At 68.6% G+C, this 114,249-nt stretch carries 104 protein-coding genes, 1 tRNA gene and 1 other RNA gene (1 of these 106 cut by a window edge); 47 read left to right on the forward strand and 59 right to left on the reverse strand.

All coding sequences use genetic code 11. From position 1 onward, the window contains the following. The 7 genes from ASF27_RS00480 to ASF27_RS00510 form a co-directional block, all read left to right on the forward strand. Window positions 1-714, forward strand: partial view of an SURF1 family protein gene (locus ASF27_RS00480; protein ID WP_244474307.1) — the 3' portion only. 18 nt of this gene lie to the left of the window's left edge; the window shows 714 of its 732 coding nt (coding positions 19-732); the start codon falls outside the window, past its left edge; its stop codon occupies window positions 712-714. A 76-nt stretch (window positions 715-790) separates the two neighbouring features. Beyond that, complete coding sequence (locus tag ASF27_RS00485) at window positions 791-1,207, forward strand: DUF4864 domain-containing protein (RefSeq protein WP_056265892.1); 417 nt, start codon at window positions 791-793, stop codon at window positions 1,205-1,207. Between the two features lie 64 nt (window positions 1,208-1,271). Then, a complete protein-coding gene (gene thrC, locus ASF27_RS00490) occupies window positions 1,272-2,684 on the forward strand; it encodes a threonine synthase (protein WP_056302621.1) in 1,413 nt (470 codons plus the stop codon). A gap of 5 nt (window positions 2,685-2,689) precedes the next feature. Then, window positions 2,690-3,985 (forward strand): pitrilysin family protein, encoded by a 1,296-nt coding sequence (locus ASF27_RS00495; RefSeq protein ID WP_056356927.1) that lies wholly within the window; start codon window positions 2,690-2,692, stop codon window positions 3,983-3,985. A 194-nt stretch (window positions 3,986-4,179) separates the two neighbouring features. Next, window positions 4,180-7,065 carry a sensor domain-containing phosphodiesterase gene (locus tag ASF27_RS00500; RefSeq protein WP_056171684.1) on the forward strand — a complete coding sequence of 962 codons (2,886 nt, stop codon included), beginning with the start codon at window positions 4,180-4,182 and terminating at the stop codon, window positions 7,063-7,065. A gap of 232 nt (window positions 7,066-7,297) precedes the next feature. Then, entirely contained in the window at window positions 7,298-7,645 is a 348-nt protein-coding gene (locus ASF27_RS00505; protein WP_056171686.1) for a hypothetical protein, read from the forward strand. A 52-nt stretch (window positions 7,646-7,697) separates the two neighbouring features. After that, window positions 7,698-8,642, forward strand: a complete 945-nt coding sequence (locus ASF27_RS00510) for a hypothetical protein (RefSeq protein WP_056265904.1) — start codon at window positions 7,698-7,700, stop codon at window positions 8,640-8,642. Window positions 8,643-8,813: 171 nt separating this feature from the next. On the opposite strand, the gene ilvD is transcribed toward ASF27_RS00510, so the two are convergent. From ilvD to mdcA, 9 genes are all read right to left on the reverse strand, one after another. Then, window positions 8,814-10,652, reverse strand: a complete 1,839-nt coding sequence (gene ilvD / locus ASF27_RS00515; RefSeq protein ID WP_056356929.1) for a dihydroxy-acid dehydratase — start codon at window positions 10,650-10,652, stop codon at window positions 8,814-8,816. Window positions 10,653-10,754: 102 nt separating this feature from the next. Then, window positions 10,755-12,266: a glycogen synthase GlgA gene (gene glgA, locus ASF27_RS00520; RefSeq protein ID WP_056171691.1), complete on the reverse strand. Its 1,512-nt coding sequence runs from the start codon at window positions 12,264-12,266 to the stop codon at window positions 10,755-10,757. Window positions 12,267-12,516: 250 nt separating this feature from the next. Further along, on the reverse strand, window positions 12,517-13,440 hold the full coding sequence (locus ASF27_RS00525) for an acyltransferase domain-containing protein (protein WP_056356931.1): 924 nt from the start codon (window positions 13,438-13,440) through the stop codon (window positions 12,517-12,519). Then, on the reverse strand, window positions 13,437-14,276 hold the full coding sequence (mdcB, locus tag ASF27_RS00530) for a triphosphoribosyl-dephospho-CoA synthase MdcB (protein WP_056356933.1): 840 nt from the start codon (window positions 14,274-14,276) through the stop codon (window positions 13,437-13,439). The genes ASF27_RS00525 and mdcB overlap by 4 nt, the downstream gene beginning before the upstream one ends. Beyond that, window positions 14,270-14,905, reverse strand: coding sequence for a malonate decarboxylase holo-[acyl-carrier-protein] synthase (gene mdcG / locus ASF27_RS00535; protein WP_056356937.1), 636 nt, complete (start codon window positions 14,903-14,905; stop codon window positions 14,270-14,272). The genes mdcB and mdcG overlap by 7 nt, the downstream gene beginning before the upstream one ends. After that, window positions 14,898-15,623 (reverse strand): biotin-independent malonate decarboxylase subunit gamma, encoded by a 726-nt coding sequence (locus ASF27_RS00540; RefSeq protein ID WP_056302635.1) that lies wholly within the window; start codon window positions 15,621-15,623, stop codon window positions 14,898-14,900. The genes mdcG and ASF27_RS00540 overlap by 8 nt, the downstream gene beginning before the upstream one ends. Continuing rightward, complete coding sequence (locus ASF27_RS00545; protein ID WP_056356940.1) at window positions 15,610-16,536, reverse strand: biotin-independent malonate decarboxylase subunit beta; 927 nt, start codon at window positions 16,534-16,536, stop codon at window positions 15,610-15,612. Before ASF27_RS00545 ends, ASF27_RS00540 begins: the two co-directional genes overlap by 14 nt. Then, on the reverse strand, window positions 16,533-16,850 hold the full coding sequence (gene mdcC / locus ASF27_RS00550; protein ID WP_056356942.1) for a malonate decarboxylase acyl carrier protein: 318 nt from the start codon (window positions 16,848-16,850) through the stop codon (window positions 16,533-16,535). Before mdcC ends, ASF27_RS00545 begins: the two co-directional genes overlap by 4 nt. 9 nt (window positions 16,851-16,859) lie before the next feature. Then, the gene (gene mdcA, locus ASF27_RS00555) at window positions 16,860-18,506 is read right to left on the reverse strand and encodes a malonate decarboxylase subunit alpha (RefSeq protein ID WP_056265932.1); all 1,647 of its coding nucleotides are present in this window, start codon (window positions 18,504-18,506) and stop codon (window positions 16,860-16,862) included. A 473-nt stretch (window positions 18,507-18,979) separates the two neighbouring features. Here mdcA and ASF27_RS00560 point away from each other — a divergent pair, with 473 nt between their 5' ends. Then, the gene (locus ASF27_RS00560) at window positions 18,980-21,415 is read left to right on the forward strand and encodes a glycogen/starch/alpha-glucan phosphorylase (protein ID WP_244474311.1); all 2,436 of its coding nucleotides are present in this window, start codon (window positions 18,980-18,982) and stop codon (window positions 21,413-21,415) included. 79 nt (window positions 21,416-21,494) lie between these two features. Here the strand turns inward: ASF27_RS00560 and ASF27_RS00565 are convergent, their stop codons facing one another. Then, the gene (locus tag ASF27_RS00565; RefSeq protein ID WP_056356948.1) at window positions 21,495-22,022 is read right to left on the reverse strand and encodes a DUF1465 family protein; all 528 of its coding nucleotides are present in this window, start codon (window positions 22,020-22,022) and stop codon (window positions 21,495-21,497) included. A 339-nt stretch (window positions 22,023-22,361) separates the two neighbouring features. Here ASF27_RS00565 and rpmH point away from each other — a divergent pair, with 339 nt between their 5' ends. The 7 genes from rpmH to ASF27_RS21950 all read left to right on the forward strand — a co-directional run bounded on the left by rpmH (window position 22,362) and on the right by ASF27_RS21950 (window position 26,652). Further along, window positions 22,362-22,496, forward strand: a complete 135-nt coding sequence (rpmH, locus tag ASF27_RS00570; protein WP_055947927.1) for a 50S ribosomal protein L34 — start codon at window positions 22,362-22,364, stop codon at window positions 22,494-22,496. A 93-nt stretch (window positions 22,497-22,589) separates the two neighbouring features. Then, the gene (gene rnpA, locus ASF27_RS00575; protein WP_082478783.1) at window positions 22,590-23,180 is read left to right on the forward strand and encodes a ribonuclease P protein component; all 591 of its coding nucleotides are present in this window, start codon (window positions 22,590-22,592) and stop codon (window positions 23,178-23,180) included. Next, complete coding sequence (gene yidC, locus ASF27_RS00580) at window positions 23,173-25,035, forward strand: membrane protein insertase YidC (protein WP_056302645.1); 1,863 nt, start codon at window positions 23,173-23,175, stop codon at window positions 25,033-25,035. The genes rnpA and yidC overlap by 8 nt, the downstream gene beginning before the upstream one ends. A gap of 160 nt (window positions 25,036-25,195) precedes the next feature. Continuing rightward, the gene (gene yihA / locus ASF27_RS00585) at window positions 25,196-25,858 is read left to right on the forward strand and encodes a ribosome biogenesis GTP-binding protein YihA/YsxC (protein ID WP_056171716.1); all 663 of its coding nucleotides are present in this window, start codon (window positions 25,196-25,198) and stop codon (window positions 25,856-25,858) included. Beyond that, window positions 25,855-26,232, forward strand: a complete 378-nt coding sequence (locus ASF27_RS00590) for a DUF423 domain-containing protein (protein ID WP_056356954.1) — start codon at window positions 25,855-25,857, stop codon at window positions 26,230-26,232. Before yihA ends, ASF27_RS00590 begins: the two co-directional genes overlap by 4 nt. A 31-nt stretch (window positions 26,233-26,263) precedes the next feature. Beyond that, window positions 26,264-26,500: a hypothetical protein gene (locus ASF27_RS00595; protein ID WP_056171720.1), complete on the forward strand. Its 237-nt coding sequence runs from the start codon at window positions 26,264-26,266 to the stop codon at window positions 26,498-26,500. Beyond that, the gene (locus tag ASF27_RS21950) at window positions 26,497-26,652 is read left to right on the forward strand and encodes a hypothetical protein (RefSeq protein ID WP_156467409.1); all 156 of its coding nucleotides are present in this window, start codon (window positions 26,497-26,499) and stop codon (window positions 26,650-26,652) included. Before ASF27_RS00595 ends, ASF27_RS21950 begins: the two co-directional genes overlap by 4 nt. A gap of 11 nt (window positions 26,653-26,663) precedes the next feature. Here ASF27_RS21950 and ASF27_RS00600 read toward each other — a convergent pair whose 3' ends face one another. Together ASF27_RS00600 and ASF27_RS00605 are read right to left on the reverse strand one after the other, a co-directional pair. Next, the gene (locus tag ASF27_RS00600; RefSeq protein WP_056356957.1) at window positions 26,664-27,233 is read right to left on the reverse strand and encodes a hypothetical protein; all 570 of its coding nucleotides are present in this window, start codon (window positions 27,231-27,233) and stop codon (window positions 26,664-26,666) included. 8 nt (window positions 27,234-27,241) lie between these two features. Beyond that, complete coding sequence (locus ASF27_RS00605; RefSeq protein ID WP_056356960.1) at window positions 27,242-28,693, reverse strand: TIGR00366 family protein; 1,452 nt, start codon at window positions 28,691-28,693, stop codon at window positions 27,242-27,244. 12 nt (window positions 28,694-28,705) lie between these two features. Between ASF27_RS00605 and ASF27_RS21955 the strand changes: the two genes are divergently transcribed. The 8 genes from ASF27_RS21955 (at window position 28,706) to truB (ending at window position 38,753) form a co-directional block, all read left to right on the forward strand. After that, complete coding sequence (locus ASF27_RS21955) at window positions 28,706-29,275, forward strand: hypothetical protein (RefSeq protein WP_156467410.1); 570 nt, start codon at window positions 28,706-28,708, stop codon at window positions 29,273-29,275. 190 nt (window positions 29,276-29,465) lie between these two features. After that, entirely contained in the window at window positions 29,466-30,239 is a 774-nt protein-coding gene (rimP, locus tag ASF27_RS00615) for a ribosome maturation factor RimP (RefSeq protein WP_056356965.1), read from the forward strand. Window positions 30,240-30,311: 72 nt separating this feature from the next. After that, window positions 30,312-31,922 (forward strand): transcription termination factor NusA, encoded by a 1,611-nt coding sequence (nusA, locus tag ASF27_RS00620; RefSeq protein ID WP_056171732.1) that lies wholly within the window; start codon window positions 30,312-30,314, stop codon window positions 31,920-31,922. A gap of 110 nt (window positions 31,923-32,032) precedes the next feature. Beyond that, on the forward strand, window positions 32,033-32,842 hold the full coding sequence (locus tag ASF27_RS00625) for an RNA-binding protein (RefSeq protein ID WP_056172172.1): 810 nt from the start codon (window positions 32,033-32,035) through the stop codon (window positions 32,840-32,842). Further along, complete coding sequence (gene infB, locus ASF27_RS00630) at window positions 32,843-35,779, forward strand: translation initiation factor IF-2 (RefSeq protein WP_056265954.1); 2,937 nt, start codon at window positions 32,843-32,845, stop codon at window positions 35,777-35,779. It begins immediately after the preceding gene. A 309-nt stretch (window positions 35,780-36,088) separates the two neighbouring features. Continuing rightward, window positions 36,089-36,964: a hypothetical protein gene (locus tag ASF27_RS00635; RefSeq protein ID WP_056171735.1), complete on the forward strand. Its 876-nt coding sequence runs from the start codon at window positions 36,089-36,091 to the stop codon at window positions 36,962-36,964. Window positions 36,965-37,140: 176 nt separating this feature from the next. After that, on the forward strand, window positions 37,141-37,569 hold the full coding sequence (gene rbfA, locus ASF27_RS00640; RefSeq protein ID WP_056171737.1) for a 30S ribosome-binding factor RbfA: 429 nt from the start codon (window positions 37,141-37,143) through the stop codon (window positions 37,567-37,569). A 140-nt stretch (window positions 37,570-37,709) separates the two neighbouring features. Further along, window positions 37,710-38,753 (forward strand): tRNA pseudouridine(55) synthase TruB, encoded by a 1,044-nt coding sequence (gene truB, locus ASF27_RS00645; RefSeq protein WP_056171739.1) that lies wholly within the window; start codon window positions 37,710-37,712, stop codon window positions 38,751-38,753. A 23-nt stretch (window positions 38,754-38,776) separates the two neighbouring features. Here the strand turns inward: truB and ASF27_RS00650 are convergent, their stop codons facing one another. From ASF27_RS00650 to ASF27_RS00710, 13 genes are all read right to left on the reverse strand, one after another. Further along, a complete protein-coding gene (locus ASF27_RS00650) occupies window positions 38,777-39,961 on the reverse strand; it encodes a M20 aminoacylase family protein (RefSeq protein WP_056356969.1) in 1,185 nt (394 codons plus the stop codon). Between the two features lie 142 nt (window positions 39,962-40,103). Further along, window positions 40,104-42,584, reverse strand: a complete 2,481-nt coding sequence (locus tag ASF27_RS00655; RefSeq protein ID WP_156467411.1) for a heavy metal translocating P-type ATPase — start codon at window positions 42,582-42,584, stop codon at window positions 40,104-40,106. Between the two features lie 105 nt (window positions 42,585-42,689). Beyond that, window positions 42,690-43,970, reverse strand: coding sequence for an ATP-binding protein (locus ASF27_RS00660; protein WP_056356973.1), 1,281 nt, complete (start codon window positions 43,968-43,970; stop codon window positions 42,690-42,692). A gap of 34 nt (window positions 43,971-44,004) precedes the next feature. Beyond that, complete coding sequence (locus ASF27_RS00665) at window positions 44,005-45,099, reverse strand: lysylphosphatidylglycerol synthase domain-containing protein (RefSeq protein WP_056171746.1); 1,095 nt, start codon at window positions 45,097-45,099, stop codon at window positions 44,005-44,007. Between the two features lie 169 nt (window positions 45,100-45,268). Then, window positions 45,269-45,874 (reverse strand): uracil-DNA glycosylase, encoded by a 606-nt coding sequence (locus ASF27_RS00670; RefSeq protein ID WP_056356976.1) that lies wholly within the window; start codon window positions 45,872-45,874, stop codon window positions 45,269-45,271. After that, complete coding sequence (locus ASF27_RS00675) at window positions 45,871-46,626, reverse strand: PIG-L family deacetylase (RefSeq protein WP_056356981.1); 756 nt, start codon at window positions 46,624-46,626, stop codon at window positions 45,871-45,873. Before ASF27_RS00675 ends, ASF27_RS00670 begins: the two co-directional genes overlap by 4 nt. Continuing rightward, window positions 46,626-47,849, reverse strand: coding sequence for a glycosyltransferase family 4 protein (locus ASF27_RS00680; protein WP_056356984.1), 1,224 nt, complete (start codon window positions 47,847-47,849; stop codon window positions 46,626-46,628). The genes ASF27_RS00675 and ASF27_RS00680 overlap by 1 nt, the downstream gene beginning before the upstream one ends. Next, a complete protein-coding gene (locus ASF27_RS00685) occupies window positions 47,846-48,691 on the reverse strand; it encodes a sugar phosphate isomerase/epimerase family protein (protein ID WP_056356987.1) in 846 nt (281 codons plus the stop codon). The genes ASF27_RS00680 and ASF27_RS00685 overlap by 4 nt, the downstream gene beginning before the upstream one ends. Continuing rightward, a complete protein-coding gene (locus tag ASF27_RS00690) occupies window positions 48,688-50,277 on the reverse strand; it encodes a YcaO-like family protein (protein ID WP_056356989.1) in 1,590 nt (529 codons plus the stop codon). Before ASF27_RS00690 ends, ASF27_RS00685 begins: the two co-directional genes overlap by 4 nt. Window positions 50,278-50,291: 14 nt before the next feature. Then, complete coding sequence (locus ASF27_RS00695) at window positions 50,292-51,293, reverse strand: Gfo/Idh/MocA family oxidoreductase (RefSeq protein ID WP_056356992.1); 1,002 nt, start codon at window positions 51,291-51,293, stop codon at window positions 50,292-50,294. Further along, window positions 51,293-52,477, reverse strand: coding sequence for a methyltransferase domain-containing protein (locus tag ASF27_RS00700; protein WP_056356995.1), 1,185 nt, complete (start codon window positions 52,475-52,477; stop codon window positions 51,293-51,295). Before ASF27_RS00700 ends, ASF27_RS00695 begins: the two co-directional genes overlap by 1 nt. A 31-nt stretch (window positions 52,478-52,508) precedes the next feature. Further along, window positions 52,509-53,429, reverse strand: a complete 921-nt coding sequence (locus ASF27_RS00705; protein ID WP_056356998.1) for a hypothetical protein — start codon at window positions 53,427-53,429, stop codon at window positions 52,509-52,511. Beyond that, window positions 53,429-54,619 (reverse strand): inositol-3-phosphate synthase, encoded by a 1,191-nt coding sequence (locus ASF27_RS00710; RefSeq protein ID WP_056171764.1) that lies wholly within the window; start codon window positions 54,617-54,619, stop codon window positions 53,429-53,431. Before ASF27_RS00710 ends, ASF27_RS00705 begins: the two co-directional genes overlap by 1 nt. A 402-nt stretch (window positions 54,620-55,021) precedes the next feature. Between ASF27_RS00710 and ASF27_RS00715 the strand changes: the two genes are divergently transcribed. Beyond that, window positions 55,022-56,101 carry a transglycosylase SLT domain-containing protein gene (locus ASF27_RS00715; protein WP_347379628.1) on the forward strand — a complete coding sequence of 360 codons (1,080 nt, stop codon included), beginning with the start codon at window positions 55,022-55,024 and terminating at the stop codon, window positions 56,099-56,101. A 414-nt stretch (window positions 56,102-56,515) separates the two neighbouring features. Next, window positions 56,516-58,729: a PBP1A family penicillin-binding protein gene (locus ASF27_RS00720; protein ID WP_244480890.1), complete on the forward strand. Its 2,214-nt coding sequence runs from the start codon at window positions 56,516-56,518 to the stop codon at window positions 58,727-58,729. A 96-nt stretch (window positions 58,730-58,825) separates the two neighbouring features. Here the strand turns inward: ASF27_RS00720 and ASF27_RS00725 are convergent, their stop codons facing one another. Next, window positions 58,826-60,517 (reverse strand): CHASE3 domain-containing protein, encoded by a 1,692-nt coding sequence (locus tag ASF27_RS00725; protein ID WP_056171769.1) that lies wholly within the window; start codon window positions 60,515-60,517, stop codon window positions 58,826-58,828. Between the two features lie 304 nt (window positions 60,518-60,821). Continuing rightward, window positions 60,822-62,291 carry an AMP nucleosidase gene (locus ASF27_RS00730; RefSeq protein WP_210166257.1) on the reverse strand — a complete coding sequence of 490 codons (1,470 nt, stop codon included), beginning with the start codon at window positions 62,289-62,291 and terminating at the stop codon, window positions 60,822-60,824. Between the two features lie 150 nt (window positions 62,292-62,441). Here ASF27_RS00730 and tsaA point away from each other — a divergent pair, with 150 nt between their 5' ends. Next, window positions 62,442-62,933, forward strand: coding sequence for a tRNA (N6-threonylcarbamoyladenosine(37)-N6)-methyltransferase TrmO (tsaA, locus tag ASF27_RS00735; protein ID WP_056357007.1), 492 nt, complete (start codon window positions 62,442-62,444; stop codon window positions 62,931-62,933). A 14-nt stretch (window positions 62,934-62,947) separates the two neighbouring features. Here tsaA and ASF27_RS00740 read toward each other — a convergent pair whose 3' ends face one another. The 3 genes from ASF27_RS00740 to ASF27_RS00750 are packed head-to-tail and all read right to left on the reverse strand — an operon-like array spanning window position 62,948 to window position 68,169. Next, window positions 62,948-66,040 (reverse strand): efflux RND transporter permease subunit, encoded by a 3,093-nt coding sequence (locus tag ASF27_RS00740; protein WP_056265998.1) that lies wholly within the window; start codon window positions 66,038-66,040, stop codon window positions 62,948-62,950. 24 nt (window positions 66,041-66,064) lie between these two features. Further along, the gene (locus tag ASF27_RS00745; RefSeq protein ID WP_056357010.1) at window positions 66,065-67,147 is read right to left on the reverse strand and encodes an efflux RND transporter periplasmic adaptor subunit; all 1,083 of its coding nucleotides are present in this window, start codon (window positions 67,145-67,147) and stop codon (window positions 66,065-66,067) included. Next, the gene (locus ASF27_RS00750; protein WP_156467412.1) at window positions 67,144-68,169 is read right to left on the reverse strand and encodes an efflux RND transporter periplasmic adaptor subunit; all 1,026 of its coding nucleotides are present in this window, start codon (window positions 68,167-68,169) and stop codon (window positions 67,144-67,146) included. The genes ASF27_RS00745 and ASF27_RS00750 overlap by 4 nt, the downstream gene beginning before the upstream one ends. Before the next feature lie 226 nt (window positions 68,170-68,395). Here ASF27_RS00750 and ASF27_RS00755 point away from each other — a divergent pair, with 226 nt between their 5' ends. After that, window positions 68,396-68,974, forward strand: coding sequence for a TetR/AcrR family transcriptional regulator (locus ASF27_RS00755; protein ID WP_056302681.1), 579 nt, complete (start codon window positions 68,396-68,398; stop codon window positions 68,972-68,974). Window positions 68,975-68,977: 3 nt separating this feature from the next. Here ASF27_RS00755 and ASF27_RS00760 read toward each other — a convergent pair whose 3' ends face one another. Continuing rightward, window positions 68,978-69,883: a histone deacetylase gene (locus tag ASF27_RS00760; RefSeq protein ID WP_056266004.1), complete on the reverse strand. Its 906-nt coding sequence runs from the start codon at window positions 69,881-69,883 to the stop codon at window positions 68,978-68,980. A gap of 159 nt (window positions 69,884-70,042) precedes the next feature. Between ASF27_RS00760 and ASF27_RS00765 the strand changes: the two genes are divergently transcribed. Together ASF27_RS00765 and ASF27_RS00770 are read left to right on the forward strand one after the other, a co-directional pair. Then, window positions 70,043-71,200, forward strand: coding sequence for a ceramide glucosyltransferase (locus tag ASF27_RS00765; RefSeq protein WP_056357018.1), 1,158 nt, complete (start codon window positions 70,043-70,045; stop codon window positions 71,198-71,200). 38 nt (window positions 71,201-71,238) lie between these two features. Then, on the forward strand, window positions 71,239-71,940 hold the full coding sequence (locus ASF27_RS00770) for a glutamine amidotransferase (protein ID WP_056357021.1): 702 nt from the start codon (window positions 71,239-71,241) through the stop codon (window positions 71,938-71,940). Window positions 71,941-71,943: 3 nt separating this feature from the next. On the opposite strand, the gene ASF27_RS00775 is transcribed toward ASF27_RS00770, so the two are convergent. Further along, a tRNA-Leu gene (locus tag ASF27_RS00775) sits at window positions 71,944-72,028 on the reverse strand. Window positions 72,029-72,174: 146 nt separating this feature from the next. Between ASF27_RS00775 and ASF27_RS00780 the strand changes: the two genes are divergently transcribed. Beyond that, window positions 72,175-72,756: a YqaA family protein gene (locus ASF27_RS00780; protein ID WP_056171790.1), complete on the forward strand. Its 582-nt coding sequence runs from the start codon at window positions 72,175-72,177 to the stop codon at window positions 72,754-72,756. A gap of 1 nt (window position 72,757) precedes the next feature. Then, the gene (locus tag ASF27_RS00785) at window positions 72,758-73,246 is read left to right on the forward strand and encodes a disulfide bond formation protein B (RefSeq protein WP_056171792.1); all 489 of its coding nucleotides are present in this window, start codon (window positions 72,758-72,760) and stop codon (window positions 73,244-73,246) included. 5 nt (window positions 73,247-73,251) lie between these two features. Here ASF27_RS00785 and ASF27_RS00790 read toward each other — a convergent pair whose 3' ends face one another. From ASF27_RS00790 to ASF27_RS00805, 4 genes are all read right to left on the reverse strand, one after another. Beyond that, window positions 73,252-73,728 (reverse strand): DUF1178 family protein, encoded by a 477-nt coding sequence (locus tag ASF27_RS00790; RefSeq protein ID WP_056171794.1) that lies wholly within the window; start codon window positions 73,726-73,728, stop codon window positions 73,252-73,254. A gap of 19 nt (window positions 73,729-73,747) precedes the next feature. Continuing rightward, window positions 73,748-74,596 carry a carbon-nitrogen hydrolase family protein gene (locus ASF27_RS00795; RefSeq protein ID WP_274533790.1) on the reverse strand — a complete coding sequence of 283 codons (849 nt, stop codon included), beginning with the start codon at window positions 74,594-74,596 and terminating at the stop codon, window positions 73,748-73,750. Continuing rightward, window positions 74,593-74,853: a glutaredoxin 3 gene (grxC, locus tag ASF27_RS00800; protein ID WP_056171797.1), complete on the reverse strand. Its 261-nt coding sequence runs from the start codon at window positions 74,851-74,853 to the stop codon at window positions 74,593-74,595. Before grxC ends, ASF27_RS00795 begins: the two co-directional genes overlap by 4 nt. Before the next feature lie 89 nt (window positions 74,854-74,942). Further along, window positions 74,943-75,299, reverse strand: a complete 357-nt coding sequence (locus tag ASF27_RS00805) for a response regulator (protein WP_003603128.1) — start codon at window positions 75,297-75,299, stop codon at window positions 74,943-74,945. Between the two features lie 220 nt (window positions 75,300-75,519). Between ASF27_RS00805 and ASF27_RS00810 the strand changes: the two genes are divergently transcribed. The 3 genes from ASF27_RS00810 to ASF27_RS00820 all read left to right on the forward strand — a co-directional run bounded on the left by ASF27_RS00810 (window position 75,520) and on the right by ASF27_RS00820 (window position 80,265). After that, window positions 75,520-76,428 carry an N-formylglutamate amidohydrolase gene (locus tag ASF27_RS00810; protein ID WP_056357023.1) on the forward strand — a complete coding sequence of 303 codons (909 nt, stop codon included), beginning with the start codon at window positions 75,520-75,522 and terminating at the stop codon, window positions 76,426-76,428. A gap of 180 nt (window positions 76,429-76,608) precedes the next feature. Then, window positions 76,609-78,774: a methylmalonyl-CoA mutase gene (gene scpA, locus ASF27_RS00815; RefSeq protein ID WP_056172175.1), complete on the forward strand. Its 2,166-nt coding sequence runs from the start codon at window positions 76,609-76,611 to the stop codon at window positions 78,772-78,774. A gap of 57 nt (window positions 78,775-78,831) precedes the next feature. After that, window positions 78,832-80,265, forward strand: a complete 1,434-nt coding sequence (locus tag ASF27_RS00820; protein ID WP_056266020.1) for a mannose-1-phosphate guanylyltransferase/mannose-6-phosphate isomerase — start codon at window positions 78,832-78,834, stop codon at window positions 80,263-80,265. Between the two features lies 1 nt (window position 80,266). Here the strand turns inward: ASF27_RS00820 and ASF27_RS00825 are convergent, their stop codons facing one another. Continuing rightward, window positions 80,267-81,802 (reverse strand): YifB family Mg chelatase-like AAA ATPase, encoded by a 1,536-nt coding sequence (locus tag ASF27_RS00825; RefSeq protein WP_056357026.1) that lies wholly within the window; start codon window positions 81,800-81,802, stop codon window positions 80,267-80,269. Between the two features lie 155 nt (window positions 81,803-81,957). Between ASF27_RS00825 and ASF27_RS00830 the strand changes: the two genes are divergently transcribed. Further along, window positions 81,958-82,221: a PepSY domain-containing protein gene (locus tag ASF27_RS00830; RefSeq protein ID WP_056171805.1), complete on the forward strand. Its 264-nt coding sequence runs from the start codon at window positions 81,958-81,960 to the stop codon at window positions 82,219-82,221. A 30-nt stretch (window positions 82,222-82,251) separates the two neighbouring features. On the opposite strand, the gene ASF27_RS00835 is transcribed toward ASF27_RS00830, so the two are convergent. After that, on the reverse strand, window positions 82,252-82,725 hold the full coding sequence (locus ASF27_RS00835; RefSeq protein ID WP_056357029.1) for a DUF5991 domain-containing protein: 474 nt from the start codon (window positions 82,723-82,725) through the stop codon (window positions 82,252-82,254). A 72-nt stretch (window positions 82,726-82,797) separates the two neighbouring features. Between ASF27_RS00835 and ffs the strand changes: the two genes are divergently transcribed. The 3 genes from ffs to ASF27_RS00845 all read left to right on the forward strand — a co-directional run bounded on the left by ffs (window position 82,798) and on the right by ASF27_RS00845 (window position 85,244). After that, window positions 82,798-82,894: signal recognition particle sRNA small type (ffs, locus tag ASF27_RS21325), an RNA gene on the forward strand. A gap of 67 nt (window positions 82,895-82,961) precedes the next feature. After that, on the forward strand, window positions 82,962-84,854 hold the full coding sequence (locus tag ASF27_RS00840; protein WP_056357032.1) for a DNA polymerase III subunit gamma/tau: 1,893 nt from the start codon (window positions 82,962-82,964) through the stop codon (window positions 84,852-84,854). 69 nt (window positions 84,855-84,923) lie between these two features. Further along, window positions 84,924-85,244: a YbaB/EbfC family nucleoid-associated protein gene (locus tag ASF27_RS00845; RefSeq protein ID WP_056357035.1), complete on the forward strand. Its 321-nt coding sequence runs from the start codon at window positions 84,924-84,926 to the stop codon at window positions 85,242-85,244. A 42-nt stretch (window positions 85,245-85,286) separates the two neighbouring features. Here ASF27_RS00845 and ASF27_RS00850 read toward each other — a convergent pair whose 3' ends face one another. Beyond that, entirely contained in the window at window positions 85,287-86,906 is a 1,620-nt protein-coding gene (locus ASF27_RS00850) for a phosphoenolpyruvate carboxykinase (protein WP_056357037.1), read from the reverse strand. A gap of 340 nt (window positions 86,907-87,246) precedes the next feature. Here ASF27_RS00850 and recR point away from each other — a divergent pair, with 340 nt between their 5' ends. The 5 genes from recR (at window position 87,247) to ASF27_RS00875 (ending at window position 91,652) form a co-directional block, all read left to right on the forward strand. Further along, window positions 87,247-87,852 (forward strand): recombination mediator RecR, encoded by a 606-nt coding sequence (gene recR, locus ASF27_RS00855; protein WP_056171814.1) that lies wholly within the window; start codon window positions 87,247-87,249, stop codon window positions 87,850-87,852. A gap of 96 nt (window positions 87,853-87,948) precedes the next feature. Continuing rightward, window positions 87,949-88,464 carry a peptide deformylase gene (gene def, locus ASF27_RS00860; RefSeq protein WP_056171816.1) on the forward strand — a complete coding sequence of 172 codons (516 nt, stop codon included), beginning with the start codon at window positions 87,949-87,951 and terminating at the stop codon, window positions 88,462-88,464. Window positions 88,465-88,486: 22 nt separating this feature from the next. Beyond that, a complete protein-coding gene (fmt, locus tag ASF27_RS00865) occupies window positions 88,487-89,419 on the forward strand; it encodes a methionyl-tRNA formyltransferase (protein WP_056357040.1) in 933 nt (310 codons plus the stop codon). Continuing rightward, window positions 89,419-90,198, forward strand: coding sequence for a tRNA pseudouridine(38-40) synthase TruA (gene truA / locus ASF27_RS00870; protein ID WP_056357043.1), 780 nt, complete (start codon window positions 89,419-89,421; stop codon window positions 90,196-90,198). Before fmt ends, truA begins: the two co-directional genes overlap by 1 nt. Window positions 90,199-90,278: 80 nt before the next feature. Then, window positions 90,279-91,652 (forward strand): hypothetical protein, encoded by a 1,374-nt coding sequence (locus tag ASF27_RS00875; RefSeq protein ID WP_156467413.1) that lies wholly within the window; start codon window positions 90,279-90,281, stop codon window positions 91,650-91,652. 9 nt (window positions 91,653-91,661) lie between these two features. On the opposite strand, the gene dapE is transcribed toward ASF27_RS00875, so the two are convergent. Then, on the reverse strand, window positions 91,662-92,849 hold the full coding sequence (dapE, locus tag ASF27_RS00880; RefSeq protein WP_056171825.1) for a succinyl-diaminopimelate desuccinylase: 1,188 nt from the start codon (window positions 92,847-92,849) through the stop codon (window positions 91,662-91,664). A gap of 112 nt (window positions 92,850-92,961) precedes the next feature. On the opposite strand from dapE, the gene moeB reads away from it, so the two are divergent. Continuing rightward, window positions 92,962-93,738 carry a molybdopterin-synthase adenylyltransferase MoeB gene (gene moeB, locus ASF27_RS00885; protein WP_056302709.1) on the forward strand — a complete coding sequence of 259 codons (777 nt, stop codon included), beginning with the start codon at window positions 92,962-92,964 and terminating at the stop codon, window positions 93,736-93,738. A gap of 4 nt (window positions 93,739-93,742) precedes the next feature. On the opposite strand, the gene ASF27_RS00890 is transcribed toward moeB, so the two are convergent. The 8 genes from ASF27_RS00890 to ASF27_RS00925 all read right to left on the reverse strand — a co-directional run bounded on the left by ASF27_RS00890 (window position 93,743) and on the right by ASF27_RS00925 (window position 101,219). Beyond that, window positions 93,743-94,582 carry a DUF1186 domain-containing protein gene (locus ASF27_RS00890; protein ID WP_156467414.1) on the reverse strand — a complete coding sequence of 280 codons (840 nt, stop codon included), beginning with the start codon at window positions 94,580-94,582 and terminating at the stop codon, window positions 93,743-93,745. A 24-nt stretch (window positions 94,583-94,606) separates the two neighbouring features. Continuing rightward, the gene (gene pheT, locus ASF27_RS00895) at window positions 94,607-97,030 is read right to left on the reverse strand and encodes a phenylalanine--tRNA ligase subunit beta (protein WP_056357048.1); all 2,424 of its coding nucleotides are present in this window, start codon (window positions 97,028-97,030) and stop codon (window positions 94,607-94,609) included. A gap of 107 nt (window positions 97,031-97,137) precedes the next feature. Further along, the gene (gene pheS / locus ASF27_RS00900) at window positions 97,138-98,220 is read right to left on the reverse strand and encodes a phenylalanine--tRNA ligase subunit alpha (RefSeq protein WP_056171831.1); all 1,083 of its coding nucleotides are present in this window, start codon (window positions 98,218-98,220) and stop codon (window positions 97,138-97,140) included. A 199-nt stretch (window positions 98,221-98,419) separates the two neighbouring features. Next, window positions 98,420-98,794, reverse strand: a complete 375-nt coding sequence (rplT, locus tag ASF27_RS00905) for a 50S ribosomal protein L20 (protein WP_056087037.1) — start codon at window positions 98,792-98,794, stop codon at window positions 98,420-98,422. A 48-nt stretch (window positions 98,795-98,842) separates the two neighbouring features. Beyond that, window positions 98,843-99,046, reverse strand: a complete 204-nt coding sequence (gene rpmI, locus ASF27_RS00910; protein WP_018044555.1) for a 50S ribosomal protein L35 — start codon at window positions 99,044-99,046, stop codon at window positions 98,843-98,845. A 175-nt stretch (window positions 99,047-99,221) separates the two neighbouring features. Further along, window positions 99,222-99,485, reverse strand: coding sequence for a hypothetical protein (locus ASF27_RS00915; protein WP_056171832.1), 264 nt, complete (start codon window positions 99,483-99,485; stop codon window positions 99,222-99,224). A gap of 5 nt (window positions 99,486-99,490) precedes the next feature. Further along, the gene (locus tag ASF27_RS00920) at window positions 99,491-100,498 is read right to left on the reverse strand and encodes a hypothetical protein (protein ID WP_056171834.1); all 1,008 of its coding nucleotides are present in this window, start codon (window positions 100,496-100,498) and stop codon (window positions 99,491-99,493) included. A gap of 52 nt (window positions 100,499-100,550) precedes the next feature. After that, a complete protein-coding gene (locus ASF27_RS00925; RefSeq protein ID WP_056357057.1) occupies window positions 100,551-101,219 on the reverse strand; it encodes a YoaK family protein in 669 nt (222 codons plus the stop codon). A gap of 168 nt (window positions 101,220-101,387) precedes the next feature. Here ASF27_RS00925 and ASF27_RS00930 point away from each other — a divergent pair, with 168 nt between their 5' ends. The 3 genes from ASF27_RS00930 (at window position 101,388) to ASF27_RS00940 (ending at window position 103,462) form a co-directional block, all read left to right on the forward strand. Beyond that, window positions 101,388-101,831 (forward strand): response regulator, encoded by a 444-nt coding sequence (locus ASF27_RS00930; protein ID WP_056171839.1) that lies wholly within the window; start codon window positions 101,388-101,390, stop codon window positions 101,829-101,831. A gap of 22 nt (window positions 101,832-101,853) precedes the next feature. Then, window positions 101,854-102,222: a hypothetical protein gene (locus ASF27_RS00935; RefSeq protein ID WP_056171840.1), complete on the forward strand. Its 369-nt coding sequence runs from the start codon at window positions 101,854-101,856 to the stop codon at window positions 102,220-102,222. Between the two features lie 160 nt (window positions 102,223-102,382). Then, entirely contained in the window at window positions 102,383-103,462 is a 1,080-nt protein-coding gene (locus ASF27_RS00940) for an ROK family protein (RefSeq protein ID WP_056171842.1), read from the forward strand. 100 nt (window positions 103,463-103,562) lie between these two features. On the opposite strand, the gene ASF27_RS00945 is transcribed toward ASF27_RS00940, so the two are convergent. The 11 genes from ASF27_RS00945 to obgE form a co-directional block, all read right to left on the reverse strand. After that, entirely contained in the window at window positions 103,563-104,183 is a 621-nt protein-coding gene (locus ASF27_RS00945; RefSeq protein WP_056357058.1) for a DUF2939 domain-containing protein, read from the reverse strand. A gap of 41 nt (window positions 104,184-104,224) precedes the next feature. Then, window positions 104,225-104,782, reverse strand: coding sequence for an RNA pyrophosphohydrolase (locus tag ASF27_RS00950; RefSeq protein ID WP_244480891.1), 558 nt, complete (start codon window positions 104,780-104,782; stop codon window positions 104,225-104,227). Between the two features lie 69 nt (window positions 104,783-104,851). Continuing rightward, window positions 104,852-106,063, reverse strand: a complete 1,212-nt coding sequence (locus ASF27_RS00955) for a divergent polysaccharide deacetylase family protein (RefSeq protein WP_056357061.1) — start codon at window positions 106,061-106,063, stop codon at window positions 104,852-104,854. A 131-nt stretch (window positions 106,064-106,194) separates the two neighbouring features. Next, window positions 106,195-107,514, reverse strand: coding sequence for a S41 family peptidase (locus tag ASF27_RS00960; RefSeq protein ID WP_056171849.1), 1,320 nt, complete (start codon window positions 107,512-107,514; stop codon window positions 106,195-106,197). Then, complete coding sequence (locus ASF27_RS00965) at window positions 107,514-108,866, reverse strand: peptidoglycan DD-metalloendopeptidase family protein (protein ID WP_056357065.1); 1,353 nt, start codon at window positions 108,864-108,866, stop codon at window positions 107,514-107,516. The genes ASF27_RS00960 and ASF27_RS00965 overlap by 1 nt, the downstream gene beginning before the upstream one ends. A gap of 44 nt (window positions 108,867-108,910) precedes the next feature. Beyond that, the gene (rlmH, locus tag ASF27_RS00970; RefSeq protein WP_056171854.1) at window positions 108,911-109,408 is read right to left on the reverse strand and encodes a 23S rRNA (pseudouridine(1915)-N(3))-methyltransferase RlmH; all 498 of its coding nucleotides are present in this window, start codon (window positions 109,406-109,408) and stop codon (window positions 108,911-108,913) included. A 22-nt stretch (window positions 109,409-109,430) separates the two neighbouring features. Next, window positions 109,431-109,874 (reverse strand): ribosome silencing factor, encoded by a 444-nt coding sequence (rsfS, locus tag ASF27_RS00975; protein ID WP_082478728.1) that lies wholly within the window; start codon window positions 109,872-109,874, stop codon window positions 109,431-109,433. After that, window positions 109,871-110,554, reverse strand: a complete 684-nt coding sequence (locus ASF27_RS00980) for a nicotinate-nucleotide adenylyltransferase (RefSeq protein WP_082478729.1) — start codon at window positions 110,552-110,554, stop codon at window positions 109,871-109,873. The genes rsfS and ASF27_RS00980 overlap by 4 nt, the downstream gene beginning before the upstream one ends. A gap of 36 nt (window positions 110,555-110,590) precedes the next feature. Next, window positions 110,591-111,886, reverse strand: coding sequence for a glutamate-5-semialdehyde dehydrogenase (locus tag ASF27_RS00985; protein WP_056266178.1), 1,296 nt, complete (start codon window positions 111,884-111,886; stop codon window positions 110,591-110,593). 108 nt (window positions 111,887-111,994) lie between these two features. After that, entirely contained in the window at window positions 111,995-113,134 is a 1,140-nt protein-coding gene (proB, locus tag ASF27_RS00990; protein WP_056266181.1) for a glutamate 5-kinase, read from the reverse strand. An 11-nt stretch (window positions 113,135-113,145) separates the two neighbouring features. Beyond that, a complete protein-coding gene (gene obgE, locus ASF27_RS00995; RefSeq protein WP_056171856.1) occupies window positions 113,146-114,180 on the reverse strand; it encodes a GTPase ObgE in 1,035 nt (344 codons plus the stop codon). Between the last annotated feature and the right edge of the window lie 69 nt (window positions 114,181-114,249).

Below are 114,249 nucleotides of genomic sequence, written 5' to 3' on the forward strand. Positions count from 1 at the left end.
CCCGGCCTCGTCTCGCTCGTTTGTCTCGCGATTCTCCTCGGCCTCGGCGTTTGGCAGCTCGATCGCAAGAGCCAGAAGGAAGCGCTCATCGGGCGCATCCTCGACCGGTCGCGCATCGAACCACCGGCGTCCTTGCCGGCGCCGGGCACGTGGAACCCAGAGGCCGACGAGTTTCGGCGAGTGCGGGTGACCGGCACGCTACTCAACGACCGCGAGACCCTCGTCCATGGCTTGGCCGCCGGCGCCGCACCCGGTCGCGCGCTCCAGGGCTATTATGTCCTGACGCCGCTACGGCGGTCCGAGGGCGATACGGTGCTGGTCAACCGCGGCTTCGTACCCACGGAACTGAAAGCGCCGACGAGCCGGACGGTCGGGCAGATCGCGGGCGAGACCACGATCACCGGTATCCTGCGGGGTTCCGAGCCGCGGACCATGTTCGTCCCCGCCCCCGATGCGGCGCGCAACGAGTGGTTCAACCGCGACATCGCCGGCATCAGCGCGGCAGCCGGGCTGGCGGCCCCTCTGCCCTATCTCGTCGAAGCCGACGCCACTCCCAATCCGGGCGGCTGGCCGAAGGGCGGTCAGTTGCGGGTCGACCTGCCGAACAACCATCTGCAATACGCCTTCACGTGGTTCGGCATCGCCGGCTGCCTCATCGGTGTCTTCGGTGTGTTCGCCTGGAAGCGCCTCTTCGACGCACCCGACCCTGCCTGACCGTTCTCCGTCGGCTTGCCGGCAACGGGGTGTGCGCTACTCTCTGGGAGGGCGGATCACGCCCTGGAGTGTGCCCATGCGCGCCGCGATCCTGTTGCTGACCCTCGGTTTGACGTGGAGCGCGGCGCACGCCGCCGATGAAGCTGGGCGCGAGGCTGCCCGCGCCACCGTCACCCGACAGATCGAGGCTTTCCGGAAGGACGATGCGGCGACGGCCTACGCCCAGGCTGCACCTGCGATCCAGGGGATGTTCCCCTCGCCCGACACCTTCCTCGCCATGGTGCGACAGGGCTACGCCGCCGTCTATCGCGCTCGAAGCTACAGCGTGGACCGGGTGGAGGATGTCGATGCCAACGGTGTCGCCCTCGGTGTGAAGCTGCAGGACGAGGCCGGCATCGACTGGGTGGCCCTCTACACCCTGGAGAAACAATCAGACGGTGCATGGCGCATCACGGGGTGCCAACTCAAGAAGGCGCCGGGCACCAGCACCTGAGGCGCATCAGGTTTCGACAGGCCGGACGGCTTGGTGTAGACGGGGCGCCTTCCTGGAGGCCCCTTTGCTTCACGTTTCGACCCGCGGCGCAGCGGCGCCCCTTTCCTTCTCCGACGCCTTGCTCGCCGGGCTTGCCCGCGACGGCGGTCTCTACGTGCCCGAGAGCTGGCCGCAACTGTCGCACGAAACCATCGCGGGGCTCGCGGGCCTGCGCTACGCCGATGCCGCCAAGATCGTCCTGCGCCCTCTGATCGATGGCGAGATCGCGGATGCCGATTTCGATCGGATGATCGAGGACTCGTACGCGACGTTCCGGCACCCGGCCGTGTGTCCGCTGACCCAGCTCGACGACAACCTATTCCTGCTCGAACTCTTCCATGGGCCGACGCTCGCGTTCAAGGACGTGGCGATGCAGCTCCTCGGGCGGCTCATGGACCATGTCCTGCGGGCGCGCGGGTCGCGGGCGACCATCGTCGGCGCCACCTCGGGCGACACCGGCTCGGCGGCCGTCGAAGCGTTCCGCGGCCTCGATCAGGTCGACATCTTCATCCTGTTTCCGGAGGGCCGCGTCTCGGAGGTCCAGCGTCGGCAGATGACGTCGGTCGGGGCGGACAACGTCCACGCCATCGCCATCGACGGCAATTTCGATGATTGCCAGAACATCGTCAAAGCCCTGTTCCAGCACGCCGAGTTCGCCGATGCGGTGAAGCTCTCGGGCGTGAATTCCATCAACTGGGCGCGGGTCGCCGCCCAGGCGGTGTATTATTTCACCAGCGCGGTCGCTCTCGGCGCACCGCATCGGCGGGTCTCGTTCGCCGTGCCCACGGGCAATTTCGGTGACATCCTGGCCGGCTGGGTCGCCAAGCGCATGGGCCTGCCCATCGATCGCCTGATGATCGGCACCAATGCCAACGACATCCTGGCACGGACCTTGGAGCACGGGTCCTATGAGGTCCGCGGAGTCCAGCCTACCACCTCGCCCTCCATGGACATCCAGATCTCTTCGAATTTCGAGCGTCTGCTGTTCGAGGCCCTCGGCCGGGATTCGTCCAGCCTCGGCCGGCTCATGGCCGGGCTGAAACAGTCGGGCGGGTTCAGCCTCGACGAGGCGGTCCTCGACACCGTGCGCGCCGAGTTCGACGCTACCGCCGTGCCCGAGGATGCCGTGAAGGCCGAGATCGCCCGGACCTTCGCCGAAACCGGTCACGTCATCGATCCGCACAGCGCCATCGGCGTCCATGCCGCCCGACGGCTCCTCGATAAGGATCCGCGCACGCCCGTCGTCGCCTTGGCGACCGCACACGCGGCGAAGTTCCCCGATGCCGTGTCCGAGGCCGTCGGCGGAGCGCGCCCTGCCCTGCCGCCGCATCTCGCCGACCTCCTCGACCGCGAGGAAAAATTCTCCCGCGTCGCCAACGATCAGGCGGCCGTGGAGAGCTTCATCCGCACCCACGCCCGCATCACCAAGGCCGGCTGAATTCCATGAACCAGCACTTCGCCACCCATGGCGCCTCCCCTGACCTGCGGATCACCCGCCTGGACAATGGAGTCACCGTCGTCACGGAGGCGATGCCGGGTGTCGCGACGGCGACCCTGGGCGTCTGGGTCGGCGCAGGCTCCCGGCACGAGCGGCCGGACGAGAGCGGGCTCAGCCATCTCATCGAGCACATGGCGTTCAAGGGCACGACCACGCGCTCGGCCCGGCGCATCGCCGAGGACATCGAGAACGTCGGTGGCGACATCAACGCCGCCACCTCCGCCGAGGGCACGAGCTACACCGCCCGCGTACTGGGCGAGGACGCCGGCGTGGCCCTCGACGTCATCGGCGATATTCTCACGGATTCGGTGTTCGAGGCCGGCGAGCTGGCGCGTGAGAAGGGCGTGATCCTTCAGGAACACGCCGCCATCGAGGATACCCCCGACGACGTAATCTACGAGGCCTTCACCGAGGCGGCCTTCCCCGATCAGCCCATGGGTCGGCCGATCATCGGGACGCCCGAGACGATCAACAGCTTCGACCGCGCCGGCATCGAAGCCTACATCGCGCGCGAGTACACCCCAGACCGCATCGTGCTCGCGGCTGCCGGTGCGATCGCGCACGACGCCATCGTCGAATCGGCGCGGGCCCATTTCGGGGATCTCAAGGCTGCGACGCCCCCCGAGACGGTCCCGGGTGTCTACAAGGGCGGCGAGAAGCGGATCCAGAAGAAGCTCGAGCAGGCCAACGTGGTCCTCGGCCTGCCGGGCCTCTCGTTCCGCGATCCCGGCTACTACGCCCTGCATATGTTCGCTCAAGTGCTCGGCGGCGGCCTGACCTCGCGCCTGTGGCACGAGGTCCGCGAGACGCGGGGCCTCGCCTACGAGATTCAGGCGTTCCACTGGTCCTTCTACGATTGCGGGTTGTTCGGCATCGGCGCCGGCACCTCGGGCGGCGATCTCGGCCAACTGATCGACGTGACCCTGGAGGCCACAACCCGGGCGGCCCGCGACGCCGACACCGTCGAGGTCGCCCGCGCCAAGGCACAGCTCAAGGTCGCCCTGCTGTCGGCCCTCGAAACACCGGGGGGCCGCATCGAGCGCAATGCCCGCCAGATCCTAGCCTGGGGCCGGGTGATTCCGGCGCAGGAGGTCATCGCCAAGGTCGATGCCGTGACCGTCGATGATGTGCGGGCTGCCGGCAGAAGGCTTCTCACCGGCGCCCCGACCCTCGCCGCCATCGGCCCGATCAAGAAGCTGCCGTCCCTCGAGCGGATCACGGCGGCCTTGAGCGCGGCCTAAGGATTTCGCGGTCGGCTTGTTTTGGCCGCAAAGGAACGTGATCCAGCGGGTCCGGCGTCACGGTTGAGAAACAGTGGGTGCCTCCGCTTCGGCGAGCACTCCGCCTTGCCGGTGGAGGTCGCCGCCGATACGACTGGGCACCCTAGCTGAGCCGTATTCGTCACACTCGCCCGCCCGGCCGGAACACTCGCCCGTTGCGTCAAATCCTCCTCGTCTTCGCCGCCGTCTTCACGGCCCTGTTCGGCGCCCTGGTCTTCAGCGCGCCGGCGCGCGCCGTCGAGGCCGTGCGGGTCACCCTCGATGCGCCGGCCATCGACCTCACGACGATGATCGAGCGCTACCGCTCGGACGGCGACCTCATCCAGATTTCCACGGCCCCGGGTAAGGACGGCATCGTCCGCCGCATCGTCGTCAAGGCGCGCGACACGGGTGCACGCCCCGACTGGATGGTGTTCGCGCTCACCAACGACACCGACGAGCAGATCGACCGGGTCCTCGTCGCCCCGCATTTCCGTCTCGTCGGGTCCGGGGTGATCTGGCCCGATCTCGGTGGCTCGCGCATCGCCGCGATCACGGCGAGCCAGGGTATCCGCCCGGAGCGCGACGAGAACCCGGAAGCCGACCAGTTCGTCATCACCCTCGATCCCGGCGCCACCGTCACTTATGTGGCCGAGTTGCGTGGACCGAACATCCCCCAGGTCTACCTCTGGGACCAGGAAGCCTACCGGAAGAAGTCCACCGGCCTGACCCTCTACAAAGGGATCATCATCGGCATCGCCGGCCTGCTGGCTCTGTTTCTAACGATCATCTTCGTGGTCAAGGGCGCGATCATCTTCCCGGCCGCCGCAGCGCTGGCGTGGTCTGTGCTCGCCTACGCGTGCATCGATTTCGGGTTCCTGCAGCGCATTCTCCCCGTCACCGAGGTGGCGGAGCGAATTTATCGTGCGTCGGCCGAGGCGGTGCTGGGCGCCACCCTGCTGGTCTTCCTATTCGCCTATCTCAACCTCAGCCGATGGCACGTGCGCTACAGCCACGTGGCGTTCTTCTGGCTCGCGTTCCTCGCGGGCCTCGTCGCGCTCGCGGTGTTCGATCCGCCCGTGGCCGCGGGCGTCGCCCGCATCTCCATCGCGGCGGTGGCCGGCGTCGGCCTGCTCCTCATCGTCTATCTCGCCGCCCATAACGGCTATGACCGGGCGATCCTGCTGATCCCGACATGGTTCCTTCTTCTTGTGTGGGTGGTGGCGGCGGGGTTCGCCATCACCGGCCAGATCGGTTCCGATCTCGTGCAGCCTGCCCTCATCGGTGGTCTCGTCCTTATCGTCATGCTCATCGGGTTCACGGTGATGCAGCACGCCTTCGCCGGGGGTGGCCTCACCCACGCCCTCGTGTCCGACACCGAGCGTCGAGCGCTGGCGCTGACCGGCGCAGGGGACGTGGTGTTCGACTGGGATGTACCCGGCGACCGGGTCTTCGCCGGTCAGGAGATGGAGGGGCAACTCGGCCTGAAGCGGGGAACCCTCGAAGGTCCGGCGGTGAACTGGCTCGCCCTGGTGCATCCCTTCGACGTGGAGCGCTACTCGGCCGCCCTCGATACGGTCATCGAGGAACGGCGCGGCCGCATCGTCCACGATTTCCGCCTGCGCTCCACGGCCGGGCCGTACTACTGGTATCGCCTGAAGGCGCGCCCCGTGATCGGCACCGACGGCGAGGTGGTGCGCATCGTCGGCACCATCGCGGACGTCACCGAGGTGAAGACCGCCGAGGAACGCCTGCTGCACGATGCCGTGCACGACAGCCTCACGGGACTGCCCAATCGCGAACTGTTCCACGACCGACTCGACGCGGCACTCGCTTTTGCCAGCCAGGATGCGCGTCTGAAGCCGACGACCATCGTTCTCGACATCGACCGGTTCAAGGCCATCAACGACGCGATTGGTCTCTCGGCCGGCGACTCGATCCTGCTGACCCTGTCGCGTCGCCTCGGCCGGCTCCTCCGCCCGCAGGACACCCTGGCCCGGGTGGCGGGCGACGAATTCGCCCTCATCCTGCTGTCGGAACGCGATCCCGACCGTATCCTTTCGTTCGCCGAGATGATCCGCAAGGCCATCGCCACGCCCATCACCTACGCCGATCGCGAGATCTTCCTCACGGTGTCCGTGGGCATCGTCCTGCACGAGGTCGGAGCCACCCTGAAACGCGAGGAGGTGTTCAAGAACGCCGAGATCGCCATGATCCAGGCCAAGCGCGGCGGCGGCGACCGCATCGAGGTGTTCCGCGCCGATATGCGCAACGAGCGCGGCGACCGCCTGATGCTCGAAGGGGACCTGCGCCGGTCCCTCGAACGCAACGAGATGAAAGTGCTGTTCCAGCCCATCGTCCGGCTGGAGGACCGCACCGTCGCGGGTTTCGAGACGCTCCTGCGCTGGGACCATCCGAGACTCGGCCGTATCCCGGCGTCCACCTTCATGCCGGTGGCCGAGGAATGCGGCTTCGTGGTCAACCTCGGAATTTTCGCCCTGGAGCGCACGGCCCTCGAACTCGCCGCCTGGCAACGTTCCCTCGACGTCGAACCGCCGATCTTCGCCACCGTCAACATGTCGTCGCGTCAGTTGCTGCGCCACGATCTCCTGCACGACGTGAAGACGATCCTGGCGCGTTCCGGCGTGCTGCCGGGGTCTCTCAAGCTCGAGCTCGCCGAGAGCCTGGTGATGGAGAATCCGGAATACGCGGCGCAGATGCTCGCCCGCATCCATGATCTGGGCGCCGGCCTGTCGCTGGATGATTTCGGGACGGGCTACTCCGCCCTGTCGTACCTCCAGCGCTTTCCGTTCGACACGATCAAGATCGACCAATCCTTCGTTCGCCAGATCGCGACGGGACGCACGGGGATCCTTCGTTCCATCGTCAAGATGGCGCAGGAACTCGGCCTCGCCATCGTGGCCGAGGGTGCGGAATCGGAAGCCGATGCGCAGGCGCTGGCGGAACTCGGCTGCGAGTACGCTCAGGGCTTCGCCTTCGGAGAGCCCATGTCGATGCTCCAGGCTCGACAGCTCCTTGGAGCGGCCCCGGAAGCCGCCTGAGACCGCCCGGTCGATCGACACGCCGAATGGCTTCGTCGAGACGGCGCGTCACGCAGGGTCGGTCGAACGCCACACGTCTGCTCGGGTCGGGACGAGTTCGTCCGCCGCCTCGGTAGAACGCCCCATCGCGTGAATGTCTTGGATCGGCTTAAACCTCCCTTAACCATGATCCGGCATCGTTCTCGATGACGAAAGGCCAGATTCGAGTGGCCGTGCGAGAGGGAATTGCGTGATGGCCGAGGCCGCACTCCGGACCGACGAAGGTTTCGACTCCACCATCGTGCGGCGCCTGATGGCCCGGCCGCTTCGACTCGTCGAGACCCCCATGGCCGAGGTCGTCACGCTTCACCCGGGCGCCGCGGCCCCCGAGAATCGCGCGCAGGCCTCCGAGGAGGTTGCTCACCTGAAGGCCCAGCTCCTCGTCATGAAGGCGGTTCTACGCTCGGAACGCGACGAGGCCGCCCACCTGCGGGCCTGCATCGCGACCATCGCCGACCCGGAGCCGCTGACGCCCGAGGCCCAGGCCGTGCGCGACCGCTGGGCCGCCCTCGTCGACCAGCTCCTGCACACCGCACGATAGCCGCCCCTCCGCGACGCGCGACGCGCCGCCCTGCCCCGTTCGAGGGATACTGATGAGCGCCCGCTGCTCCCTCGTGGTCAACGGCAGGTCCGTGCGTGTTTCCACGGGTGATACGCCCCTGGAAGCCGCCCTGGCCGACGGGATGATCGCCGCGCAACCCGGTCTCCTGGGCCAGGGGTCCGGCCCCCTCCCCCGGCGTGCACAGGCACGCAGCCACCGCTCGGACGCCGTCAAGCTCACCCTGCCCCGCCCCAGCCTCATCGAGCGGTCCGAGACGGTCGCTGCCCCGGTGAAGCCTGTTCCTGCGCAAAAGCGCGCCGGAACGGTCACGCAGATCACCCCACTCGGGCCACACACCCTCGAAGTCGTGGTGACGATCACCAAGCGGCTCGCCTTCGAACCGGGCCATGGCGTGGTGGCCACCTTCGAGGGCTTCGATCCCGTCACCCTCAGTCCGACCCTGCGCGTCGACGGCGCGGCGGAACTCAACGAACTCGTCTTTCACCTTCGCCTCACCGGAGACCGCGCGGCCCTGCCCGACGCGTTCGGCGACGGCATCCGGCTCGACCATCCGGTGAAGATCAAAGGGCCCGTCGGCCGGGGCTACTACCGGCCCGGTGGCGGCCGCCTCGTCCTCGTCGCCGCCGAGACCGGATTCGCTCCGATCTGGTCCATTGCGCGGGCCGCGCGGTACATCGAGCCGGCGCGCGAGGTGGCGATCCATGTCGGTGCCCGCGACCCCCTCGACCTCTACATGCGGCCCTCCCTGGATTGGCTGCGTGCCACGGGCGTCGGCCGCGTCGTGCTCGTCGCCGACCGCAGCCGCCAGCGCCCGCCCGACGTGCGACCCGGCCCCCTGACGGCGCATCTGCCGTCGCTGCGCACCACCGATGTGGTCCATGTCGCGGGAGATGCCTCGACCGTCGGCGCCGTGGAAGTCCTGGCGGCGGCGGCCGGCGCGCGTTGCTATCCGATCCTGCTCGACCCCATCCCCTGACACGGAAAAACTGGCTTCTCGTGACGAGAGCCCGGTTGAGATCGTTCAGGCGCTGTGAGAGCTGTACCCGACCACGTTGGGTCGGGACGCAGCGCGAGGCTCTTGCTTGGCCATGCTCTTCGACGAACCGGCATCCACTTCGGCGGAGAGCGCTCCGGTGGGGCCGAACCCCTATTCGGGTCCGACCTGACGCACGGCCCCGCGCGCGGCGCTGGTGGCGAACATCGCATAGGCCCGCAGAGCCGTGGTGATCCGGCGCTTGCGTGGCTCGGCCGGCTTCCACCCGGCGGCGTCCTGTGCGGCTCGGCGAGCGACGAGTTCAGCCTCGTCAACGGCGAGATGAATGCTGCGTCCCGGAATGTCGATCTCGATGCGGTCGCCGTCGCGCACGAGGCCGATGAGGCCGCCCTCCGCCGCTTCCGGCGAGACGTGTCCGATGGACAGGCCGGACGAGCCACCGGAGAACCGCCCATCGGTGACCAAGGCGCAGGCTTTGCCGAGGCCCTTCGATTTCAGGTAGCTCGTCGGGTACAGCATCTCCTGCATGCCGGGACCGCCACGGGGACCTTCATAGCGGATCAAGACGACTTCGCCGGCCTTCACCCGCCCGTTGAGGATGGCGTCGACCGACGCGTCCTGGCTCTCGAACACCCGGGCGATGCCGGTGAAGGTGAGGATCGAGGCGTCGACACCCGCCGTCTTCACGATGCAGCCGTCGACGGCGAGGTTTCCGTAAAGCACGGCGAGACCGCCATCCTGCGAATAGGCATGCGCCGCCGCGCGGATGACGCCGCCCTCGCGGTCGAGGTCGAGGTCCTCCCAGCGCGCCGCCTGGCTGAAGGCGACCTGGGTCGGCACACCGCCCGGCGCGGCGCGGTAGAACTCGGACACCGTGGTACTGGCCGTGCGACGCACGTCCCAGCGGTCGAGGGCTTGAGCCAGTGTGCCGGCGTGCACGCTCCCGGCCTGCGCATCGATGAGGCCGGCGCGGTCGAGTTCACCGAGGATCGCCATGATGCCACCCGCCCGGTGCACGTCCTCCATGTGGACCTCGGCCACCGCCGGGGCGACCTTGCACAGCACGGGTACGCGCCGTGAGAGCCGGTCGATGTCCGCCATGGTGAACGGCACCTCCGCCTCGTGGGCGGCGGCCAGCAGATGCAGCACCGTGTTGGTGGAGCCGCCCATGGCGATGTCGAGGGTCATGGCGTTCTCGAAAGCCGAGAAGCCCGCGACCGCGCGGGGCAGCACGCTGGCGTCGTCGCCCTCGTAGTAGCGCTTGGCGAGATCGACGATGAGGTGGCCGGCCTCGACGAACAGACGGCGGCGGTCTGCATGGGTCGCCAGCACCGAGCCGTTGCCGGGCAGGGACAGACCGAGGGCCTCGGTCAGGCAGTTCATCGAATTGGCCGTGAACATGCCCGAGCACGAGCCGCAGGTCGGACAGGCCGCGCGCTCGATGGCGGCCACATCCTCGTCGGACACTCGGTCGTCGGCCGCCGCCACCATGGCGTCGACGAGGTCGAGCTTCTTGATCACGCCCTTGAGCTGGACCTTCCCGGCCTCCATGGGACCGCCGGACACGAACACCGCCGGGATGTTGAGGCGCAAAGCCGCCATCAGCATCCCGGGTGTGATCTTGTCGCAATTGGAGATGCACACCATCGCGTCGGCGCAGTGGGCGTTGACCATGTACTCGACGGAATCGGCGATGAGTTCGCGCGAGGGGAGCGAGTACAGCATCCCGTCATGGCCCATGGCGATGCCGTCATCGACCGCGATGGTGTTGAATTCCTTGGCGACGCCGCCGGCCGCCTCGATCTCCCGGGCCACGAGCTGGCCGAGATCCTTCAGGTGGACATGGCCGGGCACGAACTGAGTGAAGGAGTTCACCACGGCGATGATCGGTTTGCCGAAATCGCCGTCCTTCATACCGGTCGCACGCCACAGGCCGCGGGCGCCGGCCATGTTGCGGCCATGGGTGGTGGTGCGGGAACGGTAGGCGGGCATCGCATCTCTCACGGTTCGCCGCGCTTTTGCGGGCGGGAGGCGATGCGTGGCAAGGGCCTTTTCGCAGGTCTTGGGGTTCGGCCCCCGTGGAGTGTTATCGCATCAGGCCGCGCGGGCCCGCAGGCCGGCGCCATTGCCGAACGCGCGGGCGTAGAGCGAGGCGTAGGTGGTCGCGGCCTCGTCCCAGCCGAAGGTGCGCGACATGGCGGTGCGGCGCATGGCGTTGAGGCGCTTCTTCTGACCGAAGGTGTCGAGGGCCCGCCGAATGGCGCCGGAGAAACCGCGCGCCGACGCATCGCCGAAGGTGAAGCCGGTCACGCCGTCCTCGACGGTGTCGGCGAGACCGCCGGTACGATGGACGATGGGAAGCGAGCCGAAACGCTGGGCGTACATCTGAGCCAGACCGCAGGGCTCGAAGCGCGACGGCATCAGCAGGAAGTCGCTGCCGGCGAACATTCGGCGGGCATCCTGCTCGTTGAACCCGACATGGACACCGACGGCGTCGGGATGGCGGCGGGAGAGATCGCGCAGGGCCCCCTCGAACCGGCTCTCGCCCTGCCCGATGACCACGAGCTGGCCGCCCTCCGCCACGATGGTGTCGGCGGCCGCCAGGCTGAGGTCGATGCCCTTCTGGTGAACGAGGCGCGAAACGATGGCGAAGAGCGGTCCGCGTGAGACGGCCAGGCCGAACTGGCGGCGGACGGTCTCCGCATTGGCGCGCTTGCCCTTCCAGTCGTCGGCCTCGAAGCGGGTGGCGAGGTACGGATCCGTGCGCGGGTCCCAACTCTCGTCGATGCCGTTGAGGATACCGGCCAGCCGCCCCTGGGACGCGCGGGTGCGCAGCAACCCGTCGAGGCCGCAGCCGGCGTCCGGCGTCGTGATCTCGCGGGCGTAGGTGTCGCTCACTGTCGTGACGTGGGAGGCGTAGTAGATGCCGGCCTTGAGGAAGGAGAGCTGCCCGTAGAACTCGACGCCGTCCATCTGGAAGGCGTGGTCCGGGACGCCGAGACGGCCGAGGGATTCGTGCGGGAACAGGCCCTGGTAGGCGAGGTTGTGCACCGTGAGGATGCTCGGCACCCGCACTCCGGACCAGGCGAGGTAGGCCGGGGCGAGGGCCGCCTGCCAGTCGTTGAGGTGGAGAAGGTCGGCGGCCCAGGCCGGATCGACGCCACGAGCGATCTCGGCGGCGGCGAGACTCAGGCGGGCGAAGCGGATGTCGTTGTCGGCGAAATCGCCCTGCCCGTCGCCGTAGGGCGTGCCGTCGCGCTGGTAGAGTTCGGGGCTGAGGACGACGTAGATCTGGAGGCCGTCGGCGCTCTCGACCAGGCCGAGTTCGCAGGGCGGCACACCGGCATGGCCGGGCAACTGCGCGACGACGGGGATGTGGTCGAAGCGATCCACCACCTGACGGTAGCCGGGGATGAGGACGCGGATGTCGTAGTGCCGCCGCAGGGCCCGCGGCAGGGACGCCGCGACTTCGCCGAGACCGCCGGTCTTCACGAAATCCGCCATCTCGGGCGTGGCGAACAGGATGCGGGGCTGATGCAGCGGAGGGATCGTCTGGCCGAGAAGGCCACGGGCGGAGGCGGAGTGAGCAGTCGCCGCAGACGTCATTTTATCCTTGCCGCTCCGGGCACCTTGGACGTGCAGGGCGAAACAACCCGTGGCTGACGTCGGCATCGTGAACGCCCCGATTGGTAAATGGTTCCGTTGCGATGCACAATCCAAGCCACGATTTCGGTTACGAATTCCTTGCTTTTGGTGCGGCGCAAACGGTCGCAGCCCGTCGAATTCAGGGTCGGTTCAGGACGATGGCCGCGACCGAATGCCGAAGGCCCGGCGCGAAGGCGAGGCAAACGACGGATCAGGTTTCGGCAATCCAGGCGCGCAGACCGCTCAGCGTATGGAAGGCATCGGCCGAGCGAACGGCGAGCTGCGGCGCTTGTGTCCGCATCATGTCCGCCAGGGCGTGGCCCGGACCGAGTTCGAGGCTCCGTTCGGCGCCGCGCTCGACCACGGCATCGAGGCAGGCAGTCCAATCGACGAAGGTCGCGACCTGTCGGGCGAGCGCACCGCGGAATCGTCCGGCGTCGAAGATCGGCGTGCCATCCGTGCCGTTCAGGAGGATCCGGCCTGTGATGGGCCGGCGCACGGGTACGGGGGCGAGCTGCGCATGGAACGGGTCCACGGCCCGTTCGAGCAGGGCCGTGTGCGAGGCGACCCCGACGTGCAACCGGCTCGCCCGCGCCGCGCCCATCCGCGCGGCTTCGGCGCACAGGGCATCGAGAGCGTCACCCATGCCGCCGACCACGAACAGGTCCGCGGGGTTGCGGATGGCGATTGCGCAGGCATGACGCGCCACGAGAGGATCGAGGGTCGCACGCGGCAGGCCACGGATGGCGGCGAGCCCCTGGCCGGGGCGGCTCGCCGCGTCCATGGCCTCGGCCCGCGCAGCGGTGAGGCCGAGGACTTGCTCCGGCGTCCAGATTCCGGCAACGCCCCAAGCCGCCATCTCGCCGACGCTGTAGCCGGCGACGACACAGCGCCGTGGGAGAATGTCGGCGACGCACTCTGCCAGGGCCAGGGCGGCAGTGACGCACAGGATCTGCCCGATGCGGTTGGCGTAGAGTTCCGCTGGATCGGCCTGCGCCACGAGGCTGCGCGGATCGCACCCGAGATACGCGGCGGCATGGGCGAAGATCGGCGCGGCGGCGGGGGCATCCGCCGTCAAGGCGAACAGATCGGGCGATTGCAGCCCCTGACCGGAGCAGAGCAGGGCCAACGTCATGGCCCCACCCCGTCGAGGAACAAGGTCATGGCGAGGAGATCGGCGCAGCCGCCCGGACTGAGGTTGCGGCGCGTGAAGGCGATGTGCAGCGCCTGTGCCCGCGCCCGCCAGTCGGCAGATGCGATGCCGCCGGCCGCGAGAAACGCGCGGGCGGCCCCCTGCACGTAGGCGAGGCCCGCGGCACCACCGCGATGCAGAAGGTTCGTGTCCTCCACGCCGGCCATGAGGGCGAGGCAGAGCTGCACCCGCACGGCTTCCGGGTCATCGGATCGTATGGCCTCGGCTTCGCGCAGAGCCGGGAGTCCGAGGGCGTAGAGGGTCGGAAACCCGAGCGCTGCCTCGCGTCGCGCACCGCCGGCCCGGTATTGTCGCAAGGCGACGGAACCGTGGCTGTAGAGGGGGACGGGACCGTTCGCGATGGCGGCGCCCCAACGGTCGGCGACGAGACGCCCGAGGCGTCGGCGATCGCCAGAGGCGTCGCGGAATCCGGCCGCGGCCACGAGGAGGCCCAGACCGAAGATCGCGCCGCGATGGGTGTTCACCCCGCCTGTGGCCGCGAGCATCGCCGCCTCGGCCGCGAGACCGATGGCCCTCAGGGTGTCCATGCCGGCGCCCCGCCCGCCGGCCTCTGCGAGATCGGCGAAGTACGGCTCCAGGGTGTCGGCGCTGCGGTTCAGCAGGGCCGCATCCATGTCCGCATGGGCGCCCGGATCGACGTGGCTGACGAGGCCCGGCTTCGGGTAGGTGGCGACCTCGAGGCGCAGGCAGGACACGGCCGTTGCGGCGAGCGCGTCAGCCGGTGTGGAGAGCGCCGACACCCGCGCGGCGCTCAGCATCCGGCACCCGCGAGGAAATCGGAGCGGGCGACGAGGCTCACGCCGCGGGCATCCTTCGCCAGAATCTCGGGCATCCCCTCGGCGAGTTCGCGCCAGTGCACGGCCATCCCGTTGGCTCCGAGGCACTCGCCGTCGATCCGCATGGGGGCCTCGCTGGCGATGGTCGAGAGACCGGCGAGGAGCGCCTCGGGCGCCCCGTCGAGGCGCCACAGCAGATCGATGTCGGACGTCGGCGACAGGTAGGAAAGGCCCGTGAGGTGCTGCCAGGCGAGGCCGCCGAAAGTCCGTGCCTCGGGGTCGAGATCGAGAAGGCGTCGCAGGGTCGGTTGCCACTCGGGCGGCGCCGCGGGCGCGGCCTCGGCAAGACGGGGCGGAGGTGCGATGGCACGGAGCGCGGACGCCTCCAGCACGAAGGACAGACGTCGTTTGCCCTGAGCGGGTGGCAGGGGCAGCCCCAGGGGAATACCCGCCTCGCCGCCGGCGGGACGCCGGACGACCAGGGGCCAGTTCCGTTCAGCCCAGTCGGCGACGTAGGGCAGGCCATCGTACTCGGGCCGCCGCATGAGGAGCGTGCGCCAGGCGGCGGGGGCGACCCGGACCATCTGATGGCGCCCGAGCGCCTCAGGCATGGTCCGCGACGCGCGCCGCAACCCGCTCGGCGATGGCGGCAGCCCGAGTCCGACCGCCGCGCTCCCACCCGAGACGGTCGCGACAATCGCCAGAGGCCTGTGGCGCTGCAAGGCAAGCCTCCAACTGCTCGGCCAGGGATCTCCGCGGGTCCCAGGTCTCGTGGATCGCCCCCGTCTGGACGAGATTGTCGAGGCCCGGGGCGAACACCGCGGTCGCACGGGCCTTCTCGGTGAGAACGTCGAGGGAGAGTTTCGTGACCCGGGCCATGGAGGGCAGGTCCATCACCTCCGGGTGGGCGCCCGGCAGGGCGACGAGGTGGCCGGTGGCCAGCGCCGTGGCGATGAAGGCCCCGGCGGCGCTGCGGCCGTAGAGCAGGCCGAGGGTCCGGTGCCCCTCCGCCTCGGCGAGCATCAGTGCCTTGGCGAGGTGGGCGAGGTACTCGTTGAGACCGAGGAGCTCGTCCCGCCGGCTCATGCGCTGACTGGACGAATCGACGGGCATCAGGATCGGCGCACCGTCGCCGGAGCGGGCGATGGCGAGGACCCGCCCCGCCAGGGTCAAGGCTCCCTCGATGCCGAGGGGTGTGCCCTCGGCCAGGCCGAGCACATGGACGGGCTTGCCGCCGGCGCGCCGCCCGGTGCCGAGGATGAGCCCATCGGCGACAGCCACATCATGGCCGTCCGGAAACAGTCCGGCGAGGATCTCAGCGAGCGTCATCGGCACTCTCCCGGCAGGTGGCGATGGCGTGGAACGCCTGCGTGGACAGGCCCGGAACGCCGGGTGCGTCCTTGACCCCGAGAATCGACCAGACCGCGACCGCATCACTGGCGGTACCGAAGCGGACGAGCCGCCGCTCAAGCCGCGCCTGCTCGGCGTCGAGGGTCGCGAGATCGAGGCGGTCGGGCTTTGCCAGGATCGCCTGCACCGCCGCGCGAAACGCGCCCGGCCCGTCGTCGACGAAAGCGTCCGCGCCACCGAGGAGGTAGCGGTGCTTACCCCCCATGGTGCGCCAGACCAGTGCGCGATCGCGGGAATCGAACTCCTCGACGCCCCGATTGGTCTCGATCACCTCCGGGCCCGTGACGCTGATGCGTCCTTGTTCGGTGACGATGAGGGCCGAGCAACAGCCGGCGATGAGCCCGCCGCCGCCGTAGCAACCCGAACGCCCACCGACGAGGCCGACCACGCGCGATCCGGAACCACGCGCTTCGATCAGGGCCCGCATGATCTCCGCGATGGCCGTCTCGCCTGCATTGGCTTCCTGCAGGCGCACGCCGCCGGTGTCGAACAGGATGAGCACATCGCGGCGGAGAGCCTTGGCGGCGCGGAGCAGGCCTACGAGCTTGGCCCCGTGAACCTCCCCCACGGCCCCGCCCATGAAACGTCCCTCCTGGGCGGCGACCAGAACCTCGGTGCCGTCGAGGGTCGCGCTTCCCACGATCATGCCGTCGTCGAACTGCTCGGGCAGGTCGAACAGGGCGAGATGCGGGCTCGTCGCCCGTTCCTCGGGACCGACGACCTCGTGAAAACTGCCGGGATCGACGAGGGCGGCGACGCGCTGGCGGGCGCTGCCCTCGTACCAGCTCAAGGCCTCCGGCTCGAAGGGGCGAGGCGCGGCGGCGGGGTTCACGGCATGTCTCCGGCAATGAGCCGTGCGCCCTGGGCGAGGCGCAGGGCGACGGTGTCGGGCCGGGCGCCCCCGTCGTTGATGGCGATGCGCAGGCCTCCCGCACCGCGACGGGCGACGAAATCCGCCACCACGGCGGTCCAGACTTCGCCGAAGCCATGGGCGGCCGTGGCGATCTCGATGGTGCACCGGTCGGGCGCGAGCACCCGCTCCAGCAGCACTTCCAGATTACCGGAGGCGACGATCCCGACGAGGGCCTGGGGCTTGGTGCCCCCGGCGGGGATCGGCGCGTCGAGGGTGTAGCTGAGGCGTTCCATGCTTCACCGTCACCAGTTGCGGAATTGGCTCGGCGGCCGGTACAGGCCGCCTGACGAGAGGGCGAGATCCTTGATGGAGCGGGCGGCGAGCAGGCTACGGTCCGCGTCGAGGGGGTCGATGCCGAGATCTTCCGGCCTGCGAATCACGCCGCGCTCGCGCAGGCGCGCCACCATGCCGGCATCGCGCCGGCGCCCGATCTCCGTGTAGCCGGCCACCCCCCGAATCGCCTGCTCGCGCTCGTCGACGTTGCGGCACAGCAGGAGATTGGCGATGCCCTCCTCGGTGACGATGTGGGTGACATCGTCGCCGTAGACCATCACGGGCGCGAGCGGCAGATCGAGCGTCTCGGCGAGCGCGAGGGCATCGAGCCGCTCGACGAACAGGGGTACGTTGGCATCCCCGAATGTCTCGCCGATCTGCACCACGAGCTTGCGGCCCCGGCGCAAGGGGGCGGGCGTATCGGGATCGGCCTCCGCACCGGCCTTGAGCCAGGGCACGCTCGGATGGCGCCGGCCGCGTGGGTCGGACCCCATGTTGGGCGCCCCACCGAAGCCCGCGATGCGGTTGGTGGTGACCGTCGAGCTGTGACCCGAGAGATCGATCTGCAGGGTCGAGCCGATGAAGAGGTCGCAGGCATAGAGGCCCGCGGTCTGGCAGAAGGCCCGGTTGGAGCGTAGCGACCCATCCGAGCCCGTGAAGTAGATGTCTGGCCGGGCGGCGATGTAATCGTCCATCCCGACTTCCGAACCGAAGCAGTGGATCTGCTCGACCCAACCGGCCTCTATGGCGGGGATCAGGGTCGGGTGCGGGTTCAGCGCCCAGTGGGTGCAGATCTGTCCGCGCAGACCGAGCGCTTCGCCGTAGGTCGGCAGCAGCAGCTCGATGGCGGCGGTGTTGAAGCCGATGCCGTGGTTGAGTCGGCGAATGCCGTAGGGCGCGTAGAGGCCCTTGATCGCCAGCATCGCCGTGAGGATCTGGGTCTCGGTGATGGCAGCGGGATCGCGGGTGAACAGGGGCTCGACGTAGAACGGCTTGCCCGCGTCGACCACGAAATGGACCCGGTCGCCGGGGATGTCGACGCGGGGCACCCGGTCGACGATCTGGCCGACCTGCGCCACCACGAGGCCGTCCTTGAAGCTCGTGGCCTCGACGACGGTGGGCGTGTCCTCGGTGTTGGGGCCGGTGTAGAGATTTCCGTCGCGGTCGGCGCTGACTGCCGCGATCAGGGCGACCTGCGGCGTCAGGTCGATGAAGTAGCGCGCGAAGAGCTCGAGGTAGGTGTGAACCGCACCGAGGGCGATCTGTCCGCCGTAGAGCATCCGGGCGATGCGCGCCGCCTGCGGGCCGGAATACGAATAGTCGAGCCGACGCGCGATCCCCTTCTCGAACACGTCGAGATGGGACGGGAGAACGATGCCCGACTGCACCATGTGGAGGTCGTGGATCACCCCCGGGTCGACCTCGGCCAGGGCGTCGGCCAGGACGTCGGCCTGCTTCTGGTTGTCGCCTTCGAGGCACACCCTGTCCCCCGGTCGGAGGACCGCTTCGAGGAAGGGCGCGAGATCGGACAGGGCGACGACCTTGCCGCGCGCGAAGGGGGCGCCGGCCGCGATGCGCGCCGCGCGGGCACTCCCTTGCGTCGCCCAGTCCCTCATGGTCGGCCTCCGTGAAGCGGATAGCTAATATGCAATCATGCAGCTCTTTGTATGCAATTGGCAAGGCAGTGCATACGGGACTGGGCGGCTCTCGCACAATGTGGCCGCTGACTGCGCGTTTCCGCCGCATTCATCGAACCTTCAACCTATCCCTGTCTCATTCCCGTGCGGATTCGATGCGACGCACGGTGTTGTCGGACCTCAGGGTCCGAACGCATCACGGAGACGGGAGCGGCTCTCGCAGACCAGCCGAGAGAAGCGACCCGTAGCGCGATTCAACAGGTGGCAACCGCGAAACCCCGAGGCGCACGCCCGCATGGAGGCGATACCTCGGGGGCTCGCGCTCAAGCGACCGGCCGCGCGCCTGCAAGCATGAGGGGGATCGACACGTGTTGAATGAGAAGCTCATCGCACCCGAGACCGGTGAGGACGCATCCGGTCAGGCGAGCGTCCACCGGGCGGTCGCGCGCACATTGCCCGTCGTCTCCACATCGGGCGACGCCGTGGCCGACCTGCGCGAAGCGATCCTCGCCAAGCTCGCCTACGCCATCGGCAAGACCCCGCAGAACGCCCGCGAACGCGACTGGTTCGCCGCGACCGCCCTGGCACTGCGCGACCGGATCGTCGATGCCTGTATGGCGAACGGTGAATCCGTGCCGAACAAGCGGGTCTACTACCTCTCCCTCGAATTCCTCATCGGCCGTCTGCTGTCGGACGCGATGAACAATCTCGGCCTCGTCGAGACAACGCGCGCGGCCTTGCGCGACCTCGGCGTCGACCTCGACACCGTCGAGGGCGCCGAACCCGACGCGGCCCTGGGCAATGGCGGCCTCGGGCGCCTCGCCGCCTGCTTCATGGAAAGCATGGCGAGCCTCTCGATCCCGGCCATCGGCTACGGCATCCGGTACGACCACGGCCTGTTCCGGCAATCCCTGGAGGATGGCTGGCAGAAGGAAGCCCCGGAGACCTGGCTCGCCGAGGGCAACCCTTGGGAATTCGTCCGCCCGGAGGCGACCTACACCATCGGGTTCGGTGGCCATGTCACCATGTCGGCCGTGTCCGAGGGCGTGATTCGCCGTCACTGGCACCCGGCCGAGACGGTCCAGGCGGTGGCCCACGACGTGCCGGTGGTGGGCTGGCGCGGGCGCCACGTGAACACCCTGCGCCTTTGGAAGGCCGAAGCGGAAGCGCCCGTCGAGCTCGCACGCTTCAATGGCGGCGACCATATCGGCGCCGTGGCCGCGCGGTCCCGGGCCGAGGCGATCTCACGGGTGCTGTATCCGAGCGATTCGTCGGATTCCGGCCAGGAACTGCGCCTGCGCCAGGAGTACTTCTTCACCTCCGCGTCCCTGCAGGATCTCGTGCGCCGGCACGCGGCCGAGCGCGGCGATCTCCGCACCCTGCCCGACCACGCCGCGATCCAGCTCAACGACACCCATCCGGCCATCGCCGTGCCGGAGCTGATGCGCCTGCTCCTGGAGGATCATGGCTTCAACTGGGAAGACGCCTGGCACGTCACCACCAACACGCTCGGCTACACCAACCACACCCTGCTGCCCGAGGCCTTGGAAACGTGGTCCGTCGAGCTGATGGAGCGCGTGCTGCCGCGTCACATGCAGATCATCTACCTCATCAACTGGATGCACCTCGAGGAGCAGGGCCGGCACGGCCGAGCGGATGCGGCGCAGCTCGCCTCCGTGTCCCTCATCGAGGAGGCCAACGGCAAGCGTGTGCGCATGGGTCACCTCGCCTTCCTCGGCGCGCGGCGGGTCAACGGGGTCTCGGCCCTGCACACGGACCTCATGCGCTCGACGGTCTTCAAGGATCTGCACGCCCTCGATACGGACAAGATCGTCAACAAGACCAACGGCATCACTTTCCGCCGCTGGCTGCACAACTGCAATCCGGAACTGACGCGCCTCGCCGTCGAAGCCGTGGGCGCCGGCGTCCTCGACAATCCCGAGCTGCTGACCGGGCTCGCCGACCACGCTTCGGACACCAGCTTCCAGGACCGCTACCGGTCCATGCGCCGCGCCCGCAAGGAGGCGCTGGCCCGGGTGGTGGTCGAGCGCACGGGCGTCACCATCGATCCGTCGAGCCTGTTCGACGTACAGATCAAGCGCATCCACGAGTACAAGCGCCAACTTCTCAACGTCATCGAGACGGTGGCACTCTATCAGGCGATCAAGGCCGAGCCGCACCGGGACTGGACGCCCCGGGTCAAGATCTTCGGCGGCAAGGCCGCGCCGAGCTACGTCCAGGCCAAGCTGATCATCAAGCTCGCCTGCGACGTCGCCCGGGTGGTCAACGACGATCCCGATGTCGCCGGGCGCCTCAAGGTGGTGTTCCTGCCGAACTATTCGGTGTCTCTGGCCGAGGCGATCATCCCGGCAGCCGACCTGTCGGAGCAGATCTCCACCGCCGGCATGGAAGCGTCCGGCACCGGCAACATGAAGCTCGCGTTGAACGGTGCCCTCACCATCGGCACCCTCGACGGCGCGAACATCGAGATCCGCGACCATGTCGGTGCGGACAACATCTTCATCTTCGGCCTCGACGCGGCTGGGGTGCAAGCCCGCATGAACGAGCCGGACTACGCCGGGGCCGCCATCGCCGCCTCGCCGCGCCTCGCGGCCGCCCTCGACCTCATCGGGACGGGTGGATTCTCGCCCGACGATCCCGCTCGGTTCCGGCCCATCGTGGACAGCCTCGTCCACGACGACCGCTACCTGCTGACCGTCGATTTCGAGGATTACTGGCGCGCCCAGCGGGCCGTCGACACGGCCTGGAACGATCCGGCCGCGTGGTGGCGCTCGGCCATCCTCAACACGGCCCGGATGGCCTGGTTCTCGTCCGACCGCTCCATGCGCGAATACGCCGCCGAGATCTGGCGCGTTCGGGTCGCCTGACGCTCAGGCATCCGATCTTCCTTAGAACAGGACACCCCGGCCGATCCCCATCGGCCGGGGTATCGTCACTTCGCAGATCTCAGTGTGCGGTCCCGAACGCCGCATGCAGCAGGGTATGCTGCGCGGCGACGGGGCTCGCGATCGCGACAGGCGCCGGACGCTCGTCGGTGATCAGCCCATCGAGGTGGAGGATGCGGGCATGCATCCGGCGCGAGCGCACGATGAGGTCCTGCAGACGGGCCGGCAGGATCCCGAAGACGTCCGCCTTGAACGGATCGGGGGTGGCGAGGCGCACCCGGGTCTTCTCTTCCAAGGCCTCGTTGGGCGTCAGCTCGCCCTCGGCGACGGCGCGCTGCACCAGGAGCCAGGACGCGATCTGCATGAGGCGGGTGGTCAGCCGCATGGTCTCGCTGGCGTAGCTGAGGGTGCCGTCCCGCGACATCAGGCGCGACTCGTCGCGGCCCTCGCCATCGAGATAGGCCGCCGCCTCCTCCACCATGGTCATGCCTTCGCGAAACAGCGTCTTGAAGGCATCGGAGCCCACATAGGTATCACCGAAACTGACCCAGTCCCGCTCGTCCCGAATCGTGACGTCGAATCCGTTCATCGTGCCTCCCGTGCGGCGCTTCGTCGGTCCATCGTCCCGATCGGGGACAATCCCGCCGCTTTCATTCGATGGTCCGCAATGCTAACGCCGCGAACGAGCGAGCGCCTCTTTCACCTAAAGTTAACCTTAACTTGAGCGCGCGCAGGCAGCCTGTTCCACGGCCTTCGATCCGCCGATGCGCGTTGACTCGGCGCCGGCCATCCGCCATAAGCCGCGCCATCGCGACGCGGCGCCCTTCTGGGCGCTCTTCGCGCTTGCAGACACATTCTGGACGAGTGACGGGGCCTGCACTGGCGGTGAAGCCTGCGGCACCCATCCTTGGCCATCGGAGATCGTGCCGTGAAGAGAACCTATCAGCCCAGCAAGCTCGTGCGTAAGCGTCGCCATGGGTTCCGTGCCCGCATGGCGACCGCCGGTGGCCGCAAGGTCATCGCCGCCCGCCGCGCCCACGGCCGCAAGAAGCTGTCGGCCTGAGAGCGACTGGGGTGCCGTGCCGCCTTCGGGCGGCCGGTCCTGTCTGAACCCGGTCTTATGACCTTGGCCTCCGGCCACGAGATCGGATTGGCCGTGGCGACGATCGGACGGCTCAGGCAACGCTCGGACTTCCTGACCGCGGCGAGCGGACGACGCTTCCACACGGAGCGCTTCTCCGCCCAGGGCCGACTGCGCAGCGAGTCTGTGCAGAAGTCCGGCGAGGAACCCGCCGCAGTGGCCGAAGGCCTGCGCATCGGCTTCACCATCACGAAGCGGGTCGGGCACGCCACGGAGCGCAACCGCATCCGGCGGCGTCTTCGCGCGGCCCTGCGCGCGGCGGAAGACGTCTTGCCGAGTCCGGCGGCCGACGTGGTGCTCATCGCTCGGCGCCCGGCTCTGTCCGCCGCGTTCGAGACTCTGATCGAAGACCTGCGCCGCGCCGTACCCATCGTGACCAAGCCGCAGACGCGCAAGGATTCGGCTGGCGAGGCGGCAGTCCGCTCCAGCCCCCGGCGTGGTCGGGGCAAGCCTGCATCCGACAAGCCGACATCCGACCGGCCGGCGTCTGGCGCTGACTCCACGATGCCGCTATTGGCCTCTGGTCCCGGGGCTGACGCCTCGCAGGGCCGCGCCACGGCGCCCTCCCCCATTCCCAACGCATGCGACGGACCGACCGATGGGTAATGACAAGACGAACATGATCGTCGCGATCGCCCTGTCGCTGGCGGTCCTGCTCGGCTGGAACTACTTCATCGCCGCCCCGCGCGTCGAGCAGCAGCGTCAGGCGACCCTCCAAGCCCAAGCGCTCCAGGGCAAGGCGGCGACCTCGGCCGACGGCGTACCGAGCCCGAGCCCGAAGGAAGGCGGCCCGGCCGCCCCCGTGCCCGGGACCCTTCCGGGTGCCACCGGCAACGGCCAAGGCGCTGTCGAGCCCCGCGAGGCGGTGATCGCCCGCTCGCCCCGCGTGACCATCGACACGCCGGCACTCGCCGGCTCCATCGCCCTCAAGGGTGGCCGCATCGACGACGTCCTCCTCAAGAACTACCACGAGACCGTGGACGACAAGAGCCCGCGCATCGTGCTGCTCTCCCCCACCGGCACGGCCAATCCCTATTACGGCGAATTCGGCTGGGTCGGCCAGAATGCCGGCCCGCTACCCGGCGGCGACACGGTCTGGACCGCCGACGCCACCACCCTGTCGGTCGGCAAGCCCGTCACCCTGAGCTTCGACAACGGCGCCGGCCTGGTCTTCCGCCGCATCATCGCCGTGGACGACAAGTTCATGTTCACGGTCCGCGACGAGGTCGAGAACAAGGGTGCGGCCGCCGTCAGCCTGTACCCGTACGGCCTCGTCTCGCGCTGGGGCAAGCCGACGACGCAGGGCTACTACGTGCTCCACGAGGGCATGATCGGCGTGCTCGGCGCCGAGGGCCTGCAGGAATACACCTACGACCACCTCGCCAAGGAGCCGGTGCTCGGCAACGTCGCCACCAAGGGCAAGGCCTGGACCGGCGTCACCGGTGGCTTCGTCGGCATCACCGACAAGTACTGGGCCGCGGCAGCGATCCCCGATCAGGCGGCGCCATACACCGGCAGCTTCACCGAGCGCACGGACGGCGCCACCAAGGTCTATCAGGCGAGCGTGCTCGGCGGCGTGCGCGTCGTCGATCCCGGCGCCACGGCGACGGCGACCCAGCAGCTCTTCGCCGGGGCCAAGGAAGTCAACACCATCAACGGCTACCAAAAGGACCTCGGCATCGAGAAGTTCGATCTGATGATCGACTGGGGCTGGTTCCACTTCATCACCAAGCCGATGTTCCGGGCGCTGGACTTCTTCTTCCACCTGTTCGGGAATTTCGGCGTCGCGATCCTGGTCGTGACCCTGTGCCTGAAGCTCCTGTTCCTGCCCATCGCCAACAAGTCCTACCAGTCCATGGCCAAGATGAAGGCCGTACAGCCCGAGATGGCCTCCATCCGCGAACGCTACGGCGACGACAAGCTGAAGCAGCAGCAGGCGATGATGGAGCTGTACAAGAAGGAGAAGATCAATCCGGTCGCCGGCTGCTGGCCGGTGCTGATCCAGATTCCGGTGTTCTTCGCCCTCTACAAGGTGCTGTTCATCACCATCGAGATGCGGCACGCGCCGTTCTTCGGCTGGATCCAGGATCTGGCCGCGCCCGATCCGACGAGCTTCCTCAACCTGTTCGGTCTGCTCCCCTACGCGGCGCCGGACATCGTCCACCTCGGCATTTGGCCCATCATCATGGGCATCACGATGTTCATCCAGATGAAGATGAACCCCGCGCCGCCGGACCCGGTCCAGGCGCAGATCTTCACCTTCATGCCGATCGTGTTCACGTTCATGCTCGGCTCTTTCCCGGCCGGCTTGGTGATCTACTGGGCCTGGAACAACACCCTCTCGGTGATTCAGCAATACGTCATCATGCGCCGCAACGGCGTGAAGGTGGAGTTGTGGGACAACCTCTCGGGGATGTTCAAGAAGAAGCCCGCCGACAAGAACGCGCCGGCCAAAAGCTGATCTTTTCGAAAGACGCCGGTCCGACACGAACCGGACCGGCGCCTTCACGGCTCGCCCTCTCCCCGTCGGTCCTCCCTGTCCTGCGACGGGGAGGACCGTCCTGTTTCTCGCGTGTCGGCTCTCGAATGGCGGATACGCCCGCCCCGATCGGTCCCGACCCATGTCTCAATCAGAATCCCAGACCGAAGCCGACGCCGCGCTCCTCGAATCCGGCCGCCTCCTGTTCGCCGGCGCCGCCGACTTCCTCTCCTCCGCCCCCACCGTGGTGGCCCTGCCGCCCATGAAGGGCGTCGAGATCGCCTTCGCGGGGCGCTCCAACGTCGGTAAGTCGAGCCTCGTCAACGCACTCACCGGCCGCAACACCCTGGCGCGGACCTCGCACACGCCCGGCCGCACCCAGCAGCTCAACTTCTTCGACATCGGCGGCCGCCTGACCCTCGTCGACATGCCGGGCTACGGCTACGCGGCGGTGGAGAAGACCAAGGTCGAGGCCTGGACCGACCTCATCCACGATTACCTGAAAGGTCGGGCCAACCTCGCCCGGGTGTTCATGCTCATCGACTCGCGCCACGGCCTGAAAAGCATCGACACCGACGTCCTCGACGGCCTCGATCAGGCCGCCGTGAGCTATCAGGTGGTGCTGACCAAGGGCGACGCCCTGAAGAAGTCCGAGATCGAGGCGCGCATCGAGAAGACCCGTGAAGCCCTGTCGAAGCGCCCGGCCGCCTATCCGGAGATCCTGATCACCTCGAGCCGCGACGATCGCGGCGTGCCGGAACTGCGCGCCAGCGTCGCCCGCCTGCTCAAGGAGCGCGGCGCATGACCCTGCCCGACCGCATCCTCATGGCGCTGGGCGCCCTCGCCGGCCTCCTCGGGGTCGCGGCAAGCGCGAGGGCGGCCCACGGGGCCGGGGCCGACAGCCTGAAGACGGCCGCGCAGTTCCTGTTGTTCCACGCCCCCGCCCTCCTCGGACTGGTGGCTTTGGCCGCCACGGGCGCGACGCACCGTCTCCTCACCCGGCTCGCCGCCGCCGCCCTCGTCGTGGGCCTGGCCCTGTTCTCCGGCGACCTCGCCCTGCGGGCGCTCCACGGCACGCCGCTGTTTGCCATGGCCGCGCCCACGGGCGGGGTCCTGCTCATGGGCGGATGGCTGCTGGCCGCCGTGGCGGCGTTCGTGCCGGTTCGGGGCCGGTCGTGAACCGGCAACGCCTCGCGCGACGGTCGACCCAATGAGCATCGTCTTCAACGAACAGACCAAACTCCTGGCGACTGCGCTCAACACGGCGGCGACATCCTGCTTCACCGTCGGGATCGCAACGCCCGTGGCCGGCTACATCTACAATGTCAGCAATCTGCAGGTGACGTTGAAACCGCTTGCTCTGATGCTGGGGATTGCCGGTTGGCTTACCGCTGCGACCATCCTACATCTGTTGGCGAGGCGTACGCTGAAGGAGCTTACCCCATGACGGACCTTGCCATCCTCGCATTCGTCGTCACGCCCGCCATCGTCGTCGTGATGGGATATGTCGCCGTCCGCCTGCACGAGGCCGCAGGTCGTCGTCAGGCGCGTGATCCGGTTCCGACATCGAACCGCGCCGCCGGCCAGCAGGCACGATAGAAACTCGAGAACTACCCGACCAACGGCGGCAATTGCGGCGTCGCTCCGTCCGGCAGGGCCGTCCGGGCCATGTTCATGCTCATGGCGAGCAACGTGTAGTAGCCGTTGATCCCCGCCATCTCGATGGCGCCCTGCTCGCCGAAGGCCTCGACGACGCGGGCGTAGGTGGTGTCGCTCACCGCCTTGTCGTGGTGAAGCTCCATCGAGAAAGCGTAGACCAACGCCTCTTCCCGACCCATCGCATCGGGACGCCGCCCCTCTTGGATCGCCGCGACGAGGGCCGGATCGAGCCCGGCCTTTACGGCGATGGGCGCATGGATGTGCCACTCCAGCTGCTGGGTCCATTCCCGCGCCGTGATCAGGATGATCAGTTCCGACAGATGCAGGGGCAGCACGCTGCGGTAGCGCAGGTGCAGCCCCATGGTGTTGGCGTTGGTCATCAGTTCGGGACTGCGCAGGAGCGGCACGAACGGCCCGAAGACCGGTCCCTTGCGTGCCACGCGAAACGCCTCCGACGCTGCCTTCTGGGCGTCGGTGAGTTGCTCGACCGGAAGTTCCGGCATGCGGTCGGGGTTGGACATCACGCAGCCTACGGCATCACGGGCGGGTGGTAGGTCAGGGTGAAGGCCAATGCCCAGAGCAGGAACAGCACCACCGGGAGGTGGATGATGAGTTGCAGGAAGCTGAAGCCGACGATGTCGCGGGCCTTCAGGCCGAGGATGCCGAGCAGCGGCAGCATCCAGAACGGATTGATGAGGTTCGGCAGGGCTTCCGCCGCGTTGTAGACCATCACCGCCCAGCCGAGATGGACCTGAAGTTCGTTGGCCGCCTGCATCACGTAGGGCGCTTCCAGGAGCCACTTTCCCCCGCCGGACGGCACGAAGAAGCCGAGCACCGCGGAGTAGACGCCCATGGAGATGGGGAAGCTGCCCGTGGTGTTCAGGCTCACGAACGCGTGGGTGATGACGTCGGACACGGACGTGCCGGCCCCGTTCTTCGGCCCCGTGAGCATGGCGCTGATGGCGGCATAGAACGGAAACTGGATCAGGACGGCGGCGGTGGCCGGCACGGCCTTGCCGACGGACCTCAGGAAGTTCTTCGGCCGCCAGTGCAGGAGCAGTCCGAGGGTGAGGAACAGGAAGTTGTAGGTGTTGAGGCTCGAGATCGCGGTGATCCAGGATTGCCGGGCGAATTCCTGCACGAGCCAGCCGACCGCCAGCACCGCGAGGAGCAGGGTCAGGATCGGCGAATGCTCCAGCCACTCGCTCGGCTGGCTCGGACGCGTGGTGTCGGGCTTTTCGCGCGAGACATCGACGCCCATGGATTCCGCGGTGACGGCATTGGCCGGCCCGGGTGCCGAGACGTAGGCGATGATGATGGAGATCACGAATAGGATCACGGCGATCAGCATCGACTGCCACAGGAAGATCGTCTCGCTGAACGGGATCACGCCCGTGATGGCGAGGAGGTTCTTCGGCAGGCTCGCCGGGTTCGCCTGAAGCTGGGCCGCGGACGAACTGAGGCCCATGGCCCAGGTGGCACCGAGCCCCAGATAGGCGGCGGCACCCGCCGCGCGGTAATCCATCTTCAGCTCCGTGCGCCGCGCCAGCGCCCGAGCGAGGAGGCCGCCAAAGATCAGGCTCAGGCCCCAGCTGAGGAACGACGACAGCATGGTGGCCGCCGCCACCAGACCGACGGCGCCGCGACCGGATTTCGGAATCGCCGCAAGGCGGTCGATCAGAGCCTGCACCGGAGGGGCGGTGGCCACGACGTAGCCGCCGATGGTGACGAAGGCCATCTGCATGGTGAAGGGGATCAGGCTCCAGAACCCGTCGCCGAAGCTTTTCGCGATGGCCGCCGGCGGGGCGCCGTTGGCCAGCGCGCCGAGCGCCACGATCACCACCGCGATGGCGACGAAGACGAACGCATCCGGAAACCACTTTTCCGCCCAAGCGGTGAAGCGGATCCCCAAGCGGGACAGCGCCCCCTCGGTGGCCGGGTCCCCCGTCGGGCCGGCGGGCGGGCGGGATGTGTTCGACATGGGCGGAATTCCGTGGCGTTCGGAGCGGTGGCCGCATCTTGCGCAAACCACCGCTACGCTCAAGCGGGCGTCACCGGTGATGAACACGTTCGGCCCGAGATGTCAGACGATCGCTCCGATCTTTGCGGTTCCTTCAAGATTGGAGGCCGAACATCGCTCGTGTGCAGCTTGGACCCGGGGCAATCGCCTCGGACGACGGGGGCGCCGGACCAGGGGGATGTGTTGGCCAAAGCTTCTCAGGGCATCGATCTCGACCGCCTGATGGCGACCCGGCGTGGACCGCCTCCGTCCGTTCGTGACCTGACGACGGGAAACGATGCGGCACGGCCCGTTCCATCCGGCGGCCGCGCATTCGGCAGCGGAAGGGCGTGGCTCGCCGCGGCGTTGATCAACGTCGGCATCGTGCTCGTCGTGGCGCTGGGAGTGGTTCTCGGGCCGCCCCTCCTCGAATGTCGTCGCCAGGCCGAAATCGGCTTCTTCGCCGGCGACAGCTTCCGGGGATGCCTCCACAAGGCGGCGACCCAGCGTCTCGCTCGCCTGGAAAGCCAACTCCGAATGGCCGTACGCGATTCGGGTCACTGACGCGGTTCGATTTCCAGCGCGCGAAACCGCTTGAAACGAACCCGCGACGGGACTAACTAAAGCGCATCAGTTCTGGTTGCAGTCTTGAGGCTGCGGTTCGGGAGTGGGCCCCACCGGGTCCGCTCTTTTTTATTGCCGCAAGCCCAGCGCCACCGGATCCCTTCGACCAAGGCCGGACTTTAAGCGCAGCATGGCGGACTCTCCCGAAAAACGTCTGATCACCGAGACCGGCGTCGCCGCGCGCGTCGTCCAGGTCATCGAGGCTTCCATCGAAGGCTTGGGCTTTCGGGTGGTGCGGGTGCGGGTCTCGAGCGCCAACGGCTGCACGGTGCAGATCATGGCCGAGCGGCCGGACGGCACCATGTCGGTGGACGATTGCGAGGCGGTGAGCCGGGCGATCTCGCCGCTCCTCGACCTCGATGACCCCATCGGCAAGCCGTACTACCTCGAGATCTCCTCGCCGGGCATCGACCGTCCCCTGGTGCGGGCCGTCGATTTCGAGCGCTGGGCCGGCTACGAGGCAAAGATCGAGCTCGCCGTGCCCCTCGAGGGTCGCAAGCGGTTCCGTGGGATCATCCGCACGCCCAATCCAGACGGACTCACGGTGCCCATCGACCTGCCCGACGTGAAGGAAGGCCTGCCGAGCCGGATCGATCTGCCCTTGCGCGATCTCGGCGATGCCTATCTCGTCCTGACGGACGATCTGGTGCGTGAGTCCCTGCGCCGGGGCGGTGGCCCGCCGCCGATGCTGGACGACGAGGACGAGGACGAGGACGGCCCCGAGGCCGAGCCGGCGCCCCCCCTTAAGAAGAAGATTTCACGGCCGCTTAAGCCGAAGGCTTCGGCCCGGCCCAAGCCCGAGAAGATCGAAACCGAAGCGAGCCTCGCCATCAAGGCCCAGAACAAGGCCAAGCCCATCCGTACCAAGGCGGTCCGGGTGAAGGATGACGGCAAGCTTCACTAGAAACGCCCGGATCGCGCTCGAACGCGCGACGCGATCACGAAAAAACCACGACGAAGAGAAGGACGAAAACCGATGGCCGTCGTCAGCGCCAACAGGCTCGAACTCCTGCAGATCGCCGAAGCAGTCGCGCGCGAAAAGGTGATCGACCGCTCCATCGTCATAGACGCCATGGAGGAGGCCATCGCCAAGGCGGCCCGCTCGCGCTACGGCGCCGAGACGGACGTGCATGCCGAGATCGATCCGAAGACCGGCGCGCTCCGCCTGTCACGTCACCTCGTGGTGGTGGATCAGGTCGAGAACGACGCCCGCGAGGTCACCCTCGATCAGGCCCGCCGCTACAACCCCGGCGCCCTCGTGGGCGACGTGATCTCCGACACCCTGCCGCCCTTCGATTTCGGCCGCGTCGCCGCCCAGTCGGCCAAGCAGGTCATCGTCCAGAAGGTACGCGACGCCGAGCGCGACCGTCAGTTCGACGAGTACAAGGACCGCATCGGCGAGGTCGTGAACGGCCTCGTGAAGCGCGTCGAGTACGGCAACGTCATCGTCGATCTCGGACGCGGCGAGGGCATCGTCCGCCGCGACGAGATGATTCCGCGCGAGACCTTCCGCCCCGGCGACCGAATCCGCTCCTACCTGTTCGACGTGCGCCGCGAGGTGCGTGGGCCGCAGATCTTCCTGTCGCGCTCGCATCCGCAGTTCATGGCCAAGCTCTTCGGCCAGGAGGTTCCGGAGATCTACGACGGTATCGTCGAGGTGAAGGCGGTGGCCCGCGATCCGGGCTCGCGCGCCAAGATCGCGGTGATCTCGCGCGATGGCTCCATCGATCCGGTCGGCGCCTGCGTCGGCATGCGCGGTTCGCGCGTCCAGGCCGTCGTCGGCGAGCTTCAAGGTGAGAAGATCGACATCATTCCGTGGTCCGAGGATCAGGCCACCTTCATCGTCAATGCGCTCCAGCCGGCCGAGGTCGTGAAGGTGGTGCTCGACGAGGAGGCCGACCGCATCGAGGTGGTGGTGCCGGACGACCAGCTTTCCCTGGCCATCGGACGCCGCGGCCAGAACGTGCGCCTCGCCTCGCAGCTCACCGGCTGGGATATCGACATCCTCACCGAGGCCGAGGAGTCGGAGCGCCGCCAGAAAGAGTTCGCCGAGCGCACCGCCATCTTCATGGAAGCCCTCGACGTCGACGAGACCGTCGGTCAGCTGCTGGCGGCCGAAGGGTTCCGCAACGTCGAGGAGATCGCCTACGTCGAACCCGGCGAACTCGCCAACATCCAGGGCCTCGACGAGGAAAGCGGCACCGAGATCCAGGCGCGTGCGCAGGACCACCTCGCCCGGATCGAATCGGAATTCGACGCCAAGCGCCAGGAGCTCGGCGTGCAGGACGAATTGCGCGAGATCGACGGCATCACCACCCCCATGCTGGTGGCGCTCGGTGAGAACGACGTGAAGACCATCGAGGATCTCGCCGGCTGCGCCACGGACGATCTCGTCGGCTACACCGAGGGGCGCGGCCCCGAGGCGACGCGCCACGCCGGCTATCTCGATGGGTTCGAGGTGTCCCGCACGGAAGCCGAGGCCATGGTGATGGCGGCCCGCGTGCATGCCGGCTGGATCGAGGCGCCGACGGAAGCCGCCGAAGCGGACGGTGCGGCCGAGGATGCCGAGGCGCCTGCCACCGCCTGATCGCCGACACCTGAACATCGAGCGGAGGGAACCGGCGAGCCCGGCCCCTCCGTTTTCGCATAAATCCCCCCGTCCCTCAGGATGCCATGGCGCCCATCCCCGACGATCCCATGGCTGTCGATCCCGCGGCCGAGGCAACGGAGACGGAATTGAGCGCGTTGCTCGATGCCGGGCTCGGCCGTGGCCGCCAGGGCGCGGAGCGGAGCTGTATCGTCACCCGCACGAAGCGGCCGCCCGACGGGCTCATCCGATTCGTACTCTCGCCCGACGGTGAGGTGGTGGCCGATCTGCGGGCCAGGCTTCCCGGGCGGGGCGCGTGGCTCACGCCGACGCGCGCGGTGGTGATCGAAGCCTTGAAGAAACGCGCGTTCCAACGGGCGTTCAAGACCAAGGACGCTGCGGCACCGGCCGACCTTGCGGACCGAATCGCGGAAGGCCTCCGGGCAGATTTGCGTCAATCCCTGTCGCTCGCCAACAAGGCCGGCTGCGTGGTGGCGGGCTTCGCCAAGGTCGAGGCGGCCATCGGCGACAAGGCCGGCGTCGCGGCGGTGATCCAGGCGCACGACGGCAGCGCCGACGGCCGCCGGAAGATCGCGGCGGCATTGCACCGCCGCCATGGCGATGCCATATCCCGCATTCCCGTCATCGATAGCCTGTCCAATGAAGAATTGGGCGTGGCCTTGGGCCGGGATCATGTGATACATGCGGCTCTCGTCGCAGGAGTCGGGAGTTCCGGCTGCCTTGCGCGTTGGCGTCGGCTCCGTTCCTTCGAAGGTTTGGCGACGACGGCCGAGGAGGCCGGTTCCGCCCGTTATGGGCGAACCACTTCCGATCTGCACGACGACGAAGTGACGGATTCGCCCGGCGCACAGCAGTTTGCCGGTTCTCGGGACGATGGAAACCCTCAGGGTTTGGACTGAATGAGCGATACGAACAATCCGGGCGACAAGACGCAGGCGAGACCCCCTTCGAAGCCGCTGTCCTTGAAGCGCCCGATCGAGCAGGGAACGGTGCGTCAGAGCTTCTCCCATGGCCGTACCAAGCAGGTCGTGGTCGAGACGGTGAAGCGTCGTGTGATCGGCGCGGCACCGGCCGCACCCGTACGGGAAACGACACCTGTCGCTCCGGCGACGCGCGTTGCGCCCCCTCCGCCCCCCGCAGCGCCCCGCCAGGCTCAGCGCTCGGCGTCGGGCGTCGTGCTGCGCACGCTGAGCGAGCAGGAGAGCAACGCCCGCGCGGCCGCCCTCGCCGATGCGAAGCGTCGCGAGGCCGAGGCCAAGCAACGTGCGGAGGCGGATGCCGCCGCCGAACGCGAACGCTTGGCCGTCGAGCAGCGCGAGCGTGAGGCCGCCGAAGCGCGCAAGCGCGACGAGGAAGCCCGTCGCCGTCAGGAAGAAGAGGCTCGCCTCGCCGCCGCCGAGGAAGCGCGCCGCGCGGCCGACGAGGCCGCCAGGGAGGCTTCGAAGGAGGCCGCGAAGGCTGTCGCTGCCGACGACGCGGCGCCTGCACCGGCGCCCACCGTCTCCAAGACGGCGCCGATGCCGGCGGCCCCGACCATCGTTCGCACGCCGCCCGCGGCTCCGCGCGCGCCGGCGGCCCCTGCAGCCACCGCTGCGGCTCCGGTGCGTCCCGCCGCTGCACCTGCAGCGCCTGCGGCACGTCCGCCCCTGACTGCGCGCCCGGCTTCCTCCGAGCCGCGCAAGACGATCACGGCGGACGTGCGCAAGCCGCGCGACCTCAACTTCATGGCCCGCCCCGCCCCGGCCCCCGAGCCGGAGCCGACCACGCCGACGACGGCCACCGCCGCGCGTCCGGCCGGTGCTGCCACCACGGCCCGCACGCCGGGTCGTCCGCAGGCCGCCGAGGAGGAGAACGAGCAGAAGCGCGTGATCCGCCGTCCCGGCATGCCGCTCAAGATCATCACGCCGCCCAAGACCCCGAAGCAGCCGGGCGGCGACCGGAATCGCGGACGTCTCACCATAGCGACCGCGACTTCGGGCGAGGACGAGCGCACGCGCTCCGTCGCCTCGTTCCGCCGTCGCCAGCAGCGTATGAGCGGCAACCGTCACGTCGAGCAGAAAGAGAAGCTCTCGCGTGAGGTGACGATCCCGGAGACGATCACGATTCAGGAACTCGCCAACCGCATGTCGGAGCGGGCCGTGGACGTGATCCGACTGCTGATGAAGCAGGGCGAGATCCACAAGATCACCGACGTGATCGACTCGGACTCAGCGCAGCTCATCGCCGAGGAGCTCGGCCACACCGTGCGCCGCGTCGCGGAGTCGGACGTCGAGGAAGGCCTGTTCAGCGACGAGCCGGAACTGGAGGAGGATCTCGATCCCCGTCCCCCCGTCGTCACGATCATGGGTCACGTCGACCACGGCAAGACCTCGCTGCTCGATGCCATCCGCAAGACCACCGTGGTCTCGGGCGAGGCCGGCGGCATCACGCAGCACATCGGCGCCTACCAGGTCGCGGCCCCCAGCGGCGACATGGTGACGTTCATCGATACCCCCGGCCACGCGGCCTTCACCTCCATGCGCGCCCGTGGCGCCAAGGTGACGGACATCGTCGTGCTGGTGGTGGCGGCCGATGACGGCGTCATGCCCCAGACGGTGGAGGCCATCGCCCACGCCAAGGCGGCGGGCGTGCCCCTCATCCTGGCGATCAACAAGATCGACAAGCCCGAGGCGAACCCGCAGCGGGTCCGTACCGAGCTGTTGCAGCACGACATCCAGGTCGAGTCCATGGGCGGCGAGACCCTCGAATTCGAGGTCTCGGCCAAGACCGGCGACGGTCTCGAGGAACTGCTCGATGGTCTGCAGTTGCAGGCCGAGATCATGAACCTGCGCGCCAACGAGACGCGCGACGGCGAGGGCACGGTCATCGAGGCCAAGCTCGATCGCGGTCGCGGCCCCGTGGCCACGGTCCTCGTGCAGCGCGGCACCCTGTTCACCGGCGACATCGTCGTGGCCGGCGCCGAGTGGGGTCGTGTTCGCGCCCTCATCGACGACAAGGGCGAGAACGTTCCCTACGCCGGTCCCTCGGTACCGGTGGAAGTGCTCGGCTTCAACGGAACGCCGGATGCGGGTGACCGTGTCGTGGTGGTGCCGAACGAGGCCCGTGCTCGCGAGGTCACCGAGTACCGTGCCCGTCAGAAGCGCGAGCGCATCGCAGCCCGCACGGGCGGCGCTAACCGTTCGCTCGTCGACATGATGCGCGACCTCAAGGAAGGCGCCGGCCGCAAGGAACTGGCGCTGGTCGTCAAGGGCGACGTGCAGGGTTCGGTGGAAGCCATCACGGGCGCCCTGGAGAAGCTCGGCAACGACGAGGTGTCGGCGCGCATCCTGCTCTCGGGTGTGGGCGGCATCACCGAGTCGGACATCACCCTGGCGGAGGCTTCCAAGGCCGTCGTCATCGGCTTCAACGTGCGGGCCCACAAGGAAGCGCGCGAGTCGGCCGAGAACAAGGGCGTCGAGATCCGCTACTACAACATCATCTACGACCTCGTGGACGACATCAAAGCGACCCTGTCGGGCATGCTGCCCCCGACGCTCCGCGAAGAGCGCTTGGGCGAAGCCCAGATCCTGCAGATCTTCGACGTGTCGAAGGTCGGCAAGATCGCTGGTTGCCGCGTCACGGACGGCGTGGTCCAGCGTGGCGCCCACGTTCGCCTCATCCGCGACAGCGTGGTCATCCACGAGGGCAAGCTCTCGCAGCTCAAGCGCCTCAAGGACGACGCCAAGGAAGTCATCTCCGGCTACGAGTGCGGTATGTCCTTCGAGAACTTCCAGGACATGCGGGCCGGCGACACCATCGAGTGCTACCGGGTCGAGGAAATCCGCCGCACGCTCTGAGCGTACGGGCAGGATCCAGACGAACAGGGCCGCGACATCCGTCGCGGCCCTGTTCTCGTTTCCGGCCACATCGCACGGCACGCGGGGTTCATCGGTCGGCAGCGGGTGTCCGTCGTTGCACCAGACGGGGAAGATCGACCAGGGCGGGGATCGCGTCCCGCGCAGGCATGCCCTAGTCGCTATGTCGGGCCTTAACCGCATCGTCGAGTTTGGCTGGGGGAAGGCACACGGCCCTCTCGTCGCTGCAGGTGCGAGGCGGCTATATGGGCCGCGGAACGACCGGCATACGGCCCGGTCGAGGCGGGCACGATGCTGAACTCATACGCCCTGCGACGGGCCCTGTCGGACAACAAGTACCGGAAGATCTTCGTCGAGCGGCTCACCGAGCCCCTGCATCTGAACATCATTTCGGCGGGCGTGGCCCTGTTCGGCAGCTACCCGGCCAAGGTCGCCTTCGACCTCGTGGTGCGCCAGCAATACGCTTACCCGATCCTGTTCGCCGCGGAATCGGCGAAGAAGCTCGGCCTCAAGCGGATCGCGATCCTGGAGTTCGGCGTGGCCACGGGAGCGGGCCTCCTCAACATGTGCGCGCTCGCGGCACGCACGGAAGCCGCGACGGGGGTGAGCATCGACGTCGTCGGCTTCGACACCGGCACCGGCATGCCCCCCGCCGTGGATCACCGCGACCTGCCGGAATATTTCCAGGAGGGCGATTATCCGATGGATTTCGAGGCCCTGCGCCGCGCCCTGCCTGAGCGTTGCCGCCTGCTCATCGGCGACGTGGCCGAGACGATCCCGGGCTACCTCGCCGGCGTCGGCCCCGACGCCCCCATCGGCTTCGTTTCGGTGGACGTGGACTATTACTCCTCGACGGTACGAACCCTGCCGGTGCTCGACGGTGCCCCCGACCGGTACCTGCCCATCGTGCCGGTCTACCTCGACGATGTCGCCATGGACGGCTGCAATCCGTGGAACGGCGAGCTGCTGGCGGTGGCCGAATTCAACGCGGCCCACCCCATGCGGAAGATCGCGCCGTTCAACCTCCTGCGGTCGAAGCGCATCTTCAAAAACGCGCAATGGATCGACCGGATGTTCGCCGCGCACATTCACGACCACCCGGCCCGTACCCCGGCGACGGCGAAACGCGCACAACAGGCCTATATCCGGAACGAGTATTTGGGCTAAGAGAGGCCCCTTCGACATCCGCTTCGGTCTGGCCGGCTTCCGTTTTCCAAGCGGCGGCGGATCGATGCTCCGTATCAGTGACGGACCGATGGCGGTCTTCCCCTCGAGCTCCGTCCGCCGGGCGGTGGGGGGCGGGTCGCCAACCCTCCGTTCCGACAAGACGATCAGAACCGTTCATGGCTCAGAGACAGACCCCGACCGGACCGAGGCAGCGCCAGCAGCGCGTGGCCGAGCTCGTCCGCCACGCCATCGCGGAGGTGCTCCAGCGCGGCGACATCCAGGATCCGGTGCTGAGCGCGCACGTCATCACCGTGCCGGAGGTCCGCATGTCGACGGACCTGAAGCTCGCCACGGCCTACATCATGCCGCTCGGCGGCCAGAACGAAGCACCGGTGATCGCCGCCCTGGAGCGCAACAAGAAGGCCCTGCGCCAGGAGGTGGCCCGCCGGGTGAACCTCAAGTTCGCGCCCGACCTGCGCTTCTTACGCGATGCGACCTTCGACGAGGCCGACCGGATCGACGCCCTCCTGCGCACGGACAAGGTCCGGCGCGACCTCGACGCGCAGAAGTCCAACGAGGACGGACCGGACCCGGAGGCGGCCTGATAGTTCCGTCGGTGTCCCGAAGCGGACCCCGAACGTACGACCAGGGGACGCCGTAGCATTCCCGCGCCGATCTTTTTTCCAGACACCAAGACCGGACGGCCCTGGCCCCGCGTGCGCCCCGTCCCTCGACCGAGGACAGCATGACCAACGACACGACCATCGAATCCCCCGATGAGGGTGTTCCGCCGCCCCTCGGCGCGGACGACACGGCCGCCGATGCTCGCCCCGCCGAAGGACGCCGGCCGCCGCGCGGCGGGCCACGGCCCGACCGCCCCAAGCGCCGCGACGTCAACGGCTGGGTGATCCTCGACAAGGGCGTCGGCATGACCTCGACCCATGCGGTCGCGGTGGTGAAGCGCGCCTTCAATGCCAAAAAGGCCGGCCATGCCGGCACCCTCGACCCCCTGGCATCCGGCATCCTTCCCATCGCGCTGGGTGAGGCGACCAAGACCGTTCCGTTCGTCATGGACGGCCGCAAGGCCTACGTGTTCACGGTCACCTGGGGCATCGAGACGGACACGGACGACGCCGAGGGGCGCCCCGTCGCCACCAGCGAGAGCCGGCCCGAGCGCGGGGCCGTGGAAGCCGCTTTGCCGAGCTTCGTCGGCGCCATCGAGCAGGTGCCGCCGCGCTACTCGGCCATCAAGATCGCCGGGGAACGCGCCTACGACCTCGCCCGCGACGGCGAGGAGGTGGTGCTTGTGGCTCGCCCCGTCCAGATCGACCACCTCGCCGTGGTGGAGCATGACGGACAGCGCACGGTGATCGAGGCGGAGTGCGGCAAGGGCACCTATGTGCGGGCGCTCGCCCGCGACCTCGGGCGGATGCTCGGCTGCTACGGCCATGTCTCGGCCCTGCGCCGTACCCGCGTCGGTCCCTTCGCCGAGGCCGAATCCTGCGTCGTCGCCACCCTCGAGGAAGCCGGCCCCGACGGGAACGGTCCGCACCTTCATCCCGTCGAAACGGCCCTCGACGCCGTTCCGTCGGTGCCCGTCTCCCGCGACATGGCACTACGCCTCATGCGCGGTCAGGCGGTGATCCTGCGTGGGCGCGACGCCCCGGTGGAGGGCAAAGCCTTCGCCACCTGCGGCGGCATCCTGGTGGCGGTCGGCGATGTCGAGCGCGGCGAACTGGTGCCACACCGGGTGTTCCATCTCGGCGGTACCGCGCCCCAGCGGGGCTGAACCGGACCTCAGGCCGGGTCGCCCTATTCGGGCGTGCCCGACCGGAGGGGCAGCCCGGTCTCGATGACGCGCGCCCAGAGCGAGGCGCCGTACGGGGCGGCCGCATCGTTGAAATCGTATTCCGGGTGGTGCAGTCCGGCGCTGTCTCCGTTGCCGAGGAAGATGTAGGCACCGGGCCGGTGGGCGAGCATGTAGGAGAAATCCTCCGCCGCCATCATGGGCGCCACAGCGCGCTCGACCTGTGATTCGCCCACGAGACCGGCCGCCACGTCGGCGATGAAATCCGTCTCCGCCGGGTGGTTCTCGGTCACCGGGTAGCCGCTGCCGAACACGATGCTTCCGTGTGCGCCGAAGGCCGCCGCGACGTTGGTGACCACCGCTTCGATGCGGCCCTGGACCAGAGTCCGCACGGGTTTCGACAGGGCCCGCATGGTCCCCCGTAGGGTCACGCATTGCGGCAGGACGTTGAAGGCCTCTCCGGCTTCCAGGGCGCAGACCGAGACCACGGCGCTGTCGAGGGGGTCGACGGAACGCGCCACGATGGATTGGAGGGCAACCACGACGTGGCTCGCCACCAAGACACTGTCGATGGCCGCGTGCGGCTGTGCGGCGTGGCCGCCCTTGCCCTCGACGGTGATGGTGAAGCGGTCGGTGGAGGCCATGATCGGGCCGGGCCGAATGGCGAAGTGACCGACCGCCAGACCCGGAATGTTGTGCATGCCGTAGACGGTCTCGATGCCGAAGCGCTCCATGAGCCCATCGCGGACCATGGCCTCGCCGCCGCCGCCGCCCTCTTCCGCCGGCTGGAAGATCATCACCGCCGTTCCGTCGAAGTCGCGGGTTTCGGTGAGATACCGCGCCGCGCCGAGCAGCATGGCCGTATGACCGTCATGCCCGCAGGCATGCATCTTCCCGGGGTTCGTCGAGCGATAGGGCAAATCGCGCACTTCCCGGATCGGCAGTGCGTCCATATCCGCGCGCAGGCCGATGACCCGGTTCGAGCCGTGCGCCCGCCCCCGGATCACCCCGACGACGCCGGTACGACCGATGCCGGTTACCACCTCGTCGCAGCCGAAGGCCCTGAGCTTGTCGGCGACGAAGCCAGCGGTCCGGTGGACGTCGTATTGCAGTTCCGGATGGGCGTGCAGATCGTGGCGCCAGGCGGTGATCTCCGGCGCCAGGGCTGCGATCCGGTCGAGGACGGGCATGGGACTGACTTTCGAAGGGGCGGCCCCTCTCAGGATGGACTTCGGGTGACAAACGCAAGACGGCTCAGCAAACAAGGGGCCAGACGCGTGATCGGGCCCACGACCGCATCGAACCTACCCGATTTCGGGATGTGGCGGCGAATCACCCGGTGACGGCCTCGCGCACCCCGTCGGCCCGGCGCAGGCGAAGGGCGTTGGCCAGCACGAAGACGCTCGACACGGCCATGGCGGCCGCAGCCAGCACCGGCGACAGCAGGGGACCGCCGAAGGCGTGGAGCAGGCCCGCCGCCACGGGGATCAGGGCGACGTTGTAGGCGAACGCCCAGAACAGATTCTGCCGGATGTTGCGCATCACCGCCCGCGACAGACCGATCGCGGTGACGAGGCCGTCCAGGGCACCGGACATCAGCACCACGTCGGCACTCTCGACGGCGATGTCCGTACCCGTGCCGATGGCGATACCGATCTCCGCCTCCGCCAGGGCCGGTGCATCGTTGATCCCGTCGCCGACGAAGGCCACAGTGCCGAAGCGTGCCCGCAACGCGCGCACGGCCTCGACCTTGCCGTCGGGAAGAAGCGCGGCGAAAACCGTGTCGATCCCGAGGGTTCTGGCCACGCCTTCGGCGGCACCGCGTGCGTCGCCGGTCACCATGGCAACGGCGAGGCCGCGCCTCTTCAGGGCTGCGACGGCCTCTGCTGCACCCGGCTTGATCGGATCGGCGACGGCGACGAGGGCGGCTAAGCGCCCATCCACGGCGACGTAGAGAGGACTGCGGCCTCGCATCTCCAGGGCGGCGGCCTGCGCGGCGAGTGCGGCGGTGGCGATACCGAGCCGGGCCATGTGGCGGTCCGCCCCGACCGCCACCGATCGGCCGGCGACGCGCCCGGTGATGCCGTACCCCGGCGAAGCCTCGAACTCGGTCACCGGCGCGAGGGTAAGCCCCCGCGCTTCGGCCGCTTCCACGATGGCACGGGCGACGGGATGTTCCGAACGCGCTTCGAGGGCCGCGGCCAGCGCCAGAACCTCGTCGTCCGAGACGTCCGGTGCCGGCACGAGATCGGTGAGGCTCGGACGACCCTCCGTGAGGGTCCCAGTCTTGTCGAGGGCAACCACCCGCGCATCGCGCAAAGCCTGGAGAGCGGTGCCACTGCGAAACAGAACGCCGCGTTCGGCCGCTCGCCCCGTACCGACCATGATCGAGGTCGGCGTCGCCAGGCCCATGGCGCACGGACAGGCGATGATGAGCACCGCGATGGCGTTGACGAGGGCGAAGCCCAGGGCCGGGCTCGGGCCGAGGACGAACCAGGCGACGAAGGTCAGGGCCGAGACGATCATGACGGCGGGTACGAACCAGGCGGTGACCAGATCGACCACGGCCTGGATCGGGAGCTTACCGCCCTGCGCGGCCTCGACCATGGCGACGATCCGGGCCAAGGCCGTTTCGGTCCCGATGGCTCCGACGGCGAGGTCGAATCCGCCCGTGGTGTTGAGCGTCCCGCCGATGACGGCATCGCCGACGCCCTTGGAGACGGGCACGGGCTCGCCCGTCACCATGCTTTCGTCGACGAAGCTCGTTCCCGCGACCACGGTGCCATCGGCCGAGACGCGCTCGCCGGGGCGGACCCGCACCACGTCCCCGAGGCGCAGATCCGCCTGCGCCACGGACCGCTCCCCGCCGTCACGGATCACACGGGCAGTGGTGGGCGACAGACCCACGAGGCGGGCGATGGCGGCACCCGTACGGCCCTTGGCCCGTGCCTCAAGGGTGCGCCCGAGGAGGATGAGGGTGACGATCAGTACCGCCGCCTCGAAATAGAGATGCGCGGTGCCGGGCGGCAGCCAATGCGGGGCGAAGGCCGAGACCAGGGAGTACAGGTAGGCCGCGCCGGCCCCGAGGGCGACGAGGGCGTTCATGTCGGGGTGACCGCGCAGGAGACCCGGAACGCCCTGAACGAAGAAGCGGCGGCCCGGACCGGCCAGGACCAGGGTCGCCAGGATGGTTTGAATCCAGGCCGTGACCATCGTCCCGGTGGCATGGTGAAGGCCGGGGACGATGTGGCCGCCCATATCGAGGACGACGACGGGTGTTGCCAGAAGAGCGGCGACAAGAAGATCGCGCTGGAGGGTGGCTCGCTCCGCCTGCCGACGGCTTTCGGGTGTCTCCCGCGCGGCGACGGCGCCCGAAACGGCCTCGTAGCCCGCCCCCCTTACGGCTGCGGCGAGTCTATCGAACGCGACCACCGCTTCCGTGTGACGCACGGTGGCGCGCCCCGTGGCCAGATTGACGGACGCTGCGATCACCCCCGGGACGCCCGCGATGGCACGCTCGGCTCGAGCCACGCAGGAGGCGCAGGACAGGCCGGTGATATCGAACGCCGTCGTCGCTTCCGGGACGCCGTAGCCCGCCCGGGCGATGGCTTCCACGGCCGCCCCCGCACCGGTGCCGTCGAGGCGCAGGCTGGCACGCCCCGTTGCGAGGTTGACCACAACCTCCGATGCTCCCGGCAGCGCCGTCAGGGCACGCTCTACCCGCCCCACGCAGGAGGCACAGGACAAGCCGGTGACCGGAAAGTCGAAGCGGTTGGGCAACGAAGGAGGAGAGGCGTGCGCAGGGCGTGTCATGCTCCTCATGTGGGGCTTGGGCCCGGAGAGGAAAATCGAACGTGGGCGCACGCCCGGTATGTCGCAAATGCGTCGCGCTCCGGGGATTCGTCCGAGCGCATGGGCTCACCGTCCGGCCGTCTCGGCCGCGTTGCCGGGCTCCATGACGAATTCGGGAAAGGACACCCGCACGGTGGTCCCGGCACCCGGAGCGCTCTCGATGACGAGGCGGCCACGGTGGCGGTTGACGATATGCTTGACGATGGCGAGGCCGAGGCCCGTGCCGCCTTGATCCCGACTCGAGGCGACGTCGACGCGGTAGAATCGCTCCGTCAGGCGCGGGATGTGCTCGGGCGCGATGCCGGGGCCTTCGTCACGCACGGCGAGCACGATGCGGGCGCGGCGTGGCGGCAACTCCACGAGGCGGGCGACCGAGACGGCGACGCGGCCGCCGCGGCCGCCATATTTCACGGCGTTCTCGACGAGGTTCTCGACCACCCGCAGGAGTTCGTCGCGTTCGCCCGGCATTGGGTGGACGCCGTCCGCCTCGAACGTCACTTCGACGCCGCGCTCCCGTGCAAGGGGACTTTGCGTCTCGACCATCTCGCGGGCGATCCGGGCGAGATCGACGGGCTTCGTCGGTGGCACGTGCTCGCGCAGTTCGATGCGGGACAGGGACAGCAGGTCGTCGATGAGGCGCGTCATCCGATGCGCCTGGGTCTTCATGATGGCAAGGAAGCGCTCGCGGGCCGGGGCGTCGTTCCGGGCCGGCCCCTGAAGAGTCTCGATAAAGCCGAGGAGCGAGGCGAGCGGGGTGCGCAGTTCGTGGCTCGCGTTGGCGACGAAATCCACGCGCATCGCCTCCAGGCGTCGGGCCGAGGTGAGGTCACGCAGGAACAGGACGACATTGGGCTGGCCGCCCGCTGGCCCGTCGGGCATCGGCAGGGCGCCGATCTGCACCTCGAAGGCACGCTCCGTGGGCACCCGGGTGGCGTAGAGCGTCTTCAGGGGGGCGCCGGTGCGCAGCACCTCCTCGATGCCATCGAGAACATCGGGCGCGCGCAGGGCGAACGAGAGCGGATGGCGAAGTTTCAGGGCCGGAAGGAGCGCGCGGGCGGCGGGATTGACCTCGATGACCACGGCGCGCCGGTCCACCAGGATCACCGGATCGGGAATGTTGGCAAGGAGCGCCTCGGCGACGGAATGCCGTGCATGGGCAGAGGCCTCGGGCGCTGCCCGGATACGGGTGCGGAACAGGCCACCGACGAAGCCTCCGAGGGCTAGGGCCGCGACGGAGGCGGCGATCCACGGCACATCCAGAGTCCCGCGCGCCCAAGCGCACAGGCCGAGAACGACGCTCGCGCACGCGGCGGCGGTCCAGGCGGATCGACGCGCGCCCCGTGCCATGCTGCCCTCCCTGCCGCTTTTCAGACGGCGGCGATCACGTCCCTTCAGCGCGCCGGAGACGCCCGGCACGGACGCGCTTCAGCACTTCGTAGCCCCCCAACATCGACAGGGCGATGACGAACGGCACGAGGTAGTAGCAGACCCGGAACAGCAGCAGGGAGCCGAGCACCTGATCGCGCGGCAGGCTCGATAGGGCGAGCAGGATCGTCGCTTCGAACACACCGAGGCCGCCGGGCGCATTCGAGGCGATGCCCAGCATGGCGGCGAGCACGTAGATGGCGACGAAGGTCGTGAAGCCGATGGAGGTTTCAGCCGGCAACAGCACGTACAAGGTGGCGGCGGCCGCGCAGACGTCGCCGATGCCCACCACCATCTGGCTCAACGAAACCGAAGCTCCGGGTAGCTCGAGGCGCCAGCCCTTCACCCGGACGCTGCGGCGCTTGAGCGACACCCAGGCGAGGTAGGCGACGACGGACAGGAGTGCGGCGAGGCCGACCCCCTGGTTGAGGCGGATGCTGGTGAAGGTGAGCCCGGCGAGTTGCCCGGCCTCCGCGATGAGGCTCAATCCCAGCACCACGCCCATGCCGAGCCAGAAGGTGAAGCCTGCGATCACCGTGAGGGCGGCGATCTTGGCGGCGCTCAAGCCGCGGCCGGAATAGATCCAGTAGCGGATGGTGCCGGCCGTCAGCAGCGGGAAACCGAGGGTGAAGCTCACCGCATAGCTGGTGAACGAGGCGAGCGCCGTCGTACGGTAGGGGACAACGATCTGGAGTTGTCGCAGGGCCAGGGCGTCGTAGCAGGTCAGGAACAGATAGCTCACGGCGACGAACAGGAAGGCGAGTCCGAGCTGTCCCGGTGTCGCCGCCGTGAAGGCCGCGTGGAGTTCGGCCCACGTGACCGTCTCGACGAGCCGCCACAGGACGTAGACCGACACGGCGAAGATCACGATGCTGGCGATGGTGCCGATCCAGGCGTAGCGCCCCTTAAAGGAACGCTTGGCGGCGGGAGCCGCGGGGATATCGCTGGGGCGGGAATCGCTGGAATGAGCATCGTCGGGCTCGACGCCGGACGCGTCCTCGCCGATCGTCTCGGCCCGGCCGAGCTCCTTGTGCTGTCCCGCAAAGTTCATCGTATCGGCGTCCGCCTCCGCCGGGCACCCCGCTCGGCCTTGGCGGCGGCATGGATGGCCCGGGCTTGTGCCGGACCGCGGCCCGTGGCCCGCATTTAGGGGCATCGGCCGGCAATTGCCAGCGATGGACCGATCTTGCCCGTGGGTTGCACTGGATCGGAGCATCCCGTCAGGCCAGGATGGCGGCGGCTTCGCCGAAGCCCCGTCGGATGCGTTCGGCGACGCTGGGCGCCGTACAGACATAGGTCGGGCTCGGATGCGGCACCGCGATCACCGGCAGGTCGGGCCGCAGACTCGCGAGTGCGGGACGGTTCAGTCCTGCCACGCGCCCGGCCAGAACCACGACGCGCAGGCGTGGCAGACAAGTGAGCAACGGCTCCAGGTAGGGCGCGGCTGCGGCGATTTCGGATCGGCGCGGCGCGCGGTTGCGCGCGCCCGGCGCGTGGATCACCCACGGGACCGCATTCCAGATCACGGTGTCGGCCCGCGCAATGCCGGCCTCACGGAAGAACCGGAACAGGTTGGCGGCCGTGCCCGTGGGGTTGTCGCGCGAAACGAAGCCGGTACCGCGCGGGCCCGGCGTTTCCAGCAGCATCAGAAGCCGCGCATCGACACCGCCATCGAAGGGGTCCGGCTCTGGCACAGGGGCGTCCCGCTCGGCCGCGATGCGGCGGGCGAGCGTGCGCAAGGGTGCGAGATGCGGAGCCGCCAGAAGGTCGCGGCGCGCGGCGAGGTCGGCGGGGTCTCGCAGGCTTTTTGGGCGATTCGGGATCACCCGACGAGGCGTACAACAGGGTCCGGCAGGGCGCCGCTCAGCCGGAAGCGTTCGACGCCGCCCTCCCGTGCCAGTTGCTCGGCGAGGTTGTCAGGTCCGCCGAACTGAAACCCGAGCTGGCTCGCATAGGCCGCGCAGGCCGCGTACTTGGCCGCTTGTGCCGCCGCATCGAACGCGATGACCTGCACCGGTAGTTCGGCGAAACGATCGCGCAAGGGCTCGCGCGGTTCGGCGTCCCGCACGGTGTAGGGAAAGTCGCGCCACCACAGGATCGGGACGCCGGTGGCGATGGTCGTGAGGGCGTCCACGACCTGAACGTGATCGACGTGACCGCCGACGGCTTGCGGCGCCAGGATCAGGTCGGGTTGCGTCTCGGCCATGAGTTCTCCGAAGGCGCGCACGAGATCCGGTACGATGCCGTCATCGCCCCGAAGCTCCGCGAACAGCTCGGGCGCGCTGGCATAGCCCCGGTGGGGCGCCTCGCGGAACGGCAGATGCCGTGGCGCAGCGATGCCGAGGGCTCGGGCGGCGTCCGCGTCCTCGTCCCGGCGCAGCGCCATGTAGTCGATCTCCGGCCCGAGACCCTTGTCGGTCTGGCAGGCCAGGGCGAACCCCTTCGGATCGGCCACCGAGCCGGTGAACACCGTCGCCATGGTGACGTGCCAGCCGGCCCGCGCCAGCACCGCGAGGGTGCCGCCGCACGAGAAGGCCGCATCGTCGAGGTGCGGCGACAGGGCGAGAACCGCCGGCATCAGAGCAGGTGGGGTTCGGCGCGAAAGCGACAGGTAGGGTCGTGCGGCAGATCGCCGGCGAAGTCCGTGGCCGGCTTCATGCCCGCGACGGCATCGTACACGTCCATGATCCGGCGTCCGACCGCACCCCAGGAATAGACCCGGCGGCATTCCTCCAGGCCGTCCCGGGCGAGGCGCGCGCGCAGGGCGTCGTCCTCGATCACCCGCGTCAGGGCCTCCGCCAAGGCCAGCACGTCACCGGGCTGGACCATGAGCCCGTTCTCGCCATCGCGCAGACAATCGGACACGCCGACCGAATGGGTCGAGACCACGGCGAGACCCGCCGCCATGGCCTCCAGGATGGTGTTGGAGAAGCCCTCCGCATAGGTCGGCGACACGAACACGTCGGCGGCCCGATAGAGGTCCGGCACCGTGTCATAATCGGCGTAGCCGGTGAAGCGGACTTCAGACTCCGAAAAGTTCAGTTCCGCGGCGCGGGCCTTGGAAGACTCCACATCCGGCCCAATGCCCGAGATGATCGCTTCGAACGGCACCCCACGCGCGCGCACGAGACCGAGGGCGTCGATGAAGTCGAGGACGCCTTTCCGGCGGTCGACGCGGCCATGATAGAACAGGCGCACGGGACCGGCATGGTCCCCGGGTCCCGGCGTGAAGCGCGCGGTGTCGACGGCACCCGGCACGATGGTGAAACGGGCCGGGTCCGAGCCGAGGCGGTCGCAGACTTCGTCCACGAAGGACGGGCCGCCGATGAGCAGGGCGTTGGCGTGGGCCAGCACGTCGCACATGGCGACGCGGTGGGTCTCGCAGCACGAGCCGACCCAGTGACCGTCCCCGCCCTGGATCGAAACCACCGTCGGCACGCCGATCGCCTTGGCGGCCAGCAGGGTCGCCCAGCCGGTGGGATACCCATACTGGGCGTGCAGAATATCGAAGGGCTGCCTCTCGTGCTCGCTCCGGATGGTCGCCACCATCGTGTCGATGTCGCGCTCGAAATCGCCGTCGGTCTGCTCGCCGACCTGTTCGAGGCCGATGACGTTCACGCCCGGAACCGGCGGAGGCGGACCGCCGCCGTAGACGCGGGTGCCGAAATCGTCACCGCGATACTGGCTGATCATCGTCACGTCGTGGCCAGCTTGCACGAGTTCGCGCAGAAGGTTCTGGGCGTAGACGCTCATGCCGGAAATGGCCGGGAAGTAGCGCCGGCTGACGAAGCAGATTCTCACTGGACCGGCTCCGCCCTGAGCTTGCGGCAATCGCGAAGGAATTGGAGTGATGCCGGGACCATGACGTCGGCCCGGTGGCTCTCGCGGGAGAGTTCGACGCAGATGAGTTGTCGGAAGTCGATGGCATCCAGGGCATCGAGGACGGCGGGTACGTCCATGTCGCCCTCGCCGAAGGGCAGGTGGATGTGCTCGCCGCGCTTCATGTCCTCGATGGCCACGGTGCCGATCCGGTCCTGGAATTCGGTGACCGCCGCGGCGGGATCACGCTCGCCGGTGACGAGGCAGTGGCCGGTGTCGAGGGCGAGGTGCAGGCCCGGAATATCCAGGGCGGCGAAATCGTCGAGGGTCTCGATGAGCATGCCGGGCTCGGGCTCGAGGCATGCCACCACGCCGTGGGCGCGGGCGTAGTCCGTCACCTCCGCCAAGCCTTCGATCAGCCAGTGCCGCGCCTCGGCCCGGTCGATTCCGGGTTTCGGTACACCAGCCCAGAACGAGACCGCCTCGGCCTGAAGGATGGCGCCGATGTCGATGGCGCGCTTGAGGAAACCGATGCGCCGGGCACGACCCACGGCGTCGCCGGTGACCAGGGTCGGCTCGTGCTTGGCTTTCGGATCGAGGAGGAAGCGGGCGCCGGTCTCGATCACCGCACCGAGGCCGAGGCGCTGGAGGCGGCTCGACAGGCTTTGCGCGTCCTGCACCCAATGTTCGGCGAAGGGGTCGAGGTGGTGGATGTCGAGGGTCAGCGCCACGCCCTGGTAGCCGGCATCCGCGATGAGATCGACGGCATCGGTCAGGCGATGATTGGCGGTGCCATTGGTGTTGTAGGCAAAACGCAGGCTCATTCACCCCTCTCCTGCTGGGCGAGGCGGAACGGTGCGTGGTGCGATTCCGGCTCGCGATAGAGGGGATAATGCGACCCGACGATCCGGTCGGCCAGTGCCGTATCGAACAGGGGCTGACCGCCGAAGCGCTCCAGGGCCTCGGGTGTCAACCGCACGGGGCGAAGGGTCTCGCTGGCCTCTCCGAACCGGATCAGCGGGTGGTCGCGCGCGATGAGCTTTTGCGTGTTGCGCTCGCCGATGCGGTGGTAGCTCATGGTTTCGACCTCGAGCCCCGGCACGATCGCCTTGACCACGCCGACGGAACCGCCGGGCGGCGCGCAATCGACGTAGAGCACGTCGAAGCCGGCCTCTTCCAGGCGCTCGCGGGCGATACGGCCGCGCGCGTGTCCATCGGGAGCGGCGGTCGTCGGCAAGTCCGTGAATTTCTTCGTGCCGCGCTCGGAATACACCGTGTCGCGCAAGGTCGCGGCCAGATCCTCGGGCGGCAGGACGATCCATTCCAGCATGGCCTTGAGGGCCCGGCTCTCTTCGAGATCGAGGCTCGGCAGGGCTTTGTCGATGAAGGCCTGAACGTAGCCCGGCGGGGTGACACGCTCGGCGAAGGACAGAGGCCCGTGGCCGAAGGCCTTGCGCACGCGGGCGGCCTGAAATTCGAGCAATGCCTTGCGCAGGGCCCGCTCGCGGTCCGGATCGCAGGCCTCGCCGCAGGCCGACAAGGCGATGGGCACAGGCGTGTCGGCCAAGTTCCGATCGTGGCCCACGACGTAGATGTTGGTCAGGCCGAACTGGTCGGTGGCGAATTTCGGCAGGGCCTTGATGCCGAGCGCATCGAGGCGGTCGAGCATGCCGCGCGTCTCAGGACCGAGCCCCTCCGACAGGTCGAGCATCACCCCCTGGTCGAGGGCGCGGAACAGCAGGCCGTTGCCGTCGCGCTGCAGGAGTTCGAGCAGACCATGACCGAGGGCGAAATCCGTGTCCGGCCCTGCGCCGAGGCCGTTGGTGATGAGGTTGGTGAAAGGCTTGTAGCCCTCGGACAGTTCGAAATAATCCGTCGCGGCGATGTCGAGGGGCATCAACACGGTCTCGCCCGTGCAGGCACGGATGGCGGGCGTCCATTCGAGCACCGAGCCTCGGCCGACGGGGCTGCCGGCCGGCAGGCACAGGGTCAGCGGGTCGGCGACGGAGCCGGCGCCGAACACCTTCACGAGGTCCTCGTAGCTGCCGCGCTCCTTCTTGCGCGGCATCACCGCCAACGAGGGCATCAGGTTCTCGGCGATCTCGGCCACGGCCCCGATGAGGGCCTCGTCGTCCGTGGCGCCGTACCCGATGCCGCTCGGCATGGCACCGACGAAGAACGGGTCGTCGAGGAAGAGCGAGACGAACCAGACGGGGATGCCGGTACGGTCCAGGGGCGCCAGGGGAAAGCCGACGATGCGCCCCTGCGGCAGGATATCGAGGTAGGCGCGGACGGGCTCGGGCAAGTCGGAGGGCAGGCCTTCGATCTGGCGCGCGGCGCCGTAGGGGTAGGCGCGCGGAGCCTTGACGCGCGGATTGCGGGCTCTGGCGTCCTGATCGTGTTCGCTCACGTGATGATCCGTTCTCAGGCCAGGGCGTCGTAGGCGCGAGCCAGCAGGCGCATGGTGTGGAGGTCGCGGGCCGCGCTGTAGGCGGCTCGCTCGCCGGGACGCCGCAGGGCGGAGCCGAAGGCGCGGACCTGCTCGAGGAAGGGCGAGGCCGCGCCGTCGAAGGCGACATCTTCCGACACGCCGGTTGACCCGTCGATGAACGTGAGACTGCCGCCCGCCACCTGCCCCATGGTGTCGATGGCCGTGAGCTGCCCCGCCGTCCCGGTCACTTCGAGGCGCCGGCGTGGCAGGGCGTCGGGGCAATTGTAGGCGACATGGAGATTGGCGAGCACGCCCGAGCCCGTGCGGCCGATGAGGAGGGCACCGTCATCGACGGCGTAATCCTGGGCGCGGGCCTGGGTGAGGGCCGCGAGATCGACGATGGATTCGCCGACGAGGAAATCGACGAGGTCGAGGCCGTGGGGGGCGAGATCCATCAGGGCGCCGCCGCCGGCCTTTTTCGGATCGATGCGCCAGTTGTCCTGCCCCGGGACGGAGGTCCAGCTCCGCGGAAGCCAGCAGGCATAGACGATTCTGACCGCCGTGATGGTGCCGAGTCGGCCGTCCGCGATCCAGTCTCGCATCGCCCGGTGGGCGGGGTGATGGCGCTGGTCGAAGGCCGTGCCGTAGAAGGTACTCCCCGCGCCGACCGCCGCCGCCATGGCTTCGGCGTCTGCGAGGCTGGCCGCCATGGGCTTCTCGCACAGGATCGCCTTGCGGGAGCCGACCAACGCCTCGATGGCTTCGCGGTGGAGGTGATTCGGCGTCGCGACATAGACCGCCTCGACCTCGCGGTCGGCGGCGAGATCCGTGAGGTTCGCGTAGGCACGGGCACCCAACGCTTCCGCGGCCGCCCGCGATTCCGAGCCTGGATCGACCACGGCCACGAGCCGATGCCCGGCCGCCCGGATGCCCGGCGCCATATAGTCCCGCGCGACCCAACCGAAGCCGACGATTCCCCAGGCGATCGAATCCATCACCACCGCTCCGGCAGATCGACGAACTCGCGCGCACGGATGCGGTCGAGATCGGGGCTCTCAAGGCCGCCGCTCCAGTCGAGGCTTTCCGGACCGCCCGAATGAAGAGGATAGGTCGCGAGACCGGCATACTCCGCCTCGTAGCGGTCCGACGGCCAGACGATGCGGTAGCCCCCGGTCGGGTCCGGAGCGTAGAGCGGATTGAGGCGCAGCCGCGTTCCGGCGCGTGGCAGGGTGATGCCGTCGACGATGGCACGCGGAGCCGGACGCATACCGGGACCGGCGACGACCGAGAACGCTTCGACTCCGGTGAGGTCGCTCGGCGCACGCGGAGAGGGTGCGCGGGCCTCGACGAGGGCGCGGGTCAGCTCCGCGTCATCGTAGACGAGACCATCGGGAAACAACTCCTCGATCTCCGCCGCCGAGACGGCGCGCCCAGCCGAGAAGCCCGGGCAGCCGCTGTTGTGGATGTGGCTCAACACCAGCCAGCCGTCGTCGCCGGCGTTCTGGCGCAGATTGTCGAGGACCTCGGCCTTGCCGTCGAGAAAATAGAACGCATCGTTGCAGACCACGAGATCGACGGGCGCACCGGGGATCGGCCAATTCGGTGAGCCGGCATCGAAGCAGACGAGTTGCACGCCCTCGCCGACCACCCAGTGCCGGGCGACCCAGAGCTTGGCGAACACCACGTCGGCCCCGGCGACCCTGAGACCGCGCAGGGCGAAATCCCGCAGATAATGGCCGATGCCGCATGCGAACTCGAACACGCAGACGGGATCGTTCCAATGCGCTTCCAGCAGGGCGAGGCCGCCAAGATAGGTCGGGTCGGTCCAGCGGTTGACGAAGTAATCGCCGACCCGGCCCCACCCGAGAAGGCGCACGGCATCCCGCAGGCTGAGCTTCGCCCGGTCGCGCACGAGTTCGTGCAGATCGAGGGCATCGGCCGGTGGCCCGGTCCACCAGTCGTCCTGATCCGCGAGCAGGCCTTCGAGGGCGAGCCCCGTCTCGCCGGCGTCCAGAAGCTTGAGAGTCCTGGCGACGAGCTCGGACCGGTTCGTGCGCAGATAGGGAATGCCGTCGATGACAGGCCAGCGCGCGCCCGTTCCGCTCGCGCGCAGGGAATGCGGGGTGTCCGCCTTGAGGGATTCCCCAGTCTCGGGCGACAGGAGCGCGAACGGAATCATGACGCGGTGTCCACGTGATCGAACCAACGGATCACGGGATATGCATGTCCGTCAGGACGCGATCATGAAACTCCTTCACCGGACCCGCGTGAACGAGTTCCATCTCATCGAGGACCGTACCCATGGTCAGACCGGCGGCACGCAGGTGCTGGGCGATCTGTAGGACACGGTCGATGCAGTCGGCGGCGTGGAAGGCGCGCCCCTCGGCCGTCGCGTCGTCGGGCAGCACCGCACGGGCACGCGCCACGGTCTCGCGCAAAGGGGGATCGAGTTCGTCCAACGCCCACTGGGTGGTGCGGGCCATGATCGGCAGGAGATGCTCACCGAGCAGCATCTCGCCGGTAAAGCCGGCATCGGGCATCGCTGCGTTGTGGAAGTGGTGGCTCATGGCAGCCAGGAACACCAAGGTCGGATCGGCCCGGTAGAACGGGCTCAGGACGACCCCGTAGACCGCGACCATCAGGCAATGTTCCGCGTGATTCTCGGGTGGTTCCAACAAGATGCGGGGCTTGCCCGGACAGGTCACGCCGGCTCTCGGCTGGTGGACCAGGGCGGAAACGAACCCTGGAAGCGGGCCGGGTACGACGCCGCCCGGTTCACGCAGGCGCGCCCGAAGGCGATCGCGCAAAGCCGTGTTGACGCTGTCGGTGACGGCATCGAACCCGGCGACCAGAACTCCGGATGCGGCGGCAGGATCGAGGCCCACGGCAGCCAGGAAAGCCGCGTCGAGGTCGCAGAGGCGTGCGGCCGCCAACGCCTTGGCGGTGATGTCGAGGGCGACATCCTCCGCAGAAGCGCCGCCCGTGAGGGCACCCCATCCCTGCGCGAACAGACGCTCGGCAATGGAGCCGGTGCGGCCGGCGGCATGAACCCGCTTGAGGTCGTTGAGTTCGACCAGTAGCGGGCGCAGGGCGAGGGGGGCGGCCGGGCCGCCCTCCAGGAATATTGTCATCAGTTCACGCCGAGCCAGTCGAGGAGCATGGTCTGCTGCTTGCCGAAATCGTGCTCGGGACCGCGGCCGTTCTTGACCATGGGTGCCTTGAAGAACGACGACAGCTGCTCCTGGACGCCACCGTCGCCGCGCGACTTGGCGAGATCGAGGACGCGGGCGATCTCGATGACGAGGGGGGCCGCCAGGATCGAGTCCTTGCAGAGGAAGTTGACCTTGATCTGCATGCGCTGACCGAGGAAGCCGGTGACGTCGATGTTGTCCCAGGCTTCCTTGTCATCGCCGCGCGGCCGGTAATAGTGGATGTGGACCAGATGGTCCTCGACGGGATAGCCGAGGATCGAATCCAGCACCGTGCCCTTGGTGTTAAGCTTCGACTGGAGCGAATCCTTGTCGTTGAGGGCGAGGCCGTCACGGTTGCCGAGGATGTTCGTCGAGAACCAACCATCGACATGGAGGGCGCGGGCCTTGAGAGCCGGGGCCAGGACCGTCTTCATCATGGTCTGGCCGGTCTTGCCGTCCTTGCCGGCGACCGGAACGTTCAGGGTCTTGGCCATCTCGAGCAGGGCCGGAACGTCCGCGGCGATGCTCGGGGTGAAGTTCGCATAGGGAACGCCGCTCTTGATCGCCGCGTAAGCGTAGAGCATCGCCGGGCTGATGGATTCGTCGCTGGAATCGAGGCCCTTCTCGAAGGCTTCCGGCGAGTTCAGGGTCGCGGCGGTGAGATCGGGCCAGCGCTCCGTGGAGGCGAGATTGATCACCACCACATCGTCGAGATTGCTCTCGGCCTTGAAGCGGCGAAGGTCGTTGGCGATGACGGACACCGCCTCGCGATGGTCGGCCGCCACGATGCGGTTGGCGCCCTCGATGTTCTTGCAGAACTTCGCGCTGCCCACGGCCGGCCAAGGCTTGATGCCTTTGAGCACCTGGGCGCCGTTCTCGATGTCCTGCTGGCTCAGCACGCCGTGACCCGTGGCCGCGGAGGCGAGATCGTCGTCGTTGAGGTCCCAGCCGGCGAAGACCAGATCCTTGTAGTCGGCCAATCCGGCGACGGAGAGACCGGCCAGAGGCAATCCGTCGAGGCGGTTCGATCCGGATTTGATCATCTCGATGCCCGCGATGGCAGTGGTGGCAACTGCGCCACCCATGCCAACGAACGCAACGCCGACACGGCGACCGGTCTGCATGCTCATTGGAAAAAGGCTTCCTTCATTGGGTCCACGGGGATTGCCGCTCCGCAGAGCGGAGCCTCCCGTTAGGCCCTAGCTAACTGGACCGCGTGTGCGTCATTCCAAGTCCAGCGGGAAACGCTTTTTTGCCGCGGTCTGCCTGAACGGCGACCGAACGCTTCGTTAAAACTTCGTGAAAACAGAGCCTTAACCGTCCGTTAAGCGTGCCACGGTTGAATCACGCCGCTGTCCCATTCTGGTCACAGCCGGCGGCGAGACATCGCCGCGCTGAACAAATCGAAGCCGCGCCCATGAAGGCAGCGGCACGAACAAGGACGAAAGATGGGGGTTTTCCCGGAGCCGGCGCCCTGCGCCGACGACGTGAGCCGTCTCGTGCCCAACGAGACCTTTTCCGCAGATCCTTCCGTGGCTTGGTTGCCCCGGACTGAGCGCCGCGCGCGCCGAACCCTCGCCAAAGCTGGACGCCGGACCCTCGCCACCCTCGTGGCCGGGCTGGTGATCGGTGCGGCCCTGCCGCAAAACGCCCTGGCACCCGCAGCGGCCGCTCACGCTCGTATCGACGAGCGAGACTTTGCGATCCGCACATCAGTGCGGCCACAGGTCGAACATCAGCCAAACGCACAGGACTGGGCCGGAGTTCCCGTCATCGAGCAGGAACCGGCGACGCTGGCCCTCATCGCCGACGACCTCGCCACGCTCGTCCCGATCCGCGACGGCGCCGGAACGGAACGCCTCCGCTTCGGTGACATGGCCGTGCCCCGCGAGATCGTCGAAACGATCCTGCGCGCGGCCAGCGAGACCGGCGTCGACCCCGTCTACATGATGGCGCTCGCCGACAAGGAATCGAGCTTCTCCACCACGGTGAAGGCGGCCACCTCTTCGGCCGAAGGACTGTTCCAGTTCCTCAGCAGCACCTGGCTCGAACTCATCCGCACCTACGGCGCCCGGCACGGTCTCGAGACCGAGGCCGCTGCGGTGTCGGGGCGCGGCAGCGCCATCACGATTTCCGACGAGGCCACCCGCACCCGCGTCCTGCGCCTGCGCCAGGACCCCTATGTCGCGGCCCTGATGGCTGGGGAACTCATCAAGCGCGACCGCGGCCGGATCGAGCAGCGCATCGGCCGGGACCTCACCACGGCGGAGCTCTACTTCGCGCATTTCCTCGGGACGGCCAGCGCCGGACGCTTCCTCGCCCTGAACGCGGACAAGCCGGGCCAGGTGGCCAAGCAGGTGTTCAAGGCCGCGGCGAAGGCCAATCGCAGCCTGTTCACGGAGAAGGCCGGCAAGGGCCGACGCAGCCTCACGGTCGCGGAAGTGCGCGAGAAGATCGGCGGAATGATCGACCGGCGCCTCGATCAGTACGAGGGCGTCGCGGCCCTCGTGGCGCCCGAGGTCAAGGTCGAACTGCCGGTCCTCGAAGCCGATGCCGGGGAGGCGGCCCCCATCCACCGCGTCCGGGTGACCGAGGCGACGCCGGCTGAGTAGGGCGACGGAACATAGCCCGCCGCGAAGGAAACGGTTTAGAACCCGCACACGCGACGGCCCCGCCCCTGTGGGTGCCGACGACCGTCGAGTGCCCCCATGAATTCCGTCGACCCCGAACACCCACGTCCCGATGCGCCTTCGCCGCAGGATGCCCAAGGCAAGGATGACCGAGGCAAGGGAGCCTCGTCCGAGAGCGAAGCGGCCCGTGCCGCAGCCCGCGAGGCGGCGGCCGCAGCCCGCACCCTCGGGCGCCAACTCGGAGTCCTCCTGGGGAGTGCGGCCCGCACGGGCGGACGTGGCGCGACCGGCGCCGCGCGCGCATCGGGGCAAGCCTTCACCCGATTGGCCGGTCGCCTCGGATCCGGCCGGCGGCAAGGGCCGGAGACGGCGGCAGGGCCCGCCGCTGCGTCCCCCGTGTCCCCCACGCCCGCGCCCATTGCCGCCCCAAATCCGCGTTGGGGCGGGCGCCTGCGCGGGCGACCGGTCCTCCTGGCGATCCTCGCCCTCGTCGCCCTGCCGATGGTGCTTCTGGCCGGCCTCGTCCTCTATAGCTTCGTCACCCTGCCGCCGCTCGGCGGCGTTGTGCCGGAGGCCGGCCAACGGGCGCTCACGGTCGAGGCCGACGACGGCCGGGTCTTCGCCACACGCGGTGCGTTCCAGGGTCAGAAGCTCGTTGCCGCCGATCTGCCGCCGCACATGGCCCAGGCGATCATCGCCATCGAGGACCGGCGCTTCCGCTCGCATTGGGGCGTCGATCCGCGCGGGCTCCTGCGGGCGATGTGGCGCAACACGTCGGGCGGCGGCGTCCGCGAGGGCGGTTCGACCATCACGCAGCAATATGTCCGCCTCACCTCCCTGACCCAGGAGAAGACCCTGCGGCGCAAGATCCAGGAAGCGTTCCTGGCCCTGCGCGTCGAGGCGACGATGTCGAAGGACGACATCCTCCTGGCCTACCTCAACACCGCCTATTTCGGAGCCGGCGCCTACGGCCTCGATGCCGCCAGCCGGCGCTACTTCGGCAAGGGCGCCAAAGCGCTGACCCTGCCGGAATCGGCGATGCTCGCCGGCCTCGTGCGCGCCCCTTCGCAGCTGGCGCCCACCCGCAATTTCGGCGGCGCCAAGGAGCGGGCCGACGTCGTGCTCCAGACCATGGTGGAGACCGGCGCGATCACGGCCGTCGAGGCGGACAAGGCCCGCGCCGAGACCATCACGCTCCGGACGCCACCCGAGACCCCGCCGGGCACCAACTATTTCCTCGATCTGGTGTCGGGCGAAGCCAAGCGACTCGCCGACACCACCGGGGACGTGACCGTCCGGACCACACTGAACCTCGATCTGCAGAGTCTGGCCGAGGGTGTGGTGGCCCGGCGGATGGATGCCGAAGGGGCGAAGAAGAAGGCGGGCCAGGCCGCCATGGTGGTGATGAACAAGGAGGGCGCGATCCTCGCCATGGTGGGTGGGCGCGACTACGAGGACAGCCAGTTCAACCGCGCCACACAGGCCAAGCGTCAGGCCGGCTCCCTATTCAAGCTGTTCGTGTACCTCACCGCCTACGAGACCGGGTTCACGCCGGAGACCGTTCTCGTCGATCAGCCGACGCAGATCGGCGACTGGGAGCCGCAGAATTCCACCGGCCGGTTCAAGGGCGCGATGCCCCTGCGCTCGGCCTTCGCGCAGTCGATCAACACCGTGGCGGCGCAGCTCGCCGACGAGATCGGCATCCCGGCCGTCATCGCGACGGCCCGCCGCCTCGGCGTCGTCTCCGAGTTGCCCAACGTGCCGAGCCTCGCCCTCGGCTCGGCCGAGGTGACACTGCTGGAGATGACCCGCGCCTACGCCGGCGTGCTGGCCGGCGCCGTGCCGGTGGATGCCCACAGCGTCCATGCCATCCGGGGCGGCGCGCCGCAGCCGCTCTACCTGCGCCCCGAAGCACGGCCCGGCACAGCCCTGCCGACCCAGGCGCGGGCGATGATGCTCGATTCGCTTCAGGCCGTCGTCGACGGCGGCACCGGTAAGGCCGCGCGGGTGCAGGGCATGCCGGTGGGTGGCAAGACCGGAACGACCCAGGATTATCGCGACGCCTGGTTCGTCGGAATGACCCCGGATCTCGTCGTGGGGGTCTGGGTCGGCAACGACGACAATACGTCGATGAACCGCGTCGGCGGCGGCGACATTCCGGCCGCCCTGTTCCGGGATTTCGTCCAGCGTGCCGCCGCCCAGATGGCGCGCGGGCGCAAACGCCCCTCCGCCGCCCGGGCCGAACCGGCGCCCGCCCGGGATGTGGCACCCGCCGTGTCGGGAGCGGCGATCCGCGGCGTCCCGGAGGTGGTGGATACCGGAACCCTGGCCTTCCGCGGCCGCACGGTTAGGCTTCTGGGCGTCGACGGCGAGGGTGGAGCACTCGCCCGCCAGCTCGCACGCTATCTGCGTCGACGCGAAGTGATCTGTACGGCCGCCGCGGGGGCCGATGCCGGACCCCTGCGCTGTCAGATCGACGGCGACGACTTGGCATCCCTCATTCTCGCGGCCGGCGGCGCCCGGGCTTCGGCGGATGCCCCGTCCGATCTCCTCGCGGCCGAGGAACAAGCCCGCTCCGAGCGTGCGGGACTGTGGCGGCGGGAGCGCTGACGCCGGGGGGCACTTAGCCTCCCGCCCATGAAAAAAGTCCCGGCGAGCGAAGCTGACCGGGACTTCTCTAACGTCAGGCCCGGGGGAGACGCCGGCTCAGGCCGCCCGCACGGTGGCGAGGAAACGTCCGACTTCCGAGCCGAGATGCTCGCTCTGGCGCGAGAGGTCCGAGGCGGCGGTGAGCACGTGGCCGGCGGCCTCGCCCGTGCCGGCAGCGGCCGTCGCGACGCCACCGATATTGGCGGTGACCTCGTTGGTGCCGACGGCGGCCTGGGCCACGTTGCGCACGATCTCCTGGGTCGCGGCGCCCTGCTCCTCGACGGCGGCGGCGATGGTAGTCGCCACGGAACTCATCTCGCGGACGCGACCGGCGATGCCGTCGATGGCCGAGACGGCCTGATGGGTGGCGGCCTGGATCTCGCCGATCTGGCGCGTGATCTCCTCCGTGGCCCGCGCCGTCTGACCGGCGAGTTCCTTCACTTCTGTGGCGACGACGGCGAAGCCCCGTCCGGCCTCGCCTGCGCGCGCCGCCTCGATGGTGGCGTTGAGCGCCAACAGGTTGGTCTGGCCCGCGATGGTGGTGATCAGACCGACGACATCGCCGATCTTGGCGGCGCCCCGGCTCAGGGCCGCGACCAGACCCGCAGTCTCGGCCGCCTGCTCCACCGCACCGCTCGCGAGGCTTGCGGCCGAATCGGCCTGGCGACCGATCTCCTGCACGGACGCTCCGAGTTCCTCGGCGGCGGCAGCCACCATCGTGACGTTGGTGGCGGCGAGATCGGCGGCGACGGCCACCTGATTCGATTGGCTGCTCGTCTGCGAGGCCGTCACGGTCATGGACTGTGCGGTGGCCTGCAGTTCCGTGGAGGCCGACGACACGGCGGTGATGATGCCGCCGACGGCACCCTCGAAGGACTCGGCGAGTTCGCGCATGGCGGCCTTGCGCTGGGCTTCGACGCCGGCGCGGGCCAGCTCGGCGTCCGCTTCGAGCTGACGCGTCCGGATCATGGTGTCCTTGAAGACGGACACGGCCTGCGCCATCGCGCCGATCTCGTCGCGCTGCCCGAGCCCCGGAACAGCGACGGTGAGATCGTTGCCGGCAAGGCGGCTCATGGTGCGCGTCATGCCGTCGATGGGGCGGCCGATGCCGATCTGAAGCAGCACCAGGGCCAAACCGGCGATGAGCACCATGCCGGCCAAACCGAGCACGCTGGTGAGCCAGGCGGCATCGCTCGCCCGAACGGCCTCCTCGGCGCGAATCTTGAGTAGCGTCGACTCCACCCCGGCGATTTCCGTGGCCTTGGCGCGGAACGCATCCATGCCTGCCTTGCCGATCCCGGAGGCTTCGAGCCCGCGCGCCTCCTCCCGCGTCGCAGGATCGCGCATCAATCGGATCTCGCGCTGGGCGACCTCGTCGTGCCACCGACGCGCCAGGTCGCCGAGCGTACCCAGGCGCTCCTGTTGCGCCGCGTTGTCGGCGGTGAGCGTGCGGGCCGAGGCCAGGGAAGCCTCGAACGTCCGGGTCCCGGCGGTGAAGGGGGCCAGGAACGCGTCATCGCCCGAAATGAGGAAGCCGCGGACACCGGTTTCCCGATCGACCATCGCACCGGTGAGGCGGCTGATCTCGCCCAGGACCGCGTGGGTGTGCTCCGCCCAACGGCCCGTTTCCGAGACGACAGCCATGTTGCGCAGCGTCATGACGGATGAGGCGACGGCGACGAGGACGATCAGCGCGAGGGCCGCGCCGATCTTCGTTGCGATTCTGAGGTTACGAATTCGCGCCAACATGACACTTGCCTTGGTGAGGTCCTCCCCGGCACCGAGTCTCGGGCACCGTGGGAGAATGGGAGTTCCTCGGCAATCGCACCCCTGCCTCACCAAACGGTGAACCGTCCTAAAGTTTGTTAGAGAAGCGCAGGCGCGTCGCTGCGCGAACCACCCGCAGGCAAGCGCTACGGGCCGGCGCCGGTCCGGCACGAGCGTGGGTGCACGAGGGCGCTCTCCGCCGAAGTGGATGCCGGTTCGGCGGAAAAAAGCGCGCCAAAACACAGGCCTCGCGATGTGTCCCGGCCCAACGTGGTCGAGCGCAGCTCTAGCGGAACGGCGGTTCGTCGAAGCTCCGCAGCTTGCGCGAATGCAGGCCGTGACGGTCGGCGCGCAGGATATCGAGGGCCGAGAGACCGATGAGGAGGTGCTCGGCGACGGCACGCTCGTAGAAGGCGTTGGCGGCGCCCGGCAGCTTGATCTCGCCGTGGAGCGGCTTGTCCGACACGCACAGCAGTGTGCCGTAGGGGACCCGCAGGCGGTAGCCCTGGGCCGCGACGGTGCCGCTCTCCATGTCGACGCCGATGGCGCGCGACAGGTTGATCCGCCGCCGCTCCTGGGAGAAGCGCAGTTCCCAGTTCCGGTCGTCGTAGGTCACCACGGTGCCGGTGCGAAGGCGGCGCTTGAGGGCATCACTGGCCTCCCCGGTGACGCTGGCGGCCGCGGCCTGGAGGGCGAGTTGCACTTCGGCGAGCGCCGGCACCGGCACATCGGGCGGGACCAGCTCGTCGAGGATCCGGTCACGGCGCAGATAGCCATGAGCGAGCACGTAGTCGCCGATGGTCTGCGACTGGCGCAGACCTCCGCAATGGCCGACCATGAGCCAGCAATGCGGGCGCAGCACCGCGAGGTGATCGGTGATGGTCTTCGCGTTGGACGGACCGACGCCGATATTGACCAGGGTCGTGCCCTGCTGGCTGCCGTCGGGCCCGCGCGCCACGAGGTGATAGGCGGGCATCTGGTACTTGTGCCAGGGCGATGCGGCGATGAGCGCCGTCGGATCGACGGACGCCGCCTCCCCCTGCGAAACAGAGATGCCGCCGGGCAGGATCATCCGCTCGAAGCCGTCGTCGCCGCGCGCGAGGCGTTCGAGGCCGTGGCGGATGAAACCGTCGACGTAGCGATGGTAGTTCGTCAACAGGATCCAGGGCTGCACGTCGCCCCAGTCGCTGCCGGTGTAGTGAACGAGGCGGCGCAGGGAATAGTCGGTCCGGATCGCATCGAACAGGGCCAGGGGGCGCGGCGCGTCGGGCGCGTCCTGCCACAGGCCGTCGGCGATCTCGTCGCCCACCACGGACAGAAGGGGGACGGGAAAGTAGGTGGCGAGATCGCGGGGCGTGACTCCGCTTCGCCCGAGATCGAGGCCGGGCTCGAGGACGTAGGGATACGGGATTTCCTGCGCGCTCAAGCCGACTTCGAGGCTCGCGCCGTAGTCGCGGACCAGCGGCGTCAGCTGTTCGAGGAGATACCCGCGAAAATGTCCCGGCTGGGTCACGGTCGTGGCGTAGGTGCCCGGTGCCTGGAACTTCGCCGTCGCGCGGGTGACCTGCGGCATCGGCCCCGACGGCTGATAGGTGACGCGCAACTCGGGGTAGCGGAATTGCAGCCGCTCCGTCGCGTCGGGGGCCGGACCGCCGTCGAGGTAACGAGCCAACGCCGATTGCAGCGCATCCGTGGCCCCGGCGTGTAGGGCGGCGAGCCGGTCCACGGCGGTCTCGGGATCGGATACGGACTCCATCGGTCGCAATTCGTCGCGGATCACGGTGTCTCCTCGCTGAATCCCCACACGGGGCTGTACACCGCCGCCGCGCGTGGCGCGACCGGCCGCAGGGTTGCGGTGGGGTGCCAAAGCATCCGACATGCCGGTTCAGCCGGAGCCCTTTTCCCTATGACGCAGACCGCCGAACGCCGTCCCGGAGAGGACACCATCCCGCTGCCCGAGGCCTTCGACGCGGGCGTGTACTTCATCGGCCGCATCCGCACGCCGTGGCCCGGACGTTGGGACTGCCCGAAGAACGGCCTCCAGACCGATGCGGTCTGCACCCTGGTGCTCGATCCGGCCTATACCCCCGGCTTGCAGAACCTCTCCGGCGCGAGCCATCTCATCGTGCTTTACTGGATGGACGAGGCCGCCCGCGACATCATCCGCCAGCGCCCGCGCCATGCCGACGGGAGCCGGGGCACGTTCTCGCTTCGCTCGCCGGCCCGGCCCAACCCCATCGCCCTGTCGGTGGTGGAGAACCTCGGGATCGACGGCGTCCATGTCAGGGTCCGCGGCCTCGATTGTCGCGACGGCACGCCGTTCCTCGACATCAAGCCGTATTACGCCTCGACGGATTCGCGCCCCGACGCGACGGTGGCGCGCGCCGAGGCGGACTGATCTGGCCGAAGAATTCAGGCGGCGTGGACCTGCCCGTCGGCGCCATGCGTCTTCCGAGGCGTGCCCTTCGGCGGCGCCTTGATCCGGTACCAGCCGACATAGAGGGCCGGCAGGAAGAACAGGGTCAGGAAGGTGGCGGCGAGGATGCCGCCGATCATGGCGTAGGCCATCGGCCCCCAGAACACCTCGCGGGCGATGGGGACGAGACCGAAGCTCGCCGCCGCCGCGGTCAGCAGGATCGGACGCATGCGGTGGCAGGTGGCGTCGACCACGGCGTCCCAGGGAGCCAGCCCGTCGCGCTCGTACTCGTCGATCTGGGTCACCAGGATCACCGAGTTGCGCACGATGATGCCGATGAGGGCGAGGATTCCGAGGATCGCCACGAACCCCATGGGCTTGTCGAACAGGAGAAGGGCGGCCGCGACGCCGATGATCCCGAGGGGCGCCACGCTCGCGACGAGAAACAGCTTCTGGAAGCTCTGCAGCTGGATCATCAGGAACACCGCCATGGTCAGCAGCATCACGGGGGCCACCGCCGCGATGGGGCCCTGGCCCTTGGCGCTCTCCTCCACGGCGCCGCCCACCGCGAGGGTGTAGCCGTCGGGGAGCGACTTTCCGAAGGCGGTGATGCTCTTGTCGAGCTCGGTCACCACGGTCTGGGGCTGGGTGCCGTCCGCGATGGAGGCGCGGACCGTGATGGTCGGCAAGCGGTCCCGGCGCCAGACGATGGGCTGCTCCAGCTCGTAGCCGATGGTGGCGAAGGCGAGCAGCGGCACCACGCTGCCGTTGGCCAGCGGAATCTGCAGGGTCTGGAGGGTGTCGAGGGAGTTGCGCTCCACTGCCTGGGCACGGCCGACCACGTCGACGAGGTAGATCGAATCGCGCACCTGGGTGATGGCCCGGCCACCGACGATGCCGTTGAGCAGCCCGGCGATATCCTCGGACGTGACACCGAGCTGGCGCGCCTTGTCCTGGATGATGTCGACCTTCAGCACCTTGCCGGGCTCGTTCCAGTCGAAGGTCGGAACGTTGAGGTGGGCATTGCCGCCGACGATGTTGGCGAGCGCCAGAGCGTGCCCACGCAGGGCCTGGAGATCGGGACCGCTGAGGCGGTACTGCACCGGACGTCCCACGGGCGGGCCGAGGTCGAGGGAGTGGATGAGGAAGTCGGTGCCCACGAACTGGTCTCGGGCCAGCGCCTCGAGCTTCGTCTTCATGCGCTCGCGCGCTTCGATGGATTTCGTCTCGATGACGATCTGGCCGAAGAAGGCATTGCCGAGCTGCTGGTCGAGGGGCAGGTAGAAGCGTACGGCGCCCTGACCGACATAGGAACTCCAGCGCGCGATCTCGGGATCGCCCTTCAGGGTCGCCTCGAAGCGGTCCATCTGGGCCTTGGTCTCGGCGATGCTGGCATTCTGCGGAAGCGTCATGTCGACAAGGAGTTCGGGCCGGTCGGAAGCCGGGAAGAACTGCTGCTGGACGTGGCCCATGCCGACGATGGCGGCGGCCAGGAGGCCGATGCAGGCCGCCACCGTGGTCCAGCGCCAGCGCATGGCGGCGAGCAGCGCCGCCGTGAACATCCGCATCAGGCGACCGGGCCTGTCGTGGTCCTTGTGCTTCATGGTCGCCGGCAGGAGCTTCACGCCGATGAGGGGCGCGAACAGCACCGCCACCACCCAGGAGACGAGGAGCGACGCGGCGATGACGACGAACAGGCTGTAGGTGTACTCGCCCGCAGAGGACCCGTTAAAACCGATGGGCAGGAAGCCCGCCACGGTCACGAGGGTGCCGGTCAGCATCGGGAAGGCCGTGGAGGTGTAGGCGAAGGTCGCGGCTTTCTTGAGGTTGTCGCCGACTTCCAGGCGCGCCACCATCATCTCGACGGTGATCATCGCGTCGTCCACGAGCAATCCGAGGGCGATGATGAGGGCGCCGAGGGAGATGCGCTGGAGGGTCACCCCCATCACCTGCATCACCACGAACACGATGGCGAGCACCAAGGGGATCGACAGGGAGACCACGAGGCCGGCGCGCCAGCCGAGGCTGACGAAGCTGACGGCGAGCACGATGACCACCGCCTCCACCAGGGCCTTGGTGAAGCCGCCCACAGCCTCCTCCACGATCTTGGGCTGATCCGACACGAGATGGATGCCGACGCCTACGGGCAACTCGCCTTCGAGCTTGCGCATGCGAGCCTTGAGGTCGTGGCCGAAGGTGAGGAGATTACCCGATGGCTGCATGGCGATGGCGAGACCGATGGCCGGCTCGCCGTTGAAGCGGAACAGGGCGGTCGGTGGATCGGTGAAGCCGCGTGAGATCTCCGCGACGTCCGACAGGCGGAAGAAACGGTCGTTGACCCGCAGATTGATGGCCCTGAGACTGTCCTCGGAGATAAATTGCCCGCCGACCCTTACGGAGACCCGCTCGGGCCCGGCCTGGATCACACCGGACGGCGTGATGGCGTTCTGGGATTGCAGGGTTCTGATCACGGAATTCATGTCGAGGCCGAGGCCCGCGAGCTTTCGCACGGAGAAGTCGAGGTAGATCACCTCGTCCTGGGCACCGAGGAGGATCATCTTCCCGGCGTTGGGCACCGACTTCACCGCAGCGCGCACCCGTTCCACGTAGTCGCGGAGCTGGCGCATGCTGACGCCGTCCGCCGTGAAGGCGTAGACGTTGCCGAACACGTCACCGAACTCGTCGTTGAAGAACGGGCCCTGCATTCCCTGCGGGAACGTGCCTTGGATATCGCCGATGCGCTTCCTGACCTGATAGAAGATCGCCGGAATCGTCTTCGGCGGCGTAGTCTCGCGCAATTGCACGAACACCGTGGCCTGGCCGGGCGTGGTGTAGGAGCGGCTGAAATCGACGGCGTCGATCTGCTGCAGTTCCTTCTCGATTCGCTCGGTCACCTGATCGAGGGTGTCGCCGATGGTGGCGCCGGGCCAACGCGCCTGCACGATCATGGTCTTGATGGCGAAGGGCGGGTCCTCCTCGCGGCCGAGCTTCTCGTAGGCCAGCACGCCGGCGATCACCGAGATCAGCATCAGGAACCAGACGAAGGAGCGGTGCTCCAGGGCCCATTCCGACAGGTTGAAGTTCTTCACGGGGTCAGTCTCGCTTCCGACCGGTTACGGCGTGGCGTCGGGCAGGCGCACGGCCTGGCCTTCGCTCAGCGAATGGATGCCGGCGACGACCACGCGGTCGCCGGCGGCCAGGCCTTGTGTGACGGTGGCGCGGCTGCCGTTCCGTCCCGTCACGGTGACGGGACGGCGGGTCACGGCCTTGCCGCTCGCGTCCACGAGCCAGACCGAATCCTGGCCATCCGTATTCAACAGTGCCGTCGCCGGCAGGACGAAGCGGGGCGTGACGTTCCGCGAGAGGGAGACCGTGAGGGTCGAGCCGAGGCGGAAGGCCGGCGAAGGAGCGAGCAGGGTCATGCGGATGCGCCGGGTCCGGGTGACACGGTCGGCGAACGGCGCGGTCTCGCGGACCTTGGCCGTGGCCGTCACGTCGGGTGCGCTCTGGAGGGCGACGGTGAAGACCGCGTCCTTCGGCATGGCGCCGACGAGGTCCTCCGGGATGTCGACCACCGCCTCGCGCTCCTCGGGGCGAGCGAGGGTCAGCACCGCCTGGCCGGCGCTGAGCACCTGACCGACTTCGGCCGACCGCACGGTGACGACGCCGTCGAAATCGGCGTGGAGTTCGGTGTAGCCGATCTGGTCGCGGGCCTTCTGGAGGCTGGACTGGGCCTGGGCGAGACGGGCCTGGGCGGTGTCGCGGCTGGCGACCGCGCTGTCGAGCTGGGCCTGGGTGACGTTTCCGCCGGCGAGCAGCTTGCGGCGGCGGTTCTCCGTCGCGCCGGCATTCTCGGCCTGGGCCTCGGCATCGGCGAGGTCCGCCTCCGCACGTGTCAGGGCGAAGCGCGGCACGACGGGATCGAGGGCGGCGAGGCGCTGCCCTTTCTTCACGACATCGCCCACGGTCACGTCGCGGGCCACCATGCGTCCGGCGATCTGGAAGCCGATCTCCGACTGGTAGCGCGGTGCCACGACCCCCGCGAAGGGGCCGAAGACTTCCGTTGCGACCGATTTGGCCGTGGTGGTCAGCACTGGGCGAACAGGGGCCGGACCGGCCTCCTGCTCCGGCTTGCAGCCCCCCAAGACGAGGACCGCGAGGAAAGCCACGACGGCAGGAGCGGGGTGATGGTTCATGGGGCAACCCCCAGGGTCTGGGCGACGGCGACGACCTGGCCCGGTCGGAGCAGTTGGATACCGGCGATGACCACTTCCTCGCCGGGCTCGATCCCGCCCGCCAACGCGATGGTATCGGGGGCGTAGCGCTCCAGGGTGACCTTGCGCGGCGCCACGGTGCCGTCCTTCGGATCACGTACCCACACCGCAGGACCATCCTGCCAGCGGTAGAGGGCCGACCACGGCAGGACGATGGCCTGGCGCGCGTGGAACTTGCCGGTGCCGATCACCACGGCGCCGAGGCTCATGCCCGGCGGGGTCGCTTGGAGCCCGACCTTGACCCTCACGGTGCCGGAAGCGGAATCCACGCTCGGCGAAATTTCGCGCACGCGGCCCACCGCCGTTACCTTGGGGTCGGCCTGGAGGGCGACGGCGACGGTCTCGCTTTCGGGTGGTGCCGCCAGCACCGCCTCGAAGATGTTGAACACCGCGTCGCGCGGGCCGTCCTGCGCCATGACCATCACGGTCTGGCCGGCCTGGACCACTTGGCCGACCTCGAAGGTTCGGCTGAGCACGATTCCGTCGACCCCGGCCTTGAGATCCGTGTAGGAAAATTGCTCCTGGGCCGTGCCGAGGGCCGCCTTGGCGGATTCCACCGCCGCCTGCGTGGTGCGCAACTGCTGCTCGGCGTCGTCGTAGCTCGGCCGCGTGGTGTAGCCGCCGGCCATCAGGCTTTCCTGGCGCTTGAAGCTGACCTTGGCCTGCGTCAGCAGGGCTTCGGCCGACGTCAGGGCCGCCTTCGCGTTGTCGAGGTTGGCCCGCTGCTCCTGCGGATCGAGGCGCGCCAGAACCTGATCGGCCCGGATGTGATCGCCGACCTCGACGAGGCGGCTGGCGATCTTGCCGGCGGTGCGGAACGAGACGTTGACCTGAGACTGCGCCTCGATGTCCCCGGTGAAGATGAGGTCCGAACTGATGGTGGTGCGCTGGGCCACCACCGTGCGAACCAGGGCGAGCTCTTGGCTCCTGTCGGTGCCGGCCATCCTGTCCGCGCCAGAACGAACGCTCTCGTCGGCCGCCGCGGGGACGGGAACTGCGGCAAGGACGGCCACGGTCACGAAAAGCGCCGCGCCGAGGAGAGCCGGCCAGGATCGGATCGGTGAAAAATCCGTCATCGCTTCCCGCTCGTCCCTCGCGCGACCCTATCGGTGGCGATCCTTATCGGCTATCTTACCGACCGTCCAGACGGTTTTTAGAAATAGGAACGTGATGACCAAACCGCGCACGCGGCGCGAAGACCGCCCGGCGATCATCCTCGATGCGGCCGAGCGCCTGATCCGCCGCGTGGGGACACGCACCCTGACCATCGATGCGGTGGCGGCGGAGGCCGGCCTGAGCAAGGGCGGCGTGCTGCATCATTACAGCTCGAAAGACGCGCTGATCCAGGCGCTGGCCGAGCGCAAGCTCGGGATGATCCGCGACAGCATCGCGGCCCACGAGGCGGCTCAGGGACCCGGTCCGGCCGCTCTCCCTCTGGCGCTCATCGCCCATGTCCGGCAGGTCTACGCCGACGAAGAGGGATTTCCCCGCGCCCTCCTGCTGGCATCGGCGGAGAATCCCGAGGCCTTCGCAGGCTTCAACACATTCCTGAAGGACCGCCTCGCCCAGATGGAAGACGTCGCCCGCTGCCCCGGCGCGGGTGCGGTGCTGACCTTCGCGACGCTCGGCCTGCTCCTGACGCGGACGCTCGGCTTCCACACCATCGAGGGTGCGGATCTGGCTCGATTGTTCGACGCCATGGAGCGATTCGCGCGGGATCTTCCCAAAGGCGACCCGGACCGGGCGTGACGCTCAGGCGGCCTGCGCCGCCATGGCCTCGAACACACCGGCATGGCGGGCCGCGAGGGCATCGATATCGGTTGCGTAGCCGCCGCCGATCACCGCCACGAGGGGAATGTTGCGGGATCGCGCCGCCGCGACGACCAAGCGGTCCCGAGCGGACAGCCCCGCATCCGTGAGGGCGAGGCGACCGAGACGATCGTCGCGGTGGGGATCGACGCCGGCGTTGTAGAAGACGAGATCCGGAGCGAGCGCATCGAGGAGGGGGCCGACATGGGCTCCTAGAGCGGCGAGGTATGCCGCGTCCTCGAGCCCGTCGGGCAGGCCGACATCGCGGTCGCCTGCGATCTTGCGGGCCGGGTAGTTCCTCTCGGCGTGGAGCGAGAACGTGAACAGGTCCGGCGTGCCCGACAGGCAATCGGCGGTGCCATCGCCCTGGTGCACGTCGCAATCGATCACCACGGCGCGGGCGATGGTGCCCTCCCGGTGAAGGGTACGGGCCGCGATGGCGACATCGTTGAAGATGCAGAACCCGGCCCCGCCGCTGCGGCGGGCATGGTGACTCCCCCCGGCGGCGCTTCCCGCGAGGCCATGCGCCAGGGCGAGTCGCGCCGCCAGCAGGGTCCCGGCGACGGAGGCCCGCGAACGCGCGACCACGCTCGCTTCCACGGGCAGCCCGATCTCCCGCGCGACGGCGCGCGGGACGTCGTGGGCGAAGACGGATTCGACGTAGGCCCGGTCGTGCACCCCGGCGATGAGATCCACATCCGCCGGCTCGGGACGCACGAATCCCCCCGGCGCGAGGCCCCGCGCCTGGAGGATCTCGGACAGGCGGCGGTACTTGCCCATGGGGAAGCGGTGCCCGTCCGGCAGGCTCGCCTGATAGTCCGGGTGATAGACGATGGGCGGGACCGTCACGCCCCCGCGGCCTCCGCTCCGTGGACCATCCCCCGCATTCCCGCCCTTACGCCGCCCATCCCGCAGACCTTGTCATACGACTGAAGCCGAGGGGCTGTTAGGGCCGTTCGGACGACCGGGGCGCGGCACGATGTCGGCCTCGGCGCGGGAGACCCGGACATGATGGACGCCTGGACCGGAACGGACCTTGCCCTGATCTTGTGTCTCGCCCTGACGCTGATCAACTTCGCCAGCCTCGGGCTGGCGGGTCTGCGTCTCGGGGGACGGCGCGGCGCCTCGATCTTCCCCACGAAAGCGCCGATCTCCCTGGTGCGCCCGGTCTGCGGCCTCGAGGCCTTCAGCGAGGAGATGCTCACCCGGGGCTTTCGCCTCGAGCATCCTGACTACGAACTCATCTTCTGCGTGGCCGACCGGGCCGACCCCATCGTGCCCCTGCTCCACCGCCTGATGGCCGCTCATCCAGAGATTCCGTCCCGCCTCATCGTCGGCGACGAGCGGATCAGCGACAATCCGAAGCTCAACAATTGCGTCCGCGGCTGGGAGGCGGCGCGTCACGACTGGGTGGTGTTGGCCGATTCCAACGTCCTGATGCCACCGGATTATCTCCAGCGGCTCCAGTCGGCATGGCGTCACGACACCGGCCTCGTCTGCTCGACGCCCATCGGCGCGCGACCGGATGGCTTCATCGCCGAGATCGAATGCGCGTTCCTCAACACCCTCCAGGCCCGTTGGCAATATGCCGGCGAGGCCGTGGGCTTCGGCTTCGCCCAAGGCAAGAGCATGCTGTGGCACAAGCCGTTCCTGGAAGCCCGCGGCGGCATCCGTGCCCTCGCGGCCGAGATCGCCGAGGACGCGGCGGCGACGAAGCTCGTGCGGGCGGCCGGCGCCCGGGTCCATCTCGTGGCGAGCCCGTTCGAGCAGCCCCTGGGGCGGCGAAAGCCCGCCGAAGTCTGGGCGCGCCAGTTGCGCTGGGCGCGCCTGCGCCGCGTCACCTTTCCGGCGTTCTTCGCACCCGAGATCGGCACCGGTCCGGTCCTGCCATTCGGCATCGCCCTCCTGTCGGTTCCATCGACGACCCTCGCGGGTTGGCTGTGCGCTCTGGCCGCCCTCTGGTACAGCGCGGAGTACGGCCTCGCGGTTCGAGCTGGATGGTATCGTGGGCCGCGCCTTCTCCTCGCCTTCCTCGTCCGCGACGCCGTCTTCCCGGTGATCTGGATCGGCGCCTGGATGCGGGGCGCGGTTCTCTGGCGCGGCAACCCCATGGATATCCGACCGAAGGCACCGGCCCGCCTGAGCACCCGGGTGACGGCGGCCTGAGCTTCCGGTGCGGCCGGCGCCCTGGTAAGCCGCCCGTCATGAAGATCGGCATCCTCGAGACCGGCGATCCGCCCGAGCGCTTGAGTGACCGCTACCCGTCCTACGGGCGGATGGTGGCCGATCTCGTCGGGCCCGGCCATGCCTATACGCACTATGCCGTCGCGCGTGGGACCCTTCCGGCGGGCCCCTCGGAGCAGGACGCCTACCTCATCACCGGGTCCCCAGCGGGCGTCTACGAACCGCTGCCCTGGATCGCCGCCCTCATCGGGTTCCTGCGCACGGTGCCGCCCGAAACGCCGCTGGTGGGCATCTGCTTCGGTCATCAGGTCATGGCCGCCGCCTTCGGCGGGCGGGTGGCGAAATCGCCCAAGGGCTGGGGCATCGGCCTGCATACCTACCGGGTCCAGGCACGCGCACTCTGGATGGACGACGTCACCGAAATCGCCGTCCCGGCGATCCATCAGGATCAGGTTCTGGAGCCGCCGCCCGGCACCCTGACCCTCGCGGGCAGCAGCTTCACGCCGTACGGCATCCTCAATTACCGCGACCGGCGCGCAATCTCGTTCCAGGTCCACCCGGAATTCGCGTCCGACTACGCCCTGGCCCTCGTCGCCGGCCACAGCCCTGCGGTACCGCACGAGCCGGCGGTGCACGCAGCGGCCCTCGCCTCGCTGGCGCGAGCCAACGACGGACCACGCCTCGGCGGCTGGATCAGGCGATTTCTGGAGACCGGAGCGTGACGATGGTGCGGGCGGTCGGAATCGAACCGACACTCCTTGCGGAACCGGATTTTGAGTCCGGCGCGTCTACCAATTCCACCACGCCCGCGATGAACGCCTCATGGCACACCTTCGTGATTCGAGCCAGTGGCGATTTTCCACGGCCGCGTGCTCGCCACGCCCTTTGGCCTATGCTCAAAGGGCAGTGCTTTTCCACCCCATCCATTCGGATTCCGCCAAGCCCATGATCCGTCCATGATCCGCCGCCTGTACGAATGGATCCTCGCGCTCGCGGGCAAGCCGTCGGCGCCGTGGGCGCTGGGCGCGGTGTCGTTCGCCGAGAGTTCGTTCTTCCCGGTACCGCCCGACGTGATGATGGTGCCCATGGCGGTGAGCAGGCCCGACCGGGTGTGGTTCTACGCCCTCATCACCACCCTGACCTCGGTGGCCGGCGGCGTGCTCGGCTACGCCATCGGCGCCCTGCTGTTCGATTCCGTCGGCCAATGGGTGTTCCGGGTCTATGGCCTGTCCGAGAAGGCCGCGACGTTCCAGGCGTCCTACGCCGAGTACGGCCATTGGGTGATCCTGCTGAAGGGGCTGACCCCGATCCCATTCAAGCTCGTGACCATCACCTCGGGTTTCGCCCATTACGACCTGTTCTGGTTCGTGGTTCTGTCCCTCGTCACCCGGGGCGCGCGCTTCTTCCTCCTGGCGGGACTTCTCGGGCGCTACGGCGTTCAGATCCGCGGGGTGCTCGACCGGCACCTCAACGTCGTCGCAGCCATCGCGGTCGCGGTGATCATCCTCGGCTTCGTCCTGTTCAAGGTGCTTCTGTAAGATGAACTACGCGACCCTGCTGCGCCTGCGCCGGAGCGCCCTGATCCTCGTCGTCGGCGCGGTGGTGACCCTGGCGGCGGCGCTCTATTTCCAGTTCGTGCTTGGCTACGTGCCGTGCAAGCTCTGCCTCGAGGAGCGCATTCCGTACTATGCGGCGATCCCCCTCGGGATCCTCGCCCTCGTGCTTCCGGAACGCCTGAGCCGCGTTGCCCTGGGCCTGGCTGCCCTCGGGCTGCTCTACGGCGCCGGGTTGAGCGTCTATCACGCCGGCGCCGAGTGGGCGCTCTGGGCCGGTCCGACGGATTGCGGCGGGGGTACCGGGGCGGCACCCGCCACGGTCACGGATTTCCGCGCGACCCTCGAGACCACGCGGGTGGCCGATTGCTCCACCGCCGCCTGGCGGTTCCTGGGCGTCTCGCTCGCCGGCTGGAACGCCGTGGTGGCGTTCGTCCTCGCGTCCATTTCGGGCACGGCCGCCGCGAAGCGCTGATGGGGTCAGTGCCGGTCGTCGGGGGCGGGCGGTAGGGGCGCCACCTCGATACCCTCTTCGACGAGGGCTCGGGCTTCCTTGAGGCTGGCTTCGCCGTAGATCGGGCGGGTCGGGCTCTCGCCGTAATGCATCCGGCGCGCCTCCTCGGGAAACGCCGTGCCGACATCGTCGGCAGTGCTGGTGACGTGCTCGCGCACGGCTCGCATGAGCGCGCGAACGCGCTGTTCGGGCTCCGAGAACACGGGTGTCGGCGCAGGAGCGGGGACTGGCGCCACCTCGGGCACATCGGCAGCGGGACTGCGAGCCACCGCACGATCGGTGCGGGCGATGGCCGGGGCCATCATTCCCTTGGCCACCCGCGCGGATCCGCAGACCGGACACGCCACCAGCCCACGCGCGGCCTGGTCGTCGTAGGATTCGCTCGACGGAAACCAACTCTCGAAGGCGTGGCTGCCATCGCAGACGAGGGTGTACCGGATCATGGGCGGACTCGGGTCGGGATCAGGCGGAATGCCCGATCCGCTCCACGGTGAACGGCCGGGCGTGCAGGAGGGCCGGTATCCGCGCACGGGCGTCGGTGACGCGGGACAGGTCGATCTCCGCCAGGATCACCCCGGGCTCGTTTCCGCCGGCATCGGCCAGCACCTTGCCCCAGGGATCGACGATGAGCGAGTGGCCGTAGGTGTCCCGCCCGTCCTCGTGATGGCCGCCCTGCGCCGCCGAGATCATGAACGATCCCGTCTCGATGGCGCGGGCCCGGTGCAGCACGTGCCAATGGGCCTCGCCGGTCTGCTGGGTGAAACACGCCGGCGCCGTGAGGATCGTGGCGCCGGCCTCGGCCAGCGCCCGGAACAGGGCCGGGAAGCGGATGTCGTAGCAGATGGTGACGCCGATGGGTGCCCACGGCGTGTCGGCCACCACCGCACAGGCTCCTCCCGTATACGTGGCGGATTCGCGCCAGCGCTCGCCGTTGGGCAAATCGACGTCGTAGAGATGGACCTTGTCGTAGGACGCGGTGATCGCCCCCTGCCCATCGATGAGGAAGGCACGGTTGGCGATCTTGTCACCGTTGCGCACGGCGAGCGACCCGATCTGGACGACGAGGCCGCGCTCCCGCGCCACCTCGCGCAGGGCCGCCAGCGTCGGGTCTTCGTCCTGGCCGGTGACCTTCTCGAACAGGCTTGCCTTACTGCGCTCGACCAGGGAGGTCATCTCCGGGGTCTGCACGTAATCGGCACCCGCATCCGCCGCCTCGCGCACCAGGGCGACCGCCGCGTCGCGGTTGGCGAGGGGGTCGCGTCCCGAGCGCATCTGCACGCAGGCGGCGACGAAGCGGGATGCGTCCGTCACGAGGCGGACACCATCGGCTCGAGCTTGCCGGCGCCGTTGAGGGCGTAAAGATCGTCACAGCCGCCCACATGGCTCTCACCGACGAAGATCTGCGGCACGCTGGTGCGTCCCCCGGCCCGCTGAACCATGGCGGCGCGCGAGCCGGCCGTCTTCTCGACGTCGATCTCAGTGAAGACGATGCCCTTCTCTCGAAGCAGGCTCTTGGCCGCCGAGCAGTAAGGGCACCAGGCGGTGGTGTAGATCGTAACCGGCTTCATGTCTCAGGGCCCCAAGGCGTTCCACATCGCTTATAGGCGAGCCCGGAGACTCTTCCTACTGCGGCGTTCCGCGGGGCCTGAGGCGATTTTCAGGCCGCGAGCAGCTTCTCGACTTCGTTGACGAGGTCGCGCAGATGGAACGGCTTCGACAGCACCTTGGCGTCCTTCGGAGCCTTCGAATCCGGGTTGAGGGCCACAGCTGCGAAACCCGTGATGAACATCACCTTGATGTCGGGATCGAGCTCGGTGGCGCGGCGCGCCAGCTCGATGCCGTCCATCTCGGGCATCACGATATCCGTGAGGAGCAGCTCGAACGGCTCCTCGCGCAGCCGGTTGTAGGCCGAGAGGCCGTTGTCGAACGAGAGCACGTCGTAGCCGGCATTCTGCAACGCCTTGGCCAGGAACCGGCGCATGTCGTTGTCGTCTTCCGCGAGGAGGATCTTCATCGAACGTTGCCTTGTGCCCTTGAGTCGCTGTGTTCTTTCCACAAAGCACCAGCTTGGTAAACAGAACGTTGCCAACGGACGCCGGCCGCCCCCCCGGGCTTGGTGTGCGACGGCACCGTGGCCTGCGGGCGACGGGCGCCGTGACGGTAGACACGGCCCGCACGGCCCCGCACAGTGGCGCCATGCGTTTTCCCGCCCGGACCGAGGCGCCCGCGCCGCGATGACAGTACCGCTCTCCCCTCCGGATTCTCCGGAACATCCCTGGTTCAACCCGCCCTTCCGCGTGGACGAGCCTGAGGCCCACACCCTCCCCTTCGTGTTCAATGCGCCCCATTCCGGGGCCGTGTATCCGCGCGCCTTCGTCGAGGCCTCACGCCTCGACGCCCTGACCCTGCGTCGGTCGGAGGACGCGCATGTCGACCGGCTGTTTGCGCCGGTGGTGGATCTCGGCGCGCCGCTCATGAGCGCGCACTTCCCCCGGGCCTACCTCGACGTGAACCGCGAGCCCTACGAACTCGACCCACGCATGTTCGACGGGCGATTGCCGGCGTTCGCCAACACACGCTCCATGCGGGTGGCCGGCGGCCTCGGCACCGTGCCGCGAGTGGTCGCCGACGGACAGGAAATCTATCGCGGACGCCTACCGGTGGAGGACGCGGTCACCCGGATCGAGACTCTCTACAAACCGTATCATCGCACCCTTCGCGGACTGATCCAGCGCACCGCCCGCGATTTCGGCCACGCCATCCTCATCGATTGCCATTCGATGCCGTCCTCGAGCCTCGGCCGGGACGAGTCCGCACGGGCCGACTTCATCCTCGGCGACCGGTTCGGCACCGCCTGCGCGCCCGAGCTCATCGGGGCGTTCGAGGACTACCTTCGTGCCCGTGGATTCCGCACCCTGCGCAACAAGCCCTATGCGGGCGGCTTCATCACCGAACATTACGGCGAACCGAATCTCGGACGCCATGCCCTTCAGGTGGAGATCAACCGTGCCCTCTACATGAACGAAACGAGCCTCGCCCTCGGGCCGGGCTTCTCGGAACTGGTGTGGCACCTGCGGACCGTCGTCGCGGCGGTGGCAGCCGAAGTCGAGGACTGGGCGCCGCGCCGAATGGCGGCGGAGTGAAGCGAGCCATCGCCCTGCCGCCGGCAAATCCGCCCGATCCCGAGGTAAAATTATTTTAAGGCCCGACACGGCGCGCGAAATTTTCGTGACCTCGAGCCAGCCGTTCGGTGGATAGGAGTAGCCCGGCTCGCGCGCTTACCTATAATGCCGGGCAACACGCCGCCGCACGAGCACGCATCCATGCCCTCCCGCATTCCCGATTTCACCGCCGTCGCCTACGCGGCCGATGCCATTGCCGCCCCGGTGCCGCCGATGGGCGAGCCCTGGATGACCCCCGAGGGCATTCCGGTGAAGGGCGTCTACGGACCCGAGGACCGCGAGGGCATCGAGTTCCTGAACACGTATCCGGGCGTGGCGCCGTTCCTGCGCGGGCCGTACCCGACCATGTACGTCACCCAACCCTGGACGATCCGGCAATACGCCGGATTCTCGACGGCGGAGGATTCGAACGCGTTCTACCGGCGCAACCTCGCCGCTGGGCAGAAGGGCCTGTCGGTGGCCTTCGATCTCGCGACCCACCGGGGCTACGATTCCGATCACCCGCGGGTGTCGGGCGATGTCGGCATGGCGGGCGTCGCCATCGACTCGATCTACGACATGCGGACACTGTTCTCCGGCATTCCCCTCGACGAGATGACCGTCTCGATGACCATGAACGGCGCCGTGCTGCCGATCCTGGCCCTCTACATCGTGGCGGCCGAGGAGCAGGGCGTGCCGCCGGAGAAGCTCGCGGGCACGATCCAGAACGACATCCTCAAGGAGTTCATGGTCCGCAACACCTACATCTACCCGCCGGCGGGTTCGATGCGGATCATCGGCGACATCTTCGCCTACACGTCGAAGAACATGCCGAAGTTCAATTCGATCTCGATTTCCGGCTACCACATGCAGGAAGCCGGGGCGACGAACGACCTCGAACTGGCCTACACGCTCGCCGACGGCGTCGAGTACATCAAGGCGGGCCTCGCCGCCGGCCTGACCATCGATCAATTCGCCCCGCGTCTGTCGTTCTTCTGGGCGATCTCGACGAACTTCTTCATGGAGATCGCCAAGATGCGGGCTGCGCGCCTGATCTGGGCCAAGCTCGTCAAGGAATTCGAGCCGAAGACCGACAAGTCCCTGCCGCTGCGCACCCATTCGCAGACGAGCGGCTGGTCGCTGACTGCGCAGGACGTGTTCAACAACGTCACCCGCACATGCATCGAGGCGATGGCGGCGACGCAGGGCGGCACCCAGTCCCTTCACACCAACGCGTTGGACGAGGCGCTGGCGCTGCCGACAGACTTCTCCGCCCGCATCGCCCGCAACACCCAGCTGTTCCTGCAGCAGGAGAGTGGCACGACGCGCGTGGTCGATCCGTGGGGCGGCTCCTACTACGTCGAGAAGCTGACTCAGGACATCGTCGCCCGCGCCTGGGAGCATCTTCGCGAGGTCGAGGAATTGGGTGGCATGGCGAAAGCCATCGAGGCCGGCATCCCGAAGCTGCGCATCGAGGAGGCGGCCGCCCGCGCCCAGGCCCGGATCGATTCCGGCCGGCAGACCATCGTGGGCGTCAACAAGTTCAAGCCGGACGACGACCGCGCCATCGAGCTCATGCGCGTCGACAACGGCAACGTCCGCATGCTGCAGATCGACAAGCTCAAGCGCCTGCGCGCCGAGCGCAGCCAAGCCGATGTCGATGCGGCCCTCGCAGCACTGACCGAGGCGGCGCAGGGCGAAGGCAACCTGTTGGCACTCGGCATCGAAGCGGCGCGGGCCAAGGCCACCGTGGGCGAGATTTCCGATGCCCTGGAGAAGGCCTGGGGTCGGCACCGGGCCGAGATCCGCTCGATTTCGGGCGTCTACAAGCGGGAGGTGGGTGGCATGTCGCCGGCAGTCGAGACGGTCCGTCATCTCGTGGAAGCGTTCGAGGAAAACGACGGGCGCCGTCCGCGCATCCTCGTCGCCAAGATGGGACAGGACGGCCACGACCGCGGCCAGAAGGTCATCGCCTCGGCCTTCGCCGATCTCGGCTTCGACGTCGATATCGGGCCGCTCTTCGCCACCCCGGACGAGGCCGCCCGGCAGGCGGTTGAGAACGACGTCCACATCGTCGGCGTCTCGTCGCTGGCCGCCGGCCACCTCACCCTGGTGCCGGAACTCAAGGCCGCGCTCACCGCGCAGGGGCGCGAGGACGTGATGATCGTCATCGGCGGCGTCATTCCCCCGGGCGATTACCCCGCCCTCCATGCAGCGGGCGCCTCGGCGATCTTCCCGCCCGGCACCGTCATCGCAGAGGCGGCGGTCAAGCTCATCCAGGAGTTGAACGGCCGCCTGGGCTACGCCGCGCGCCAAGCGGCGGAATGATCCACGCGGCCCGGTCCATGCTGGACCCTGGCCCTCCCCTCGCGTGAGTGATCGACCATGGCACAGGCACGTTCCGAACTGATCCACCCCGTGATCCTGTGCGGTGGGTCGGGTACGCGCCTGTGGCCGGCCTCGCGCGAGAGCATGCCGAAGCAGTTCACCCCCCTGGTGAACGCCGACAGCTCGACCTTCCAGGACACGGCGCGCCGGGTGCTCGATCCCGCCGTGTTCGGTCGCCCGACGATCATCAGCAACGCCGAGGCACGGTTCATCGTCGCCGAGCAGCTGCTCCAGGCCGGCGTGCAGGCCGACATCGTGCTGGAGCCCGAGCGCAGAGATTCGGCCGCAGCCGTGGCGGTCGCGGCCCTGCATGCGGCCCGCCGCGATCCGGAAGCCGTCGTTCTGATCCTGGCGGCCGATCACGTCATTGGCGATACGCCGGCCTTCGTCGCCGCCGCGCAGGCGGCCGCCATCGGTGCGCGGGCCGGCCGGATCATGACCCTCGGCATAGAACCGACGGGGCCGGCCACCGCCTATGGCTACATCCGGCGCGGAGCGGGCCTCGATGGGGTGCCGGGCGCCTACGCCGTCGAGCGCTTCGTCGAGAAGCCGGATCGCGACGGGGCCGAGCGCCTCATCGGCGAGGGCGCCTTGTGGAACTCCGGCTACTTCCTGTTCCGCGCCGACGTGATGCTGGCCGAGCTCGAAGCGCGGGCGCCCGAGATCCTGTCGGCGACCCGGGCGGCCCTCGACGCCGCGCAGGTCGACCTCGACTTCCTGCGCCTCGACGGCTCCGCCTTCTCGCGGGCTCCGAAGACCTCCATCGACTACGCCGTGATGGAGCGGACCGAGCGGGCCGGCGTGCTCCCGGTCTCGTTCCCATGGTCGGACGTCGGCACCTGGGACGCCGTGTGGGAAGTCCTGCCCCGCGACGCGTCGGGAAATGCCGTGCGCGGCCGGGTCGAGACCATCGACACCCATGGTAGCCTGATCCACAGCGAGGGCGAACTCCTCACCACCGTGGTCGGCCTCGACGATGTGGTGGTGGTGGCGACTCCGGACGCCGTGCTGGTGACCTCGAAGGCCCGCTCCGGCCAGGTCAAGGACCTCGTCGCCCAGCTTCGCGAGAAGGCCCATCCGGAAGCCGACGCTCATCGGCGGATGTACCGCCCCTGGGGCTGGTACCAGCGCATCGACATCGGCGAACGCTTCCAGGTGAAGCGCATCATGGTGACGCCGGGCGGCCGACTCTCCTTGCAGAAGCACTATCACCGGGCCGAGCACTGGGTGGTGGTGCGGGGCACCGCCGAAGTCACCGTCGACGACCGGGTGGTCCTCGTCCACGAGAACGAAGCGGTCTATCTGCCCATCGGCTCGATGCACCGCCTCACCAACCCGGGCAGGATCGCCCTCGAACTCATCGAGGTCCAGGTCGGCTCGTACACGGGCGAGGACGACATCATCCGGGTCGAGGACATCTACGGGCGCTGAGTCACGCCGCCACCGGCCGATCGGCGCGGCCGCGGTAGGACAGGGCTTCGGCGAGGCGGATGCGACGGACCTGGGCCTCGCCGTCGAGGTCGGCCAGCGTGCGTGCCACCCGCAGGGTGCGGTGGAAGCCGCGGGCCGAGAGGCGCATGGATTCGGCCGCGCTCCGGATCAGGGCGGCCCCTTCCGCATCGGGCGCCGCCACCGCTTCGATCACCGTGGCCGGGCAGGAGGCGTTGGTGACGCTGGGTCCGAGATCCCGGGCAGCGTAACGTGCCGTCTGCAGGGCGCGGGCGGCGGCGACCCGGGCCGCCATCTCGGCCGAGCCTTCCGCCGGCGGCGGCAGGATGAGGTCGGCGGCGGTGACGGCGGCGACTTCGATGCGCAGATCGATGCGATCGAGGAGAGGCCCGGAGATGCGGGCACCGTACTGCGCGACGCAGCGCTCGTTCGGACCCTTGCGGCAGGCGTAGCCCGGCTCGAGGGCTTGACCGCAGCGGCACGGGTTCATGGCCGCCACGAGCTGGAAGCGGGCCGGATAGGTCACCCTGTGGTTGGCGCGGGCGATCATGATCTCCCCCGTCTCCATGGGCTGGCGTAGGGAATCGAGCACCTGTGGGGTGAACTCTGGCAATTCGTCGAGGAACAGGACGCCGCCATGGGCGAGCGACGCCTCGCCCGGCCGGGCGTTGATCCCGCCGCCGACCAGAGCCGCCATCGAGGCGGAGTGATGCGGCTGCCGGAAGGGCCGACGGTTCGACAGCGCCCCATCCTTGAGGGCACCGGCGACCGACTGGATCATGGAGACTTCGAGGAGTTCGCGCGGGGAGAGCGGCGGCAGGATCGAGGGCAGGCGGGCGGCCAGCATCGACTTGCCGGCCCCGGGCGGGCCATTGAACACGAGATTGTGCGATCCGGCCGCCGCGATTTCCAGGGCACGCTTGGCACCCTCCTGGCCCTTGATGTCGCGCAGGTCCGGCAGTGGACCGCCCGACGCGGCGATGGCGGGTTCGGGGCGAGCCAACACCTGCGTGCCCTTGAAGTGGTTGGCGAGCTGGATGAGCGAGCGCGGTGCCAGCACGTCCATGTCGCCCGCCGCCCAAGCCGCCTCCGGCCCGGTGGCAGCCGGACAGATGAGGCCGAGGCCGCGGGCGTTGGCCGCCATTGCGGCGGGCAGCACGCCGGAGACCGCCGTGATGGTGCCGTCGAGGGCCAGTTCGCCGAGCACGCAGTAGCCAGCCAAGGCATCGGCCGGCAGGGCGCCGATGGCGGCCATCACGGCGAGCGCGATGGGCAGATCGTAATGGGAGCCTTCCTTGGGCAGATCGGCCGGCGCGAGGTTGACGGTGATGCGCTTGGCCGGCAGCGCCAGCCCCGAGGCGATGAGGGCGGAGCGCACCCGCTCGCGGGATTCTCCCACGGCCTTGTCGGCAAGTCCCACCACCGTGAAGGCCACGAGGCCGGGCGCGATCTGGACCTGCACATCGACGGCCCGCGCCTCGATTCCCTCGAAGGCGACGGTGGCGACGCGGGTGACCATGGCTCTCAACCCTTTGGGACGGCTCGACGGATACAAGCGTAGGCGGCAGTTCGATCGGAAACAACCTTAGCGCACGCAGGACTTCGCAGGGACCGGGAACCGGATCATGCGGTGCATCGTTCGCACCCCACCTCGACCGTCTTTAAGGAGTTCACATGTCGTTCAAGACCACCGGCCTCGCCGCACTCGCCCTCGGCCTCGCCCTTACCGGTGCGGCCCGCGCGGACCGCGAGCCCACCGCCGCCGAGCTGACCCGGATCGACGCCGTGCTGAAGGAGGCGGGCTTCACCAAGTGGAAGAAAATCGAAGTCGAGAGCGACGAGATCGAGGTGGACGACGCCATCGACGCCAACGGCAAGCAGTTCGACCTCAAGCTCGACCCGAAGACCTTTGCGATCGTGAAGCGCAAGCCCGAGTAAGGCGAACGGCAGCGGTCGCTCCCGAGAGGATCACCGCTGCCGTTCGAACGCGGTGCCCGCCGTGCCCCGGCGGACGCCGTCCGGACCTAGAGCTTCCCACTCCGTGAGAACCACCGGTCCGGTCCGGCGTAGGGCGAACAACGTCTTTCCGATCTCGTAGAGCTTCGTGCCGTAGGCGTTGACGAGCCGCCCATCGCCGTAGGTGTGGAATTTCACCGCGACCGAGGTCGCGTCGCCATCGAGTTTGCAGACGATGGTCTCGTCGGTCTGAAACCCTTCGATCCTGAGAAGACAGTCGCGGTTTCCCCGGCCCGACGCGATGTCGAGGCGATACGTGACGACGATGGGAGAACCACCGGCCGTGCGGCCGCCATCGTGTACGAAGGCGTAGTGTCCGGCCCAGGGTTGAGCGGGGGCCTGCCCCGACACCGTGGTCCCCAGCGCAATGAAACCGGCCGATAGGATCAAGGCGGTGTGGAGCGCCCGCGCCCGAAATGAAGCCATGCCTCGCTCTCCCGTGTCACTGCTGCGGTCCGGCCGCTTGCATCCGCCGCCGGCCCCGGCCATATAGCGCACGGGAGGTTGGCGAGGGACGTTTCACTCGCCAACCGGGTCAGGTCCGGAAGGAAGCAGCCCTAACGAGACCGAGCGGGTCTTCGTCCAGCCTCCCACCTTTCGATCTATAGCCCGCGTGGCGGCATCCCTCCGACCAGGGCGGCGCCAACCCACGCGAAGGCGGCATGGACGCGACCTCCGGCACTCCGAGCGACGCCCCCGGCCTTCCGGGTTTTCCCGAGCCGCAAGCGTCCGCGACGCCCTATCGGGTGCTCGCCCGCAAGTATCGCCCCCAGAACTTTGACGACCTCATCGGACAGGGCGCCATGGTGCGGACCCTGGCCAACGCCTTCGCGGCCAACCGCATCCCCCAGGCGTGGATGCTGACGGGCGTGCGCGGCGTCGGCAAGACCACCACGGCCCGCATCCTGGCGCGGGGCCTGAACTACGTCCGCGACGGCCATCCCGACACCGGTCCCACCATCGCGATGCCCGAACTCGGGTGCCACTGCCAGGCGATCATGGAATCCCGGCACATGGACGTGCTGGAGATGGACGCCGCCTCGCACACGGGCATCGACGACGTGCGCGGGATCATCGACGGCATCCGCTATTCACCCGTCTCGGCCCGCTACAAGGTCTACATCGTCGACGAGGTCCACATGCTCTCCGAGAAGGCGTTCAACGCCTTCCTGAAGACCTTGGAGGAGCCACCACCTCACGCAAAGTTCGTGTTCGCCACCACCGAGATCCGCAAGGTCCCGGTGACGATCCTGTCGCGCTGCCAGCGCTTCGATCTCCGCCGTGTCGAGGCCGACACCCTGGTGTCGCATCTGGCCGGGATCTGCGCCGCCGAGCGTGTCGAGGCCGATGCCGAGGCACTGTCCGCGATCACGCGGGCGGCGGAGGGCTCGGTGCGGGACGCCCTCTCGCTCCTCGATCAGGCCATCGCGCACGGCGCCGGACACGTGAGTGCCCAGGGCGTACGGGACATGCTGGGTCTGGCCGACCGGGGCCGTATCGTCGACCTGTTCGAGGCGGTGATGCGCGGCGACATTCCGGCGAGCTTTTCCGAGGTGCGCGGCCAGTACGAGGCGGGCGCCGACCCCGCCGTGATCCTGTCGGATCTCGCGAGCTTCACCCACCTCGTCACCCGCCTGAAGCTGGTACCGGAGGAGGCCGCGGCCGATCCGACCCTGAGCGAGGCGGAGCGGTCGCGCGGCGGCGAATTCGCGGGCAAGCTCTCCGTCCGGGTGCTATCGCGGGCGTGGCAGATCCTCCTCAAGGCGATTCCGGAAGTACAGACTGCGACGCGCCCGCTGGCCGCCGCCGAGATGGCCCTGGTGCGCCTCGCCTACGCGGCCGATCTGCCGACCCCCGACGAAGCCCTGCGTCAGTTCAAGGGCGAGGCCCTGGCGGCTCCGGCCCGGACACCGGCTGACACCCACGCCAGTTCCGCACCCGTCACGGCGCAGGGGCGCCCGGCCCTGCCGCCGATCCCGACCTTCTCGTCCGAGCCGCCGCCGCGCCCGGCCTTGTCCATGGCGGCCGGCGGCGGTGGCCGTCCGGCCCTTTCGATGGTCGCGCCCTCGCCCATGCCGAGCCAGGCGCCCGCACCGAGCCAAGCCCCCTCCCCCGAACCAGAAGGCCCACGGCTGACGCGCTTTGCAGACGTCGTCGCGCTGGCCGACACCAAGCGCGACATCGGCCTGAAGATGGCCCTGGAGCGCGAGGTCCATCTCGTGCGCTTCGAGGAGGGACGCATCGAGTTCCGTCTCGCGGAGGGCGGGCGCCAGACCATCGCCAACGACCTCGCCAAGGCCCTCGACCTGTGGACGGGCCGGCGCTGGATCGTCGCCCTGTCGAAGGAGGCCGGCGAGCCGACCCTCGACGCCACGGCACGGGCCGCGACGGAAACCCGCCATCAGAGCGCCGCCGCCCATCCCCTCGTGCGTGCGGTGATGGCGGGCTTCCCCGGTGCCCAGATCGTCGACGTGCGCGACAAGACCCCTGAGATTGCGGTCGAGGCTCCGCCGACGGGCGAGGCCGAGACCGAAGACACGGACGGCGAGGCATAGCGCCGGCGCCGCTCCGTCCCCAGATCAGCCTGAACGCCTCACCCGATACAGCCGAAGGACATTACGAGCATGCGCGACCTCATGGGCATGATGAAGCAGGCGCAGGCCATGCAGGAGAAGATGGCCGCCCTACAGGGTGAACTCGACACCGTCGAGGTATCGGGCGCCTCCGGCGGCGGCGCCGTACGGGTGACCATGACGGCCAAGGGACAGGTGAAGGGCGTGCAGCTCGATCCGACCCTGTTGAACCCGGATGAGCGCGAGATCCTGGAGGATCTCATCGTCGCCGCCATGAACGACGCCCGGGGCAAGGCCGAGCAGGTCGCCGCCGAGCGCATGGGCGAGCTGACGAAGGGCCTGCCCCTGCCGCCCGGCCTGAAACTCTTTTAGGGGCTCGAAGGGGGCGACCCGCAGGTCGCCCCCTTCGAGAGATCAGGCTGCGATCGCCTGAGCGGACGGCTCGGCCGCCCGCACGTCGGCGTCGACGTGTTCGGCGAAGCGCTTGAAGTTCTCCTGGAACATGGCGACGAGGCGCGTCGCCGTTTCAGCGAAGGCCGCCTTGTTGGTCCAGGTTTCCACGGGTGACAGCACCTGCGCCTCGACGCCCGGCACCGAGACCGGCACCTGGAACCCGAAATACGGATCGCGTCGGAATTCCACCTGAGACAGGGATCCGTCCAAGGCTGCCGTGAGCAGGCGGCGCGTCACGCGGATCGGCATGCGTCGGCCCGTGCCGACACCACCCCCGGTCCACCCGGTGTTCACGAGCCAGCAGTCGACCGCGTGCTTCGCGATGAGGTCGCGCAGCAGATTGCCGTAGACGCTCGGGTGACGCGGCATGAACGGCGCCCCGAAGCAAGTCGAGAACGTCGCCTCCGGGGCCGTCAGGCCGCGTTCGGTGCCCGCGACCTTGGCGGTGTAGCCCGAGAGGAAGTGGTACATCGCCTCTGCCCCCGTGAGCCGTGCGATGGGCGGCATCACCCCGAACGCATCGCAGGTGAGCATGACGATGTTCTTCGGGTGCGCGGCGCGTCCCGTGGTGCTCGCATTGGCGATGAAGTCGAGGGGATAGGCGCAGCGGGTGTTCTCCGTGCGGGAGGCGTCGTCGAAATCGGGCACCCGGGTTTCGGGATCGATGACCACGTTCTCCATCACCGTGCCGAAGCGCTCGGTGGTGGCGTAGATCTCGGGTTCGGCGTTCCGGGAGAGGCGGATGGTCTTGGCGTAGCAGCCGCCCTCGAAGTTGAAGATCCCATCCGGGCTCCAGCCGTGCTCGTCGTCGCCGAGCAGCATGCGCGAGGAGTCGTTGGAGAGGGTCGTCTTGCCCGTGCCCGACAGGCCGAAGAACAGGGCCGACTGGCCGGCCTCGTCGAGGGCCACGTTGGCCGAGCAGTGCATCGGCATCACCCCGACCTTGGGCAGCCGGTAATTGAGGTAGGTGAAGACCGACTTCTTCATCTCGCCGGCGTAGGCCGACCCGCCGATGAGCACGAGGCGTCGCGAGAAATCGATGGCGATGACCGTCTTCGAGCGGCAGCCGTGGCGATGCGGCTGAGCCTCGAAGCTCGGCAGATCGATGATCGTCAGTTCCGGCACGAAATCCGACAGGGTCTCGCGCTCGGGCCGGATCAGCAGGTTGCGGATGAACAGGGAGTGCCAGGCGAGCTCGGTGAACACCCGGGCCTTGACCCTGTGGCACGGGTCGGCGCCGCCATGGAGATCCTGGGCGAACAGTTCGCGACCCTCGGCATGGCCGAGGAAATCCTGATAGAGCGTCTCGAACTGCTCGGGCGTGATCGCGCCGTTGTTCTCCCACCAGACCTCGTTCTCGGTGGCCTCGTCCCGCACCACGAACTTGTCCTTCGGCGAGCGCCCCGTGTGGCTTCCCGTGGTCGCCACCAGGGCGCCGCCCTGCGCGAGTTCCGCCTCGTTGCGGCGCAGCGCCTCTTCGTAGAGCCGCGGAGCTTCGAGATTCCAATGCACGGCTTTCAGCTGGCGCAGGCCGATGGCCTCCGCGCCGTGGCCCGAATTGAAAAGTCCGATGTTGGTCATGTGCGTTCCTCCTCGGGCCCCTGATCGCTCCGCCGGGCCGGACTCGTGTGTGGGGCGTCCGCGCGGTCGTTCAGGTCCGCCGCGCGCAGGTTCGCCGCCCCACGAGTCACCGTTTGTGCTCGGTTCCTCAAATCTTGCCGACAAATCACGTTTGCGACAATGGAAAAAGAAATTTGAATTCTCCGTATCCCGCGCGGGCGTAGGCCTGCGGGGGCGAAACCGGAGCGGCGCGACCCTATGTGTGGAGAATTCCTGCTTTCGCCGGGTACGCCTCACCCGCTATCCCGCTTGAACCATGTGGTGGCCTCGGGCCATCCGCACGAGCCCAGACGGACCGTTCATGCCCCAAGCCGTCGCCGGTCCCGAGATCGAGCGCCTGATCCAGCTCCTCGCCCGCATGCCGGGCCTCGGCCCGCGCTCGGCCCGGCGCGCGGCCCTGCAGCTCATCAAGAAGCGGGAAACCCTGCTCGCTCCCTTGGCCGACGCCATGCGGGTCGCCTCGGAGCGCATCGTCGTGTGCAGCGCCTGCGGCAACGTCGATACCGCCGAGCCCTGCACCATCTGCCGCGACGAGAGCCGCGACCCCTCGACCCTCGTAGTGGTGGAGGACGTCTCAGACCTCTGGGCTCTGGAGCGCTCGGGCGCGGTGACGGCCCGTTACCACGTGCTCGGCGGCGTACTGTCGGCGCTCGACGGCGTGCGGCCGGAGCACCTCAACCTCGACAGCCTCGTGGCGCGCGCCGGCGACCCGGCCATGCGCGAGATCATCCTAGCGCTGAACGCCACGGTCGACGGTCAGACCACGGCGCATTACGTCACCGAATCGCTGAAGGTCCATGGACTGAAGATCACCCGCCTCGCCCACGGTGTGCCGGTGGGCGGCGAACTCGACTACCTCGACGAGGGCACGCTGACGGCCGCCATCCGCAGCCGCACACCCTTCTGACGGGCGGACGCACGGGTCATTTGACCGCTCATCGGCACGACCTTATCTGCTGGGGATCGCGGCGCCGCGATCCCCACAGCCGAACCCCATCACGCCATGACCATCCGTCCGCTCGTCATCCTGCCCGACCCGATCCTGCGCAAGGTCTCCGAGCCCGTCGGCCCCGTGACGGACGAGATCCGCACCCTGGTCGCCGATATGCTGGAGACGATGTACGACGCTCCGGGCGTCGGCCTCGCGGCGATCCAGATCGGGGTGGCGAAGCGCGTCGTCACCATCGACACGTCGAAGGACGAGGACGACCGCCGGCCGCAGGTCTTTCTCGATCCCGAGATCGTCTGGGGCTCGGAGGAGAAGCGGGTCTACGATGAGGGCTGCCTCTCGATCCCGGATTATTATGGCGAGGTCGAACGGCCGGACCGGGTCCGCGTGCGGTTCCGCGGCCTCGATGGCGCGACGCAGGAGATCGAGACCGACGGCTTGCTCGCCACCTGCATCCAGCACGAGATCGACCACCTCGACGGCGTGCTGTTCATCGACCACCTGTCGAAGCTGAAGCGCGACCGGGTGGTGAAGAAGTTCGCCAAGGCGGCCAAGCGCGACGCCGCGTGATCCCACGTTAGGAAAAAGCCCGATGCGCGTCGTGTTCATGGGCACGCCGGATTTCGCCGTGCCGACGCTGGCACGCCTTCATGCTGACGGCCACACCCTCGTCGCCGTCTACACGCGCGCGCCGGCCAAAGCCGGGCGCGGCATGGCCCTGAAGGCATCCCCGGTCCACGTGATGGCCGAAGCCCTCGGCGTGCCCGTGCTGACGCCCACGACCCTGAAGAATGCGGAAGCCGTCGAGACCTTTCGGGCGCACGCGGCCGATGTCGCCGTGGTGGTGGCCTACGGGATGCTGCTGCCCCAGGCGATCCTCGACCTGCCGCGCCACGGCTGCCTCAATCTCCACGGCTCCCTGCTGCCGCGCTGGCGCGGCGCCGCTCCGATCCAGCGCGCCGTGATGGCGGGCGACGCGATGAGCGGCGTCGGCGTGATGCGGATGGAAGCCGGCCTCGACACCGGCCCGGTCGGCCTGGAGGCGCGCCTGCCGATCACGCACGGCATGAACGCCGGTGCCCTGCACGACGCGCTCATGCCGCTCGGCGCCGACCTGATGGCCCGCGCCCTCGCCGAACTGGAGCACGGCGCCCTCACGTTCACACCGCAGGCGACTGAGGGCGTCGTCTACGCCCACAAGATCACCAACGACGAGGCGCGCATCGACTGGACCCGCCCGGCCCCTGAGGTCGCCAACCACGTCAACGGACTGGCCCCCTTCCCAGGCGCCTTCTTCGAGGCCGATCTCGGCAAGGGTCCGGAGCGGGTGAAGGTGCTGGGCGCCCTCGCGACGGAGGCCAAGGGCGACCCCGGCACGATCCTCGACGAAGCCTGCACCCTTGCCTGCGGTACGGGCGCCGTCCGCCTCACGGCCCTGCGCCGCGCCGGCAAGGGCGGCGTCGCGACCGGGCCGGAGTTCATGCGGGGCGCCCGCTTGGTGCCCGGCTCGTCCCTCGGCGCCTGATGCCGCGCTACAAGCTCGTCATCGAGTACGACGGCACGCCGTTCTGCGGCTGGCAGCGCCAGACGGCGCAGCCCTCCGTGCAAGGCGCCATCGAGGCGGCGGTGAAACGCTTTTCCGGCGAGACCGCCGGCCTCACCTGCGCCGGCCGCACCGATACGGGGGTTCACGCCACGCATCAGGTAGCGCATCTCGACCTCACCAAGGCTTGGCGCACGGATGTGGTGCGCGACGCCCTGAACGCGCATCTGCGCCCGCATCCGGTCTCGATCCTGAGTGCCGAGCGCGTTGCCCCGGACTTCAACGCCCGCCATTCCGCGTTCCGCCGGCACTATCGCTACCGCATCCTCAACCGCCGCAGCCCGGCGGCCCTGACGCGCGGACAGGTCTGGCAGGTGCCGTGGCCCCTCGATGTCCCGCTGATGCAGGCCGCCGCGCGCCCGCTCCTGGGTTGCCACGACTTCACGGCCTTCCGGGCCGCCGAATGCCAGGCCAAGAGCCCGATCCGCACCCTGGAACAGCTCGACGTCGCGATGGTGAGCATGGGTCACTTCGACGAGATCGTGGTGGCGGCGTCGGCGCGCTCGTTCCTGCACCACCAGGTCCGGGGGCTCGTCGGCACCCTGGTGCTCGCAGGCTCCGGCAAGATCACGGCCGACGATGTCGCAGAGATCCTGGCGAGCCGGGACCGCAGTCGTTGCGGCCCTCTAGCCCCGTCGTGTGGCCTGACGCTGGTGGGGGTGGATTACCTAAATGAACCGCTGATTCACATTAAAGTTTAATCTGAGGTTGAATTTATACCCGGCTCTGCGTCCAAATGCGCAACCTCTCCGATCATCGTGAGGAGCTCGGGATTATCACCATGGAAACACCCCTGCGGGTCATCATCGTCGTTGCCTCCGCCTTCGCGGTCCTTTCACCCCTGATCTTCATTGCGATCCGAGAGGCCATCAAACGCCAGCGGCAGGAGACCATCAAGGATCTCGCCCTGGTTTTCGAGATCGCCGACCGGTCGAGCCCCTCCCTGATCCCATCCTTCGAATTTGTGAAGTACAAGTATTTCGTCGGCGCCAAGCGCCGCTCAGTGCCCGTCGTCACTCCGATGCAGCTTGGCACGGCAGTCCAAGACTTCCCGCGTCGGAAGGAAGACTACGCAACGCTCTCCTGGCTTATCGGCAGCATCCCGTTCAGCGTCCTGTCGGGGCTGGCGATGTTCTACGCTCTGTCGCTCCTCGTTTCGCTTTTGGCGCCTGCGGGAAGCGATGCGGCGGCGTTCCGCTGGCCGGGGGTGACTTACCCTACGCTCGACGGCATCGGGATGGTGTGGCTGCTTGGCCTGTGCGCAGCGTTCGCCGGCAGCTACATCACCGCCCTTCGCAATCTCTACCGAGCGATCAAGAACTTCGATCTCAGCCCCGGAACCCTCGTCGGTGAGACGATCCGGATGCTTTTGAGCGCGGTGCTCGCCCCGGTACTCGTCGTCGGCCTCTTCTGGATCGGCACTGAGGCGGTTCAAGCCCTGGTGACGAACGAGGCGACCCTGACCGCGCCATCCGTCATCGCGCTGGTGGTCGCCGCCAGCTTCATCGCGGGCGTGATGCCGGAGGTCGTCCTGCGGAGCATCATCCAGCGCGACAAACTACGGAACTTCAAGCGGGAGGAGGAGGTGTTCGAGGCGTTCAAGATCACGCCCGTGGAGATCATCGACGGCATCGACAGCGATATCCGCATCCGGCTCGAGGATTATCATATCCACTCCACGCAGAACCTCGCCGCGGCCAACCCGTTGATGCTGTTCGTGGAGACACCCTATGGGGTCTATCAGATCATGGACTGGGTCGCCCAGGCGCAACTCTGTTGCTCGGTCGGGCGTGATCGCGTGATCCGGTTATGGCCCCTGGGCGTTCGGACCCTGTTCGACCTCGAGCGCCTCGCCGCTTCGGGCGAGGGTGCGAGCGAAGCCCTTCTCCTCGAAGTCGGACGGGTCATCCTGGGCGAGGGACTGGTCCCGAGGGAGATTGCCGATTGGCTGGCTGCGGTGGCCATGGTCCGGGCCAGCATCGAATTGCGCCTCGACGATCCCCACGTCCAGCGCCTGCGGCAGATCTACATCGCCGTGGGCGATCGCCTGGGCGCGAGCAGCCGGCGGTTTCGGTCGAGCCGCGTCAACTATCGGTGCCGCTACCGGTCCGGACACGGCTGGCTCTGCCGAAGTCTCAAGCGCCGAGCCGCCTGACGCGAACGGTCAAGCCGACGGCGCCGCGGCGGCGAAATACGCCGCGAGCACCCGCGTGTAGATTGCGGTGAGCCGGTTCAGGTCGGCCACCGCCACGCACTCGTCGGTCTGATGCATGGTCTCGCCGACGAGGCCGAACTCGATGACTGGGCAGGCATCCTTGATGAAACGGGCATCCGAGGTGCCGCCCGTGGTCGAGAGCTTCGGCACTCGACCGGTCTCAGTCTCGATGGCGGCGGAGACGAGGCTGGTGAAGGCGTCGGGCTCCGTGAGGAAGGCGGGGGAATTCGAGGGCTGCAGGTCGAGACTGTAGCGTACGCTGTTCCCGGCCGCCCGCTCCAGGCGTGCACGGATTTCGGCGCCGAGGGTCTCGGCGGTCCAGCCCTCGTTGAAGCGGATGTTGAAGGTCGCCCGCGCCTCCGCCGGGATCACGTTCGTTGCCGGATTGCCGACATCGAGGGTGGTGAATTCGAGGTTCGACGCATCGAAATGCCGGGTGCCGCCGTCGAGGGGCTCGGCCAGGAGCGCATCCGCGAGGCGCAGCATGCCGGGGATGGGATTCTCGGCCCGGTGCGGATAGGCGACGTGGCCTTGGCGGCCATGGACCGTGAGCTTGCCGGTGAGGGAGCCACGCCGTCCGATCTTGATCATGTCGCCGAGACGTTCGGGGTTCGTCGGCTCGCCGAGCAGGCAGTGATCGAAGCGCTCGCCGCGCGCGCGCGCCCATTCGAGCAGCTTCACCGTGCCGTTGACGGCCGGGCCCTCCTCGTCGCCGGTGATGAGGAAACCGAGGGAGCCCGAGAAGCCCGGCCCGACCGCGTCGAGATAATCGAGGGCGGCGGCGAGCATGCAGGCGATGCCGCCCTTCATGTCGACGGCGCCGCGCCCGTAGAGGAGGCCGTCGGCCACCGTTCCGGCGAACGGCCCGTGGCGCCAGGCGGCGACATCGCCCGTCGGCACCACGTCGGTGTGGCCGGCAAACAGCAGATAGGGTGCGCCGGTGCCGATGCGGGCGTAGAGATTGTCGATATCGGGCGTGCCGGGTTCGGAGAAGCGCGGCCGGTGGACCGTGAAGCCGGCCGATTCCAGAACTTCGCCGAGCCAAGCGAGGGCGCCGCCCTCCTCCGGCGTCACCGAGGGGCAGCGGATCAGGGCCTGGGCCAATGTGAGCGGCGAACGGTCGAGGGAATCGGACACGGCCAGAATCTCGCGGGGTCTCGGCGACTATCGCCACGGCCATAGGCGCCCGCCGGTGCCCGCGCAAATCGCGGGGCTTCCGATGTGCCCTCGCGGGCGTTATCTCCCGGTCATGGCCCTGTCATCCGATGAAGTCGAACGCTACGCCCGTCACCTCGTCCTGCGCGAGGTCGGCGGCCCGGGACAGGCCCGCCTCAAGGCGGCGCGCATCCTCGTGGTGGGGGCCGGCGGCCTCGGCGCGCCCCTGATCCAGTACCTCGCGGCCGCCGGCATCGGCACCATCGGGATCGTCGACGACGACATCGTCTCCCTGTCGAACCTGCAGCGGCAGGTGATCCACGGCACGCCCGATATCGGCCGGCCGAAGGTCGAGAGCGCCACGGACGCCGTGGGTCGCCTCAACCCGCACGTCGCCATTGAGGCCCACCCCTTCCGGCTGACGGCAGAGAACGCGGTGGAACTTGTCGCGGACTACGATCTCGTCGCCGACGGCTCGGACAATTTCGCGACGCGCTACGCCGTCTCGGATGCGTGTTTCCACGGCAAGCGCCCCCTGGTGACGGCGGCGCTCGGGCAGTTCGACGGGTCGCTGACGACCATCCGGGCCCACGAGACCGGGGCGGACGGGCGGCCGAACCCGACCTATCGCTGCCTTTTCCCGAGCCCCCCGCCACCCGGCTCCGTGCCGGCCTGCGCCGAGGCAGGGGTGCTCGGGGCGCTCGCCGGCATCATGGGCTCGCTCATGGCCTTGGAGGTCATCCGCGCTGTGACGGATTTCGGCGAGCCCCTGGTCGGGCGCCTGCTCATGGTCGATGCCCGCTCGATGCGGTTCGAAACCCTGGGTTATGCCTGGGACGACGCGAACCCGCTCAGCGGCGCGGCGCGGTAAGCCGTCAGGCGGCCTTGTCGAGGCAGCACTTCTTGAACTTCTTGCCGCTGCCGCACGGGCACGGATCGTTGCGCCCGACATCCTTGTACGGATTGCGCACGGGCTGGCCGGCATCCTCGGCCGTCCAGGCGAGGTCCGCGACGGGATCGTCGATGGTGCCGTAGCGGCGCGGATCGAAGCGGGCGAGGTCGTCCGGCTTGGCCTCGGCTTGGCGCAAGGTGGTGCGGAACCACGGCGCGTCGCTGAATTCATCGGTGAGACGGCCATCCTTGCGCGCGGCTGCCGAGCGGGGCGCCAGGTCGCGAAACCCCAGCAACGCAATGGTCTCCTCCCAACCGACCCAGCCGATATCACCCTCCACGGCGACGCGCTTGTCGTCGAAGCGCACGAGGAGGTCGTGGGTCGCCTGACGGTCGACGTGGCCGGTCTGGGTCAGGAAGGTCAGGGCCGCGAGGGCCTCGTTACGGACGAAATCGTCGAGGGTGCTGTCGAGGATGAGGCGGTGCAGCGGCGCCACCTCCCCGTCGAAGACGCTGACGAGGATACGGGCCAGCGTCGTCGTCACCGCGTCGCCCAGCAGGGCGTCGAGGGTATCCCCGTCCTGATGCAGCAGACGCACCAGGGGGGCGAACACACGGGTGTCGCGGGCGGCCGCGAGGACGTGGAGACCGTAGAACAGCAGGTTGGCGTCGGCCTCCGACACCTCGGCACCGTCCGCAGGCCCGGCCAGCACGCGCAGCACCTCGTCGGCGATGGCCTCCGGTGTTTCGACCGCGCGCCGAAGTTCGGCGGCCGGCAGGTACTCGGCCGCCGAGAGGGCATCGACGAGGGCACGGTCGATCATGGCGAGGCTCCGTTCTTCCGGGGTTCAGGCGCGCAGGGTCGCGCCGGTCTTGCGGCCGACCTCGGCGATGATCTTGGCCGTCACCGCCTCGATCTCCGCGTCGGTCAGGGTGCGTTCGACGGGCTGGAGCCGAACGGCAATGGCCACCGACTTCGCCCCCTCGGGAACGCCGACGCCCTCGTAGATGTCGAACACGTCGATGCCGGCGATGAGCTTGCGCTCGGCCCCTTGCGCCGCCTTCACCACGTCGCCCGCCGCCACGTCGCGGGGCACCACGAAGGCGAAGTCGCGCGAGACCGGCTGGAAGTCGGAGAGGGCCAGGGCCGGCTTCACCTTGGTCGGGCGATACTTCGGCAACGGCACGCCATCGAGGGTGATTTCGAAGGCGACGATCTGGCCCTTGAGGTCCAGCGCCTTCATCACGCGCGGGTGGATCTCACCGAAATACCCCACGGGGTTCTTCGGCCCGAACTGGAGGGTACCCGAGCGGCCGGGATGCAGCCAGTTCGGCCCGCCGGCGACCACCTGCAGGCCACCCGTGGGAATGCCGAAGGCGGCGAGCAGCGCCAGGGCATCGGCCTTGGCGTCGAACGCATCCACGGGGGCAGCGGCGCCGTCCCAGTGGCGGCCACCGCCGAGATGGCCGGCGGTGGCACGGCGGATCGCCGTGGCGCGTGCGGTCTGACCTTCCGGCTGATCGTTCTCGAAGCACTGACCGACCTCGAACAGGGCGACGTCGGAGAGCCCCCGGTCGGCATTGCGCTGGGCGGCGCGCAGCAGGCCGGGCACGAGGCTCGGGCGCATATCGGAGAGGTCAGCCGCAATGGGATTGGCCAGCACCAGATCCGCCCGGCCGCCGCCGAACAGCACGGCGTCGTCATGCGGAATGAACGACCACGTCACGGCCTCGACGAGGCCGCGCGCGGCGAGTGCGCGCTTGGCGAGCCGCGTGCGCTTCTGGATCACCGTGAGCACGGACTTACCGACCTGGGCCTCGATGCGCGCAAGAGGTTTCGGCTCGATGCGATCGAGACCGGCGATGCGGATGATCTCCTCGACGAGATCGGCCTTGCCCTCGACGTCGGCGCGCCAGGACGGGGTGAGCACCTTCACCCGGTCGCCGCTGCCGGCGACGTGGAAGCCCAAGGCTTCCAGGGTCACCTTCATCTCGGCGCGCGACAGTTCGAGGCCGGCCAGGCGCCGGGTCTCGGTCCAGGGGAAATCGATGACCCGCTCGGTCTCGGGCGGCTCGCCGACGATCACGGGCTGGCTCGGGGTGCCGCCGCAGATCTCGAGGACGAGGCGGGTGGCGAGATCGAGGCCCGGCAGGGTGAAGGCCGGGTCGACGCCGCGCTCGAAGCGGTAGCGCGCATCGGTGATGATTCCGAGGCGCCGGCCGCTCTGGGCGATGTTCACCGGGTCCCACAGGGCGGATTCGATGAGGACATCGGTGGTGCCGGCGTCGCAACCGGACGCCTCCCCGCCGATGATGCCGCCGATGGATTCGACACCGTTGTCGTCGGCGATGACCACCGTGTCGTCCGTCAGCGCGTAGGTCTTGCCGTCGAGCGCCTTCAGGGCCTCGCCATCGCGGGCGCGGCGCACGGTGAGGCCGCCCGCCACCTTGGCGGCGTCGAAGACGTGCAGCGGCCGGCCCCGGTCGAACGTGAGATAGTTGGTGATGTCGACGAGGGCGTTGATCGGGCGCAGGCCGATGGCGCGCAGGCGGGCCTGCATCCAATCCGGCGAGGGGCCATTCGTGATGCCGCTCACGCGGCGCAGGGTGAAGTAGGGGCACAGGCCGCGGTCGGCCGGCTCGAAGTCGAGGGTGACGGGAACCGGGCAGGCCCCCTCCCCCCGTACGGGCGGCTGGGGCGTGTGCTTGAGGCCACCGAGGCCGGTGGCGGCGAGATCGCGGGCGATGCCGTGGATCGAGGTGCAGTCGGCGCGGTTCGGCGTCAGGTTGATCTCGATGATCGGATCGTCGAGGCCGGCATAGACCGCGTAGGTCTGCCCCGTGGGCGCGTCCTCCGGCAGATCGAGGATGCCGTCGTGGTCGTCTCCGAGGCCGAGTTCGGCGCCCGAGCACAGCATGCCCCGGCTCTCGACGCCGCGGATGGTGCCCACCGACAGGGTGATGGCCTTGCCGGGCACGTAGGTGCCGGGGGGGGCGAACACGGTCTTCATGCCGGCGCGCGCATTCGGCGCACCGCAGACCACCTGTACCGGCTCCCCGTCGCCCGCATCCACGGAGCAGACGCGCAGACGGTCGGCGTTGGGGTGCTGCTCGGCGATGAGCACGTGGGCGATCACGTAGGGTTTCAGGCTCGCGGCCTTGTCCTCGATGCCTTCGACCTCGAGCCCGATGCGCGTGAGCGTCTCGGAGATCGTGTCGAGGGAGGCCTCGGCATCGAGGTGATCCTTGAGCCAGGAGAGGGTGAATTTCATGACTTGCGTCCGTCGGCGCTCTCCGATCGGCCAGCGACTGGCGATCCGGCACCCATCAGGGTTGAGAAGAACGATCCGGGCAGCGCCCGGACCTTCGCGACATCACATCAGCCGGTCAGCCCGGCGACCAGGCTCGGGATATCCAGCGGCCGGAAACCGTAATGATCGAGCCAACGGACGTCCGCCTCGAAGAATGGGCGCAGGTCCGGCATGCCGTACTTGAGCATGGCGATACGATCGATGCCCATGCCGAAGGCGAAGCCCTGGACGCTGTCGGGGTCGAGGCCGCAATTGCGCAGGACGTTGGGATGGACCATCCCGCAGCCGAGGATCTCGAGCCAATCCGTGCCCTCGCCGAAGCGGATCTCGCCGCCTTTGCGCGAGCACTGGATGTCGACCTCGGCCGAGGGCTCGGTGAAGGGAAAGAACGACGGACGGAAGCGCATCTTCACGGCGTCGACCTCGAAGAAAGTCCGGCAGAACTCCTCCAGAACCCATTTGAGGTTGGCGATGTTGGCCGCCTTGTCGATGACGAGACCCTCGACCTGATGGAACATCGGCGTGTGGGTCTGGTCGGAATCGTGACGGTAGGTCCGTCCCGGGCAGATCACCCGGATCGGCGGCGCTTTCGACCGCATGGTGCGGATCTGCACCGGCGAGGTGTGGGTGCGCAGCACCTTGCGCTGGCCGTTGCGGTCGGGCGCAAGGAAGAAGGTGTCGTGCATCTCGCGCGCCGGGTGGCCGGGCGGGAAGTTGAGAGCCGTGAAGTTGTAGTCGTCGGTCTCGATGTCGGGCCCTTCGGCGACGGAGAACCCCATATCGGCGAAGATCGCCGCGATCTCGTCCATGACTTGGCTGATGGGATGAATGCGGCCGCGCGCCTCCGGCGCCTCGCGCACGGGCAGGGTCACGTCGATGCGCTCGGCGGCGAGGCGTGCGGTGAGCGCCGCTTCGCCGAGGGCTTCGCGACGAGCGCCCAACGCGCCCTGCACGCGATCGCGCAACCCGTTGATGAGGGGCCCGCGCGCCTTGCGCTCGTCGGGCGTCATGGCGCCCAGAGTCTTGAGCAGTTCGGAGACCGAGCCCTTCTTCCCCAGCGCCGCCACGCGTACGGCGTCGAGGGCGGCCTCATCGGACGCGGCGGCGACTTCTGCGAGGAGGTCACCTTCGAGGGTGTCGAGATCGGTCATCGGTTCAACTCACCGGCTGCGGCTCGACCACAGGATGGTCGGGCGATCATGGCGCGAGGGTTTTGCGGGTCGAGGCCGCCTTGGCAAGCCATCGCGCCCTGGAAAACCCGGCGCGCCCAGTAAAAACGAAAAGGCGCGGCGCCCGTGCGGGGCCGCGCCTTTTCCACAGAGTCCGACGCGAAGGCCGAACGAAGAAGGTTCAAGCCGCCTTGGCGACGTCCTGCAGGGAGGCCTTGGCCTTCTCGACCACGGCGGCGAAAGTGGCCGGCTCATGGATGGCGAGCTCGGACAGGGCCTTGCGGTCCACCTCGATGCCGGACTTGGACAGCGCGTTGATGAAGCGCGAATAGGTCAGGCCATGCTCACGGACGGCGGCGTTGAGACGCTGGATCCAGAGGGCGCGGAACGTGCGCTTCTTGTTCTTACGATCGCGGTAGGCATACTGCATGCCCTTCTCGACCGCCTGCTTGGCGATCCGGATCGTATTCTTGCGGCGACCGTAATAACCACGGGCGGCCTTGAGGACTTTCTTGTGCTTCGCGTGACTGGTCACGCCGCGCTTGACGCGGGCCATATGGAGTCTCCTGGATCAGAAAAAGCAGTTCGGCGGGTGAAAGAAGGCTTACCGGCTGTTCGGCAAAAAATACTTCTTCACGTTGGCGGCATCGCCCTCGAACAGGGTGGTGGTGCCGCGCAGGTTGCGGATCTGCTTCGTCGTCCGCTTGATCATCCCGTGGCGCTTACCGGCCTGGGCGTACATGACCTTGCCGGTGCCGGTGATCTTGAAGCGCTTCTTCGCGCCCGACTTGGTTTTCAGCTTGGGCATTTGGCTCTCCTGAACGCGCATGCACCCCGATCCGGGTTGGGATCGAAGGGATGCGCTCGGTTGATGCTTCTGATGGAGCAGCACGAACCGCCACGGCAGCCCGATCGGCCGGGCGGTTCAACGCGAGGCGGCGTATGACAGAAAAGCGACGCGGTTTCAATCCTGCGCGAGATCGTCAATCCTGCGCGAGGGCCAGGACCACATCGGTTTCCGTTACCGCCGCCATGGGCTTGGTGATCTTCACCGCACGGGTCGGCTGCCCCGGCGGCATGAGCAGGAGGATCGTCTCCGTGCCGGGGCAGGCCGGATCGGCGCAAACGATCTCGTTCACCTTGACGATTCCCGCCGCGTCGAAGCCCGCGGCCTGTCGTGCCCAGGCGAGGATCGCCGCGCGCACCGCCGCATCGGCCTGTGGCTGTTTCCGCCCGAACAGCGCCATGGGCGTCAGCCCGGAAGGGTGAGGAGGCCGGCGGCCCCGTCGCTGCAGCCGAAGCCCAGGCGGGCGCCGCGCGCGTCCCAGGCGAGGGCCGTGACGCCACTGCCCTTCACGGCCGGGCGCACCAACAGTTCGGACCCGTCGGCGAAACGCACGAGCAGGATGCAGCCGTCCTCGTACCCGATGGCGAGCACCAGGGCTTTGGGATGGAACGCCACCCGCGAGACCCGCGCCGGGCGCACGCCGCACTCGCGCGGGGCCTTGCCGGTGGGGCCTTCCTTCGAGTCGAACGGCCAGATGATGGCGGCTTCCGCGCCCCCGGTGGCGAGCCAGTCGCCATCGCCCGACCAGGCCATGGAGCGGACCTTGCCGGGATAGCCCGACATCCGCATGTGGCCGCGGTCGGGCTGGAGACGCCAGCCGTGCAGGGCGTTCTCCTGCATGGTGGTGACGACGAAGCGGCCGTCCGGCGACCAGGTCACGTCGATGTGCGAGCCCTTCCACTCGACGAAGTCGGGCGCGGTCTCGAGGTTCGGGTACCACAGGGTGGCGCCGTTGTAGTGCGAGACGGCCAGGCGGTAGCCCTTCGGCGCGAAGGCGAGGCCGCGCGCGGTGGATGGGGCGGCGAACACCTTCTCGCGGCCCTTGGCGTCGCGGGCCACGACGTTTCGTCCGGCGGCGTACGCGATGGCGCCGTCGGGATGGAGCGCCAGGGCGTCGATCCAGGCCCCGCCCTTGGCGACGGCCACCTCGACGACATCGCCCTCGGGCGATGTCGCCACCACGCGGCCGTCATCGCCCCCGGTCACGATCCGGCGTCCGTCACCGGCGGCGACCAGGATGGCGCCGTCCGGGTGCGATTCGATCCGGCGGACCTCGCCGCGGCCGGCCAGCAGCACGGCGCCGTCGCCCAGCGCCAGGGCCAGGGTGTCCTTCAACCACACGGCCGCGGTGACGTGGGCCCCGGCCGCGATGGGCGTGACGTGGTCGAGGAGGGAAGGTGCAGTCTCGGCCATCCGGCGGGGATCTCTCGTCACTCGGTTGCGATAGGCGCGCGGAGCCCGAGCCTCACAGGGCGGGTGCGCCGGAGACCGCACGCCGCGCCGTCAGGATCGTGGCGACGACGGCCAGGATGCCGGCGATGCCGGCAGGGATGGCGAGGGCATACAACGCCAAACGGCCGTAGGCGACCGTTCCGGCGAGGGATCCGACGAGAAGCGCGAGCCAGACCACCCCATCGCCGACCCAGGCGTAACGGGCGCCGCGCCGGGCGAGCGCCAAAGCGAGCTTCTGGCCGAAGCTGAACAGCGCGCCGGTGACGAAAGTGGTCCCGGCGCGAAAGCCCTGGACGTGGGACAGGACCGCGTTCTGCGCCCCCATGGCAAGCGCCAGCATCAGGGAGGCGAGGCCCGAATCCGGGGCGGCGACGGCAGCCTCGAAGGCAGCTGCGACGATTGCGGCCTCGAAGCCGAGGATCACCGGCGTGCTCCAGCGTGCGGGCGTCAGGGCCGAGAGGGCGCCGCCGCAGACTCCGCCGAGGAGAAAAGCGAGGATGAGCAGGGCCGGCAGCCAGGCGAGGTGGGGCTGGCCGTGTCCGAGGGCGACGGCGAACTGGGTCGTGTTGCCGCTCATGAACGAGGTGTAGAGGCCACCGAGCCGAATGAAGCCGAGGGCGTCGACGTAGCCGGCCAGCGCCGTGAGGATCAGGCCGAAGCCGAGATGCCAGGGGCGGGTCACAGGCGCTGCCCCTTCGCGTTCACCACCGGGCCGGCAGGGTTAAAGCTTTGCTCACCAAGTCCGCGCAATTGGAGTGAACGCACTCGAACATCGCGCCGCTGCGGTCCGTTGGTTGGGTGATCCGGTACGGGACCATGCGTCCCCCGCCGGGTGAGTAGGAGTTGCGTCATGATCCCATTCGCCTGCGCCGCCCTCGCCCTGCCCAGCTTCACCCCGTCCGTCTTCGGCTCCTGCGGGATCGCCGAGACCGTGCTCATCGTCGAGGACGAGATCATGGTCTGCGAGCTTGCCGCCGAGGCGCTTCTGGAGGAAGGCTATCGCGTTCTCACCGCGTCCGATGCGGATGAAGCGGAGGGCATCCTGGCCCGTGAGCGGGTCGATCTGCTCTTCACCGATATCGATCTGGCCCGCAACACGAACGGTCTCGCCCTGGCTCAGCGTGCCCGCCGGGTTCGCCCCGACCTGCCCGTCGTCTACACCTCGGGCGGACGCGGCCATCTTGCCCACGGCGACGCCGTGACGGACTCGGTGTTCGTACCGAAGCCCTATCGCCTCAGCGCCCTCGTGGCCCTGGCCAACGACATCCTGCGCTCACCCGCCCACCACGCCTGAGCGCCAGCCCCCGGACCCCCCGATGCGCACCATCCTCACCACCCTCGCCTTCGTGATCGCCTCCACGGGCGTCGCTTCCGCCTGCGACGTGAAGGCAGCCAAGCTCGAAGAGGCCATCGCGGCGAAGAGCCAGCTGCGCGAGGCGGCCAACAAGCAGACCGTGCGCGATCTTCGTACCCTGCGCGACGCCGCCATCGTGCTCGAGACCTACCAGTACGGTCCCGAGTGCGAACGCCTCGTCGCGATCGTCAAGGCGCTCGCGGCCAATCCCGCAAAGGCAATCGAGCGCGGCGGCGACACCGACGAGGAGAAGGCCGAGGAGGTTCTGGAAACCCGCGAGCCGAAGGCCCCCCCGGCCGAGGCCGCGCCGGCCGCGCCGAAGGCGAACTGACGACCCGATATCCAGGCCGGCCCACCCCTGGGGGTGCGGTCGGCTTCCCATGCCCCGGGCGCCGCGTTAGGACCGCGGCGCCCGCTCGCGCGTACCGCCATCCACTGAAGCGGATGCCGCGTTGAGGGGGCGACCGCGTATCCAGGGGCAGCGTATCGGCATGGCGACGGACATCCTCACCCGCGAGGCGGGCATCGCACATGCCGCCCATCGACTGCCTTCGGTGATCGTCGACGACTACAACAGCGAATTGAAGGCCGACGACGGGTTCGTCGGCGACAAGGTCTCGAAGAAGGCGTTTCGCGAGATCCTGGAAACGTGGCGGGAAACCCTGCGCAAGGCCGGCCCCGATCCTTTCGGCGACAAGCCCAGTGCCGACCTCAGCAAGAAGGCGCTCGATCGGGCGCTGGACGGCAGCGATCCCTTGAGCTCCGGCCTGATCTTCAGCGCCATCGAGGAGTTCGCCCAGGAACTCGCGCGTGTGGTGCGCCGCTTCCTGCGTCAGAAGGGCTGGCGTGACACGGAGAGCATCGTGGTCGGGGGCGGCTTCAGCGACAGCCGCGTCGGGCACCTCGCCATCGCCCGGGCCGGTGTGCTCCTGCGGGCCGCCGGCCTCGATCTAACCCTGGAGCCGATCCGCCACCACCCCGACGAAGCCGGCCTCATCGGGTCGGTCCACCTCGCACCGGCCTGGATCTTCGCCGGATACGACAGCCTGCTCGCCGTCGATATCGGCGGCACCAACATCCGCGCCGGGGTCGTCGCGACGAACCTCCGCAAGGCGCCCGACCTGTCCCGGAGCGCGGTCTGGCGCTCCGAGATCTGGCGTCACCGCGACGAGGATCCGGCACCGACCCGCGACGCCGCCGTGGATCGGCTCATCGGGATGCTCAACGACCTGATCCGGCGAGCGGGCCGGGCCAATCTCACGTTGGCGCCCTTCATCGGCATCGGCTGCCCCGGCGTTATCGAAGCGGATGGCACCATCGACCGCGGTGGACAGAACCTGCCCGGCAACTGGGAGAGCGACCGCTTCAACCTCGCCGAGCGCCTCGTCGCGGCGATCCCGCGGATCGGCGACCACGCCACCATGGTGGTGATGCACAACGATGCCGTCGTGCAGGGCCTGAGCGAGGTGCCGTACCGACAGGAGGTGACCCGCTGGGGCATCCTCACCATCGGCACCGGCCTGGGCAACGCTCGCTTCACCAACCGGAACGCCGACGATGCGGCTGCCTGAGAGATAGGCCTGAGAAGCTGGCTCTGGCAAAGCGAACACTGGGATCCGGCCCAACCAAACCGGGGCCAGTAACCGGTCCTATATCCCTGGCACCCTCGCCTTAACGGCTCCGCCCCGTACGGGCGAGCTTCTGCGCGATCCGCTCGCGCAATTCCTCGGGTAGCTCGATGTCCACGAGGCGCCAGGTCCAGCCGCGCAGGCGCAGGCGCAGGCGAAATCGGCGATCCCGCGTCGCGTCGGGCGGGACCGGAATCACCACCGTGCGAAAGCCGCGCATCTCCGAGGACAGGTAGAACGGGACGAGCCGGCGGAAGCCCTCGGCATGCAGCCCGGGCTTGCGCAGGTCGGCGGGTGTGTCTCCTTGGCGGGGCTCCGGAGGGCCGAGGTCGATGGATTGGGGCCAGCCGTCGTCGAGGAGGTCGACCACGGTTTGAGGCGTCACAAGGGATTCGGCGATGGGGATTGCGAGGGCCACCAGGGCATCGGTCACGCGCTGGCGCTCGCGCGGTTCCGCACCGCCCGTTTCGCCACGGGCCTGCGCGGCGGCGGCGGCCTGTCGGATCACCGACAGCCGCAGGGTGCGGAAGTTCACGTGGCGCTCGATATAGGCCACGTCATGCGCCTGCACGGCACGGGCGAGGTCGTAGAGCGCCCAGAACGGCGTCAGGGTGAACACGAACCAGCACAGTGCCAGTACAACGGGGATCGACCACCAGCGCATCGGTGGGCAGCCTTACCGGCGAGCCGGGAGAGTGCTGGAGCTCACGCCGGAACGCACCAGTCGGTCAAACCACCGAACGCCGCGACCACACCCTCGTAGATGGGCCGTTTGAACGGTACGATGACGTCCGGCAATCCAGCCATGGGTTGCCACCGCCAAGCATCGAACTCGGACGCGTGGGCACCCCCACCGGGTGACGCGACATCGATCTCGCTGTCGTCGCCGAGGAAACCGAAGGCGAACCACCTCTGCGTCTGCCCGCGATAACGCCCCTTCCAGGCCTGCTTCATCACCGCTGGCGGAAGATCGTAGGTCAGCCAGTCGGGCGCTTCGGCCAGCAGCCGGACGGAGCCGGGTGCGACGTTGGTTTCCTCGTAGAGTTCACGCAAGGCCGCATCCTTTGGGGCCTCGCCGGGGTCGATCCCGCCCTGCGGCATCTGCCAGGCACGGCCATCGGCAACGTGTTCCGGACCGGCATCGGCGCGGCGACGACCGATGAATACGAGACCGGTGCGTGCGATCAACGTGATCCCGACGCAGGGGCGGTACGGCAATCCGGCGCCGTCGTCGTTCGGGAGGGCTGTCATCGGCGCGACCATAGGGCACCCCATCCCCGCGCCGCAACGCACGATGGCGGCACGATGCGAAGAATCGTATCGGCCCGACACTCAGGGCGCGGCGCTGCTGAGGCGGGCGCTCCCCGAAGCCGCACGCAGGGCGACGCTCACGGGCACGAGCCGCACGCCGCGTGCTTCGAGGTCCTTCGACCAACGCGCGATCCGATCGATGGTCATCGGCATCGCGGTGGCGGACACCAGGACGAAGCCCTTGGCACGGGCCTGCGCTTCGGCCCGCGCGAGTTCCCGATCGATGGCCTCGGGCCGGGGCAGGGCGTCGAGGACGAACTCGGCCCGTGCCACAGGAACCTTCGCCTTGGCACCGAGGGTGGTGGCGATGGAACGCGGCGAGGTGCCGTCGTCGACGTAGCCGAGACCGCGCGCGGCGATCTCGCGCAGCACCGGCTCGAAGGCGGCGGCATCGCTCGTCAGCTTGGCGCCCATGTAGTTGACGATGCCGACGAAGCCTTGGAAGCGGCTCATGGCCCAGGCGAGCCGGTCGAGGTTCTCCGGCGGACGCGCGGTCGTGAGCAGGGTCTGTGGCCCCGGATCGCTGTCGGGATAATCGAACGGCTCCATGGGTGCCTGAAGAAGCACCTCGTGGCCGGCTTCCCGGGCGCGCGCCACGGTCCGTTCGAGGTCGCCGCCGTAGGGGGCGAAGGCGAAGCTGACCTCCGGCGGCAGCCGGGAGATGGCACTGGCGGTGGCGGCCTGCCCGATGCCGAGCCCCGACACCAGGATGGCGATGCGTGGGCCGGTGGTCCCGGGATCGGGCCGGGCATAAACGTCGAGGGGGCGGGTTCGCCCTTCGCCGAGGCGCGGCACGCTGCCGTGGCGTCCGCGCTCGACGAGGCGCGGGTCGGGGGCGGACGCGAGCTTGACCGGTGCCGCATCGGGAACACGGATCACCACGGCGTCGCTCGGCGCATTGCCGCCGCCCGCGCGCACCACGGTGACACCGGAGGCGGTCTCGACGGCATCGGCCGAGCGCTGGGCTGCGACCGGTTTCTCGGGCACCGGGACCGCAGCGGTCGACACGGGCGGCGGGTCGCGCAGGGCGATGGTGGCGACGGCCACCGGCTCGCCTCCCTGCGGATCGCCGACGGCGCCGAGGATGCTCAGGCCACCGACGAGGCCGAGGACGAGGCCCCCTGTCACCATCCGTGGGGTCAGGTACGTGGCGTTGAGGCTGCGAAGGCGCTCCCGTGGGGTTCGCTTGGCGCCGAGAGGCCGGGTCAGGATGTCGTCGGAGGCCACGCTCAGCCGCTTCCCTCAGGGTCGGGACGAGAACGGCAACCGCCTCCCGGAACGAAAGCGGCCCCCGATATCGGTTCTGAACCGACATTGGGGGCCGCCATGGTTAACGCTTCCCTAAAGAGCGACCGTGTGCCGGCTCAGTTCGGAACCGTCGTCTTGGTGTTGGACGCACCCTTCTGGATGCCGCGCAGGTAGTCGAAGGCGGCCGTGAGCTGCTTGTCCTTGGCCGGGTCGGGCGGAACGTAGGCGGAGGATCCACCGCGCTCCTCGACGTCCTTCTGCTTGAGGTGGCCCTTCAGGCCGGCCTCGCCCTTGGTCTCGTCCTTGCCCTTGAGCTCGTCCGGCACCTCCTGCAGCACCTCCTGATCCGGCTCGATGCCCTTGGCCTGGATCGAGCGACCCGACGGGGTGTAGTAGCGTGCCGTGGTCAGGCGCAGGGCGCCGCTGCCGCCGAGCGGAATGATCGACTGCACCGAGCCCTTGCCGAACGAGCGGGTGCCGAGCACCGTCGCGCGCTTATGATCCTGCAGGGCGCCGGCCACGATCTCGGAGGCCGAGGCCGAGCCGCCGTTGACCAGTACGACGATGGGCTTGCCCTTGGTCAGATCACCGGATTTCGCCGAGAAGCGCTGCGTCTCGTCGGGATTGCGGCCGCGGGTCGAGACGATCTCGCCGCGATCGAGGAACGCGTCGGAGACCATCACGGCCTGATCGAGGAGGCCACCCGGGTTGTTGCGCAGATCGAGGACGTAGCCCTTGAGCTTGTCGGCGCCGATCTCGCCGTTGAGCTTGTCGATGGCCGACCGCAGCCCGTCGAAGGTCTGTTCGTTGAACTGGGTCAGGCGGATGTAGCCGACGTCGCCGCCCTCGGCGCGCGAGCGCACGGGCTTGATCTTGATCACGTCGCGGTTGAGCACGACCTCGATGGGGTCCTTCGACTCCTTGCGGCTGATCTTGAGCTTGACCGGCGAGTTCACCGGGCCACGCATCTTGTCCACGGCCTGATTCAGGGTGAGTCCCTGGACCTGATCCTCGTCGATCTGGGTGATCACGTCATTGGAAAGGATGCCGGCCTTCGACGCGGGCGTATCGTCGATGGGGGTGACGACCTTGATCAGACCGTCTTCCATGGTGACCTCGATACCGAGACCACCGAACTCGCCGCGGGTCTGCACCTGCATGTCGCGGAAGCTCTTCGAGTCCATGTAGCTCGAATGCGGATCGAGCGACGTGAGCATGCCGTTCACCGCCGCCTCGATGATCTTGGCCTCGTCGGGCTTCTCGACGTAGTCGGTGCGGACCTTCTCGAATACGTCGCCGAACAGACTCAGTTGGCGATAGGTCTCGGCCGAGGCCGCCACGGCGCTGGTCCCCGACAGCAGGCGGGTCTGGGTCGCGACCATGGAGGACCCGACGCCGATGAACGCGCCGAGGAGAACGAGGGAAACCTTGCGCATTATCCGCGAACCTTCTCGCTGGGGCTTTTGGCCCACCAAGGCTCCGGATCGATGGAGCCGCCGTCTTTTCTGAACTCGACGTATAACACCGGATCGCCGCTGGCCGGGGTCGTACCCGCGCCGCCCTCGCCCATGGCCGCCACGGGCTCGCCCGCCAGGACGAACTGGCCGACCTCGACGTCGATCTGATCCATCCCCGCCAGCAGTAGATAGTAGCCATCGCCGGCATTGATGATCAAGAGTCGGCCATACGACCGAAACTGGCCGGCGAAGGAGACCCAGCCATCGGCCGGTGACGAAACCACGGCTTTGGGTCGGGTGGTGAGCGAAATGCCGCGGGTAGTGGTACCATTGCCGTCGGGCTGGTTGAAGCCGCGCGTCAGTACTCCGCTCACCGGTCGAGGCAGATCGCCGCGCGTGTCCGCGAACCGAACCTTGGGCGCGAGGCGCGCCGGGTCGCGGATACCGGCGGCGGCGAAGCGCTCCTGCGTGGCGCGCGCCTCCCGGGTCTCGGCCGCACGCGCCTCGTCCGCCGCACGGCGTGCCGAGGCCACCTCGCCTTCCATCCGCTCCAGAAGTTCCTTGAGGGTGCGGGCCTGGAGGCCGAGTTCGGCGGTGCGTGAGCGTTCGGTCGCCAAGCCGCTCTCCACCTCGGCCAGCCGCGCCTTTCGGGCAGCCATGAGGCCGTTGAGGCGCTGCTGCTCCCGCGCCCATCCGGCGAGATCGTTCTTCAAACCCTCGCGATCGGCGGCGATGAGACCTTTCAGGCGCACGAGTTCGGTGAGGTCGGCCGCCAAGGTCTCGGCTTCGCCGCGCAGTTCGGGCACCACGGCACCGAGCAGCATCGAAGTTCGGATAACGGCGAGCACGTCCTCGGGACGCACCAGCACCGCGGGAGGCGGCCGACGACCCATGCGCTGGAGGGCTGCGAGGATCTCGGCGATGACGCCGCGCCGCCCGTCCAGCGACCGGCGGATGGCCGCCTCGGAGGCCCCAAGGGTCTTGAGACGCTCTTCCAACCGGGTCATCCGGTCTTCCGTCGCCTGAGCCTGACGGGTCGCATCCAGGAGGGCCGTATTGAATTTGGCCCGGTCGCCGCCGATGGATGTGATTTCGGCCTCGAGTTGCGCACGCGTCCCCGTCGAGGCCGCGAGTGCCTCCTCGATGCGCTTCAAGTTCTCGGCACGTCGGTTCTTTTCCTCGACGGCTTTCTGAACCGCATCCGGTTCGGCTGCCGGTGACTTGGCGCTTGGGTCTTTCGGAGTCATTTCCCTGGCAGACTCTTGCCTGGCAGATTCCTGCGCTGCGGCCGGCGTGGTCACGACGAGGCCGGTCAGGGCGAGCGCGCACATGCTGCGCCCTCCCCTCCGTGCCGCCATCCATGGCCTGGCCGCCGTCATCGTTCGTCGAGGTTTCCGCGATGATAGGGATGGCCGGCGAGGATCGTCAGCGCTCGATACACCTGCTCCAAGGCCAGCACGCGCACAAGGCCATGCGGCAACGTCGCCGCGCCGAAGGACAGGGTGAGATCGGCTCGCGCTCGTACCGCCGGATCGAGTCCGTCGGCTCCGCCGATGGCGATGGCGAGGCTCGGACGCGCGGCGTCGCGCCAGGCCGCCACGCGATCGGCGAAGGTTTCACTGGTGAGATCGGCGCGTCCGCGTTCGTCGTAGACGACGAGGGCGGCTCCCTGCGCGTGCGCGAGGATGGCCGTGCCCTCCTCCGCACAACGATCCTGAGGCCGACGTGCACGGCTCTCGGGAATCTCGACCGTATCGCAGGCTGGAAAGCCGAGACTGCGGCCGAGTTGGGCCGCCCGTTCGCGGTAGCGTGCCGCGAGGTCGCGCTCCGGACCGGCCTTCAGGCGCCCGACCGCCGCGATGAGGAGCCGCATGGAGTCGACGACCCGCGGTCGCTTACTCGGCCAGGGCGTTGCTGGGCAGGTCGACGGCGGGACGGTCGGCGCCCCACATCTTCTCGAGATTGTAGAAGCCGCGCACTTCCGGGCGGAAGATGTGGACGATGATGTCGCCTGCATCGATCAGCACCCAGTCGCAGGCCGGCATGCCCTCGACCCGGGCGGAGCCGAGACCCTTGGCCTTCATGTCCTGGAGGATGCGGTCAGCGATGGCACCGACATGGCGCTGCGAGCGACCCGAAGTGATGATCATGGTGTCGGCGAGCGACGTCCGACCCATCAGATCGATCTCGATGGTCTCCTCCGCCTTCATGTCCTCCAGACAATCGAGGGCGAGCGCTCTGAGGTCGCCGATCTTGCGGTCGGCAACGTCGTCGGAACCTGGGGCTCCCTGGTGGACCGCGTCGTTCAGCGTCTCAGTTCCTGCAATGGCCATCGTCATGCGGGGATCGTACCCTGAATGGGCGCGACATGGAACGTTCCCGTTGCGTCTTCGCGCAATCCATCTTTCCGCCCCCCGGTTCGCAGGGCCGTGGAGGACAGATGAGAGCGTGGACCGTGCAGGAAGACCCAGGCCGGTGGGTCGAGATCGGCGAGCACACGGGCATCCGCCTCGTCGATCCGCCAACGGCCGAGGGCTTGCGCACCCCGCGCAACCGGCCCCTTGAGAGTGAACCCGGGCCGGTCGATGATGGCGATGGGCATGGTTTCGGCGATCGCACGGAATCCCTGCCAGCGATGAAATGTCGCGAGGCTGTCGGCTCCCATGATCCAGACGAATCGCACGGCCGGATGGCGGTCCGTGAGGTAGCGAAGGCTTTGCCGAGTGTAGCGAGCACCGATGAGGCTCTCGAAAGCCGTCACCACGATGCGGGGATGGGCAGCGATAGCCTGAGCGGCCGAGACGCGCGCGTCGATGGAACCGAGATCGGCCCGGTCCTTCAGGGGATTGCCCGGCGTGACCATCCACCAGACGCGGTCGAGGCCCAGGCGCCGCAGGGCGACGCGGCTGACATGCCGATGCCCGAGATGAGCCGGGTTGAACGAACCGCCGTAGAGGCCGATCCGGAGGCCGGGGCAGGCCGGCGGAAGCCGAACGGGTCCCGACACGTCAAGTCGCATCGGAAGCCGCGTGTGATGGCGGAACGAAGCGAACCGTCAAGGACGCGTCTGCCCACTCCCGTGGACGCGGTACTTGAAGGTGGTGAGTTGCTCCACGCCGACGGGGCCGCGCGCATGCATCCGGCCCGTTGCGATACCGATCTCGGCCCCGAAGCCGAACTCCCCGCCATCGGCGAACTGGGTCGAGGCGTTGTGGACGACGATGGCGGAATCGACCTCGGCGAGGAAGCGCGTCGCCTCGGCGCGGTCGGCGGTCACGATGGAATCGGTGTGGTGCGATCCGTAGGTTTCGATATGGGTGATCGCCGCGTCGAGACCATCGACCACTCGGACGGCGATGATGGCATCGAGGTACTCCGTACGCCAGTCCGCCTCCGCGGCCGGCGTCACACGGGCATCGACCGCCTGCACGTCCGTATCGCCACGCACGGCGCACCCTGCCTCGATGAGAGCCGTGACGAGGGGAGCCAGATGCGTGCTGGCGCAGGCGCGATCCACCAGGAGGGTCTCGGCGGCGCCGCAGATACCCGTACGGCGCATCTTGCTGTTGAGGGCGATGGTACGGGCCATGTCGAGATCGGCGCCGGCGGCGACGTAGACGTGACAGATACCATCGAGGTGCGCGAAGACCGGCACCCGCGCCTCGGCATGGACACGTTCCACCAGACCGCGCCCGCCCCGGGGCACGATCACGTCGATGCAGCCGTCGAGGCCGGACAGCATGGCGCCAACGGCAGCGCGATCACGGGTCGGTACGATCTGGATCGCGTCCGCCGGCAGTCCGGACGCTTCCAGACCGGCCCGCATGGCCCGCGCGATGGCCATGGCCGTGCGATGACTGTCGGACCCGGCGCGCAGGATGGCGGCATTGCCGGCCTTGAGGCACAGCGCGCCGGCATCGGCGGTGACGTTGGGGCGGCTCTCGAAGATCACGCCGATGACGCCCAGCGGCACGGCGATGCGCTCGATCAGCAGGCCATTGGGACGCTCGAACGCAGCGACCTGACGCCCGACGGGATCGGGCAAGGCACCGATCTTCTCGACGGCGTCGGCGATGGCGCTCAGGCGCGTGGGATCGAGGGTGAGCCGGTCGATGAGCGCCTGAGTCTGGCCGGCGGCGCGGGCCGCTTCCACGTCCCGGGCGTTTTCTGTCAGGATCTCGGACTGTGCCCCCCGCAAGCGCTCGGCGATGGTGCGAAGCGCGATATCCTTGATCTGGGCCGGTGCCAGCGCGATGCCACGCGCGGCGGCTCGCGCGCGCTGGCCGATGGCATGCATCTCGGCGGTCAGATCGGGAGCTTGAAAATCGGTACGCAGGTTCAGAACGGGCACGGCCTTCATCCTCGCGGGCCGTCGCGCGATCCGGCGCGCCCGCCTGTTGTCCCGCCCGTCATCGCATGCCGGATACTGGGGAAACAAGCGTAACGCATGACAACCCGGCTATTCGCCCACCATGGCGAGGTCGTCGCGATGCACCATTTCGGCGCGGCCGGGATGAGTCAGCAGATCGGCGATCTCGCGGCTCGGGCGGCCGATGATCCGCACGGCCTGATCGCTGTCGTAGGCCACCAAGCCACGCCCGAGGGTCCGCCCGGCGGCATCGCGGATCACCACGGCGTCGCCGCGTCCGAATCCGCCGTGAATCCCGGTGACGCCCACCGGCAGCAGGCTGGCTCCCCCCTGAAGCGCGCGGGCGGCACCGTCATCGACGATGAGGATGCCGCGCGGCTCGAGGGACCCGGCGATCCAGGCCTTGCGCGCGGCGATCGGGTTGGAGCCCGACAGGAACCAGCTGCAACGCCCCCCCTTCAGGATGGTGCGCAGGGGGTTCTTCTCGCGACCGTCGGCGATGACCATGTGGGTGCCGCCGCTGGCGGCGATCTTCGCGGCTTCGACCTTGGTGCGCATCCCGCCGCGCGACAGATCCGAGGCCGGACCGCCGGCCATGGCCTCGATCTCGGGGGTGATGCGCTCGATCACCGGAAGATGGCGAGCGAGCGGGTCGGTGTGAGGCGGCGCCGTATAGAGGCCGTCGATATCGGAGAAGAGCACCAGGACGTCGGCACCGATCATGGTGGCGACACGGGCGGCGAGCCGGTCGTTGTCGCCGTAGCGGATCTCGCTGGTGGCCACGGTGTCGTTCTCGTTCACCACCGGCACGGCGCGCACTTCGAGCAGCTTGAGCACGGTGGCGCGGGCGTTGAGGTAGCGTCGGCGCTCCTCGGTGTCCTGCGGCGTCACCAGGATCTGGCCGGCCGCGATCCCGTGGTGGCCGAGCGCCTCCGACCAGTGCCGGGCGAGCGCGATCTGTCCCACGGCCGCCGCCGCCTGGCTCTCCTCCAGCCGCAGGGTACCGGGCGGATATCCAAGCACCGTACGCCCGAGGGCGATGGCGCCCGAGGAGACGACGAGGACGTCGGCTCCCTGCGCGTGCAGGTCGGCGATGTCCTCGGCCAGAGCCGCGAGCCAGGCATGGCGCAGACGTCCGCGCGCGCGGTCCACGAGGAGTGCCGAACCGACCTTGATGACGATCCGGCGGAAGTCCTGGAGGTTGGGCGTCGATGCACGCGGCGAAGTCACCGCCGCGTCACTCACGGCTGCCACGCATCGGCCGGCTGCGCCTCCGCCTCGGCGCGCTTGGCCTCCGCGATGGAGCGGGTGATCGCCCGCAGCGCGTCCTGAACGCCGAGCCCCGTCGCCGACGACAGGATCAGCGGCTTCTTCCCCGAGGCGCGCTTGAGCCGGGCGACCTGCTCCTTGAGCGTGTCGGGATCGACCACGTCGGCCTTCGATAGGGCGACGATCTCGGGCTTGTCGGTCAGGCCGCCGCCATAGGCCTCGAGTTCCTTGCGGACGAGCTTGTAGGTCTTGCCCGCATGCTCGTTGGTGGCCTCGACGAGGTGCAGGAGCACGCGGCAGCGCTCGACATGGGCGAGGAACCGGTCGCCGAGGCCGACGCCGTCGTGTGCGCCCTCGATGAGACCGGGAATATCCGCGAGAACAAATTCCCGCTCGTCCGAGCGGACGACGCCGAGGCCGGGGTGCAGGGTGGTGAAGGGGTAATCGGCGATCTTCGGCTTGGCCGCCGTCACGGTGGCGAGGAACGTCGATTTACCGGCATTCGGCAGGCCGACCAAGCCCGCATCGGCGATGAGCTTCAGGCGCAGCCAGACCCATTGCTCGTGGCCCTCGAGGCCCGGGTTGGCATGCTTGGGGGCACGGTTCGTCGAGGTGGTGAAATAGGCGTTTCCGAAGCCGCCGTTGCCTCCCTTGGCCAAGCGTACCCGCTGGCCGATATGGGTCATGTCGGCGATCAGGGTCTCGCCGTCCTCGGCGATGATCTCAGTCCCGGCCGGCACCTTGAGCACCACGTCGGCGCCGTTGGCCCCGTGGCGGTTCGAGCCCATGCCGTGCTCGCCCTTCTTGGCCTTGAAATGCTGCTGGTATCGGTAGTCGATCAGGGTGTTGAGACCGTCGACGCACTCGACCCAGACGTCGCCACCGCGGCCGCCGTCGCCGCCGTTGGGACCGCCGAATTCGATGAACTTTTCACGCCGGAAGGCCACGCATCCGGCACCACCGTCGCCGGAGCGCACGTAGACCTTGGCTTCGTCGAGGAATTTCACGGTACTGCTCGTCTCACTTCATTCGTCTCGGACACGCGAAGCGGTCTCGCGGGTCGGCTCCGGCGGGAT

Source organism: Methylobacterium sp. Leaf102, assembly GCF_001422425.1.
Lineage (GTDB): Bacteria > Pseudomonadota > Alphaproteobacteria > Rhizobiales > Beijerinckiaceae > Methylobacterium.

Bases quoted from the DNA above. Each gene is read 5' to 3' on its own strand.
- ASF27_RS00915 (WP_056171832.1), bottom strand. From the start codon at position 99,485: ATGGCGCTGTTCGGGCGGAAACAGCCACAGGCCGATGCGGCGGTGCGC.
- ASF27_RS00920 (WP_056171834.1), bottom strand. From the start codon at position 100,498: ATGGCCGAGACTGCACCTTCCCTCCTCGACCACGTCACGCCCATCGCG.
- def (WP_056171816.1), top strand. From the start codon at position 87,949: ATGACCATCCGTCCGCTCGTCATCCTGCCCGACCCGATCCTGCGCAAG.
- ASF27_RS00705 (WP_056356998.1), bottom strand. From the start codon at position 53,429: ATGACAATATTCCTGGAGGGCGGCCCGGCCGCCCCCCTCGCCCTGCGC.
- rplT (WP_056087037.1), bottom strand. From the start codon at position 98,794: ATGGCCCGCGTCAAGCGCGGCGTGACCAGTCACGCGAAGCACAAGAAA.
- ASF27_RS00770 (WP_056357021.1), top strand. From the start codon at position 71,239: ATGAAGATCGGCATCCTCGAGACCGGCGATCCGCCCGAGCGCTTGAGT.
- ASF27_RS00840 (WP_056357032.1), top strand. From the start codon at position 82,962: ATGGACGCGACCTCCGGCACTCCGAGCGACGCCCCCGGCCTTCCGGGT.
- fmt (WP_056357040.1), top strand. From the start codon at position 88,487: ATGCGCGTCGTGTTCATGGGCACGCCGGATTTCGCCGTGCCGACGCTG.
- ASF27_RS00600 (WP_056356957.1), bottom strand. From the start codon at position 27,233: ATGTCCAACCCCGACCGCATGCCGGAACTTCCGGTCGAGCAACTCACC.
- ASF27_RS00960 (WP_056171849.1), bottom strand. From the start codon at position 107,514: ATGCGCAAGGTTTCCCTCGTTCTCCTCGGCGCGTTCATCGGCGTCGGG.
- ASF27_RS00785 (WP_056171792.1), top strand. From the start codon at position 72,758: ATGAACTACGCGACCCTGCTGCGCCTGCGCCGGAGCGCCCTGATCCTC.
- moeB (WP_056302709.1), top strand. From the start codon at position 92,962: ATGGCCCTGTCATCCGATGAAGTCGAACGCTACGCCCGTCACCTCGTC.
- ilvD (WP_056356929.1), bottom strand. From the start codon at position 10,652: ATGCCCGCCTACCGTTCCCGCACCACCACCCATGGCCGCAACATGGCC.
- ASF27_RS00510 (WP_056265904.1), top strand. From the start codon at position 7,698: ATGAGCGCCCGCTGCTCCCTCGTGGTCAACGGCAGGTCCGTGCGTGTT.
- truA (WP_056357043.1), top strand. From the start codon at position 89,419: ATGCCGCGCTACAAGCTCGTCATCGAGTACGACGGCACGCCGTTCTGC.
- pheS (WP_056171831.1), bottom strand. From the start codon at position 98,220: ATGACCGATCTCGACACCCTCGAAGGTGACCTCCTCGCAGAAGTCGCC.
- pheT (WP_056357048.1), bottom strand. From the start codon at position 97,030: ATGAAATTCACCCTCTCCTGGCTCAAGGATCACCTCGATGCCGAGGCC.
- ASF27_RS00525 (WP_056356931.1), bottom strand. From the start codon at position 13,440: ATGACGTTGGCCCTGCTCTGCTCCGGTCAGGGGCTGCAATCGCCCGAT.
- ASF27_RS00660 (WP_056356973.1), bottom strand. From the start codon at position 43,970: ATGGCACGGGGCGCGCGTCGATCCGCCTGGACCGCCGCCGCGTGCGCG.
- ASF27_RS00605 (WP_056356960.1), bottom strand. From the start codon at position 28,693: ATGTCGAACACATCCCGCCCGCCCGCCGGCCCGACGGGGGACCCGGCC.
- ASF27_RS00590 (WP_056356954.1), top strand. From the start codon at position 25,855: ATGACCCTGCCCGACCGCATCCTCATGGCGCTGGGCGCCCTCGCCGGC.
- ASF27_RS00790 (WP_056171794.1), bottom strand. From the start codon at position 73,728: ATGATCCGGTACACCCTCGTCTGCGATGGCAGCCACGCCTTCGAGAGT.
- ASF27_RS00780 (WP_056171790.1), top strand. From the start codon at position 72,175: ATGATCCGCCGCCTGTACGAATGGATCCTCGCGCTCGCGGGCAAGCCG.
- ASF27_RS00710 (WP_056171764.1), bottom strand. From the start codon at position 54,619: ATGAGCATGCAGACCGGTCGCCGTGTCGGCGTTGCGTTCGTTGGCATG.
- mdcB (WP_056356933.1), bottom strand. From the start codon at position 14,276: ATGCTGAGCGCCGCGCGGGTGTCGGCGCTCTCCACACCGGCTGACGCG.
- ASF27_RS00495 (WP_056356927.1), top strand. From the start codon at position 2,690: ATGAACCAGCACTTCGCCACCCATGGCGCCTCCCCTGACCTGCGGATC.
- rimP (WP_056356965.1), top strand. From the start codon at position 29,466: ATGGCGGACTCTCCCGAAAAACGTCTGATCACCGAGACCGGCGTCGCC.
- mdcC (WP_056356942.1), bottom strand. From the start codon at position 16,850: ATGGAACGCCTCAGCTACACCCTCGACGCGCCGATCCCCGCCGGGGGC.
- ASF27_RS00595 (WP_056171720.1), top strand. From the start codon at position 26,264: ATGAGCATCGTCTTCAACGAACAGACCAAACTCCTGGCGACTGCGCTC.
- grxC (WP_056171797.1), bottom strand. From the start codon at position 74,853: ATGAAGCCGGTTACGATCTACACCACCGCCTGGTGCCCTTACTGCTCG.
- ASF27_RS00805 (WP_003603128.1), bottom strand. From the start codon at position 75,299: ATGAAGATCCTCCTCGCGGAAGACGACAACGACATGCGCCGGTTCCTG.
- scpA (WP_056172175.1), top strand. From the start codon at position 76,609: ATGCCCTCCCGCATTCCCGATTTCACCGCCGTCGCCTACGCGGCCGAT.
- ASF27_RS00655 (WP_156467411.1), bottom strand. From the start codon at position 42,584: ATGACACGCCCTGCGCACGCCTCTCCTCCTTCGTTGCCCAACCGCTTC.
- ASF27_RS00965 (WP_056357065.1), bottom strand. From the start codon at position 108,866: ATGTGCGCGCTCGCCCTGACCGGCCTCGTCGTGACCACGCCGGCCGCA.
- ASF27_RS00625 (WP_056172172.1), top strand. From the start codon at position 32,033: ATGGCTGTCGATCCCGCGGCCGAGGCAACGGAGACGGAATTGAGCGCG.
- rpmI (WP_018044555.1), bottom strand. From the start codon at position 99,046: ATGCCCAAGCTGAAAACCAAGTCGGGCGCGAAGAAGCGCTTCAAGATC.
- ASF27_RS00935 (WP_056171840.1), top strand. From the start codon at position 101,854: ATGCGCACCATCCTCACCACCCTCGCCTTCGTGATCGCCTCCACGGGC.
- recR (WP_056171814.1), top strand. From the start codon at position 87,247: ATGCCCCAAGCCGTCGCCGGTCCCGAGATCGAGCGCCTGATCCAGCTC.
- mdcA (WP_056265932.1), bottom strand. From the start codon at position 18,506: ATGAGGGACTGGGCGACGCAAGGGAGTGCCCGCGCGGCGCGCATCGCG.
- nusA (WP_056171732.1), top strand. From the start codon at position 30,312: ATGGCCGTCGTCAGCGCCAACAGGCTCGAACTCCTGCAGATCGCCGAA.
- ASF27_RS00650 (WP_056356969.1), bottom strand. From the start codon at position 39,961: ATGCCCGTCCTCGACCGGATCGCAGCCCTGGCGCCGGAGATCACCGCC.
- ASF27_RS00830 (WP_056171805.1), top strand. From the start codon at position 81,958: ATGTCGTTCAAGACCACCGGCCTCGCCGCACTCGCCCTCGGCCTCGCC.
- ASF27_RS00930 (WP_056171839.1), top strand. From the start codon at position 101,388: ATGATCCCATTCGCCTGCGCCGCCCTCGCCCTGCCCAGCTTCACCCCG.
- ASF27_RS00750 (WP_156467412.1), bottom strand. From the start codon at position 68,169: ATGGCCGGCACCGACAGGAGCCAAGAGCTCGCCCTGGTTCGCACGGTG.
- ASF27_RS00675 (WP_056356981.1), bottom strand. From the start codon at position 46,626: ATGCCGGCGGTTCTCGCCCTGTCGCCGCACCTCGACGATGCGGCCTTC.
- ASF27_RS00890 (WP_156467414.1), bottom strand. From the start codon at position 94,582: ATGATCGACCGTGCCCTCGTCGATGCCCTCTCGGCGGCCGAGTACCTG.
- rsfS (WP_082478728.1), bottom strand. From the start codon at position 109,874: ATGACGATGGCCATTGCAGGAACTGAGACGCTGAACGACGCGGTCCAC.
- truB (WP_056171739.1), top strand. From the start codon at position 37,710: ATGACCAACGACACGACCATCGAATCCCCCGATGAGGGTGTTCCGCCG.
- ASF27_RS00835 (WP_056357029.1), bottom strand. From the start codon at position 82,725: ATGGCTTCATTTCGGGCGCGGGCGCTCCACACCGCCTTGATCCTATCG.
- ASF27_RS00950 (WP_244480891.1), bottom strand. From the start codon at position 104,782: ATGGTCGCGCCGATGACAGCCCTCCCGAACGACGACGGCGCCGGATTG.
- ASF27_RS00745 (WP_056357010.1), bottom strand. From the start codon at position 67,147: ATGAACCATCACCCCGCTCCTGCCGTCGTGGCTTTCCTCGCGGTCCTC.
- ASF27_RS00540 (WP_056302635.1), bottom strand. From the start codon at position 15,623: ATGACGCTCGCTGAGATCCTCGCCGGACTGTTTCCGGACGGCCATGAT.
- ASF27_RS00635 (WP_056171735.1), top strand. From the start codon at position 36,089: ATGCTGAACTCATACGCCCTGCGACGGGCCCTGTCGGACAACAAGTAC.
- ASF27_RS00940 (WP_056171842.1), top strand. From the start codon at position 102,383: ATGGCGACGGACATCCTCACCCGCGAGGCGGGCATCGCACATGCCGCC.
- ASF27_RS00755 (WP_056302681.1), top strand. From the start codon at position 68,396: ATGACCAAACCGCGCACGCGGCGCGAAGACCGCCCGGCGATCATCCTC.
- ASF27_RS00505 (WP_056171686.1), top strand. From the start codon at position 7,298: ATGGCCGAGGCCGCACTCCGGACCGACGAAGGTTTCGACTCCACCATC.
- yidC (WP_056302645.1), top strand. From the start codon at position 23,173: ATGGGTAATGACAAGACGAACATGATCGTCGCGATCGCCCTGTCGCTG.
- yihA (WP_056171716.1), top strand. From the start codon at position 25,196: ATGTCTCAATCAGAATCCCAGACCGAAGCCGACGCCGCGCTCCTCGAA.
- ASF27_RS00695 (WP_056356992.1), bottom strand. From the start codon at position 51,293: ATGGATTCGATCGCCTGGGGAATCGTCGGCTTCGGTTGGGTCGCGCGG.
- ASF27_RS00820 (WP_056266020.1), top strand. From the start codon at position 78,832: ATGGCACAGGCACGTTCCGAACTGATCCACCCCGTGATCCTGTGCGGT.
- ASF27_RS00845 (WP_056357035.1), top strand. From the start codon at position 84,924: ATGCGCGACCTCATGGGCATGATGAAGCAGGCGCAGGCCATGCAGGAG.
- tsaA (WP_056357007.1), top strand. From the start codon at position 62,442: ATGACGCAGACCGCCGAACGCCGTCCCGGAGAGGACACCATCCCGCTG.
- ASF27_RS00765 (WP_056357018.1), top strand. From the start codon at position 70,043: ATGATGGACGCCTGGACCGGAACGGACCTTGCCCTGATCTTGTGTCTC.
- ASF27_RS00565 (WP_056356948.1), bottom strand. From the start codon at position 22,022: ATGAACGGATTCGACGTCACGATTCGGGACGAGCGGGACTGGGTCAGT.
- rbfA (WP_056171737.1), top strand. From the start codon at position 37,141: ATGGCTCAGAGACAGACCCCGACCGGACCGAGGCAGCGCCAGCAGCGC.
- ASF27_RS00980 (WP_082478729.1), bottom strand. From the start codon at position 110,554: ATGCGACTTGACGTGTCGGGACCCGTTCGGCTTCCGCCGGCCTGCCCC.
- ASF27_RS00725 (WP_056171769.1), bottom strand. From the start codon at position 60,517: ATGTTGGCGCGAATTCGTAACCTCAGAATCGCAACGAAGATCGGCGCG.
- ASF27_RS00700 (WP_056356995.1), bottom strand. From the start codon at position 52,477: ATGATTCCGTTCGCGCTCCTGTCGCCCGAGACTGGGGAATCCCTCAAG.
- ASF27_RS00665 (WP_056171746.1), bottom strand. From the start codon at position 45,099: ATGAACTTTGCGGGACAGCACAAGGAGCTCGGCCGGGCCGAGACGATC.
- infB (WP_056265954.1), top strand. From the start codon at position 32,843: ATGAGCGATACGAACAATCCGGGCGACAAGACGCAGGCGAGACCCCCT.
- ASF27_RS00730 (WP_210166257.1), bottom strand. From the start codon at position 62,291: ATGGAGTCCGTATCCGATCCCGAGACCGCCGTGGACCGGCTCGCCGCC.
- ASF27_RS00875 (WP_156467413.1), top strand. From the start codon at position 90,279: ATGGAAACACCCCTGCGGGTCATCATCGTCGTTGCCTCCGCCTTCGCG.
- ASF27_RS00945 (WP_056357058.1), bottom strand. From the start codon at position 104,183: ATGCGCTGGTGGTCGATCCCCGTTGTACTGGCACTGTGCTGGTTCGTG.
- ASF27_RS00685 (WP_056356987.1), bottom strand. From the start codon at position 48,691: ATGAGCCTGCGTTTTGCCTACAACACCAATGGCACCGCCAATCATCGC.
- ASF27_RS21950 (WP_156467409.1), top strand. From the start codon at position 26,497: ATGACGGACCTTGCCATCCTCGCATTCGTCGTCACGCCCGCCATCGTC.
- rlmH (WP_056171854.1), bottom strand. From the start codon at position 109,408: ATGCGGCTCCTCATCGCGGCGGTCGGGCGCCTGAAGGCCGGTCCGGAG.
- ASF27_RS00825 (WP_056357026.1), bottom strand. From the start codon at position 81,802: ATGGTCACCCGCGTCGCCACCGTCGCCTTCGAGGGAATCGAGGCGCGG.
- ASF27_RS00810 (WP_056357023.1), top strand. From the start codon at position 75,520: ATGACAGTACCGCTCTCCCCTCCGGATTCTCCGGAACATCCCTGGTTC.
- ASF27_RS00485 (WP_056265892.1), top strand. From the start codon at position 791: ATGCGCGCCGCGATCCTGTTGCTGACCCTCGGTTTGACGTGGAGCGCG.
- mdcG (WP_056356937.1), bottom strand. From the start codon at position 14,905: ATGCCTGAGGCGCTCGGGCGCCATCAGATGGTCCGGGTCGCCCCCGCC.
- glgA (WP_056171691.1), bottom strand. From the start codon at position 12,266: ATGACGTCTGCGGCGACTGCTCACTCCGCCTCCGCCCGTGGCCTTCTC.
- ASF27_RS00850 (WP_056357037.1), bottom strand. From the start codon at position 86,906: ATGACCAACATCGGACTTTTCAATTCGGGCCACGGCGCGGAGGCCATC.